The sequence below is a fragment of the Enterococcus sp. DIV0086 genome, assembly GCF_050498705.1.
In the GTDB taxonomy this organism is placed as follows: domain Bacteria; phylum Bacillota; class Bacilli; order Lactobacillales; family Enterococcaceae; genus Enterococcus; species Enterococcus faecalis.
On sequence record NZ_JBNIDN010000002.1, the window covers coordinates 288,357 to 388,438 of the forward strand.

The window sequence follows — 100,082 nt, forward strand, 5'->3', positions numbered from 1 at the left end:
AGAAATATAACAAAAAAGAAATTTGTTGTTTTTTTATATCGTATTGCCTAATATTATAAATCGGACTATACCATATAAGACGTTTTTTGTGTTGTTCAAAAATATAAAATTAGTCAAGTTAATAAGAAAAAAGCGATATACTTGAGACTATTATTTACTTTTTTTACCTTAACTTAATGACATTGAGGCATACCCTGTTGGTACTTAATTGATAGTATAATACTTTTTTTATATCTTTATATATTATTGAATTTTTGCAGAAGTAACACTATTAATATATACTAAAATAAATAGGCTAGATATAATCTAATTTAGAAAGGATCAGCAATTTATGAAAAACAACGATAATATTTCTAATACTTTAATAGTTTTCTTTGATAAGGTTGTTCGCTTATGGTCACTATTTTTGTTTTTGATTATTTTAATAAAAATATTTTTCATGTCTAATACAGCAATAATCTCAAAAAATATCTTTTACGTCACAGGAATAATTAGTGTAATTTCTGCATTATTACTGATTTGGCAAGAAAAAAGAAGGGCTAAAGTTTAGCCCTTCTCAGACTGTAGACAAAAAGGAGTGGCTTAATTGCCAACTCCTTTTTGTTAGTTTTTGTATAAATTTGAAATAAAAAGCCATAGGCTTTTTTGTTTTCCATAGCCATGTGGCTAGTTTTTTCAAATTCATGGCAGCAAACGTAAGCATCGTGTGCGCAGCGACTTTTTCAAGACCTCAATATTTCGTCCAGCGCATACCATGCTTTTCTTTCGCATCTGCAAATATTCGTTCAATGGTTTGTTTTCTCTTTTTGTAAATTTCTTTATTTAACACCGTATGGCGTTGGTGTTCAAGTTCATCCATAAGATCAGCCCAAATATGCCGAGTTACAATTTTTTGATAGTTTGCACTCGAAGTACAGGCTTCAAGTAATGGACAACTCCTACAGAATTTTGGATTTGATTTATAGGTTCGATAGCCATCACGAGTGATAGTTGAAAATAACAACGGTTGATTATTAGGGCATAAATAACAGTCAAAATAGGCATCATAAACAAAGTCTTTTTTACGAAATATTCCTTTTACTCCATGAGGTACAGTATATGGAAGAATCGGGTAGAGTTTCAAGTGTGACAGAAAATGAACAAATTTAGGCGTCTTATATCCTGCATCAGCGACAACACGCTTTATATTTGGAAAAGCTCTTTTCGACTGTTTAACCAGATCAATTGCGACTTGGCTGTCATGCACATTTCCTGGTGTGATTAGTGTAGATAAGATAAAACCGTTATCTTCGCAGGAAGTATGCGCGGAATAAGCAAATTGTTTTTCTCGTTCTCCTTTAACATAGTAGCCACTTTCTGGATCTGAATGACTAATTTTTTGAAGACTCAACTCACTTTCTGTGTCCCATGTAAAAAGACGTTTTCCTACAGCAATACGTTCTTTATTTATTTCATCTTCTAATTCATCTTGATAAGCTTTAGCTTGACCGTAGGTCATTTCTTTTGTGAACTTATGTTTATTGGCATTTGCTTTGATATGAGTAGAATCAATATAAAGGTTGTCTTCCGTAACGAAGCCAGCTTTGACAGCTTGTTCTAAAATATGAGAGAAAATATCCTCAAATAAAGTTGTTTCTCTAAATCTTCGAACATAGTTTTTACCAAAAGTAGAGAAATGTGGGATAGGATCCTCGAATGAATATCCTAAAAACCAACGATAAGCAACATTTGTTTCAACATCTTTAATTGTCTGTCTCATCGAACGGATACCAAATAAATATTGGATAAATACTAATTTAATTAAGATCACTGGATCAATACTGGGACGACCATAGGTCGAATACGTGGATTCTACAATGGGATAAATAAAATCAAACTGAATCGCAGCATCAATCTTTCGTACCAAATGATCTTTTGGTACAAGATCATCAATTGTTAACATAGCAAATTGATTTCTACCTTCAATCGATTGTTTTCTCATCATTAGAATCACTCCCAAAATAGTTTATACAATCAGTATAAAACAAAAAAAACTGCAAACAACACTCCAAATTTGGGAGTTTGTCTACAGTCTGACTGCACTTAATTACAAGTGCAGTTTTTTTATTTTTGTTAGAAGGAATAAGATAATCACAAGAAGAATGCAATCAAACAGCGTTAAACTATTTTTTAAAGGATTTTCAAATGAATCAAGAAGTGCATGTATGCTAATAAAGTAGACAGACTTTCTGCTATACTATCAATTAAATAGACACTCATTTAGAAAGGATTTTTATTATGGTAGACAAACGAAAAATACCCCGTAAATTTGATGAAGAGTTTAAGCAATCCATTGTTAAACTATATGAAAGCGGCAAATCTCAGAACGCTCTTGCCACTGAATATGGCATTGCCATATCCACTATTGCTCGTTGGGTAAAACAATATTCTGAAGTGAAAATTGATGATGGGACGATCCTTACGGCTCGACAAATTCAACAATTACAAAAAGAAATGCCCAACTAGAGGAAGAAAATCTAATCTTAAAAAAAGCGATTGCCATATTCACGCCACGCTCCACGAACGACTAGAGGCTATCCATATCCTTCGTTATGAACATGCCATTGTTACATTATGCAGAGTTCTTAAAGTTAATCGTTCAACTTATTACAAGCATTTTTCAGAGAATGTTGCCCCTAGAACATTGGAAAATCAACAAATTCGAAAAAATATTTTAGAAATTTACACGACTTCTCAAAAACGAGTAAAGCCAAAAATCAACATAGGCATCACCCCATTTCTTTTGGGTTTAGCCAATCGCCATAAACTTTCTACTTGCTTATTATACCATATACAATACGTTGAACTCTACCAACGTTCATACGCAATAAATTCCTCATACACGTTTTTAAATTATTGTAAGCACTCAATTAAAGATTTCCTTTATTTTTTCAATCGTTTTTAACTACTTCATTTGTTTTTTCATCAATTGCGACATAGTTTCCTTGATACAATTTGTATTCTTTTTTGCAGCCTTCACATTTAAATTGATTATGCTTTCTTAGTTCTCTTTTAGCTAATTGCCCGCAATCACAATCAACAAAAGTAACAATATTACTTTTGTTCCATGTGCTGATTTCGATCCCCCAATGATCATATGTTTTTCGAACTACCATTTGTTATCCTCCTGATAAGTATATTCATAAATCATTTCCTTGAATTCTTGTTTTGTTTTAGGATTCGTTCGTATGACTTCTTCAGCTAATTCTAGAAATACATTTTCAACCCTTTCAGTCATACTTTCAAAAATAATAAATGGGTTCTCTTCTTTCTTTACTCGATTTTTATATCTTTGGAAGTTTGCTGAATAGAGTCTCCCGTTTGACATCTTTTCTATTCCGTACCCTGAAACCAAAGGGTTTTTCAACAACTGAATAATTTTTTCTCTATTTTCCATAATAACTACTCCTGAATTATTTCTCACTAAGTAACTGTTCTTCCTTTGCTTGTTTCTTGATTCGTTTGAGAGTAGATAAAGAAATACCTGTTTTCCTTTCCACTTCTCGCATGCTGTTTGTTTCCATTAACTCTAGTGCATGTTTGTATTTATCATTTAGAACTCTTTTCGGACGTCCTTCTCGATAATTTTTATTGTTCGCTCGATGCCACTGTTTCCCTTCTTGCGTTCTCGTCACGATTAAATCTCTTTCAAATTGCGCAAAGCTACCCAGCATATTCATCATTAACGTTTGCATAGAGTCCTTCTTATCAGGTTCAAACGTTAAGTGATCATCTAAAAAAGAAATAGTCACACCTTCATGATTTAATGTAGAAATAATTGAATTTAAATCAACGATACTTCTGGCCAATCGATCAATTTTTGTCACCAAAACTTTATCGCCAGCTTTTACAATTGAAAGCAGCTCTTCTAATTCTTTTCTTCCTTCTTTTTTAGTCCCTGTGTATTTTTCACTGAAGATTTTTTCTGCTCCAGCTTCTTCTAATTTTCGAATTTGGGTTTTGTAATCTTGATTGCTGGTACTGACTCGTGAATACCCATAAATGGCCAATTTTCCCTCACCTTTTCTGAACATAAGTTTTTGACACTTAATAATTCCAAGTATAGCACGAAAAAACAAATAGGTCAAAAACTTTTAAGTTTTTGACCTTGTTGGTTTCATTGATTAATAGTGATCTTTTGCAGAATAAATGAATATCGTTTCATTTTCAACTTTATATATCAGTCTATGCTCATCTGTAATCCGTCTAGACCGTTTCCCAGATAGATCATGCTTTAATGGTTCGGGTTTTCCTAATCCAGCAAAGGGAGAACGATCTATATCTTTTATTAACTTATTAATCTTTTTTATGTTGTTTTTGTTTCCTTGCTCGTGCCAATAAAGATAGTCATCCCAAGCATCATCAGACCAAGCTTTAATCATCAGATTCAACCTCAATTAAGTCATGTGTCTTAAATATACCCTTGGAAAATTGCTCATCTCCTCGACGAATTTTTTCCATGACGTAATTATTAGTAAGTGTTCTCAAAGTTTCTTGCATAGAATCATAATCTCTTTTTGATAATACAACAACTGTATCTTCAACATCTTTACTCGTTACAATAAGCGTTTCAGCGTCTTCGTTGACTTGTTTCATATAACTACGTAGATTTTGGCGGAAATTTGAATAAGCTACTGCTTCCATTCTGTTCACCTCTTATTTATTACTTTTGATTTATTGTACACTATATTGTACAATAAATCAAATGATTACAGTTTTCGGGATAATTCTACTTGTCATTGGATACATTCAACATATAAACGAAATAGTGCGCTAGAAATTCAAAGAAATTTTAGAAACTGTTAATTTACATGTATAAATTACTGTGAGAATTACCATTATGAATGCCCTTCTATTTGTAAGCTAGAAGCATACTTAAAATTTACATCAGAATATTTTCTAATCAATAGCATATGCAAACTACTTCCATAAAGACATACAAAAAAAAGCACCAAAAATTGCTGCCTTTTCTGTATGTCTCCTAACTAAAATTTTATATTCGTCACTAGTTACTTTTCTTCATCTATAAGTCTCGCTGGATAGAATATTTTTTCCCGCTCTTTTTTATTTGTTAACTCGTCAATTGGTTCAAAGAATATATACCCCTTCTTCCAAATAACTTTATACTTGCTAGGATCACCTTTTTCTGTATAAATCCCATCTTCTAAATTGTACTCGCTAACTATTATAGGCTCTTTATGATACTTTCCAGGATAAACCCCTTGTTTTCTAATTCCGCTTTGAAAAGAATTTACTTCTCCAGACCCATTTGGAACCCATACGTATGCTTCTAAATCTTCTTTTGTCACAACCCCATCACGAGAAACCAAAAGTGTCTCAAAATATTTTTCTTTCCTATCTTTTTCTCTTTCTTTTACAGTTTCTATTATGGAATTATTTTCAGTATAATCTTCTGATTCATCTACCTTGTATACAAAAAATAAAAAGAGTAGAAATAATACAGATATAACCAATATCCCTAACAAACATTTTTTATTTACCATAATCCTAGCCAAATAATAAATGTTGAAGATTCCAAGCAGATAACCAAACTGTTGTGATTTTCCACTTACCATCGTCAGCTTTAAAGCTAGTTTCGAATAATCTCCAATAATACCCTTGGCTGTACCCCCCAACTTGTTTGTCTATATAACCACCATAAAAATTCACTGTAGAATATGGGCCTGGATTTACGCTTCTTTCAGGAACTCCATTTTCAACCCAAGTAAATCCTACAGGAGCTAATTCATTAATTCTCAATTCATTCCACAGTCCATTATTTCTTATTTCTTGGTACGCGTAATGTTTATATTGAGAGGGAGGAATCGAACTACGCAGAGCAGATTTTCGGTTGTATATCACTTCCCCTACAGGCTCTTCAGTAGTTAAGTTTTCAATAGGAACTGGACTATTTTCTAATGCACCAGCCTCTTTTACAAGTTCCACAGCTTCCTTATTACTTTCAGGATTGACTACTGTCTTTCCTTCCATTCCATCATATGCAACAGCATTAACATCGCTTTGAAACCCAATAACCCCTAGACAAATCAAAAAAGCTACACTTACCATTCCTAACAATTTTTTGTTCATAAAATAACCCCTTTTCATATTTCTATTATAATTTCATCATAACAGAATGTATCCGCTTTCTCAATCGTTATTTACTCTATTTAGCTTTTATACACATACAACTGTATTTGACAAATTACTGAATTTAAAATTTCTGAATAGACCTGGTCCATAGTCTTGCTAGTAGATAAGGAAAGGGCGTATCTGCTTCTTTTTTGTTGACCTCTTCTTAAAATATGTTATACTAATAGTGCGGAAGACATAAGTTCGATATGAACAGCACAATAGCCCAAACCTCGTCACAGGTTTGGGCTATTTTTTTCGTCTTGCGGATAGACGGGTGGGCTAGGACAACTTGCATGGTTATCTGCTAATCATCTAACCAATGGTCAACTAGTAAGATTACTAGACCCACAAAAAGCGGGGCGATAACCAAAGACATAAGTTCGTACATAAACAGCACCCCCAATCGGAGGCAAGTTGCCGTAATAAGTATAACATAAATTCAAAATATGCCTACACAGTAGTAAACCTTCAGTGTTTTACTTCAAGTTTTAGCTCTCTTTTTTTAGTACGTATACTTTACATAACGAGTATTTATACTTGTCGGAATTACTCGAAACTCTGCTTGAAAAACAGCCACACGTGCATTGTACATACGCTATACTAGCAGTTTTATCGTCTTTTTTAATCAATGCGCCCTAGTAGTCAAATTTCTTCATAAAATTCTTCGTCATCATAAATCCCATGACATCAAAACGTTGTTTTAACAGATACGGATCTGCATGAGCTAACTCGTAAATCGATTGACTCCCAGACATTTTCAGTCGTGCAGCCATTCGATTTCCAATCCCGCAAAATTCCATGATAGTGGAGATAACCCAAATTTTTTCTTCTCCGTCTTCATATCGCCATTCTGCTACAAAACCTGGTGTATTTTTTGCTTCGTTATCTAGGTCCAGCTTGGCTAACAATGGGTTATCTCCAATGCCAATTGTAACGTATAGCCCCATATGGTTATAAATGACACGTTGAATAATTTTGGCCACTCGATAAGCAGTATCACAATTAAAAAATGGCTTCCATCCCTTTAATAGTTCTGTTCTAACTATTAAGAGAGGATAAACTAATTTAAAAAATTTTCTCAACTTCTATCCTAAATCCATTCTTCAGGAAATAAATTAATTTTTTCACAGTAAATACTTATTTTATTCACAACAAAACCAAATCTTTATTCTAGACTTTTTATGTAAGTCAGTAATATAAAATCGCATACGCGAAAAATACTATTGTGTGAGGAGAATTTTGATGAATAAATCACGTAAAAATACTTTTATCTTTACTTTATTAATTATTTTAGCATTCCTATTTAAAGACTTTTTACCTTTTTTTATCCTTTAAAAATTGGAAAAATAGAAGGTGTCATAGAGCTGAATGGAATTGTAGTAAGTATTATTATTTGGCTAACGTATAAATATGTTTTTAAATTTAAGATAGATAAAAATCCTCTAGAATGGAAAAATCTATTACTTCTTTCCTTAATTCCCATTTATACAATTTTCACTAACCTTGTTAGTTTTTTAGAATTAAATATTTCAGATTTAAAAATCGATAACATATCCTTTTTGGTTATTGTTTTTATGTCTCTTATACAAGCTATTAGTATCGGAGTTTTCGAGGAAATCATTTTTAGACTGGGGTTGGTAACCATACTAAGTAGTCTAATCAAAAAAATACGATACTCCTTATGATAGTATCGGGAATAATTTTTTCGGTTGCACATTTAGGAAATATATCGTCTATGCCTTTTTGGGATGTTATGAATCAATTAATTTATTCTGCAGGGATAGGATTTACTTTAACCTCCATTTATCTAATTTTTGGTAAATTATGGATACCAATAATTTTTCATATTTTAATAAATTGGCTAGGTTTTATTGCTGTTACGCTAGGATCAGTTGGGAGTAATGGTTTATCCATTAGTGTTATTATAGAATTTTTTGTGAGTTTAATAATTTCTATTCTTGTATTAAAGAAATACGAAAGAAAATAGTTTATAAGGTTGTGTTGCAAAGTTTTCCAGGTTCTATTGCAAAGATTTCTAATAAGTACATTTTAGGGTAAAATAGAGAAAATGGCAGCTTGGAGGAATGAAGAGGGATCACTTTAAAGGAAAACAATTTCAAAAAGACGTGATTATCGTAGCCGTTGGCTATTATCTTCGTTATAATCTCAGCTATTGCGAAGTGAAAGAAATCCTTTATGATCGTGGTATTGACGTTTGCCATACAACCATTTACCGCTGGGTACAAGAATACGGGAAGATTCTCTATCAAATTTGGAAAAAGAAAAATCGACAATCCTTCTACTCTTGAAAAATGGATGAAACCTATATCAAAATAAAGGGGCATTGGCATTATCTCTACCGAGCGATTGATTCGGACGGCCTAACCTTAGATATCTGGTTACGAAAGAAACGAGATACACAAACAGCTTATGCCTTTTTAAAACAACTTCATAAACAATTTGGACAACCAAGAGTCATAGTAACAGATAAGGCACCTTCTATTGGCTCTGCTTTTAGGAAGTTACAGAAGCAAGGACTACACAATGAAACTGAACATCGTACAGTCAAGTACCTCAATAATTTGATTGAACAAGATCATAGACCTATTAAGCGTCGTAACAAATTTTATCAAAGTCTTCGTACTGCCTCAACCACGATTAAAGGCATGGAAGCCATTCGAGGAATATACAAGAAAAGCCGAAAAGAAGGGACTCTTTTCGGCTTTTCCGTCTGGACTGAAATAAAAGGTTTACTGGGTATTCCAACTTAATCAAAGCTTTAGTAAGTTAATCACACTTCTTTTCTTAATTTTTCAACAGAACCGTTTCCTTAATACAGTTTGTATTCTTTTTTGCAGCTATCGCATTTTACAATCCTAGAAGGCCTCTTTCAGCAATTGATATGCTTTCTCTAAATCTAAAAGAAGAAATATATTGGAAATTCCACTAAAAATATTTTTTTGACTGTCTATTTTATTGACATCTATCCAATTTTTTTAAAGTGGTAAAATTTCTTCCTTAAGAGAGTACCCTGCATCAGCTAAAAAAATACTTTGCTAACTTTAACATCGATCAATTAGTTTCTTCTACTAATTGATCGAAGTCATCATAACCATCATGTTCCTCTTTATTTTTTGGAAAGTTAACGAAGATAAACAATAGGCTCATAATTAGTGTTAAATAACAATACCATACCCAAGGGATAACAGCTACAGGTGAAACTTTTGCCATTGCACCAGATACTAGCAACTGGCCAGCATATGGTATTAATCCTTGCACATGGGTTGCAAACATTGACAAAATCGTTGCCACACGAGTACGAGATAAATTAAACTTCTTCCCGATAGTAACAGCCATCGGACCAACAGCCACAATTGCAATCGTATTATTTGTAGTTGCTACACAAAGAAGAATAATTAATAATCCAATAGACAGCTCAGCGCCGTGTTTGGTCTTTGTATTTTTACTTAATTTATCAATCAGCCACTGAATACCTCCAAGATACTTCATCATCTCCACTACGCCACCAACAAAAATTGCAATTATAGCCATTTCTTGCATCCCAGACATACCTTCATTGATATATTGCATGGAACTAATCCAACCAAAGTCTCCGTGAAATACTCCAATAACAATACCTGAGATTACACCAACTATCATAACTGGTAACACATTTAAACCAATTAAAGATAAAATAATTACTAAAGCATATGGAATAAGATTTACCGGATTAAAATCATAATTTGTAGTCAAAGACACATGTTTAATTGGATAAAGTGTCAATAAAACTATATTAATTACTATCGCCGGAGCATAGCATATCAAATTTAATTTGAACTTATCTTTCATCTCTACCGCTTGAGATTGAACTGCAGCAATAGCTGACGCTGAAATAAAAGAGTTATTATCACCAAACATTGCTCCTCCTACAACAATCCCAGCCATTAGAGCCGGATTAACACCTGTTTTAGTAGCAACGTCTACAGCTACGGGCATTAAAGCAGCAACTGTACCCATTGATGTTCCCATGGCAAAACTCAAAATACACCCAATAACAAAAATACCTGGAAGAATCATATTTTGAGGTAGTATACTTAAACCCAAATTCGTTACTGCAGAAACGGCATTCATCTTAGAGGCAACCCCTTGAAATGCTCCTGCCATGATAAAAATTACTACCATCATAATTAAATTAGGCTCACCGCCACCTTTACAAAACTTCATAAATTTTTGTTGAAAATTAAGTTTAATTTCTCCCTCAGCTGGAGGCAATGCAAATGCAATCATCCCTGCAATAGTCATACCTACAAGTAATGGCATACTATCAAACTTGCCACTAACTAGTCCTGAAAGGATATACAATATTAAAAATCCTACTAATGGTAATAATCCTTTAAAAGACCCCTTCACTCTTTTTTCTTCCATAATTAAACTCAATTCCTTTCCACAATTAGACTGTTAAACATAAAAACAAATGCATGGAACTATATTCTTATATAAAGTAATGCATTGTTTACTACTTCAGAATAGCGGCTAACTCAATGTATCCACAAAGAAATCACTTTCATTTTGTAAACATATACTAACAGTTAAAAAGAAATAAATCAATCTAATTTCTTTTTTTTTACGTGTTTTATCTTTTTTTTTTTTGTTTTAGTTGACATTTATATGAAAAAAAGATATTATCCGTATAAAGAAAGCGCTAATACAAAGATTTAAATGAACAAATACTAAAACCGGATTAAAAAAAAGGCGAAAGGTTAACAGTTCGTTAGTTCATTAAAAATTAACAGAAAAGAGAGAAGTTTTAATTATGAGATACATGGCAGAAAGACAACAAATTACAAATTTTGGAAAAAAATTAGTTACCGAGAAATTAACAACAGGAACGGGTGGTAATATTTCTATATATATACGGAAAGATAATGTTATGTTAATTAGTCCTAGCGGAATACCTTATGATGATATTAAACCTGAAGATATTGTACTTCTAGATTTAGATGGAAATACACTCGAAGGAACCAGAAAACCTTCAAGTGAATATCAAATGCATTGCATTTTTTATAAAAAGACAGAAAATGTGAACTCTGTTGTCCATACTCATTCTGATTATGCAACAGCAATATCTTGCTTAAATCAAGATATTGAGCCTCTTCATTATATTATTGGATCTATTGGAGATAAGGTTCGATGCTGTGAATATCGTACTTATGGGACACAAGAACTAGCTGACGAAGCTTATCGTGTAATGGGGAAAAATAATGGAATATTATTAGGTAATCATGGCGTTCTCGCCGTTGGATCCAGCTGTGCAGAAGCGTTTTCTGTTGCTAAAGACATTGAATTTTTAGCTAAATTAAAAATTCGTGCACAGTCTATCGGCACGCCTAAGTTGTTAAATGAAAGACAAATGGAAGTTGTAATTAAAAAATTTGACACATATGGTCAAATTTTTGATGAAGTCTAAAAAATAACTAATTTGGAGGAAATAACAGATGTTAAATTTCAACTATTACAATCCGGCTAATATTTATTTTGGTAAAGGAGAAGAAAAAAAAGTTGGTAAATTAATTAACGAGTGGAGCAAGAATAAGAAAATATTAGTACTTTTTAGTGGAGACTACTATAAAAACCTAAAGATTTCAGAAATTATTAGTACTGAATTAAAGAAATTAGGAATTGAATATTTTGAAAATGGGAATGTCGTCCCTAATCCGACATTATCTCTTATTAACGAATTGAGCCAATTTGTTAATAAGAACAATATAGACTTTATTCTTGCTGTAGGTGGCGGAAGTGTTATAGATACTGCTAAAGCAGTTTCTTTAGGTAGCTTGTATGACGGTGATACATGGGACTTTTTTACAGGAGTAGCTGAAGTAACTCGTTCACTACCGATTGGGGTTATATCTACAGTAGCCTCATCCGGATCCGAAATGTCAAATGCAACTATTGTATCAAATGGTCATAATAAATTAGGCGTAGAGAACAATTTAATAATTCCAAAATTCTCTATCATAAATCCTGAATACACTTTAGGGCTTCCAAAATACTATACAGGTGTCGGTACCGCAGATATTTTGTCACACCTCCTAGAACGTTACTTTAGTAAAGTTGAACATACAGACTTAACAGACTTTTTATTGGAAGGTGCTATTAAATCTACTCTGATTAATGGTGTCAAATTGATATCTGATTTACAAAATTATGATTTACGAGCTGAGATGTCTCTTACTGCTATCACCGCACATAATAACAGTTTAGAGTTAGGGCGTGAACCAGACTGGGGGTCTCATCGAATTGAACATGAGCTAAGCGGACAATACGGCATCGTTCACGGTGAAGGCATGTGCGTTGTTACTATAGCCTGGATGAAATATATTAGTCAGTTTTACCCTAAACAGTTTGTAAAATACGGTATTCGTATTTTTGATATTGACCCAATAATTTACTCTGAAGGTGAAATCATTACACAAGCAATTGAACAGACTAAAGAATTCTTTATTAAATTAGGAATGCGAACAACTTTAACAGAAATGGATATTAACAGTGAAAAGTTTGAAATCATGGCCAATCGTGCTACAAATCATGATAAACAACCAGTAGGCCATCTAAAACCACTTTACAGTGAGGATATTATCAAAATCTTACAACTAGCACTATGATATAAGTAGCTAATTTGTTGACCTTATAGTTCATTGAGGGAACGGCTGTTGAGACTGTTTATTTATTATTAACATTAAGTACAAAAGAGGGAGAAAATGTATGAATACAGAAGATAAAAATAAATATAAAAATCATTTTCTAATGAATAACGAGGATATAAAGATATATGTCGTTAAATACTTACACCTTTTTGACAATATATCTAATTTGAATGTATCTGAAATTGGCGATGGAAATATTAATTACGTTCATCTAGTTGTCGATGAATCCACTGGAAAAAGTCTTGTAGTGAAACAAGCTGATAAATTTTTACGTGCTTCAGGACGTCCACTGGACTTATCACGAAATAAGATTGAAGCTGATATTTTAAAACTCCAAAATGAACTTGCACCTGCCTTTATTCCTAAAATTTATCATTATGATGACAAAATGTTTGCTTTAACAATGGAAGACATTTCTGAATATAAAAATATGAGATATGCTTTAATCGATCAAAACATATATCCAAACTTCAGCGATGAAATTTCAGACTTTTTGTCTCAGGTATTGTTACCTACAACGGATTTAGTTTTAGATAGGAATACAAAAAAACAGCGCGTGAAATCTTTTATTAATATCGAAATGTGTGACATTAGTGAAGATCTTGTTCTTACTGAACCATATAATAACTATAAAAATCAGAATATCATTACTAAAGGAAACGAAAACTTTGTCAAGACTTATTTATATCAAAATGATTCACTTAAAGCAGAAATCGATTGGTTAAGAAATAATTATATGAACAACTCTCAAGCTTTATTGCATGGAGATCTTCATACCGGCTCAATTTTTATCAATCAATCAGGGCTAAAAGTGATTGATCCAGAGTTTGCTTTTTATGGTCCTATGGGCTATGACATAGGAAATGTCTTAGCGCATTTATATTTCCCATTAGTACTTAATTTATTTAGAAAAGATAAAAGCCTTTTATTTGAGGGTTGGTTATTAGCAAGTATAGAGGAAGTATTTGACAAAGTCTCTAAAAAATTATCTGTAGCCTATGATAACACTGTAAAACTTGAACTTAGTCAAAATAACGCATTTAAACAAAACTATTTAAATGGGATTCTTTCTGACTCATTAGGATATGCAGGAACTGAAATTATTCGTAGGGTTGTAGGTGATTCTAAAGTAAAAGAACTTTCATTAATATCTGATAAAGATAAAATAATTGCTGAACGTATTCTAATACTAAACGGTGTCCAACTAATTAAAAATAGAGAAAAATTTGTGCAGGGAAAAGATTTAGTAAACTTATTCTTAGAATGTAAAGAGGTATTTTAAATGAAACGTCAAGATTATACTATGCCTACTCTTCTACAATATGAAAATGTTGCATGGTACGAGAATGGAAAAGTACGCATATTAGATAGAAGAATTTATCCAAGAAAAACCGATTTTGTGGAATGTACCACGCATAAAGAAGTTGCTCAAGCCATCACTGACATGGTAACACAAAGTGCTGGCCCTTACACAGCTGCCGGAATGGGTATGGCTTTAGCAAGCTACGAATGTAAAAAACTCCCAGAAAGCGAACGTATCACTTATTTGCAACAAGCAAGTGATACAATCTCAAATGCACGACCTACAACAGCTAATAGAATGAAGCTAATAACAGAAAAATGTGTACAAATTGGGATAGACGCTATGAAGAAAGGAGTGGATCCTACCCAAGCAATCAAAGACAATACAGTCGATGCTTTAAATCGTCGTTATTTCACAATGGGTAAGGTAGCCAAATACTTAATAAAAAAAGTGCCTGATAATGGAACAATACTAACACAGTGTTTTGGTGAAACCATTATCGGAATGCTATTACGTGAAGCAATAGAGAACAAAAAAAATTTACGTTTTATTTGCTCAGAAACACGACCTTATTTACAAGGTGCACGTTTAACAGCCAGCTGCTGTGCTGAAATGGGATTCGATACCACTGTGGTATCTGATAATATGATTGCTTATGCAATGCAACATGAAAAGATTGACTTATTTACGTCAGCTGCAGATTCCATTTCCCAAGATGGCTATATCGCAAACAAAGTGGGAACGTTCCAAATAGCACTATTAGCTAAGCATTTTGGTATCCCCTATTTCGTAACAGGTATACCAGATATGGAAAAGAAAACACACGAAGATATTAAAATAGAATTTAGGGATCCAAAACAAGTTTTAGAGTTAAACAAGATAAAACATACTCTAGAAAGTGTCCGTGCGATTTATCCTTCTTTCGATGTGACTCCACCTGAATTTATAGGAGCAGTTGTGACCGACGACGGTTTTTATTCTCCTTATGATTTAGATACCTATATTGAAAAATATCCAACAAATAAATTCTATTAATTGAATTAACTTATTTCTCTTGGCTATTCAGCTGTGAATATTATGGATAATCAAGAAGTCTTATATATTGAGGTTTTACCCACAATAAGAGCTAATCTATCAAGAATATTATTATTTTCATATTCTCATATGATTTAAAGCCTTAAAATTATACACCTTAATGGTAAACTTCTGTAGATTAGTAAAACTTAGTATCTTTTAAGCAACGAAAGCCAGTTGGTCTTCGTTGCTTATTTACTTGAACTCAATACCAAATAAAATGCTGTGTTTACAGTTTTTTAAACAGCTTATCAAACAACTTTGGAAAAGATTGAATAATTATACTGTAAGTTTATCCCTGACTTTGCTCGGTTTAAACGAAAAATTGACCAACAAAAACAGCTAGATACCGTGATTATTGCCACGATGATTTTGGGAATCATGATGGGATTTTCAAACCAATCATGCACTTATCGCACAATCTGTATTTTTTTATACCCTGCTTCTGACTTTCCAAGTCGTTCTCGATATAGCAGAATTTGAATAATGTTTTAAAAATTGGCTCTGTTGCAAAGTTTAAAGAAGAAACACTCTGGCCCAATTGAAGGTGTACAATATTTTGTGTAAGTTCCAAAATGGCATAATCAAATAAATGAACTAGGAGGAACGAGCTAATGAGTATGCTCTCAAAAGATCAAATCAAACAAATGATTCAATACTATGATATAAAAACTACTGATGACATTAAAAGAACTTACACAAAATTCTTTACAGACCCAACGGCTACGATAATCACGTCTTTTTGAAATTGTTTTCCTTTAAAATGATCCATCTTCGTTTCTCCAGCTATCTTTTTCTCCTATTTTACCTTAAAATCAGTTTAACGAAAAACTTTGCAACAGAACCTTTATCCGAAATGGTCACTCTACCCTTACACTACTTGTAAGGGTAGAGTGACCATTTCATTTGTACCAAACAAATTTAATCGCACAGACAATAAGTATGAGTGTTATTTGATAGGGTTATAATTTAAGCTCAATACAAAAATCACAGACAAAATCCTTATGTAATTGTATAGGATAAACAAGCCCATCCGGCAAAATTTTATCTAAAACTTTATATCAATCTCTTATAATGAGAGATTGAAAAATGATAATTTTATATATTGACTTTAGCTATTACTTCAAAAGTATGGGGTACTTAATTCATTATTTTCCTTCAACAGTTACAAGGTAATTTAATTGAACTTTTTCAAAAGTAATATCATATTCTTCTTAACTTAGCGTAAAGATATTGTAATAGAATTTGGTAAAAACTTCATTACAAAACTTTTCACGATACAGTGGAATAATTCCTAATCTAAACTGTCCTCTAATAACAAAGTAACATCCATATTTTCTAAAAACTCTACCCAATCTTTGTCTAATTTTATATCTGTAATTAGGTAATCTATTTTCTCAAAGTCAACGATTTTATATACCGTTCTGAAATCAAACTTGGTATGATCCACGACTAAATAGTTCAAGTTAGACTGATTTATAAATTTTTTCCTTACTTCTCCTTCACTTTGATTATTGTCAGTTAAACCTAACTCCTTAGATATACCTGAACAACTAATAAAGAATTTATCTATTACATAGTTATCAATCATTTCGATTGCAGAGGGGCCAATGCATGAATGAGATACTTCTCTAAATTTTCCACCAATCATAATTAAATTAAGATATGGTTCATCCTGTAAGTAATGCACAATCTCAAGTGAATTTGTGACAATAGAACAATTTATTTGAAATCGCTTGATTTGTTGTGCAATGTAAAAAGAAGTAGTCGAACTATCCAATGCAATACTATCACCTCGAACAATTTGTTTTGTACAAATCTCAGCTAATCCAGTTTTTTCTTTTTGAAGCATTTCATTACGAACATTAATCGGTACTTCTCGGTCAATAGCATCAATTAAATAAGCACCGCCATGAACACGCTTGATAATTCCCCTTTTTTCTAAGGTGTCTAAATCTTTACGTACCGTTTCTAATGTAATACCCAATAGATCAGATAATTGTGTTACTGTGCATTGCTTATTTTTATTTAAGTAATTTTCTATTTCAGCTAATCTTTCTACTTTTAACATTTTAGCCATTATATATGGAGCCTCCCAAGCCTTTCAATATATTTTAAATTTATAGTTAAAAATAACGTACAATTGAGTTAAAGACAATATCTGTAGGTGGTTATAGTATTTTTTTATTATTAAATCTATACCGAAAATAACTAATTCTAAATCATTTCTCTTCGTTTACATTTAATTTTTTGATTAAGTACCTCTCTACATTAAGTATATCCAAAAACTTCATACTTTGTTTACTAATTGACCACAATCACATTCTAGTTTATCACCACATTTTTTATTCCACAAATAAAGACTCTTTTTAATGCTTTTTGCTTGTTGTTTTTCCATATTATTCATTCTTCCTTTTTCCTGCAATAATTCCATAGCGTTGAAGATACCACATCGAACTCTACCAACGCTCATGTGTACTTAATTCACTATAATCTCATTTAAAAATAATTAAAAGCATTCTATCAAAAATCTCCTTTATTTTTTCAGTCATTTTGAGTTGCATCCTTTGTTTTTTCATCAATTACAACATAGTTTCCTTGATACAATTTATATTCCTTTTTACAGCTACTACACTTAAAGTGATTATATTTCTCCCTCTCTCTTCTAGCTAATTGTCCACAATCACAAGCAACATATGCATGTATGCTAATAAAGTAGACAGACTTTCTGCTATACTATCAATTAAATAGACACTCATTTAGAAAGGATTTTTATTATGGTAGACAAACGAAAAATACCCCGTAAATTTGATGAAGAGTTTAAGCAATCCATTGTTAAACTATATGAAAGCGGCAAATCTCAGAACACTCTTGCCACTGAATATGGAATTGCCATATCCACTATTGCTCGTTGGGTAAAACAATATTCTGAAGTGAAAATTGATGATGGGACGATCCTTACGGCTCGACAAATTCAACAATTACAAAAAAGAAATGCCCAACTAGAGGAAGAAAATCTAATCTTAAAAAAAGCGATTGCCATATTCACGCCACGCTCCACGAACGACTAGAGGCTATCCATATCCTTCGTTATGAACATGCCATTGTTACATTATGCAGAGTTCTTAAAGTTAATCGTTCAACTTATTACAAGCATTTTTCAGAGAATGTTGCCCCTAGAACATTGGAAAATCAACAAATTCGAAAAAATATTTTAGAAATTTACACGACTTCTCAAAAACGAGTAGGTCCGGCAAAAATTCAACGAATGCTTTCCCGTGACTATGGCTTACGCATCAGTATTGGTCGAGTATATCGACTAATGAAAACGATGGATTTACCTAAAATGTCTACCTCTAAACCTGTTTTTAAGCGGTCAAAAAAGCAGGTTTCTTTCGAACGACCAAATCACTTAAAACAAGCGTTCAATCCACCTGCTCCAAACCAAGTTTGGACAAGTGACTTTTCCTATATTCCCATAGGGAATAAATCTTTTGTTTATCTTTGTATCATTCTTGACTTATTTTCTAGAAAAGTGATTGCTTGGTCTGTGAGTCACAAAATAGATACTCTACTGGCTATTTCGACGGTAGAAAAAGCGATTCAATCACGAAGACCAACTGCACCGGTCCTTTTTCATACAGACCAAGGTTCCCAATATACCTCTTTAGAATTTAGAAGATACTTAGAAGATCGACCACTTGTTCATTCTTTATCTAAACCTGGTTATCCCTGGGATAACGCAGTAACGGAAGCTTTTTTCAAATATATGAAAAAGGAAGAACTGAACCGTCGGAAATTATCTTCGCTTCAAGAAATACAACTTTCTTGCTTTGAATATATCGAAGGATTTTACAATACCAAACGACCTCATGGAACATTAAACATGCTTACTCCTAACGAAAAGGAGGAAAAATACTTTGAAAATCTTTAAGTATCTACTCTTTTTGTGTCTACTTTATTGACAATCATCCAATTCTTATATCTTTGGAAGTTTGCTGAATAGAGTCGCCCATTTGACATTTTTTCTATTCCATAACCTGTTACTAAAGGATTTTTCAACAACTGAATAATTTTCTCTCTATTTTCCATAATAACTACTCCTTGTCTATTTTCACTAAACAATCATTCTTATTTTCTGCTTGCTTCATTAAAACTCAGATTGGTTTAATTCATAGTCTTTTTTTATTCTATAAACCGTTTGCCGAGTAATTCCATACTCCTTTGCTATTTTTGAAATAGCGGTGCCTTTTTGTAACTCTTCTATAATATTTCTATAGACCGCTCTTTTTTGGAGATCTTTTGCTATTGGACTATATAATTTGGGACGCCCTTTATAAACACCTTTCATTTTTGCAATTTTAATTCCTTGTGCTTGTCGTCGCTTAGATTCTGTTCTTTCTTGTTCTGCAATCATTGCTAAAATCTGGACGATCAAATCTTTAATAAAACGATCAAGTAATGGATTACCAATCGCTTCAGCCATAATAGGAAGACTTGTAATTATGAGTCGAACATTTTTATTTTTCAATAAATTAACCGTCTGAATAATTTCATCGTAATTTCTGCCTAATCGGTCAATGGCTTCTACCATAAAAATATCGGATTCTCTCACAAAATCGAGAGCTTCTGTAAAAATTGGTCGTTGTTCAATACTTGCGCCAGATTTTTTCTCTACAAATATTTTTTCTGCCCCTAATTTTTTGAACTCTTGAATTTGCCGTTCCAAGTTTTGGTCAATGGATGAAACTCTTGCATATGCAACTTTCAAAATTCCACCTCTTTCCAAGTGTTTTATCATACACCCTAATCATACAGCTAAAAAACAAGAAAATCAAATAGTTGTGATTGTCTAATTAGGGTACACTCATATTAGACAATTAAGAAGAGTACACAGAAAATCATCTACTTTCTGTGTACTCTTCTTTTTAATATTTTTTACATATATTGTTCTACATGATCAATATCTTTTTGTAATTCTTTTTCATCGTACTTGTCATACTTATCAGCTTTATGTGCAATCTTTTTAATTTCATGCATTGCTCTTTTTTCAACAAGCCATTTTTTCATACTATGTTTTTTGGTATCTTCATTTAAAGTATCTAATTCTTCTAAATTGGAATCCAATTTGTTCAAAACTTCTGTAATTTTTACCAATGCTCTTGTTTCTTTTTCTCCATAATTTGACATAATAGATAACACTCCTTACGTATTGATATCTTAAGTTTACTCCTCTATTTTTTATTTTCAAATAAAAATAAGAGCCCTTACACGATGCTAACTCTTATAATTCTGTCTATCATAAGACTTACGTGGTTATTGATTGAATAATCATATACTTGCTTATTAAAAAACAAATAGAAGAATAAACACTATATTTTCACAAACAAACTACACTTCATTTTTAAATCAAGATTTTAACCTTTTATATTTGTGAAACGAAATAGCAGGTACATTTGAAATTTTTTACAAAAATACTATAATAAAACTATAGTTTATTACTCACTCGTTGTTATCATATTAATCTTGTAACCAAGTAAGATAACACTCGTCGTTTTTTATTAATTACCCATTAACTTCTTAGTAATAATTATTTCATAGTACCTCTTTCCTAAGCTAGTTACTCACTTCTGGCTTAATTTTTCGTTATAACTTTTTACTAAGAACTCAAACACAAGCTGAACTACTAAACAGAGTAGTTCAGCTTGTGTTTATTTAATCAATAAAAAACAACAAAAAATTCTTGTAAATTGAGGGTCGTGGAGTGTAACCGAAAGAATTTTTTGTTGCTTTATACTGTATTAAACCGATTAAATAGTTGTCGTTAGAAATAAAATATTTCTAACGACAGGTGATAAACTGTTGGTTATATTTTCTCTATTGGAAAAAGATAAACAAGGAATGAAACTAGTTTTATTATTGTTTTGCTTCATACAAAAGAATAATCACCATTACTAGGTAAAATAAAAATATTTTACACTCTTAGAATAAATAAAGTTAATTAAAATTGCAATCGATTTCTTTTAGTTTTTTATGTATTTTAGCAATGATTTTATTGGTTAAATTAATGACTCCTCGTTATAAAATTTTGGCAAAATTATTTGTACCAACTTATAACTTAAAATAAAAAACACTGAATATAAAATTCAGTGCAGACTGTAGACAAACTTCCAAATTTTGAGTGTTGTTTGCAGTTTTTTTGTTTTATACTGATTGTATAAACTATTTTGGGAGTGATTCTAATGATGAGAAAACAATCGATTGAAGGTAGAAATCAATTTGCTATGTTAACAATTGATGATCTTGTACCAAAAGATCATTTGGTACGAAAGATTGATGCTGCGATTCAGTTTGATTTTATTTATCCCATTGTAGAATCCACGTATTCGACCTATGGTCGTCCCAGTATTGATCCAGTGATCTTAATTAAATTAGTATTTATCCAATATTTATTTGGTATCCGTTCGATGAGACAGACAATTAAAGATGTTGAAACAAATGTTGCTTATCGTTGGTTTTTAGGATATTCATTCGAGGATCCTATCCCACATTTCTCTACTTTTGGTAAAAACTATGTTCGAAGATTTAGAGAAACAACTTTATTTGAGGATATTTTCTCTCATATTTTAGAACAAGCTGTCAAAGCTGGCTTCGTTACGGAAGACAACCTTTATATTGATTCTACTCATATCAAAGCAAATGCCAATAAACATAAGTTCACAAAAGAAATGACCTACGGTCAAGCTAAAGCTTATCAAGATGAATTAGAAGATGAAATAAATAAAGAACGTATTGCTGTAGGAAAACGTCCTTTTACATGGGACACAGAAAGTGAGTTGAGTCTTCAAAAAATTAGTCATTCAGATCCAGAAAGTGGCTACTATGTTAAAGGAGAACGAGAAAAACAATTTGCTTATTCCGCGCATACTTCCTGCGAAGATAACGGTTTTATCTTATCTACACTAATCACACCAGGAAATGTGCATGACAGCCAAGTCGCAATCGATCTGGTTAAACAGTCGAAAAGAGCTTTTCCAAATATAAAGCGTGTTGTCGCTGATGCAGGATATAAGACGCCTAAATTTGTTCATTTTCTGTCACACTTGAAACTCTACCCGATTCTTCCATATACTGCACCTCATGGAGTAAAAGGAATGTTTCGTAAAAAAGACTTTGTTTATGATGCCTATTTTGACTGTTATTTATGCCCTAATAATCAACCGTTGTTATTTTCAACTATCACTCGTGATGGCTATCGAACCTATAAATCAAATCCAAAATTTTGTAGGAGTTGTCCATTACTTGAAACCTGTACTTCGAGTGCAAACTATCAAAAAATTGTAACTCGGCATATTTGGGCTGATCTTATGGATGAACTTGAACACCAACGCCATACGGCGTTAAATAAAGAAATTTACAAAAAGAGAAAACAAACCATTGAACGAATATTTGCAGATGCAAAAGAAAAGCATGGTATGCGCTGGACGAAATATCGAGGTCTTGAAAAAGTCGCTGCGCACACGATGCTTACGTTTGCTGCTATGAATTTAAAAAAACTAGCCACATGGCTATGGAAAATAAAAAAGTCTATGGCTTTTTATTTCAAATTTATACAAAAACTAACAAAAAGGAGTTGGCAATTAAGCCACTCCTTTTTGTCTACAGTCTGATGGCACTATCTATTTAAGATAGTGCCATTTATCTATAGAAATAGCAGGCCATTTAAATCCAAAAATCACACATAAGTCAACATTCATTTAAAATTGTTAAGGCAGCTTCATATGTTCGTAGTTGTTTTTCAAATACCTTAATCTTTTTTTCAAATTCACTCTTTTCTATAGATTTTGGCAATACGTTCATACGCATTGCCTCACTTTCGATTGGATAACCACCGTCAATAAACTTTACTATCTCTTATATTATACCAGAAAAAGCCTTGTATTATTGTGGACTTCATTGCTGATACAAGGTTTTTTCATTGGTAAAACTTTGCAACACAACCATCATTTCCTCTTCTTCTTTCCTAAATAGTAGAACAGCCCACATAAGATTAAAATCAGTAGAACAATTCCTCCGTAGAGCGCCCACCTTTCCCATGGAGATTTGGTGTGATCAACGGACGTTTGGTTATACTTTTTCGCCTCACTTGCCTTAATTGTAAAGTCTTTTGAGAACTTCCACTCTCCATTCGCATTTTTTAATAAAATCGTGTAGGTATAGTCTCCTGCTTTAAAGTCTTGATCCAATGCTAAAGGTAAGGTAAATGAACTATTAGGTGCAATACTGAGATCTTTCCGCTTCTTCTGTGCTAGTGGTTTTGATTGGCCTTTTTTGGTCACTGTAAAGGTTCCTTCCAATTGTGTGAGCAACTTTGGTTCTGGATTGCGTAAGGCCATCGACACTTGATTGTGTAAATTATTTTGACCAATCGTCACGTCACCACCAATCACTTTTGTTGGTACGGGGTCGTCTGTTTGATCCACACGGATTGCTAGGGTATGCATAAAGACATTTTGAATACCTTTGCCTTGTTTCTTCTCTTGGATTGGACGCACCACCACCCCACCTAACAAAATTCCTGTTAAAGCGCGATCAGGCATCGTCAATCGGAAGCGAACTGTCTGTGATTGATTGGCAGGAATCGTGACTTTCGGTTGGTCAATCGTAATCAGGTCCTTAATCGCAAGTGTCATCGATGGATCTTTTGGAAAATCTGTCTTGGTGTAATCTACAATCCCATTTTGATTGGTTGTAGCAGTAGTTATCATAACTTGAAAGGTTTGCTGTTGTTTGGCTTGATTAGTAATGGTTAATTGAAAGGTATCCGTTTGTTTAGGTTGTACTCTCATATCATAAAAATTGGTTGTTTCTTTCTTTTGTGTTGCACCTAAGTCAGGAGAAATACTATAGTTATTTGCTTGTTCCACAGAGGAATTGTCTTGTGCATGACCTACTGCTGGCTGGAGCATTCCTAAACATAGTAGGATAGAGAAAAAATTGATAACTTTTATTTTCATGATGTTCCCCCTTTAATGAAAAGCACCATTCTCATTAGAGAATGGTGTCCTCTCGTTTTAGTTGTTTTTCTATGCTGGTGCTCCTTCTACCGCATTCCATACAATCGTTCCGGTATAGTTTGTAGCAGGTGTATTTGCTGGAACATCAATAGTTGGGTTCAAGGTAAGATTTGTATCTTGCTTGTCTAAGTCGGCTTTTGTTAACTTATAAATTGGAGCCATTGTAGTACTTAAAGATACTTGAGAAACTGTTCCTCCTTGATCGGATGAAGGATTTAGTTTTAACGTCATTCCTCCACCAAGAGCTTTATCTTTTTCATACCCTGCTTGTAACGACCAGCCATCTGTTTTTCCACGATAATCATGGATACTTAAAATAGGAGCGGCGGGCGTTTTAGGTGAAATCGTCTGTTTTTTACCATTCAAAGTTATGCTACCGAAGTCAATCGATGCTAAGTTATCGATATTCAACCCCCCACCATTAATCGTGATATTAGCTGTTGTATTATTGGCTGTTTCAGCATAAACGGAAGTTTGGATAAATAAACCAGCTCCCATTAATACTCCTAACAACGTAGTACTTACTAATGCTTTTTTCATACTATATTTCCTCTTTTCTTTTTTTTAATAATAAAAAATAGTAGCGTTCCTATACTTATTAGCATTCCTAGCGGAATTACCCACCATGGAGATCTATCTTCATTGGTTTGTGGATATTTTGAATACCCCATACCTTTATTTGAATCTGGATCTCCGCGAATACTTGTATCAGAAATATCAATTGGGATTAGTTGGTTTGCATTTGGAACCACCGGAGGGGCTTCCTTGATTTTAATAGCGACTTCTGTCTGTGATGGTGCTGCAAAGACTTCTTTTTGATCAAAGTACCCTCCGAAGAGTCCAAGTCCTATGATGAGGGAAAAACCATAAATTAAATGTTTCACATGTAGCCTCCTTTCTTTTAACTCAAACAGCATTAGACTATTTAGGCCCTTGCTGGATGGTCCAAACAATGGTTGTCGAATAATTTTTTGCGGTCAACGACTGAGGAACGGTTAGTTCTGGTGAAAGGTCAAGATCGACAATCGTCCCTCCTTGTTTTTTACTTTCATCAAATTGAGTGATTATTGGCGTTGCATCCGGACTCACCTGTACTTCAGCTGTTTGGATATAGGTCTGCGTTGTGCTGGGTTTTATTTTCAATGAGAAGCCTGTTTTTTGCCACTCATCGTCGGGAGTCTCATAAGAAACCAGTAATTGAGTACCAGAATAATTCTTAGGTAGCGCATCTGTTAAAGACAATTTCGCTTTTTCAGTAGGCTCTACGGTCTGTTTTTTGCCGGAAATTTGCACGTTTGGGAAAGAAAAGTTTTCTGAAACTAAATCTATAGAAATTCCTGTAGGCTGCCAAACATACGTATCCGCGTCTGTTTCTCCGTTATAGTTTGTCATTAGTTCCCTACTAGTCCAAAGGTTTTTTCCTAATGGTTTTTTCTGATCACCCGAACCAAGATTACGCCATTTTCCAGCTATTTTATCGTTATTAGGTGGCTCAGGAAGATCCGTATTACTAGCTGCAAATCTAAACCCTTTTCCTAGTTTGAGTAACTGAAGATTCGTTGTGTTAGAGAACATATACGCCATATTCGTCACTTTACTCGTATTAAAGGTACTTAAATCTAGACTAGTCATTAATCTGTTTCCATAAAACATATACTCCATATCATTAACTTTACTAGTATCAAATTTATTACTAAAATCTAACTTAGTCAAAGCATATAAATTATAAAACATGGCATACATGTCTTCTGTATTACTTGTATTAAAGGAACTCAAATCTAACTGGGTTAATTTCTTTATTCCATAAAACATAGCCCCCATATTCTTTACTTTACTAGTATCAAATTTACTAAGATCTAGACTGGTAACACCTATATTTGCAAACATACTATTCATGTCTATCACGTTTGAAGTATCAAGATTAGTTAATCCGTCAATATTTGATAAATTATAAAGAGATTGGAAAAAACTAGAACTATCAACTGGAGCAATTACACTTCCCGTAAAAATAATTTTTTTAATATCGTTCCGTTTAATGGTGCCATTTACATAAGGTGCAAGGTTTACTTGTTGCAAATCCCCTGCTCCAACCGTTAGTACACCGCTTGACGCATCCCATTGGTAAGGTGCAGTTCCCCACAAACCCACTCCGGCTGGTTGCCAAACATACGTATCGGCATCTTTACTTCCTGTGTAGTTACTCATGAATTGAGTACTGCTCCAAATATTAACTCCCTTAGGCGAATCTTTCGTCCCAGAACCTATATTTTGCCATTTCCCTGAGTATTGATCGGTTATCGGTGGAGAAGGTAAATTTGCATTACTACCTATAAATTTAAAATTTTGTCCAAGCTTAAGGGATTGAAGTTTTGTTGTATCCTTAAACATGTCCGTCATATCTGTGACACTACTGGTATTAAAACTACTTAGATCTAAATTGGTAAGGGAAGGTATATTCGCAAACATGCTGTTCATATTCTTGACTTTATTCGTATTAAAACTACTTAGATCTAAACTAGTAAGGGAAGGTGTATTTGCAAACATACTCTGCATATTGGTTGAGTTTTCAGTATTTAAGTTTTTTAAATTTTCAATAGTTGATAAATTAGTAAGATTACTAAAAAGAGAGTCACTATTTTCTGGGGAAACTGTTTTCATTAGAAAGTTTATTGATTTGATTTCTTCTGGTTTTATGTCTGGTGAAGATCCTTTCCAAGGAGCAAGATCAGCTCGTTGTAACGATCCTCCCATAACTATCAATCGTCCATCACTTACCCAATTATAAGTTGCGGTTCCCCATGTACCTGTTGAAGCTGCCATCTTATTTACTTGTGCTTTTTCTGGTGGTTTCACCATCTGATCTTCATTTACTTTATTATTTGTCTCAGCAGAATTATCGGAAGTCTCTGTTGTTGAAGATACAGTTTCTGAATTAGATGTTTTTTCTTCGATACTTTTTTCAAGGTTATCTTTAGACTCACTATCGGATTTATTTAAATTTGATTCATCATTTATACTTTCTTCATTATCCTTTTTTGTGTTAGTTAAATGGTCATTTGTAGTATTATTAATATCTACATTATGCATATTTGACAATGGATCACTATTTGTGTTTAATATTGGATTTTCACTTGAACTTAAAATAGAAGAAGAACCACTTATTGGTGATTCGGAAGCAATTGCAGAATACAAGGGTTGAAAATAACTTAACAATAAAATACCTAAAAATAATGATTTTTTATTCATTTTAATCTACCTCATAACTTTTATTTGTTTACTTTGTATAAAATAATGCAGAAATATTTTTTCTGTAAGAATATAAAACAAGAAGTTATTCTTAATACTTGATAAATTAGCTTTTTACTAATATGACGGGATATACTGACGGCTATTCTTAATTATTTGTTTGTCTTTATATAACAAAAAGAACTTCTTCAGAAGTTCTTTACTCATTATTTATGAAAAAGAAATCTCTTTTTTTGCAATCGCTTTCATTTTTAAAAATAAAAATCCCTGTCAATTACTTCCTTTTTTATTTTTGGAAAAGGTTTCTAAGAAACTGCCCGCTCCATACAACGAATTGCAAAAATTCTTTGTTCTAGTAAAGAATCTGAGTAAATATCCAGTGTCATTTGTGTCGAAGAATGACCTAGAAGCGCACTAACAGAAGAAATATCTGCACCATTTTCTAAACATCGTGTTGCAAATGTATGACGAAGCTGATGGAAATGAATATTTACTAAGCCTGCTTTTTTACAGATTCGCTGAAAGTGATAGGATAATAAACGCGGTTCATAAGGCTTATTGTTAACAGAAAAAACGTACGTTGACTGTTTATTTTTTGCATGTTCCTTTAATAATAGAATCAATTTTCTTGATAATGGTACTACTCTTTGAGCAGCCTGACTTTTTTAGCAGGAGCCTCAGTTAAAATGGTCTTATTTTCATTAGGGAGCGGTAAACGCTGATAAGTATTTTCAACAATTAAAAGTTGACGATCAAATTGTATATTATTCCATTTCAACGCGGAAATCTCTCCAATTCTAAGCCCCGTATGCATAGCAACTATGACTGCTAAAGAACTAGGGGTTGCAATGGTTTCAATAGTATTCTCTAACCTTTTTGCTCATGTAAAGATAATGCATGCACTTTTTTCTCTTTACTTTGGGTAAGACAACATTTGAACAAGGATTTTTTCAATTAATTCCTTTTTATACGCAACTCTTAATGTCTCACTTAAAAGTGTTATCATTATTTTAATACTTGCTGGGGGAGAGAGATTGCTTTTCCAATTGACTGACTAATTGCTGTACTTTTGTAGCTGAAATTTCGTGTAAAGGTAGGTCCCCTAAAGAAGGTAATAAATACTTTTTTTAGTTTATAACTGTAGCTAGAAAAAGTAGAGTCTTTGACTATTCCTTGAATGTTCAGTAGCCATTCTCTACACCATACTTTATAAGACAATGAGCCAACCCTTTTATAATGGTTCATCCTAGCGACCTTTTTCCGCAAAGGAATTAAACGATTTCTCACTTCACTTAATGTTCTACCGTAAATGTACCCATAATGCAATCGTCCATTGGGACGTCGACCAATTGGATAACGGCCCTCCCAGCGACCATCTTTTCGTTTATAAATATTTTCTCCAGTTCGTGGCATAAAATAACTTCATCCTTTCTACTTGTTGACGGCTTAATTTGACGGGTAAAAGAAACTAAAAGACTATTAGATATCTTAATTTTAACTTTTTGAGCTATCTCTATTAAGTATACTCGAGAGATTTACGAATAAATAGTAATAATGATAGTTGTTCTTGTGTTTATATTCTAATAGTATTATAATGTTAATGTGAAATATTGTAGTATATTTTCAATAATTAATATATTCCCTTGTTTAAAATGATTCTAAATGTATAAAAACTTCTTGTGTTTATATTCTAATAGTATTATAATGTTAATGTGAAATATTGTAGTATATTTTCAATAATTAATATATTCCCTTGTTTAAAATGATTCTAAATGTATAAAAACTTCTTGTGTTTATATTCTAATAGTATTATAATGTTAATGTGAATATTGTAGTAGATTTTAAATAATTAATATATTCCCTTGTTTAAAATGATTCTAAATGTATAAAAACTTCTTGTTTTATATTCTTACAAGAAAAAAGACAGAAAAATAATTCGGTTCTGTTGCAAGTTTTAAATGTATCTTTAAAATCTTATATTTTATCAAAATAAAAAAAGAAATGCTTGTTTACCAGCATTTCTCAGACTGTAGACAAAAAGGAGTGGCTTAATTGCCAACTCCTTTTGTTAGTTTTTGTATAAATTTGAAATAAAAAGCCATAGGCTTTTTTGTTTTCCAAAGCCATGTGACTAGTTTTTTTAAATTCATGGCAGAAAACGTAAGCATCGTGTGCGCAGCTACTTTTTCAAGACCTCGATATTTCGTCCAGCGCATACCATGCTTTTCTTTTGCATCTGCAAATATTCGTTCAATGGTTTGTTTTCTCTTTTTGTAAATTTCTTTATTCAACGCCGTATGGCGTTGGTGTTCAAGTTCATCCATAAGATCAGCCCAAGTATGCCGAGTTACAATTTTTTGATAGTTTGCACTCGAAGTACAGGTTTCAAGTAATGGACAACTCCTACAGAATTTTGGATTTGATTTATAGGTTCGATAGCCATCACGAGTGATAGTTGAAAATAACAACGGTTGATTATTAGGGCATAAATAACAGTCAAAATAGGCATCATAAACAAAGTCTTTTTTACGAAACATTCCTTTTACTCCATGAGGTGCAGTATATGGAAGAATAGGGTAGAGTTTCAAGTGTGACAGAAAATGAACAAATTTAGGCGTCTTATATCCTGCATCAGCGACAACACGCTTTATATTTGGAAAAGCTCTTTTCGACTGTTTAACCAGATCAATTGCGACTTGGCTGTCATGCACATTTCCTGGTGTGATTAGTGTAGATAAGATAAAACCGTTATCTTCGCAGGAAGTATGCGCGGAATAAGCAAATTGTTTTTCTCGTTCTCCTTTAACATAGTAGCCACTTTCTGGATCTGAATGACTAATTTTTTGAAGACTCAACTCACTTTCTGTGTCCCATGTAAAAGGACGTTTTCCTACAGAAATACGTTCTTTATTTATTTCATCTTCTAATTCATCTTGATAAGCTTTAGCTTGACCGTAGGTCATTTCTTTTGTGAACTTATGTTTATTGGCATTTGCTTTGATATGAGTAGAACCAATATAAAGGTTGTCTTCCGTAACGAAGTCAGCTTTGACAGCTTGTTCTAAAATATCCTCAAATAAAGTTGTTTCTCTAAATCTTCGAACATAGTTTTTACCAAAAGTAGAGAAATGTGGGATAGGATCCTCGAATGAATATCCCAAAAACCAACGATAAGCAACATTTGTTTCAACATCTTTAATTGTCTGTCTCATCGAACGGATACCAAATAAATATTGGATAACTACTAATTTAATTAAGATCACTGGATCAATACTGGGACGACCATAGGTCGAATACGTGGATTCTACAATGGGATAAATAAAATCAAACTGAATCGCAGCATCAATCTTTCGTACCAAATGATCTTTTGGTACAAGATCATCAATTGTTAACATAGCAAATTGATTTCTACCTTCAATCGATTGTTTTCTCATCATTAGAATCACTCCCAAAATAGTTTATACAATCAGTATAAAACAAAAAAACTGCAAACAACACTCCAAATTTAGGAGTTTGTCTACAGTCTGAGTATACTTTTGGTTTTTATAAGTCTATTACTTCTTCAAAAGTTCAATTTGTGTATTATACATAGAGTTGAAGGCTTCTTGTTGTCGAGTTGAAAATTTTGTATTTACATAATTGTCTAACAAAAGGTTCAAAATATCATTAGTAGCCTTGGGCATGTCTTCTAAATCACCTAGAAAAGGTTTTAAAGTGTTTATCTTAAGATTTACTGAAGGAGATATTTTTTGAGTCATAGTGGCTTTATATTATCTGTCTATTGTAGGTGCTTTATAATCGCTATTATCAGATCTTAATTTTTTAGTCACTGATGTAGATTGTGAAGCAATATTATTTGTAGTATCTCTTGAAAAGTTATCATTTCCTTTAACACTAACATGTTTTTCTTCTAAAGAAGATTTTTTCTTTTTGTTTTTATTATAGGCTCAAAACTATTACTCATATTTTATCCCTCCAATTCTTCAAGTACTAGTTGGTGTTGATCTAATTCGTTTAATACGTCAATAAATACTTTATGAGCTTTGACGTCCCAGCCATCAGCTTTACCTGTGTAATTATGACTAATCTTAATTCCCTCAACATCGTAGACTTTTAAACGTTCTTGATATTTTAGGTTCTGTTGCAAAAAGTTTTTAAAACCACCAATATTTATTCAAAATAATAAAATTTCAAAAATAGAAATGCTGGTTTAAATCCATTTTTATTTTTAATTATTGGATTAATCGATCGATTTTATGGGTATTTTTGAACTTTGCAACAGAACCAAACGGGTCAATACTTTTTCTTTTTAGTTTTAAAAAAGATAGTTGATAGTCTTACAATATTTTTGTATTCTATAATTTTAATTAGCACTTCGGCTACATAATGTAATCTTAGACTGTGAGCAAGAAAATTATTTACTATATTTTGCTTCTATTAACTATAAATTAGTACTTTTTAGTTCTATTTTTTATTTACTTACTTCATGATTAACTCAATTAATAGATACTTTTATCTCGGCTAAAAAGCTTTTATTCAAAGATTTTACTTGTTTACTACAGGGTTATCCTAGCACATCTTTCCAAAAAGATTACTACAAAGTGTACTTTAAAGTAATTCTTTTAAATTACTAAGAACAAAACATAATAGTAATCTATTACCTATACTTAATAGTAGTAATATAGGTAATAGGTTTTGCTTACTATTATATATAGGTAATAATAGTAGAACTTTAAATAGTAATTGATTAAGTTTTATATTTCTATTACCTATACTTAATAGTGGTAATATAGGTAATAGGTTTTGCTTACTATTATATATAGGTAATAATAGTAGAACTTTAAATAGTAATTGATTAAGTTTTATATTTCTATTACCTATACTTAATAGTAGTAATATAGGTAATAGGTTTTGCTTACTATTATATATAGGTAATAATAGTAGAACTTTAAATAGTAATTGATTAAGTTTTATATTTCTATTACCTATACTTAATAGTAGTAATATAGGTAATAGGTTTTGCTTACTATTATATATAGGTAATAGTAGTAGAACTTTAAATAGTAATTGATTAAGTTTTGTATTTCTATTACCTATACTTAATAGTAGTGGTATAGGTAATTGGTTTTACTTACTATTGAGGCTGAATTAGATACATATTTAGGCTATGCTAAAAATTTAAAAGAGACGAAATATACAAATAACAGACGAAATGGCACGAGCAGCAAGGCCTTACGGTCGTCGGAATTTGGGGAAATTCCATTAACTATTCCCCGTGACCGAAACAGTGAGTATGAACCTATAATCGTAAAGAAAAATCAAACATCTTTATCTGGACTCGAAGACCAAATCATTGCATGTATACAAAGGGATTGAGTACAAGAGAAATTCAAGATTATTTTACTGATTTGTACGGGGCTGAGGTTTCCCCTACGCTAATTTCAAATGTTGCGAATAAGTACCATTAGACGCACTCTATCCCATCATTTTTATGGATGCTATTCATTTTAAGGTTCGTCATGAAGGACGGATACAAGCGAAAGCTGTCTACATTGTACTTGGCGTAACGGTTGAAGGATTTAAAGAAGTATTAGGTATCTGGATTGCGAATCAGAATCTTCAAAGTTTTGGCTAATGGTGCTAAATGAATTGAAAAATCGTGGGGTTCAAGACATTCTGATTGCTTGTACAGACAATTTGAATGGATTCAGTGAAGTGATTCAAGCAGACGTTCCCGCAAACATAAGTCCAAAAGTGTATCGTTCATCAAATTCGCAACAGTATCCGTTTTGTTGGTTACAAAGATTTGAAAACGATAACAGCAGATTTAAACCCTATTTACAAGGCCTCTACGGAAGAATTAGCATTGGAATCACTCAGTGAATTTGATGAAAAGTGGAGCAAAAAAATATCCGATTATCACAAAAAGCTGGATGGATAATTGGTCAGAATTAGCAAATTTTTTCAAGTATCCTTCAGAATTACGAATGATCATTTACACCACGAATGTGATTGAGGAATTTCACCGGCAGTTACGTAAATAAAAAAAGTCTAAAAGCGTCTTTCCTTCAGAGGAATCATTGCTATAAATGGTGTATCTAGTTACCATAGATGTCACAAAAAAATAGACCATGAAGATCCAAAATTGGGGACAAATTGTGTCGCAATTCGTTATATTTTTTTAAGAGAGAGTCACCGATTACATTTAACTGAAAAAGAACTTACACAAAATTCTTTACAGACCCTTACTATTATATATAGATAGTAATAGTAGAACATTCATAAAAAAAAGAAGACTTAATAGTCTTCAATTTCACTTAAACTCGCCTCGTCAAGGACACCTATTCTAATAAGTTCAAATATAATAGCGTTATTTATAAATGTTGCTTGTAATCCTTTAATAACTCCACCACGCTCATTAGTCAACGCCGCCTTTAAAATTTCTTCTACATCAGGTCTGATACTAAATGTCTTCTTAACTAGTTCCAGATATACTTCTGTATCTTTGTTTTTCTTTTGTAAATCATACAATCCATTTTCATTTAATGCAGAAAAATTGGGTTTTTTAGATTTTTTCCCCTTCGATCTAGATCCAATCTTTAATTTTCCACCTTTATTTACTACGGAAGGGGACTGTGTAGAACTTTCTTTTGAAACTATTTTTTCTATAATTTCTTCTATTTGATTATCTTCATCATTAAATTTTTCAGTACTATTATCTAGTACACTTGAAAGTGTACTTTCAGGTATGCTTTCAAGATTATTTTTTTGTAATTCTTTATTATTACTTTCTTGTTTTTCTTCATCAATAGGATTAGCGTTTCCAAGTAGCTCAGCAAACATGTCATCAGAAGCATTCATATTCTTCTTTTGCCCCTTCATATCTCTATTTCTAGCCATTAATCAGATCCTCCTTAAATGTTATCAAAGTTAATAATGCCTTTGTTTTCCATTTCTTCTAATAAGTTGAAATAAGAATGAACTAAATCTTCTGAGCTCTTAACCTTTCTACCGAGAGTAGCAGGTAACCCACGAGAAGCAGTTGAAGTAGAAAACTTAATTGTATTGGGAATTGATGTGCTGAAAAATGGAATACCGATTGTATTAGCATAACCAATTACTTTCAACATCGTATCAGCATGTACATTTGTATTTGCTCTAACTTTAACAGGTAGTAGACCCGCAATTTGTAATTTAGGATTATACTCCTCTTTAATATATTTTATTCTATCCAAAATATTAACAATACCATCAACCGAATATATCTCAGGTTCGTATGGAATTACAATTGTATCAGCTACAGCGATTACTGAAGATGTAACAGATTTAATTTCCGGTGGTGTGTCAAAAATAATTACGTCATATTCCTTATCTAGTTGTTCAAATTTACCTTCTAATAAATTGAAATAATTTTGAGTAATCGAAATTTCATCCGGAATCATCTCTCGCCAAGTACTTAGATCTAGATTAGTAAAATCGAACCCTCTTTCAGCAAGACCTTTGATTAATTGAAAGGTTGAAACGGTAAACTCCTCTTCATAATCTTTCATTTTATCAAATTCAAAAAAGTTCATATCAGTGTTTGCTGGAAGTATATCTATATTTTCATAAATATCTTTTTGAACAACATCTTTTAATTCTTTCGTCCCCATAAATACATCATACATTGTATCTTCATAATCTCTTGGATTTTTGCCAAAACTACGACTGGCATTCCCTTGGCCATCATTATCTACAATTGCAATTCTTGCTTTGGGATGCATAACATTAATTGCACCCGCTAAGTTTACAACACTTGTAGTTTTAGTTGATCCACCTTTATTATTCACAAAAGCTATTTTGAGTGCCATAATTTAGTTCCCCCTAAAAAAGTTTGACTTTTATTGATCATTACTCAATTCACCACTATAAAGTATTCTATTTAGTAATCTTAAAAGTACACTTTTCAATACTACTATAAATTTATTTTCAACTTTACAGCTTTCTAATACAGTATACTATATATTTGCGTTATACACAACGCAAAATCAACCTTTAGACTAAATAATTATACATAAGGCTACTTGTAATAGTAATAATAAACTATTACTTTTAAGTGTACTTTAAAGTAAACATTTTTGGAAGCTTTATGATAATAGTTTTCTTTCTCTAATTCAAACAATTTAACTTTATTTTGTCTATTTGTTTATTGAAATTTTTTTATTAGTATGGTTAAATTAATTAACAGTTGCGTTATGTATAACGCAAAAAGGAGTGAGGCGTATATTTAATTCTAAAGAATTTTCCAAATCAGATCGAAATGCTTACATACGATACTTAGTAAAATTGCTAAATAAAAAATATATGGTTGTTCAATCTAAACTAGCTTTAGCAATTGGCATCGACGGTAATTATTTCAGAGATTTTTCTTCAGGTAGGAAAGATTTAAATAATGAATACTTAGATGATATAGAGAGCTTCATTGGTGATCTATACGAGGGATTGTGGTTGTATGATTTGCCACAAGACGATGAAGAGTTTAAAGAATTTGTATTGAGTTTAAAAGATTCCCCCGAATACAACTATATCGTACATGGCATTGAGTATTAAAAAACAGTGCTGCGGTAACAGCACTGTCAAAATGTTTTATAGATATTCAACCAATAGTAGAAAAATATCTAGGTATGTGTGTATAGCTAACACTGCATACTGATTATAACTAAAAAATTAAAAGTATTCAATATTTTTCTACACCAAAATTAGTATATTGAGGTGTACAATAATGACTGAGAATAATAATTCAAATGCCTATCTTGACATGGAAGATGCTTTAATGGATAGTGACTTGTCTAAGCCATTAAAAGTTTCTGTTCTTAGGGAAGAGTTAGTTAAATTAACTGGAGATAGTAATCAAGCAATTGTTTTAAACCAATTTATATATTGGTCAGAAAGAACGAAGACTGCTGCCAAATTTATACGTGAAGAAATGTTAAGAGTTAAGAAGTACACCGAAGATAATGATACTTCTGTTTTATCGTGTCTAGAGTCTGATTTAAAACAAGGATGGATTTACAAATCAGCAAATGAACTGATTGAAGACACTATGTTGACAATTTCTAAACCAACTATGACAAGAGTGATTAATAACTTGTTAGATAAAGGTTGGATTATGAAACGAAAAAATCCACGATACAGAGGAGATAATACTCCCCAATATCGTGTTAATCTACTCAAGTTGCAAATGGATCTTTATAAGCTTGGATATAGTTTAAATGGATATAAGTTAATTATGAATTTTGTTGGATTTGCTGAATTACAAAAATTGGAAGACAAGTTAATAGAACATTCGTATAAAGAAAACAGAAACGACGTGTTGTCTCATTTTGAAACTATGTCAAATCAAAATGAAATGACCCCTAATCAAAATGAAACGACATCGAATCAAATCGAAACAAGCTTGAATCATTTTGAAACACCCTTATTAAGAAATGATTCACTATCTACTCAAAATGAAACGACATTACCAGAGATTACATCAGAGGATAAATCAGAGATTACATTACAGGTAACTGACTTAAAAAAAGAAGAAGAAAATAAAAAAGAAAATAAATATCAGGAAAAACATGTTGAATTATTGAAATGGATTGGACTGGATCCTAATTATAAAAACTTAACTATTACTTTGAGACAATTACAAGTAGATTTTGAAAATGTACATGCTATTTTAGAATATTTTGTAAATAATCCAACAAAATTTGATAAACAGATAGTCAAGCAACAACTTATGCATATGGGAGAAAGAAGTCAACAAAATAATGGTATCGCTGAATTTGCCACATATTTTATCAACGGAGTAGAACGTCGTTTGCAATCTGCTAAAATAAATAAAGCAAATGAAAGTATGCTAGATGATATGTTAGGAATGGACAAGGAAGAAATACCCCAAGTAATACTTCATAATTGGTTAGAGGGAGAATGAACAATAAAAAAAGTGATGGGAAATTAGTGTTATTCATGCAAGAAATATATTGCTTGCAATAAAGTATTACCACCAGAAATTTATTTAAACAAATAAATAGTGGATTTTAGCCAAATCGAAAGAAAGACGACAAACATTAAAGAAAAGTATTCAATTCAAAAAATAAGGATATACAAATAATAGTTAGAGTATGTAAATGGACTATTAAGAGTGGAACTATCTTTTATTTAGGAATGAATATAGAGCACTTTAAAGTAAAACAATTTCAAAAATACGTTATTATCGTAATTGTTGATTACTATTTTCATTATCATATCGACTATTAACTTTAATTGAAGGGATTGTCAAGTAAAGTGTGTAAGTAGGAAATAAATGTTTCAAGATTTACAAATAAACACTATATTTTTCAGTCCTTTTAGAAAAGGCTTCGTTCATCATCAGCTGGTTTAGAACTAACGGCCAATCTCTTATATGGCCAGTTGCCCATTTGCGCTCAAGTTCAGACACACGAAGATACAACAGTTTTAATAAGGCATTTTCATTAGGAAAAGCACCTTTTTTAGTAACTTCTCGAAAACTGGCATGGATACTTTCAATTGCGTTTGTAGTGTACATGATTTTCCGAATCGCGCCACCAAAGTCGAAAAGCTGTTCAACATGAGCAAAGTTGCGCTCCCAAACGGCGATTGCTCCGGGATAATTAGACCAACGTTGCTTAAATGTTTCAAAATTAGCCCTACAAGCCTTCAGGCTTGGTGCACTATAGAATTTCTTCAAATCACGGCAAAAGTCCTTATAATCTTTACTAGGAACGTATTTTAAGGAGTTTCGTACCAAATGGACAATACACCGCTGAACAATTACTTCAGGAAAAACAGATTTTGCCCCAGCTTCCAAACCGGAAACGCCATCCATAGATAAAAAGAAGACATTTTCTACGCCACGGGTTTTAAGCTCATCAAATATTTTTATCCAATAACTTTTACTCTCTGTTTGACTCAGCCATAAACCTAAAATGTCTTTATTTCCAGCTAAATCAATCCCAAGGATTGTGTAAACGGCCGTTTCTTTAGCCTCATAGTTATCACGAATGGTGACGTACATACAATCCACAAATAAAAAGGCATAGCATTTTTTAGTGGTCGATTTTGCCATTCTTCTAGTTCCTGAATAATGGCATCGGTGATATCGAAGACCATTTCATGAGAGACAGAAAACCCATAAATATCCTCGATAGTATCAGAAATATCTCGTTGACTCATACCACGTGCATACAAGGCTAAAACCTTGTTCTCAAATTCAGATATATCTTTTTTTTCTTTTTGGAATCAAGACCGGTTCAAAAGAACCGTCACGATCTCTTGGGGTTTGAATTTGAACTTCGCCCATACTGGTTTTTAGCTGTTTTTGGCCATACCCATTTCGTCGATTATCGGAAGACTTCTCTGCTTTTTCATTTGGTTCATAACCTAAATGGTGGTTTAGTTCCCCCTGTAACATTGCTTCAAACATAGAACCGAAAATATCTTTCTAGGCATTTTGCATGTCATCTATATTTTCAGGTTGGTACGTATCGATAATGGATTGGGCGAACTCCACAGATTTTTTATCTCGTTTTTTTCTGGTCATAGTGCAATCACTCCTCATCTAATTTTATCCAAAGTTGGATGAAAACAAAAAGAAAAACTGTGAAGTTGCTTTATCTAGAATTAGCAACTTACACAGTTTTTTTTACACTCTCAATTCGAAGTACTTTTTAGAGGGTAATTTCCTCATCTTTTTCTTTTAACAGATTTTTAAGGTCTTTCTTTTTATCAGATATGTTTTTGCCAGAACTAATTTTAATGGGATCTTGAACCCATTTTAAAACCGACGAATAACTAACTTCGTATACCAAAGATAATTGATAGACATTTTTACTTTGATTTGTATAAATCTAAAATTGTTTGTTTAAATTCTTTTTTATAACATTGAGACATGTGTAAACACCTTTCTTTGAAGTTAGCTTATCCTCTCTCGCAAAAGTTTCTTAACTTCTATACTATATCTAATAGTTAACTTTTTCTAAAGGATATTCTTAGAAATCTTCAGTTTAAATTTACTATCAAATGTTTTTCTTGATAGAGTTAATTAATTTCGATAATGCAACTGATAGTTAAAAAAGTTTATCATAGTACAATTTCTACGCACATACTTTATTTAACAATTCTCATAAATAAAAAGGGGCGTACATGTCAATGACAATAAATTGAACGTTTTCCCGCACAGACAATGGAAAACGATTAAAATAACGTTCTAACTAAGGACGTTGTCGGTTTTCAACAATATCAAATAATTTTCTTGTTTGCGCATTTAAAATGATAAAACTTATGGCGCCAGAAACATGACGAACGGATTTAAATGAACCGTTGGTAAGGTTGTTTTAAAAGGACTCATCGGTTGTTAAATGCGTTTCAGCACACGATAAACAGAAGAAAATGAAACATTTCTTTGTCAAGTGATTCCTGTCATGAAAGTATTTTCTTTCAACCGTGTAGTAATGGCCCATTTGACAGATTGACTAATGAAACAGTGTTTTTCTACAATGCTTGTATCCGCAACAAAAGTCCGTTGACACGCATGATATTTAAACCGTGTTTTTTTCAATTACAGATACGTTTTAAATTCTGCGACTTCATTCAGTAACAACCGAACGGTTGTCATACCCCAGCGATTAATAGTGGAATGATTTTTACAATGTTCACAGGATTCTGGGGAATAAGTTAATTTTCCTGTATAAACTTTATAAATTTGTTTTTTTTTAATCTTTTCGGAAACAATTTTCTTCAAAAGTAACATTTAGGTCTAGAATATTTAGGGTTTCTTTGATAACCTCAGTATAGGACATCTTGATTCCTCCTTAGAATGAATTCAGCGACTTTAATTCTACAGGATTTCTAGGTGTCTTTTTTGATTCAAAAAAGATGTTGGTAAAAATACCGACTTTACTAATATTGAAAGAAAAGTAATAACTTAATTAACTATATTAAAATAAACGAACAAAGCTAAAAATACAGATCCTAGAGAAACATAATCAGTTACTTCATTTTTTGCAATTGTTTTTCAAAAAATTTAATGGGTCTACAAATTTAATCTTAAAGCCTTCTTTTTTGTAGGCTGTTTATTTAAAGCTTAATTAAGTGTAGTTTTTTTATAAATGATTTATTTTGCTGAATTATTTTCTGTAAAATCTAAAGACTTTATATTGATAAAAATGGAATTGGCTACATATTTTACATCACTTAATCAGCGTTATTAAAGAATCGTAAATCACTCTTTACTTTCGATCAGAATTAGTGGACCAATAATACGTGCAGAGGAAATTATTTCACTGATTTCTTCCGGAGATTCTTTCATACCTTTTTCCATCCAATGCATTATAATTTCTGCAGAGGTATCAAATAGAATAATTTCAAGGTAATCATCTGGTACATTTGGAAAATTTTTTTTTAATTGTGGATAGTGGTCTTTTAAAAGGTAGGAGATTAAATTACGAATCGCACTTTTTAGTTCATCTACAAAGTCTGGATCACCATTTTTTCCTAAAAGCATTCTGACAATGTCTTTTTCTTTTTGAGCATAATGAATCGTTTGAACCAAATCTTTATAGTCAAGAAATACTGTTGGACTTTTTGTTAGGTTAATAGTATTAGGATGCTTCTTCTTCTCTTTAATACTATCAATGAAATCATAAATATTTGTTTGTCGAAACTCCATAATAAGGTCTGAAATATCCTGGTAATGTAGGTAGAACGTGGAGCGGTTGATAGAAGCCGTTCTACAAATTTCAGAAACAGAAACGTCCTTTATAGATTTATGCTTTGATAGTTGAATAAGTGATTGATAAATTTTTTGTTTAGTTTTTAATTTTTTTGGATTATTTTTAGCCATAAATTTTTCCTTTCAAATCAACACTTTTTTATGAATTGATGGTTGTTTTTCTTTCAACATGATTATATACTTTTTTTGCAACTAAAATCAACATGTTGACTATTTTCTAATATAATATGGATGAAAGAGGAAAAAAATGATTCAATCAGAATGGTTTTCGTTATTAAAAAATAAATTTCTTTTAGTAGTGGTAGGTGCAATTATCTGTATTCCTGCATTGTACAATTTAATTTTTTTGGGTGCGTTATGGGATCCATATGGCAAGCTGGACAAATTACCTGTCGCAATCGTGAATCAAGACAAGCAAGTTTATTATCAAGGAAAAGAGCTTGCTCTTGGCAAAGACGTGACGGAACATCTGTTAAAGAAAAAGCCTTTAGACTTTCATCTAGTTTCTAACAAGGAGGCCGAAAAGGAGATTACAAGAGGGAAATATTATATGATCGTTATGATTCCAGAAAATTTTTCAAAAGACGCTACATCTCTTTTGAGTAAAAATCCAAAGCAAATGACAATTGACTATCAGACATCCCAAGGATTGAATCTGACCGCATCAAAAATGTCAGCTTCTGCGATCACTGAACTAAAGGATCGAGTCTCTACTGAAGTGACGGGAATGTATACGGAGGCCGTATTAAGAAATTTAGGAAATGCTGGGCAAGGAATGGCGAAAGCAACTGCTGGAGTTGAAAATTTATCTGATGGCACGAAGCAGCTGATGGGTGCAACACAGACGATTTCAAAGAATTTGACGACTTTATCCAATAGTTCGCTAAACTTTTCTGATGGTAGCCAGATTCTGACGAATGGACTACAACAATATGTCGCAGGTGTGGTGCATGTGGGTAATGGTGCCGATAAATTGGTTCAAGGAATCAACACGCTTGCGGAAAAAGGACCTGAATTGGTAAATGGCTTCAGCTATCTGTCAGAGGGTTCAATATCACTGACCAATGGAATCAATCAATACACCTCTGGAGTCGGGTCTGTTGCGGCAGGGCCCCAAGCGCTAGATTCAGGAATTGGACAGTTAGCTAGTAAACTTCCAGTTTTGTCGAATAATACAGAGCAATTAACTAAAGGATCATCCAGTTTGAATGAGGGCATCAATCAGTATGTGTCAAGTATTACTTCTGCAAATACGGGGGTTAAAAAAATCTCTGATGGAGTACAACAACTAGCTGTACAAATAGAACAATTACCTCAACAAGTCAAAAATCTCCATAAAGGAACTGAAAAAATTGTTACCGGGTTACAAAATGTTCAATTATCAGAAGAAGATAAGAGGCAATTGATTGCTTATACTGATTGTGTGAACAGCTATATTTATCAAGTATCACAAGCATTCGGAGTAATGGATCTCTCGGGATTATCAAACCTTGGTCAGCTAACGGACATGGTCAGGGAACTATCGGATCAGCTCACAGCTATGTCTGTTAGTGCCTCAAATATTACGCAAAAAATGGAGGAAACTAAGCAAGCGCTCACAAGAAGTTATCAGGCTGATTTGGCAACCAACGCCAATGCGGTCGTGTCACATCTGACTAGTACTGGTGTTACTTTGACCGAAGAACAAAAGGCTTCCGTCCTTTCGACTATGCAAGCACAAAATAGCCAAACGATGACTGCTGTCAATCAGTTGAACATCGATACAGGTCAATTGACGGAACAGATTGCTGCACAGCAACAATCGCTAACAAAGCTAAGTACGGCGTTATCTGCACTCCAAGGAATTCCTGTCGATCAAATTAGTCAATTAAAACAAGGCGCGGATCAACTAGCTCAAGCTAGTGGAAAAGCTGCCCCAAAGTTAAAAACCATCGTTAATGGCATGTTTACCATTGGTAACCAATTAATGCCTAGCGCGCAAGCAGTCAATAACGGTGTCGGACAATTAGATACCAACATTCCCGCACTTACAAACGGTATTCAAAAACTCGCTGAAGAAAGTAACAGTGTATCTCAAGGAACTCAACAGCTTGTCCAAAATGGACAGAGACTTTCGAAAAATTCTGATCAACTCGCCCAAGGAACAGCTACTATAAATAAGAATATTCCAGAATTGACCGGTAGCGCCCAAAAATTAGTGCAGGGATCGAAAAAAGTAACAAGCGGGACTGAACAGTTAACTGAAAAGTCATTAAGTCTAGTCAAGGGTGCTCAGCAAGTTACTACTGGTTTGAATCTATTTAACCAAAACATTTTAGCATTAAATACAGGGATTTCTGCCTTACATGGAGGTTCGCAACAGCTGAGCCAAGGAATTGGACAATTGACTGCCAATGGGGGACAACTCTTAGCCAGTGCGCAACAGCTTCAAAATGGTTCACAAAAAATCGCTGAGGGCAGCGGGAAACTAGTAGTGGGTGGAAATCAAGTGACCCATTCCTTAGGTACAATGGGAACAGGTCTAGGCACATTGATTAATCAACTAGCATCTGGTTCAAAGGAAATCGGTCAGATCAACACAGGGAAAACAGGGGCAAAAACAATCGCTCAGCCGCTTCGCACCACTCATAATGATTCAGACAAACTAGCAAACAATGGGACAGGAATGGCGCCGTACATGATGTCTGTCGCCTTATTTATCGGAACAATCTCCTTTAACCTGCTTTTTGATGCTTTCAAACCAACGAAAAAACCAACGACAGGTCTAGCTTGGTGGGCAAGTAAAGCATCAATACTTGCAGTAGTCAGCATCATGCAATCCTTACTTGTGGATGCTGCGCTGATGGGACTGCTGGGAATGGATGTCCTGCATCCACTCAAAGTCGTAGCATTCAGCATCTTAGTTTCTACTACCTTTATGTCAATTGTTACTCTGTTTAATTTACTTTTAGGAAAAATCGGTTCCTTCATCATGCTACTGTTCATGATCTTACAACTCGCCGCATCTGGAGGGACGTACCCGATTGAATTGAGTGGACACTTTTATCAAGCCGTTAATCCTTTCTTACCGATGACGTATTCGATTCGAGCGTTGCGTGAAGGTATCTCTATCGGTGGATCCATGCTTACAGAAACATTGCTGTTTTTAATCTTACTTTTTATCAGCAATGTCTTGATAATCGTGTTCTTTACGAAAAAACGTAAGAATCCTGTGGCCTTTGAAGAAGAATGGTCTTAATAATAAAAAACAAAATTTAGTTCTGTTGCAAAGTTTTCAAAAATAACAGACAGAACCAATTTTTACCCAATTCATTAAGCAACTATAAATCGATTTTCAATTTATCCCAAGACAAAAAGTCGAAGAGGTTAATTTCCCTTCGACTTTTTTTGTATAATGCAGAAACTATTTCAATGCTTTTGGCCGTGTAAGTGGATTGAAAGTTATTGCCATAAGGAAACTTCGTATCCACTTGTCCATGATCATGTTCAAAGATATTATTAAGATATTTGACTTTTCAGTAGTTTACCTCTTTCGCTAATATTCCTTCTCCCTTCAAGTTTTTAATGCTTTTAAAAGAATGCGTATACTTATCCATCAAGATGAAACGAGGCTGATCATACGCATGAATTATTGACTTAATAAAGATTTTTGTAGAATCATATCTCGATGATTGCGTAGCCACATATCTAGCATATTTCCATTGAAATTAATTATGTGGTAAAGGTATTGATCTTTCCTTTAACATAGGACTCGTCAATTCACAAAGATTTAGATGATTTTCTACGTTTATCCCGCTTCTTTCATAAATAATAAAGCACTTATAATATTGTTTATTCCATTGATAATTCGTGGTGTGATGGATTCCAATACTAAATTTACCCATAATTTGGACACAATCACGATAGCTCAATCCAAAATGAAAGTACGAAGCAATGGAACCAGCCGAGACAGAAAAAGAAATCTTTTAACAGAGATAGCCGATAATGAAAACCTCAGCTATGGTATTATCAAGTAGAGGAATACGAAATTCTATTTATGTTCTGCAGGTAAGACTTTCATTTGCTTAGCTAAGCATTGGCAATTTTTTTATACTTTGGACAGTAAAGAGGGAAGTTTTTTAATTCTGTATCTTAACGTATTATTGTTCGAATTTTGTTGTGTCAAATAGAATAATGCATCCATCATGTTTTTATAGTCTTTACAGACATACTTAAAGCTGTCTCTTGTTTATAATCGGAATACTTACAACAATGTATACTATACACAAGGAAGCAGTAATAACAATAGCTTTTACATATGCTTCTATTTCCTCTACACCCAGTAAAAGCAAGTTAGTATTCATCACCACAGCGGGAGAATACACCTTTACTTTCGGTATGATAAGGCTCCTATGTCAAAACTCCGGACAAAAAAAGACGAATACTTTTCAAAATAATTTTCAATCCTACTCTTTCTATTAAAAATGAATAGATAAAGCAGGCCAATCTAACTTCAATCATTCTTTTTTTGGATAAAAGACAGCTCAAAAAACCGTTTTTAGTGAAATTTTTAAAAATGGTGAGAACGTTTATTTATAGGTGTTTAAGCAACCAATGAAATACGCTTATTATTATATCAGCGGATATAGCGATCAATCCCTATAATGACTTCTTCAAGCGATTGAAAAGACTAGGAATTCACATATTTTCTCTTTAAAAGAGAATAGAAACTTTCGATGCGTGCATTATCTCCAGGGCATCCTTTACGGGAATAGGAATGTTTAACCTCACAATGATTGAGCGGTCGTTCAAACAAATTACTTGTTTATTGGCTACCCATATCACTATGAATAATTTTTATTTCTAATGCTTTTAGGATGTTCGGTTGAATCACACTCGTTGCTAATTCTTTTGTCATGTTCCGTCCTATCTTATATGCTTCAACCCGACGGGTTACAGGGGTATAGAGACTTGTTAAGTAAACCCACTGCTTTTTCACTGTAGTGTATGTTATATCTGTTAATAAAACACTTGATTTATCGTGTAATTTTTTTATTAAGTTCAGACGTTGAGAGATTTCGATATAGTTTTTAGGATTCTTCATTTTTTTTGATCATTCTTGATTGAATGCCTAATTCTCGGATAAGTTGATAAACAACAGAGAGACCATCGATTCTTTAAATTCTTGTGAATACCGCGTAGCTGAATTTTGGGTTTGTATAATAAAAAACTCCTATACTAGATTATAGCGAACAATCAGTACGTATTTCTAGTATAGGAGCCTTTGAAGAATGATTCAGTTACAGCATTTTCCTGTGGATAATCTATTTAGGAATAAGAGGGGACAATCATTAATTTTTCTTGAATTTTTCGTAACTGATGGGACAGATAGTGAGAGCCTCTATCAGAGTGGAAAATGATAGAAGCCGTAGGATTTCTTTTATTCACAGCCTTTTCAAGTGTATCGCAAACAAGACTAGCCATTATTTTATTGTAAACATTCCAGACAATTACTTTTCGAGAAAAAGATCAAGAATGACGCAAAGATAAACAAAGCCATTTTTTACTGGAATATAGGAGATGTCACTTGTCCATACTTTATTGGGCTGACTTGTTTTAAACTGTTGCTGTACTAAATTTGGATAAGTTAAAGAAACCGTAGGTTTTTGATAGCGGAATTTTGGCTTTGCAGTCACCATTTTTGGTAAGTTCATTGATTTTATTAGATGGTATACTCAACAGATACTAATAGAAATACCATGTTCACGTTGTAAAAGAATTTGTATTTTAGAAGCACCTAATCGATAGTTTGTTTCTGTGTAAATCAGAATAATCAACCGTTTAAGTTCTTAATTTTCAAGAAAGCGAGCGGAAAGTTTACTGTTGTTATATTTATAAAATTTACTACGATTGACTTTTAACACGACATAACTTAAAAATAGTGTGTTCTGATTGAAGTAAGGAAATAGCTCTCAGTCGTTGGTGGCATGTGGTGTGAATATGGCAATCGTTTTTTTTAGATAAGGTTCTCTTCTTCTAAAGCAGCCTTTTGTTTTTGGAGTTCTCTCACTTGCTTAGCAGTAAGTAGCTCTTCTGATTCCATTTTAACTTCAGAATAGAGCTTGATCCATCGTGAAATAACTGTTTGTGAAACTCCCTATTCTTTGCATAAACTAAATTGTGATTTCCTGCCATGATAAAGATTGATCAAGCCTTTTTTAAGTCTTCATCGTATTTTTTATAATTTGGCATAGGTATTCTTCCTTTCATTATTGTGTTTACTTATCGACAATATACCATTAATATATATGTATACTTTATTAGTATCTATCTATAAAAAGTTTGTTGCGTATAATCAATCGAACATTGACTAGTGTGCTAAATGATAGTAATTTTAGAGAGTATTTGTGAGTATTTGATCAATTAAGCAATGATTTATTCATATCAATTAAAAAATTACAATATTAACATGAAAAACTGAGAAAATTATATTGTCTCGAACAAACAGGAAGGCGCTAACAATAAATAATTTTATATACAAATATGAATTTTTTAGTTTACATCAAGTAAGCTTTCGTCAGAATAATTAGCGACAATTTTTAATCAATCGATTCGTCAATTTTAAGCGTAATATTGCTATAACCAATTTTAACACCCCTAGGTCTAGTATTGAAAATAAGAAGTGCACTATTAGTTGACTTAAGAGTATGAGATTGATAGCATATTTTGGCGTGTTTTATTCGGTTATATAATTAGTTATGATTGGAGATAAAAATTCTAATAGTTATATGCTTAATTACTATAACTCAAAAATAGCGAGTTTTGTTACAGTTATGTTTATTATGGTGATAAAAGAAGCTATGTAGCATCAGGTCCAGAAGACGGCAGTATAATAAAGTGTGCAGAACAGTTTTTTTTAATTAAATATAAATGGAGTTCTCTGATAAATACTTGAAAACATTTCTCACGGATACTCCTCTTTTAAAAATTTTGTGAAAAGATAAAGTAAAAAACTTTTTATAATTCAGAGGTGAGGAAATGAGTGAATTTGTAGAACTTTCAGACGATGAATTTTATTTTTTTTCCAATAAACATCCACAAGGCTCCTATTTACAATCATTAGAAATGAGTCAATTATTAAAAAAACGAAAATGGAAAACTATCTTTGTTGGTTTAAAAAGGGAACAAAAGATTATTGCTGCTGCATTGATTTCTTATAAACCTATTAAGATAGGTAATTATTATTCTATTTCAGGTGGTCCGTTAATGGATTATAAAGATAATGAACTAGTAACCGAATTTTTTTTAAAAGTAAAAAAGTATATTAAAAAGCACCATGGATTGTTATTAAAAGTTACCCCAAATTATTTTTATCAACATTTAACGGCTGAAGGCATACCGCTAGATGAACCACAAGTGACTATTCATAACCTAATACTTAGATGTGGCTTGAAACACAATGGATTTACACATGTCTATACTAATGAAAATCCAAGAGTTATCTTCAAAAAAAATTTAACAGGACTCATAGAAAAAGACTTATTAAAATCTTATCATTCATCTACTCGAACCAAAGTAAGTAAATCTATAAAAAGCGGTATGACAATTCATCAACTTTCTCGAGAAGAATTACCATTGTTTGAAGAGGTCATGCAACATACAGCAAGTCGTCAAAATTTCCATGATAAAGGTTTAAGTTATTATCAAGATTTATATGATTCTTTTGGAAATCAAGCGAAATATATGGCAGTAGAAATAAATTTTAACAGTTATGCAGAAGAAAATTTTAAGAAATTAAAAAGACTACAACAGAAAAATGAGCGTATTTGTAACGATGTTTCTAAAAGTGGTCAGAAAAAAAATATTGAAAGAGAGTTAATAGCATTAAAAAAACGTTTAGAAGATGTACAAAAATTTTTACCATTAGAAAAAAAAGATCAAAAACAAATTTTAGCGGTTGGTTTATTTATTGATAGGCCTCAAGGTATGGTGTTTTTATTTGGTGGCATGTATGAGCAATATAAAAATTTTTTAGCACCTTCTTATTATCTGCAATATGTTATGATGAAACAATCAATTAACAAAGGATTAACTTGGTTTAATTTTTATGGAATTGAAGGTGTTTATGATGGTTCTGATGGTGTATTAAATTTTAAGAAAGGGTTTGGTGGAGAAGTCGAAGAGCAGTTAGGAAGCTATCTGTTAATTGCAAATCCACTTAAATATAGTATTTATCAAGCAATGAAAACTATCTACCAAAAGTTGAAAAATAAATAAAAATTTTAAAAGGCTCATTGTCAATTCATATTGGTAAAGAGAAATTGTAGAATAGCAACAGGTCCAGAGGATAAAAACCTCTGGATTTTTTTATTTAGTTTGTATTGTTTGTCCTTGTTGAACGTAAATCCGCAATTTGAAATTATAAAAGTTACGAAAGTCATAGGAATTCTGTTTTAACACTTTGATATGATTATTTAGACACGCCAATTGTCTATTCGAATAGGAATAATGGTTCTGTTGCAAAGGTTTCTAACAAATCCATTTTAAGGTAAAATAGAGAAAAATGATAGTTTGGAGGAATGAAGATGGATCATTTTAAGGAGAATCAATTTCAGAAAGACGTGATTATTGTAGCCGTAGGCTACTACCTTCGATATAACCTCAGCTATCGTGACGTCCAATTCTCTATGACCGAGGTGCCCAGATTTGTCACACGACCATTTATCGTTGGGTACAATAATATGGGAAGATTCTCTATCAAATTTGGAAAAAGAAAAATAGGCAGTCCTTCTATTCATGGAAAATGGCATTATTTATACCGAGCAATTGATGCAGATGGACTGACTTTAGATATTTGGCTACGTAAAAAGCGTGATACCCAAGCGGGGTATGCCTTTTTGAAACGCCTAAAGAAACAATTTGGAGAACCAAAGGTTCTAGTAACCGACAAAGCTCCTTCTATTAGTAGTGCCTTCAAGAAACTACAAAAAGTTGGTCTATATACGAAAACAGAGCATCGAACAGTAAAATATCTCAATAACTTGATTGAGCAAGATCATCGGCCAATTAAGCGTCGAAATAAATTATATCATTATCTTCGAACGGCTTCAGCCACGATTAAAGGGATGGAAGCCATTCGAGTAATATACAAGAAAAGCCGAAAAGAAGGGACTCTTTTTGGCTTTTCCGTCTGTACTGAAATAAAAGGTTTACTGGGTATTCTAACTTAATCAAAGCTTTAGTAAGTCAATCACACTTCTTTTCTTAATTTTGCAACAGAACCGAATGATTCATTCATTTTGGGAAACAAGCCTTTCCTAATCTGAATTGCTATCTTGATAGCGCCTCACTATACTATAGATAAAATAACAGCTTAGAAAGGATTGTGGAAACAATGAATGAGAAAAAAGAATCATTTGGGTTAAGGGAGGCACTTAGTATTTTAAAATCTATGCCTGGTCAATTGCATTGTACGGATGAGCCTGTAGCTGCTAGTGCTGAAATATCTGGGATTTATCGTTATGTTGGTGCTGGCGGGACTGTTAAGAGGCCGACCAAAGAGGGACCAGCAATGATTTTCAATAAAATAGAAGGGTATCCTGATACAAAGGTTTTAATTGGCTTATTGGCAAGCCGAGAGCGTGTAGCGGCTATGTTGAATCAATCGCCCGAACACCTTGGTCGTTTCTTTGCTGACGCGGTGATGAATCCTATTCAACCAATTACTGTGTCAAAAGAAGAGGCACAATGTCAAGAAGTTGTCCATCTTGCAAGTGATCCAGAGTTTGATTTGAGAAAAATTGTTCCTGCTCCCACGAATACAGAAGAAGATGCGGGACCCTATATCACGATGGGATTGGTCTATGGTTCCGATTTAGAAACGAAAGAATCAGATATAACGATTCACCGGTTGTGCGTACAAGGGAGAGATGAACTAACCATGTATATTGTTCCTGGTGGACGCCATTTAGGAACGTTCTTTGATAAGTATGAAAATGCAGATAAGCCAATGCCTGTTTCAATCAGTATCGGGGTTGATCCGGCAATTGAGATTGGCGCATGCTTTGAACCACCGACAACTCCATTAGGGTACAATGAATTGGCTGTTGCCGGAAGTATCCGTCAGCAACCTGTGGAATTGGTAGATTGCTTAACAATTAATGAAAAAGCAATCGCCAATGCGGAATTTGTTCTTGAAGGCGAAATTTTGCCCAATGTTAGAGTGAGAGAGGATAAGAATACCGATACGGGTAAAGCAATGCCAGAATTTCCTGGCTATACTGGACCGGCCCAAGAAGAAGTTCCTGTTATTAAAATAAAGGCTGTTACACACAGAAAAAATCCGATCTTGCAAACAGTTATAGGTCCTAGCGAAGAACATGTTAATTTAGCAGGGATTCCAACAGAAGCCAGTATTATTCAGATGATTGATAAAGCAATGCCCGGACGACTACAAAATGTTTATTCTCATCCTTCTGGCGGTGGAAAGTATATGGCCATTTTACAATTTAAAAAAGGGATACCGAGTGATGAGGGGCGTCAAAGACAAGCAGCTCTGGTAGCTTTCTCTGCTTTTTCAGAACTTAAACACGTCATATTGGTTGATGAGGATGTCGACCCATTTGACAGTAGCGATGTGATGTGGGCAATGAATACTCGTTACCAAGGAGATATTGATACTGTCTTTATTCCGGGTGTCAGATGTCATCCGTTAGATCCAACCCAAAATCCTCTTTATAATCCGTTATTACGAGATGTTGGAATTTCATGTAAAGTGATTTTTGATTGTACTGTTCCTTATGATCAAAAAGATCGGTTTCAACGAGCAAAATTCAAAGAAATGGATTATAAAAAATATCTAAATTAAAACATGTATGGCTGTCTAGATAATAGGTTGTGCTATAAGAATGAAACGGAGTGGGAATAATGCCGATAGGGCCAATTATAAACTGTACGGCTACCCTGTTAGGCGCTTTACTGGGCGCCTTTCTGGGTAATAGAATACCTGAACGACTTAGAACAAATTTACCTTTGGTTTTTGGAGCAGCTTCTATGGGTATGGGAATCTCATTAATTGTAAAAGTCCATATGTTACCGCCGGTTATTTTAGCATTGCTGTTGGGAAGTGCGATTGGAGAATTATGTAAACTAGAAAAGGGAATTGAGTGGTGTGCAAAGAAAATACAATTCCCCATACAGAGAATTTTTCCTAAAACAGAATCAATTGAATCTGAGGAGTCATTCATGGAGAAATTTATAGGCATCGTTGTGCTGTTTAGTGCAAGTGGAACAGGTATATTTGGCGCTTTAAACGAGGGGATAACAGGGGACCCTTCTATATTGATATCAAAAAGCTTCCTAGATTTTTTTACCGCTGCCATATTTGCGACTGCACTTGGGTATATTGTAACCACCGCAGTTATACCTCAATTTATTGTTTTGTTTGGCCTGTTTTTTTTAGCGGGAGTCATTATGCCCTTGACTACTCCTAATTTGATCGCTGATTTTTCTGCTTGTGGAGGCATCATCATGTTGGTAACAGGTTTGAGAATCAGCGGCATAAAGTCTTTCCCAATTGCGAATATGTTACCGTCATTGGTGATAGTAATGTTTATATCTAGCCTCTGGACTGCTTTTATGTGATAGAAATTTGAATAAGGAGGAGCGTTTTTTAGAAGAGCAACTGCTAGCTATTAAAAGAATTTTGTTTGCCAATGATTGAAATCAAATTTAGAAAATCCGGAAAGGCTGGTGGAGATATGAAAAGAGCCGTAGTTGGTATCACGGGTGCAACTGGGAGTATTTACGGAATAAAGCTGATTAAAGCATTAAGAGCACATGGAGTAGAGGTGCATTTGATTATCAGTGAGTATGGGAAAGTAAACATTGAATTGGAATCGACTCTTTCTTGGAGTGACTTAATATCTCAGGTAGATGCCTACTATGATAATGATGATTTAGGGGCTGTAATGGCTAGTGGTTCCCAAGTGTTCGACGCGATGTTCATCGTTCCTTGCAGCATGAAGACACTCAGCGGATTAGCCTATGGGTTTACAGACTCGTTGATTAATAGAACCGGGGATGTTTTTCTGAAAGAGAAGCGCCCTCTAATAGTATCTCCAAGGGAGACGCCTTTGAATGAAATACATTTGAGAAATATGCTAAAGCTAGCTGAGATGGGGGTACGAATCGTTCCTCCAATGCCGGCATTTTATAATAATCCTGAAACAATAGATGACATTGTCTCTCACTTAGTGATGAGGCTTTTAGATCAGGTTGGAATTCACGATAAAGGTAAACGTTACCTTGATTGAAAGAAGTGTATCGAATGATAACAACAGATCAATTAGAATATTTCATGGAAATATGTCGAGAACAAAATTTTTCAAGAGCTGCTGAGAATCTTTTGATATCACAATCTTCACTTTCAAAACAAATAAAGCATCTTGAAGATGAGGTTGGAGTAATTCTCTTTCACCGTACCTTAAAAGCGACTACCTTAACATCAGAAGGGGAAACCTTTTTAGAATATGCCAAAAAAATTCTGGAAAATTATCAGCAAATGAAAATAGAAATGGAACAATTTAATTGGGAAAGTTCATGCAAGGTTACATTGGCTTCAATTCCCGTTCTCTCTCAGTATGACTTGATAGAGGTGTTGGCAGGTTTCATGAGTAAATTCCCACAGATCCAAGTGGATATAATTGAGGAGGAGAGTGATTGCATCATCGAACGCATGAAGGAAGGGAGTGTGGACATTGGTATAATCAGAGAAGAGACCTTACCGGATAACTTGACGACAAATTATTTCTTAGCGGAAGATGAATTATGTGTGGTTGCTCCGATTACCCATACCCTTGCCAAAGCAAAACAACTGACCTTTTTTGATTTAAAAGATGCTCCGCTTGTGCTATTAGTCCCCCAGTCAGGAATTTATCGAAAAGTATTTGAAATCTGCAATAAAAAAGGAATCAGATTGAATGTGAAAAGCACTAATACCCGTATTGAGACCATATTGTCTTTAATAAAGCATACAGAGACCATTTCAATATTAATGTACAAATCTGTACGACCATTTTTGACGCCGGATGTGTGTACAATCAAATTGTCACCGAAACAAAGTAGTAGACTGGTACTCGCTGTTCCTAATAAATGTTGGCAACTACAGCAAATTAAACTTATATCTAATTATATATTATCGAGTTCTGTTGCAAAGTTAAGAAAAGAAGTGTGAGTGACTTATCTAAAGCTCCGATTAAGCTGGAATACCCAGTGAAACTTTTATTTCTGTACAGATGGAAAAGCCAAAAAGAGTCCCTTCTTTTCGGCTTTTCTTGTATATGCCTCGAATGGCTTCCAACCCTTTAATCGTGGCAGAAGCAGTTCGAAGATGTTGATGAAATTTATTTCGACGCTTACTTGGACGATGATTTTGCTCAATCAAGTTGTTGAGATACTTCACTGTTCGATGCTTATTCTTAGTTTATTGACCAGCTTTTTGTAATTTTTTTGATTGGATGATTGTCAATAAAGTAGACACAAAAAGAGTAGATACTTAAAGATTTTCAAAGTATTTTTCCTCCTTTTCGTTAGGAGTAAGCATGTTTAATGTTCCATGAGGTCGTTGGGTATTGTAAAATCCTTCGATATATTCAAAGCAAGAAAGTTGTACTTCTTGAAGCGAAGATAATTTCCGACGGTTCAGTTCTTCCTTTTTCATATATTTGAAAAAAGCTTCCGTTACTGCGTTATCCCAGGGATAACCAGGTTTAGATAAAGAATGAACAAGTGGTCGATCTTCTAAGTATCTTCTAAATTCTAAAGAGGTATATTGGGAACCTTGGTCTGTATGAAAAAGGACCGGTGCAGTTGGTCTTCGTGATTGAATCGCTTTTTCTACCGTCGAAATAGCCAGTAGAGTATCTATTTTGTGACTCACAGACCAAGCAATCACTTTTCTAGAAAATAAGTCAAGAATGATACAAAGATAAACAAAAGATATATTCCCTATGGGAATATAGGAAAAGTCACTTGTCCAAACTTGGTTTGGAGCAGGTGGATTGAACGCTTGTTTTAAGTGATTTGGTCGTTCGAAAGAAACCTGCTTTTTTGACCGCTTAAAAACAGGTTTAGAGGTAGACATTTTAGGTAAATCCATCGTTTTCATTAGTCGATATACTCGACCAATACTGATGCGTAAGCCATAGTCACGGGAAAGCATTCGTTGAATTTTTGCCGGACCTACTCGTTTTTGAGAAGTCGTGTAAATTTCTAAAATATTTTTTCGAATTTGTTGATTTTCCAATGTTCTAGGGGCAACATTCTCTGAAAAATGCTTGTAATAAGTTGAACGATTAACTTTAAGAACTCTGCATAATGTAACAATGGCATGTTCATAACGAAGGATATGGATAGCCTCTAGTCGTTCGTGGAGCGTGGCGTGAATATGGCAATCGCTTTTTTTAAGATTAGATTTTCTTCCTCTAGTTGGGCATTTCTTTTTTGTAATTGTTGAATTTGTCGAGCCGTAAGGATCGTCCCATCATCAATTTTCACTTCAGAATATTGTTTTACCCAACGAGCAATAGTGGATATGGCAATGCCATATTCAGTGGCAAGAGCGTTCTGAGATTTGCCGCTTTCATATAGTTTAACAATGGATTGCTTAAACTCTTCATCAAATTTACGGGGTATTTTTCGTTTGTCTACCATAATAAAAATCCTTTCTAAATGAGTGTCTATTTAATTGATAGTATAGCAGAAAGTCTGTCTACTTTATTAGCATACATGCATTGCGAACCCTGGATGAATTGGGGTATGACGTGGAATGGCAACTGCTTAACAGCAAGAATTACGTCGCACAAAATCGAGAACGTGTCTTTATTATCGGACGTCTTAGAGGCGAATGTACCAACAAAATATTTCCCATCACCGGAGAAGAAAGCGTAGTTGATCAAGAATCAGCAGAAATAAACAGTGCAGGGATAACCAATCCAAAACAGATTGTTGTTGGTAATGTGAATCCTAGTGCAAAAGGAATGAACGGCAATGTCTATTCTTCAGAAGCAGTTAGTCCAACCCTTACCTGTAATCATGGGGAAGGAAGTAAAATTGCCATCCCAATTTTAGCACCTGACAAGCAAAAAGTTCGTCAAAACGGACGAAGATGTAAAGAAAATGGCGAAGAAATGTTTACTCTAACTGCACAAGATAGGCATGGAATTATTGTAGAAGGAAATCTAGATGGTGGCTATCGTTCAGCTTCTTTTATCGTTTCTACAGACGGTATTTCTCCTACACTCACGACAATGGGTGGGGGCGGGCAAGAGCCTAAAATTCTTGTAAGAGAAGCAACAAAAAAGGGATATACTCAAGCAAACCCAGGCGATAGTATCAACTTTGCTTTTCCAAACTCTACAAAACGTAGAGGACGTGTGGGAAGACAACACGCACATACGTTAGTAACGAGTGAACAACAAGCGGTTGTGATGGAAGACTTTCAGATAAGAAAGTTGACACCACTGGAGTGTTGGCGACTGCAAGCTTTTCCAGATGAAGCTTTTTTGGCTGCAAAGTTCGGCAGTAGAGCGATTGCAAGAAGGATTATTGCTAATCAGTTGGACCATTACCATTGTAACTATAAACAGACTATGTCCGATAGTCAGTTGTACAAACAAGCAGGAAATTCGGTAACGGTAGCGGTTATCTATGACATTGCGAAACGCTTGTAAACTAAACGTTTCTCAAACGAAATAGTGGTATTCTATACGCACTTTCTAAATGATCTCTTCTGTAAACTAGGTATATCAAGACTTGAAAAATTAAAAACGATTTAGGCCTAGATCATGAGGAGAAATTTCTTATGATGGAAGAAAATACGATTTATTTTGAAGATTGTTTAGAAGGAATGAAAAAATTACCCGATGCGTCTATCGATGCAATTATTTCTGATTTACCTTATGGGACGACAGCTTGTTCTTGGGATTCGGTATTGCCATGGAAAGAGCTATGGGCTGCTTATTTACGTGTAACGAAAGAAAATAGTCCAATCGTTCTATTTGGTGCAGAACCTTTTTCAACGGCTTTACGTACTAGTAACCTTTCTCAGTATAAATACGACTGGTATTGGCTGAAAAACAATGTCACAGGCTTTACCTTTGCGAAAACACAACCGATGCGCTGCGTTGAAACAATTTCAGTGTTTTCAAAAGGGACACCGAGCTATTACCCACAAGGACTAGTCGCACTAAAGCAATCAAAGAAAGCGATTCGAAAGGAGACGAAAGAAAATATCTATGCACATGATGGTGCCTTATCTGGAAAAGAATATATACAAACGATGACGGGGTATCCGAATCATGTATTGAAGTTTCCAAAAGAAACAAAGCATACGTTCCACCCCACGCAAAAACCGGTTGCTTTACTGGAATTTCTGGTAAAAACTTATACGAAACCAAGGGAGATTGTTCTAGATAATTGCATGGGGAGTGGGACGACAGCCATTGCTTGTCTAAACACCGATCGGAAATTTATCGGTTTTGAAACAAATTTGGACTATTATAAACAATCACTTGATCGCATAAAGGAAAATTGTACACAAGTTTCTTTATTCTAGAAGATAGTGGATAAACTAAGCATATACTATGTTAATATTTTTCATTTTTACAGAAAAAACGTCAACAGGAGTTTGAACCCATCATGACTTTAGTCATGATAGGTTCAAACAGGATAACCAAGCCAAGTATCTTCAAATATTAGAAAAAGTACAAGAAGAGGGCCAAAAATTACGGATTTGGTATTTGAATCATACAAGGTGATGTGACCGAAAAAAGGGTTAAATAAAGAAGGATGAAGAGAGCATAGAAAGCCTATTACATCTAGGGTTTCTATGCTTATTATGATATACTTAAGAAGTAGAAAAGTTAAAGCGGTGGCGGTAATCCAATTAGAAATGGGGTGATGCGTATGAGCGTATTACTGAAATCTAATGAAAGGAGTACAGCCTTTGTCTGCATATGAAACAATTCAGACGATTTTAGGTTTTGGTGTGTTTACCATTGCTTTAATCAGTTTGATTGTGAAAGTGCTAAAAGAAGACAAAAAGAAATGACCGCTGTTTAACTTTGGTCAGTTAGACGGTCATTTCAAATTTAACTATTTGTCACCGTTATTAACGGCTCTACACTAGAGGGATATGTGAACGCATATCTCTCTTTTCATAAGTATTATAGCATGTATTATAAAAAAAAACTATCAGGGAAGTAAATTCGTATAAATTTATAAGAAAAAGTATAAAGAAGAAGCTAATATAAAAATATTGTTGTGTAACGTTATATTTTTTTTGATTATATGAAAGGAGGCGTACGATTGACTTATTTAATTATTTTAGGAACAGTGTATTTTTTTATTGCAGTTATTCTAATTGGATTGCTTGCTCTTTCATTTCCTGAATTAACATTTTTTATTATGTTTGGAGTCGTTTTTTCTTTTGAAAAAGTCTCTTCCGAAACTCTTGAATCTGCAGGTAGTATTAAAGATATAGCTGTCTTATTACAATCGCATATATTACCTTTGAATGGTTACTTAAAAGTTTTTATGATAATCGTTATTGCTTTAAGTTATCTAGGAATGAATATATATATTTATTTTAGAGTACCAGTATTATTCAAAATAGCTAATAATTATATACGTGTAGTCGTATACGGAATTTTGATACATTATGTTATACAACCAGAATTAAGAGATTTTGTTATCATTCTCTTAGTAACTGGAAGTGTAAGCATTTTATCTAGAACTATAGTTTTAAATTTAATTTCTAGAAAAATAAATGTTGAAAGGTCACAAAAACAAAGGGCAGAAACTTAAAAAAGTTGACGCAGTAAAGTCTATTTTTATGTCTTTGGGTCTGTCAAAAATTTTTTGTAAGTTTTTTTTCCGTTAAAAACGACAAAAAAAAATAACCGTCAACTTTGACGAGTTCGGTTATTTTTTATAATTAACTAAACAAAGTCACCGTCTTAAACGGTTCTACGTAAGAGAGTTGTGTTAGACGCACAGCTCTCTTTTCATTTTTTCTCATAACCCGTCTCAATTTCAGTTTCGTTTTGCAATACTTGGGTCACTAGAGTATGCCTTATTTGTGTAAAATATGAGTATACTCAATTTTTACATTTAATAATGCTAATTTAACAATTTGTTGTGGAGTAAGATTATGTGTAAAATAAAGTAAAAGCATAATATTAAAAAAAAAGACAGGAGAATAGTTTAAGAAAATGAATAATGAAGAACAACAAACAAAACACGAATGTAAAATTTTGAAAAAAGTAAAAGAAGAATTGAATAACAACTCAAAGTATATAATCGAAATGTTAGACGCGCTTACACACAATCCAAAACCAAATGACTTTCCCGACTTTATAATGCCTGATGGTTTTTTGGAACTTTTTTTAGTCACTTCTTCTACCGAAAGTAAGAAAAAAGGAGCCGAGCATATAAAAAGACAAAGAATGTTCGAGAGCCGAAGTAAAGAGATAAAAGAAGGGCTGAGCGATGAAGATACTTTTGTTAGACATATTTTACCGTATTCCAATAATCATTCAAAAGAAAACCTATTAAAGTCGTGTAAGAAAAACATAGATACTCATATTCAAAAATTAAAAACTTACAAGGGTAATAAAACTCATGGAATATTTTTAATAGAATACAATGAAGAAAGTGCATTATCAATGGCTGAAGTAATCTCTGTATCAGATGTCAATCATGGGGAACCCAAAATTTTTGATCACTATGTTTTTAGTAAAGATAAAGATATGTTACAACTTCTTAATGATTACAATGAAGAAATAGAATTCTTTATTGTTTCTACAAAATTTAACGGAACGGAAGTAATAAAAGTACGCGATATTCCTAACATTATAGAAAGCCTACCTTATGAATACATTGTGGCGAGCAATTATAGAGTAGTTGAAACGGAAGCTTGGGTTAAAGGTAAAGAGTAGACCAAATCTTTTTAAACGGTTCTTCGAGTACTGTCATGGTACGTTGAATATGACACGAGCTAGTTGTGTTATATTGCTAACTAAAAACAAGCAGGTCAGAAACTTAAGAGTCTTTGATCACGAAATTATTTCTTGATGTAGTTTACTGCCACTTTCTTTTTAAACAGCAAATTTTTTCAATTTTTAAATGGCTCAAAATATAAACATGTAGTCACTTTAAACTCACTCAGAAATAATTGAGAAATCCTTTAGTGTTCATTAAAGGTATAGTGTCCAGAAAATCTATTTAGGCACACTATTTTTTTGAATCAAGTTTCTATGAAATTTATTCTTATTTATATACAGAAACCTGTATCAAAATCTATGTGAAGTTAAACATAAGAGTCGATGAATTTTAGATCATTTACAAATAAGGTAGAAACAGTGATATATGGAACATCTAATTAACTTCGAAAGTATAATGAAAATAATAAGTTGGTCGACCTCGTAACACTAGTTCGACCAACTTATTTTACTTATAATTCTTCACATGCCAAATAAAGAAAAATATCTTCTAACTAAAAACTCACAATAAAAAGCCAGTGGATAACTACCAGCTTCAACATGGTTATGACTGGTCACTGAAATAACCCTTGAGAAGGAAGAGGAAATCATATTCTCAGTATGCTGTGTCAAAAAACATGAATTACACTTACTCTTAATTATACGATTGACGATCTTTGGATATTCGGATAAAAAGTTTCCAAATGATGATATGATTATCACGAGTGACTCGGCATCAAGTTCCTTCACTATTCTTTCCATATCATCTTCTGATTGGCCTGATACAACTAATTTGCCAGATACAAAAAGACCTCTTTGTAATTCTTGGGTAAGATTAAATGAATTATCTGAACTGAAAATATAAACATTCTCAAATGAATGGATATCTTCTAAAAAATTATCCGTTGTTGTCATATCTAAGCAGTCTATAACATCATCCAAGGATTTTTCAATAATAGTTTTATATTCTTCTAGAAACTTTTTTGGCTGTTTTTCTAATCTAGAAAAGGATTTATTTTGAATTCTAAATGTAAGTCTAGGAACAATATCACTATGATCATAAATATATTTTTTTAAAGAGGAAAAATTATCAAACCCAAAATATTTAGAAAAGCGTGAAATTGTTGCGTTTGAAACAAAGCAAGCATCTGCAACCTCTTGAATTGAAATATGCGTAGCTGTTTTTCTATTTTTTATTAAAAATAATATTATTTTAGAATAAGAATCATCTGAAGCATGTGTATTTAAGTAGTTAAGCATAAAAGCGTAATTATTCATAGCTTCTTCTCCCCTGTATTAATTCATTTAATTTCAGTATACCGCTTTTTCATGATAATGAAAATATCGAAAAATAATGAAAAAGCAAGCGTAAGAGTGATAACGAAAAGCGCTTACTTAGTGCTAAGCTAAAGGTACATTTAAGAAAAGGAGATTTGAAAATGAGTAAAGTAGACAATATTAAGAGATGGGGTTCAGAGAAGTTTGTTCCGGCTATGTCAAAATTAGGACAGTTAAAAATCCTACAAGCATTGTCAAGTGGTATGATGATGACTTTGCCTTTAACTTTGGGTGCAGCTATTTTTTCTTTGTTGGGAAGTTTTCCTATTCCAGTTGTGGCTAGTTACTTCTCAGAAATTGGATTATCAGGTCAATTTAATGCTGTAGCTGGAGGGACAATGGGTGTATTAGCTATTTTTACAACTTTAGCAATATCCTATAATTATGCGATGCTTTTAAATGTAAAGGCAATCACAGCCGTTCTATTTTCGATAGCTGCATTCTTTGTTTTACAGCCGCAAATCATCACTGTAGGTGAAAAATCTGTTGGCGGTTTTTTATCAAGTAACCTTGGGAGTTCAGGAATATTTGTTTCAATGATCGTTTCAATTTTAATTCCGTTGAGCTATGCAAAACTGCAGAAAAATAAAAAACTATTATTAAAGTTACCAGATAGTGTTCCACCGATGGTAACACAATCATTTGAACCAATTTTTGTAGGTCTTATACTTCTACTAGCTATATTTGTTATTCGGGTTGGATTCAGCTTGACCTCTTTCGGCGATATATTTTCTTTCATTAACGAAATAATTGCCCAACCCTTAATGACTATTGGCGCTTCAGTTCCTTCATTGTTTATTGTGTATGTTTTGGCGAATATCTTGTTTTTCTTCGGAATACATCCAAATGCGATAATGTCAGTTTTAACCCCTGTTTTATTGCCAATGATGATGATGTCTATTGATCAATATAATTCTGGACAAACGGTAGAATATCTTCAAAATTTAGTTGTTTTTGACTTTATGAATAATGATGGTACCGGAAGTACGCTAAGCTTAATGATATGTATCTTGATTTTTGGAAAATCAAAAAGATATAAATCGTTTGCTAAACTAGGAACCATCCCTAATATTTTTAATATCAATGAACCAGTAATTTTTGGTTTTCCGATTATGTTAAATCCAATTATGTTCGTTCCTTTTGTTTTAAGTACGGTTGTATCTGGATTAATAGGATTCATTGCATTGAAAATTGGGTTTATTGCGGCTTATAATCCAAATTTTTCTGCTGCAATTATTCCATGGACAGTCCCTAAGTTTATTGCGGGATTCTTCACAATGGGATGGCAAGGAGTTGTTTTAAGATTATTGATCATGGTCGTAATCGTCTTCTTGTATTATCCATTCTTTAAAATTTTAGACAATCAAGAATTGAAAGCTGAGAAAGAAAACGAATTAAAGGAGTCATTATAAGATGAAAAATATAGATGCTTTTTTCCAAAAAAATTTTTTGTGGGGAGCGAGTACTTCTGCATTTCAAGTAGAAGGAGCAGCTTATAGTCATGGTAAGGGGGTTTCCGTCGCAGATATCAGGACAAAAAAAAAAAACGATGTGCAAATGGATACTACAGTTTCAGTAGATCATTACAATCATTTAGAAGAAGACGTTCAGTTAATGGTTGATTTAGGATTGAAAGCCTATAGATTTTCAATAAATTGGACACGAGTTTTACCAAATGGTGATTTATCAAAAATTAATGATGAAGGAGTGCAATTCTATCATCGATTGCTTGACTTACTGATAAAGAACAACATTGAACCGATAGTAACCATGTTTCATTTTGATTTTCCCTATGCTTTAGTTGAGAAATATGATGGGTGGGTTTCTAAAAATGCTATAGAAGATTTTTATGCGTATGCCTCGTTCTTAATTAAAGAGTTCGGCGGAAAAGTTCGTTATTGGCTCACTATCAACGAGCAGAATGTAATGGTAGGACAACCAGAAATTTTAGGAATTGAAGATGAAAATAAAACAGAATTATATAGAAAATCTCAAATAGCTAATATCAATATGTGTGTTGCTCAGGCGAAAGTTTTTAAATTGGTTCGAGAAAAATATCCGGATTTAAAAATTGGACCGGCTGTGTCTTACATTACCGCTTTACCTGAAAATGGAGAATCACAAAATGTATTGTTGGCAAAAACTGTAGAAGACATGTTTTCGTTCTCGTTGATGGATATTTCGTTGCGAGGCAATCTACCCAAATCATTAATGAATGTTTTAGAAGAAGCTGGGATAGAAAATTATATATCCGATGAAGAAAAATCAATCCTTAAAGAAGGAACAGCAAATTATTTAGCTGTAAATTGGTATTGTACAACAACCTTTAAACTTAAAGGATCTTTCGATCCTAAAACGCCACAATTGGAAAATTTAGAAATCGTTAAAAACCCTAACCTAGATTATACGAAATGGAATTGGTCTTTTGATCCAATTGGTCTGAGATATGCCATGCAGCAATTAAATGATCGATATCCGAATGTAGAGATTATCATTACTGAATGTGGTTGGTCGGAAGAGGAAACTTTAGAAGATGGACAAGTCCATGACAGCAAAAGAGTTTCATATTTAAAGGAACATATTAAACAATTAGGATTATCTATTTATGATGGAGTGAATATTATTGGATTTTGTCCATGGTCATTTATTGATTTACTCAGTGTAAATGACGGAATGGAAAAAAGATATGGTCTTGTCTATGTCGATCGTGATAATTTTAATAAAAAAACACTGAACAGATATAGAAAAGATAGCTTCTATTACTATAAAGAGGTTATTAAATCTAATGGAAAAATGATTTTGTCCAAAGATGATTAAGAAGGTGGAAAAATATGACAATACTATGTGTGGACGTTGGTGGTTCGTATATTAAATGGGGGATCATTGATGACAAATATCAAATTCTCATTAGTCATCGTGTAGCTACACCCAAGAATAATATAGAAGAATTTATAGATATCATTGAAAAAATTTACCAAGAGCAATCTCATTATGATATTCAAGGAATTGGATTTAGTCTTCCTGGAACCATGGATACAACAACAGGTCATATTTTACACGGTGGTTCGATTCGATATTTTGATAACGTGAACTTTTTTGAAAAATTTTCGCATTTTCATTTAAATATTACGATTGAGAATGATGCACGGTGTGCATTGATTGCAGAAAAAGAACTTGGTACGTTAAAAGATGTAACAAATGGACTTGTTTTTATTTTAGGTACAGGAGTAGGTGGAGGAATACTGATAAATAATCAAGTTTATAGAGGGGCTAATCTGTATGCAGGCGAATTCTCATTGATTAAACCAAGCGGAGCAACGAATAATACTTTTCTGGGAAACGAGCTAAGTATACCTGGCTTAGTGGGTAAAGTTAAAAACAAGCTAAGTTTAAAGTCACTTTCAGGTGAAGAGATGATGACTCTGATTCAAAAGGGGAATGAGGAAACGTTAGAGATATACGATGCATTCATTAAACGATTGGTTGATAGCTTAATTTCACTTCAATTTATTTTTGCGCCTGAGAAAATTGCAATAGGAGGAGGCATTAGCAAAAATGTTGATTTTATAACAGAAGTAAAAAAAATGTATTATCAAGAGATTTCAAACATTCCTCTACCGGTAAAACTACCTTTTGCAGAATTAGCGGTCTGTGATTTTCATAGTGATGCGAATTTGGTAGGTGCTTATCTGACAAATAAATATAAGCAGACACGAGGATGATACGCTAATCAAATGTTTAAGGAGATTTCAGATGAAAAAAAAGAATTAAAGCGATTACTCTCTTCGCTGTCATTGGAAGAGAAGATTGGTCAAACAGTACAATTAACAAGTAATTTTTTTTCGGAAGACCTACACGCTGTTAAAACAGGACCCGCAGCAGAAATTCATCTGAGTGAAGAGTTTCAAATTAGCCAAGTTGGATCTGTACTGAATGTTACTGATCCCAGTGAAGTAAAAAAAATTCAAGAACGACACTTGGCAAAGAGCCGTCATAAAATTCCTTTGCTTTTCATGGCGGATATCGTTTATGGCAATAAAATAATCTTTCCTATCCCGCTAGCTCAATCCGGATCATATGATTTTAATCTAATCAAGCTTGCTGGAAAAGAACTGGCTAAAGAAAGTTACAATGCAGGTATTCACGTTACATTTTCGCCAATGTTAGATATTGTCAGAGATCCTAGATGGGGACGAGTGATGGAATCACCAGGAGAGGATGTCTATACAGTTGAACAATATGCAAGAAGCATCGTTCAAGGGATTCAAGGTGATAAGGATTCTGATATGTTTTCAGATTCTCATATAGCCTCTTGTATCAAACATTTTGCTGCATATGGAGCTCCTGATTCAGGGAAGGACTACAATACAGTAGATATGTCAGAACTCAGATTCAGAAGGGAATATCTACCTGGGTATATAGCTGCGTTAGAAGCTAATGCTAGACTGGTTATGACAGCGTTTAATACATTAGAAGGAATTCCTTGTACTGGAAATGAATGGCTAAATAAAGAGATTCTTAGAGAGGAGCTTGAATTTGACGGTGTTTTGATCACAGATCATAGCGCAATTGAAGAAATGATCGCACATGGATATGCTGTCGATAAAAGAGATGCTGCTTTCAAAGCAGCTAAGGCAAGTATTGATATAGATATGATGACTAGTTCCTATGCTAACAACCTCAAGGATTTAATAAATAAAGGTCAATTGTCTGAGGAACTATTGGATGAATCTGTTATGAGAATCTTGGAATTAAAAAATGATTTAGGATTATTTGAGAATCCCTTTCGTGGACTCGATTTAGAATCAACTGGGAAATATTTGGATGAGTCAACTAAGAATGTAGCAAAAGAACTAGCAAGCAAAAGTTGCGTTTTACTAAAAAACGATAAACATACTTTGCCTTTGAATAAATCACAAAAAATAGCTTTGGTAGGTCCGTTTGGTGATTCTAAACTCACACTTGGCTTTTGGGCATTCACAGGAGATAAAGATCAAGTTATAACGTTAAAAGAAGGAGTACTTCAACACATTAGCGCGGATATGCTCCACATTCATTCTGGAACAGCAATGTTTAGTGAGTTTAATTTTCCAGATGAATTTTCGGATCCTGCTTTCAGAGAACTATTTCTTGGAAAGGATGTTAACAATTACCAAAAAGATTCTCATGAAGCTATTAAAATGGCTCATGGCGCCGATGTTATCGTCTTTGCTTTCGGAGAAAATTTTTTAGAAACCGGAGAAGGTGCATCTAAAACAAGTTTAATGCTTCCAAAAGACCAAATTTGTCTTCTAAAAGAACTAAGAAAGCTGAAAAAACCTATAATTGGCGTATTATATACCGGTAGACCAGTAATATTGACAGAAATCGAAGAAAATTTTGATGCATTACTACTGGCATGGTATCCAGGTACTATGGGTGGACAAGCAATTGCAGATTTGCTTTATGGGGAAAAGGTTCCTTCTGGAAAATTATCAATGACTTTTCCTCGGAATGAAGGTCAGATTCCTATTCATTACAGTCAGTTGAATACCGGCAGACCATTAAATGCAGATAATTGTAACGGACGCTTTATTTCTCGATATATAGATAGTCCTTCTTCGCCACTTTATCCATTTGGCCATGGGTTATCCTATTGTGATTTTGTGTATAAAAATGGATATATCTCTAGTATGCAACTATCACCAGACAAAGAAATTGTTTTAAGTATCGATATTCAAAATAATAGTGACTTCGATGGCGATGAAGTAGTTCAATTGTATATTAGAGATTTGGCAGCAGATATTGTTAGACCAAAAAAAGAATTGGTATCTACAGAAAGGGTTTCCTTGAGAGCTAACGAATGTAAAACTGTAACGTTTGTTGTGAATTCTGAGTTGATTTCTTATATAGATAAAAAGGGAAATACCCAACTTGAACCTGGGCTTATAGAGCTATATATTGGGAGAAGTTCTGAAGATATCAGGAGTCAATTTACGATTGATTATGTTAGTTCTTAAAATACTTGAAGTATAAAAATAAATAATAGAAAGACGTCTATGTTTTCTTCGGAATATGAAGTATTATATAGATGTTTTTTCTCTATTATCTTGTGAGACTGGATGACAATATTGATATTAAATATATGATTCGTGATGTGCTATTTAGCCATGGGATATTATATGTTTTAAACCGAGGGATTTTTACTGCTTATGTGCAAATTAAGAGAAGGGTGTTCAATAATAAAGAAAATTATTCTTTAGAAAAAAATTTATCAGAACTATTATTCCATTTAAAGACTTTTTAAAAGAGGAGTACGGAGAAGTGGTTCTAAAAAAAATTGGTGAATCACGCAATCAGATCTATAAAAGCTAAGCAACAAACGGTATATTTTTCCAATCTTATAAATGAAAGGAAAAATATGATAAATAAGAATAGTTGAGTTTTTCATATCTCGTAAACTATTCAGGGAATATCACAGGGGTCAAAAACTTAAAAGTTTTTGACCTGCTTGTTTTTTCGTGCTATACTTGGAATTTGTCATTTTTCTTTTTAAATGGCATAAATTTTTTATTTTATTTGACATAAACTATAATATTTAATCGCTAAAAAATCATTCAAAATAATTGAGTGATTTTTTTAGTTCTTAATTTTATAACTAAGTGTTCATAAAATCACGATTTTCTGTACATGTTGATTTAATGAGGTTTTCAAACAATTATTTGAAAAATAGTGTTCATAAAGTTGTTACTTTTTCTATGTTTTGTTAATCCTTACGAACTAAGATAAGGGACAGATCAGTTGATTGCTATCTTAATCTGAACCCTATAATATAAACGTTTTAGCGTTTAATTATTTCTGGAATGTTGCATACCGTACTTTTTAGTCAGAATATTTAATTGACCCATATTTCATAGAGAGAATCTACCATGCTTGAAAGGTGTAATAGTTGTACGCTTGACTTTATCTGTTATCTAAAAAGAAAGTTAAAATTCCAAATAAAATTAAGAATAGTATAAAAATCGAAAAAAGTTTATACTGATGGGGAGTTTTAAAATAATAAATAAAACTATTAGAACAGCTGACATTAATAAGCTACGATATTTCGAAATATTATCAGGTGTTCTTGGCCATACTTCTTTTTGTAAGTATATTCCTAAAATAGTTATACATGCTATAAAAATAGCCATAACATCATTCCTTTTCAACAGATGTGCAAGTTGTTAAAAAATAACTTGCACATCTGTTATCTTTTATCCTTTTAAACTGAGTAGATTGAATAAACTCCAACCCAGTTTACATCCATATTGATATAATCATTCAAATGAGTATTGTTATAATAATCTAAATCGCTTTTTACTTTTTGAAAGTAAGCTGCTCCTAATGCGCCAATAGCTGGGGCCCAAAGAGCAGAAATTCCACTCATGATTGAATAGTTATCTAAATCATGTTCCATTTGATACACTGCGTTATTACTTCTGAAGTAGTAGCGTGTCCCCCATCAAAAATTGCTGTAAGTATAGCTTTCTCCAGCTCTTAAAGAAAAATCTTGATATGTGGCGATCTTCGTATTAGAATCTATGGTTTCATTGTTTATTTCTATTCGGCTATTAGCATACTCGATAGACTTCTTAACTTGTTCTACTTCATCAGAATTTGCATTAACGATACTTGGAATTTCTAAAACATATCGATTATTTTGAACGTGAATATAAGGGTCAAATGTTGCTTTTAAATTAGCGCTAATATTATTTCCAGGAATATTATTAGTAGAATTGGCATAAGCATTTGTTCCAGCTGATAAAAGAGAACCAAATGTCACAACAAGCGCCATTGCTAAGCAAATAAATTTAGAGTACTTAGGAAGTGAAATTTTTATACATCAAAAACTTTCTTTCTTAATTTGATACCCTAATTAAACCAAATTAAGAAAGAAAAGTAAAACGTTATTATTATGTAGTTTAGGGGGGCACGTTTTGTTCCCGTGTATTTTTCGCTGTAAATTTTTCTGCTCCAGCATTCTGTAGTTTTTCCACTTGACTGGCTAAATCTTGCTCATTTGTAGAAACCCTTGCATAACCTAATTTCAAAAAAAGCCTTAAAATCCTTTATAAAATTGCTTTCTCTGATAAATAAGACATTATTTTGTGTATGAACAAAATATTTATCATAAAAATAATCAGACAGACTAAAGACACCATAAAAATTTCAAATAGTCGGCTATTCAATAATGGATAAAAATATTTTAGTATTGAAAAACAAATAGGTATTTGAATTAAAGCTGTAATTACACCGGGAACGTAATTTTTGTACTGCAGACAAAGTATTACGTGTAAAACTAGATGGATTAAGTAGGTGGTTAGAACACCAAAGTATATTAGGCTAGTAGGATTGTATGTCATGTAAATTGAAACACCCACAAGAATCAATAATTCCTCCAGTATTCCCACTGATAGCACTGAACTATTTTTTATTCCACCGAAAATAGGTTCCTTTTTTTTATATAATATTTCCTGATGTCTCTTAATCCACATGGGAACAAGTATCAACTCTTCAAAATCATGAATAATAAACAAGAGTGGTAACCAAAGAAAATTACTAATCATTTTTATCCTCCTTTTTGGCATATATTATTTGCATATCTTTATGAGTTGATTATATCATAACCCAACATCATATGAAAAATTGTTAAGTTATGACCATATATTTGCTTGCTTGATTAATTTAAAAAGAATAAAATAGTAAGCAGAAAGGGAGGGTATTATGAAAGTTTTAGTTGTAGGAGCTCATGGTAAAGTAGCTAAATATTTTGCGGATTTTGTTGAAGAAGATCAAACAATCGAAGAGAGAGCTGTCATTCGTGATATTAGACAACAACCTTTCTTCGAAAGAAGAGGAATTGAGACAGTTATTTTAGATATTGTACATGACTCAATTGATGATTTTAGTAAAGCTATGAAAGATGTCGATGCCGTTGTTTTTAGCGCTGGTGCTGGTGGAAGAGGATTAGATCAAACAGTTATGATTGATTTAGATGGGGCTGTTAAAATAATGACAGCTGCTGAGCAAGCACGGGTTAAACGTTTTATCATGATTAGTACTTTTCGTACAGGTCGTGAAGAGATCAGAAAAGAAATTGCTGAAGATAATGATTTAAAAATTTATACCATTTGTAAAAATTATGCAGATGAATGGTTAAAAAATAGGACTTCACTTGATTGGACAATCATACATCCAGGCATATTATCAGATAGTCCCGGAACTGGAAAAATAAAATCTGGTATTGGAAATGAAATTAATAAAGTATCGCGACAAGATGTAGCTCAAACCATTATTTCAACTTTAAAAAATGATAATACTGTTCGTAAAGAATTTGAAGTTCTTTATGGAGATACCCCAATTGATGAAGCACTCAAATTAATATAATACCAATGTGATTGAAGGCTTTCACCGGCAGTTACGGAAACCAACGAAGTTAAAAAGTGTCTTTCCTTCAGAGGAATTATTGCTAAAAATGCTGTACCTCGTTACCATGGATGTCACAAAAAAATGGACCATGAAGGTCCAAAATTGGGGACAAATTCTGTCGCAATTCGTCATATTTTTTGAAGATAGAGTCACTGATTACATTTAACGGAAAAAGAACTTACACAAAATTCTTTACAGACCCTATCTTTTGAATTATGACCTGTTTGATTTTCCGTCTGTACTGAAATAAAAGGTTTACTGGGTATTCCAACTTGATCAAAGACTCACACTTCTTTTCTTAATTTTGCAACAGAACCCCTAATTATTCTAAAGAATCGATTCAAAGAAGGCTAGATTGAGAAAAAAGAGTAACTCTCCAATCTACAGAATAATTATGGTTCAGTTGCAAGTACCAAAAATTTGTAAAAACCTACTCGAAAAACAATAATTTAAAAAAAGAAATGCTGGTAAACAAGCATTTCTCAGACTGTAGACAAACTCCCAAATTTGGAGTGTTGTTTGCAGTTTTTTTGTTTTATACTGATTGCATAAACTATTTGGGGAGTGATTCTAATGATGAGAAAACAATCGATTGAAGGTAGAAATCAATTTGCTATGTTAGCAATTGATGATCTTGTACCAAAAGATCATTTGGTACGAAAGATTGATGCTGAGATTCAGTTTGATTTTATTTATCCCATTGTAGAATCCACGTATTTGACCTATGGTCGTCCCAGTATTGATCCAGTGATTTTAATTAAATTAGTATTTATCCAATATTTATTTGGTATCCGTTCGATGAGACAGACAATTAAAGATGTTGAAACAAATGTTGCTTATCGTTGGTTTTTAGGATATTCATTCGAGGATCCTATCCCACATTTCTCTACTTTTGGTAAAAACTATGTTCGAAGATTTAGAGAAACAACTTTATTTGAGGATATTTTCTCTCATATTTTAGAACAAGCTGTCAAAGCTGGTTTCGTTACGGAAGACAACCTTTATATTGATGCTACTCATATCAAAGCAAATGCCAATAAACATAAGTTAACAAAAGAAATGACCTACGGTCAAGCTAAAGCTTATCAAGATGAATTAGAAGATGAAATAAATAAAGAACGTATTGCTGTAGGAAAACGTCCTTTTACATGGGACACAGAAAGTGAGTTGAGTCTTCAAAAAATTAGTCATTCAGATCCAGAAAGTGGCTACTATGTTAAAGGAGAACGAGAAAAACAATTTGCTTATTCTGCGCATACTTCCTGCGAAGATAACGGTTTTATCTTATCTACACTAATCACACCAGGAAATGTGCATGACAGCCAAGTCGCAACCGTTCTGGTTAAACAGTCGAAAAGAGCTTTTCCAAATATAAAGCGTGTTGTCGCTGATGCAGGATATAAGACGCCTAAATTTGTTCATTTTCTGTCACACTTGAAACTCTACCCGATTCTTCTATATACTGCACCTCATGGAGTAAAAGGAATGTTTCCTAAAAAAGACTTTGTTTATGATGCCTATTTTGACTGTTATTTATGCCCTAATAATCAACCGTTGTTATTTTCAACTATCACTCGTGATGGCTATCGAATCTATAAATCAAATCCAAAATTCTGTAGGAGTTGTCCATTACTTGAAACCTGTACTTCGAGTGCAAACTATCAAAAAATTGTAACTCGGCATATTTGGGCTGATCTTATGGATGAACTTGAACACCAACGCCATACGGCGTTAAATAAAGAAATTTACAAAAAGAGAAAACAAACCATTGAACGAATATTTACAGATGCAAAAGAAAAGCATGGTATGCACTGGACGAAATATCGAGGTCTTGAAAAAGTCGCTGCGCACACGATGCTTACGTTTGCTGCCGTGAATTTAAAAAAACTAGCCACATGGCTATGGAATGTAGTGCGCCCCCAAAGTTAGACCAAAAAATCTAACTTTGGGGGCGTTATTTAAATTGGCAAAATACGATTATGCATTCAAGAAAAAAGTAGTAGAAGCTTATCAAAATGGAGCAGGGGGTTATCTAACACTAGCGAATCAATTTGATATTGCTTCACTTTCGACTGTTCGTAAATGGGTTAAAACAGTCGAGAAATTGGGATTTAACGCACTTCATCGAAGAGTAAATTACCAAAATTACTCTTCCAAATTCAAGCGGGATGTCATACACTATTATTTAACGAGTGGTGACTCTTATCTGACTGTCGCATTGAAATATGGTCTGCCAAACGATACCTTAGTCCTGGCTTGGCACCAGAAATTTCTAGAAACAGGCATAGAAGGGCTTTCACCAAAACAGAAAGGAAGACCTTCTATGTCAAAGAAAAAGAAACCCGTTCAGGTGAAAACAACACGAACACGCGAACAAGAATTAGAACATGAAAATGAACTATTACGAACGGAACTAGCCTTCATAAAAAAGCTCCGCGTTTTAGGAATGAATATCCCGGAACGACTCAAGAACGAGATGCCCGAATCATCCACGAGCTCCGAAAAATATTCCGATTAACAATCTTACTGGAAGCAACCAAATTTCCTAAAGCGACGTATATGTATTGGCAAAAGCGATTTGAACGAAAAAATCCCAATCAAAAATTAGAAGCCCTGATTAAGAAAATTTTTGACGAAAACAAAGGAAACTATGGCTATCGCCGTATTCAATTAGCTTTAAAAGAACAAGGATTGAACGTAAACCAGAAAAAAATTCGTCGTCTTATGCGTAAACTTGGCCTAAAAGGGACAAAATTTATTCGTAAATCAAGAAAATACAATTCCTACAAAGGAACCGTTGGCTATGGCGAAAAAAACCGTCTACATCGTCGTTTCTACACTTCAGTACCTCATCAAAAGCTAACAACAGATACCTCTGAATTTAAGTATTATGAACGGAATCAAAGTGGAAATATTCAAATAAAAAAACTCTATTTGGATCCTTTTCTTGATTTATTTAATGGTGAAATCTTGTCTTACCGTATTTCTAAACAGCCGAATGCCAAAGCAATTCTTGAGGCACAAAAAGAAGCCATTGATAAAACGCAAGATTGTCCATATCGGCGCACTTTTCATTCTGACCAAGGTTGGGGGTACCAAATGAAGCAGTACAAAAAGCAATTAACCGGTCACCAGATCTTTCAAAGCATGTCTCAAAAAGGAAATTGTTTTGATAATTCTCCTATGGAGAATTTCTTTGGTTTACTAAAACAAGAAACCTACCATGGCATTATTTATTCTAGTTTCGAAGAACTAGAACAAGCAATTGAGGAATGGATTGATTATTATAATCATCAACGAATAAAGACAAAACTAGGGTGCAGTCCCGTTCAATTCCGTAAACGGTTCGTCGCATAAAAATACCGACCAGATTTCTCCAGTCGGTATTCGGTCTAACTTTTGTGTCTCACTACAGAAAACAAAAAAGCCTATGGCTTTTTATTTCAAATTTATACAAAAACTAACAAAAAGGAGTTGGCAATTAAGCCACTCCTTTTTGTCTACAGTCTGAATGGAAACCAGATGGTTTCCATTTTCTTATTTTCCTTAACTTAATGATATTGAACGAAACACTCTTCGGATTTTCAGTCTGTATGGAAATTAAAGGTTTGATGGAAATACCCGCATAGTAATCAGATTAAATGAAGACAGGTATACTCTATTTGGAAATTTTGCAATAGAATCAATCGTTTTAATACAGTAACTCAGTTGAAGAATTTTTAGCTAATATTAGATATTCTTGACTAGGAGGCATATCTGTTACAATACTTTCAAAAGAAGTCCAGTTGGAAAATTTATATGCATGTTTTTTTCCAAATTTTGTGTGATCAACTAAGAGAATGGTTTGATTTGCTAGGCGCATAACTTTTTTCTTAAACAATGCTTGTGAAAAGTTTGCTTCATAAACACCATCATTGTCTAACCCAGTTGAACTTAGAAAAAATAAGTCAATGTTAAAAATTTCTAAAAAAGAATTTCCATAATCGCCAATCACGCTTTCGGCATCTTTAATAACTTCACCACCAAGCATATAGATTTTGGTGCTTTCAGAGCAAGCTTGGAGCAATTCATATGCAATTAATAGACCGTTGGTTAGAACGACGCAGTTGGATAGTGTTCGTAAATATGGGAGAAGTGCTTTAACTGTTGAACTAGAATCCACGAAGATGCACATTCCTGCACCGATAAATGTACTAGCAATTTCGGCAATGTGTTTTTTGGGAACGACCATCACATTTTCTCGATAGCGTAAGGCAATGGTATGATTTTGCTCTACTTCTAAAACAACCCCTCCACGATAACGGCGAATTAATCCTTCCTTCTCCAATTGAATTAGTTCTCTTCTAAGGGTGGAAGAAGAACAGTAGAGCTGTTTTTGAAGGTCTGCATTGTGCATATTTTTATGTTTTTTTAGTAGGGACAAGAGATTTTTTCTTCTTGTATCATCCACGAGCTTCCTCTCCTAAACGGGATAGGATACGCTTTGATTCACTCATATCCTAGGCACTTTAATCATTGCTAGATAGGAAATTTATCTAGTAATTTATTATACCATAATTATTTATCGGCTTGACCATATGTTTTAAACCGTTTCGCCATGTTTGCCATTTCTTGCTCCGACATTATTGTGGGTGTTCCAGCACTTGAAGCAATCAAATGAACCTTTGAACAATATTCGAGTTCTTCTAAAACATTGAACGCATCTGCCAATGACGTGCCACCTGTCAGCACACCATGATTTGCTAACAGAACAGCTTTACGATCCTCCATGGCTTGAAAGACGTTGTCTGCTAGCTCTTCTGTACCAAATGAAGCATATTCTGCACAGCGAACGTCTTTACCGGCTACTGCAATCATGTAATGAGAGGCTGGGAGTGGCTGACGTAAAATAGCTAAGGCGGTGGAATAAATGGTATGAGCATGAATAATAGCTGTTAAGTCCTGGCGTTTTTCATACATAATTGCGTGCATCCGCCATTCACTAGAAGGCTTTCTATTCCCTTCTAAAATTTTTCCGGCAACAGTCATTGAGACAATATCTTCTAACTGGATGGCATGAAAAGGGATCCCAGAGGGGGTGATCAGCATTGTTTCAGTTTTTCTGATGTATAGACTCAAGTTTCCTCCTGTTCCTAGGGTATAATTTTCATCAATTAGTTTATTTCCAAAGTCAATCAACTGTTGCTTTTCTTTTGAGTACATAAGAAATCCTTCTTTCAAAATTAGTTATAATGTGGTCCATAGGTACGACAAGCGAAGTAATCAGCTGCCTCTAAATCTTTTGTTCCAAAGCCCGAGAAGGCATGAGGTCGGAAGATTTTATTGGTAGGAACATTGTGTAAAGAAACGGGGATGCGTAGCATACTTGCTAAGGTTAGTAGCTCGGCGCCAATATGTCCATGGACACTGGCACCGTGGTTACTTCCCCATGAATTCATCATGGTGTAGACATCTTCAAATCCTGGTTCGCCTAAGTTTGGTGCAAACCAAATCGTTGGCCAAGTTGGGTCTGTTCGTTCGTTTAAAATTTGGTGAACTTCCGTTGGCAATTGACAAGAATAGCCTTCTGCTAATTGTAGTGTAGGACCAACTCCTTCAACAATGTTGATCCGAATTAAGGTAAGAGGAAGCTCTTCTTGTAAGTGGTATTGACTAGAAAAACCGCCACCACGGAAATATTCATAATTGGCTCGACACCATTTGGTTTTTTGCAGGCAAGCCTGTATATCTTTTTCTGTTAAACGCCAAAATTCTTTCATGGTTGCTTTTCCGTGTTCATCCTGACAGCCACCACAGCCATCTAAAGCACTAGCCCCTGAATTCAGGAGATGAATAATGCCGTTTTCTCCTTTACCTACTAGTGTATGTCCAGTCATTTCTGTAATTGACTGTGGACTCCAGTAAGTGCGGACATCTGAAAAAATTGGGGCTTTATTCGTTAACAGTGTTCCAAATAACATAGCAGCTGCGTTACACGTATCATTTTCTGTTGCAAAAGCAATCGGCTGTTTCGGCCCATTCCAATCAAATGTACTAGCTAATAGTGCCTCTAAAAAATCACCATTTGGCAACCAATCTGTCCATTGACGTTGCCCTTGAAAGCCACCAGAAATTGCATTTCGTCCTTTGGCTTCTTCCAACCAACCTAACTCCTTTAGTCGAGGGTTTCCAAAGAGGATGTCGCGAACAATTAATATTTGTTTGGCAATGAAGTCCCATTGTTCGTTTTCAGGAATAAAACGTGACTTATTGACTACCTCTGAAAAGTGTTTTCCGGCGTTGATATTGATACCTTCTTGACATTTATCTGTTATCCATTGGCGTAGTTTTTGATATTCTTCTAAATCATAAATGCCTAGATGAATTCGGCGAAGCAGTTCAGTCATATCGACGTACTCTACTTGCATACCTAAGTATTTTTCAAAAAAGGCTTGGTTAATTTGGCTACCAGCAATGCCCATTGAAGAGCCACCAATATTGACATAAGATTTGTGAGCCATTTCACCTGCAGCAATACTTGCACGTGCAAACAGGAGAATTTTCTCAGCGACATCATCAGGAATCGTGGTGCTGTCACTATTTTGGACGTCTTCTCCGTAAATTTTGTATGCAGGGATCCCTTTTTGTGCGTAGGCGCTCATCGCCGCAGCTAGATAAACAGCACCAGGTCGTTCCGTTCCGTTGAATCCCCAAATGGCTTTAAATGTCTCTTTTCTGAAGTCGAGTGTTTCGGTTCCATAGCACCAACAGGGAGTGACTGTCAAGGTTGCTATGACGTTTTCAGCAGCAAATTGCTTGTCTACAACAGAGGCGTCAGCGTAGCCACCAATCGTGGTATCTGGAATGATACAGGTGACAGGCGTACCATCCATATAGAAAAGAGTTTCTTCGATTAAAGCTTTAGCTCGTTGGGCCATCGCCAGGGTTTGAACTTCTAGTGCTTCACGGACACCGCCTTGTCTGCCGTCAATCGTTGGGCGAATGCCAATTTTAGGGTAATTCATTCTGTTTTCCTCCTTAAAAATGTGTTGTTTTTCAACTATTTATTGTTGTGTAAACTGTAGATATTCTTGGTAAAGAGTCGTATAAGGTTTATTTATCGTTGGAATGAAATAAAATGGTGGCTGATGCTGTTGAATGACAGCAACCAAGTTATCTCTTGTTCGTAAAAAGTTGAGAGCAGCGAGCTGTGCTAAGGCGTTGCCTAAAGCTGAACTTTCTGAGGTGCAAACAGCTACTTGGCATTGAGTTAAATCAGCAATTAGCTGATTGAGAAAGCTTGATTTGCTACCACCGCCAAAAAGAAAAATTGTTTTGCTAGGTTTGTCCATTAAATTAGTAAAGACGTGTGCATATTTAAAGGCTAAGTTTTGATAAATAGTTAGGAACAGCTGGCTGGCTGTTTTCAAAAGGGGAAATTGATTTTCTTCTCCGTATTTTTTTAATGTGGCAACAAATTTGCCCTTATTAGAAAAGATTGGGTCTTGATTATTAAAGAAAAACCGTAGTGGCTGATTTTCAGCCAGCATTGTTTGGACTTCTTGAATCGTTAAAGGCTGTTTGGCGTTGACTTCGTGCAACGCTTCTTCAATGAACCACATACCTAAAAGATTTTGAAGTTTTAAGACTTTACCATCTCCAGCTTGTTCATAAGAATACTGATTGTCTAATGGATTTTCTAAAATCAAGCCACATTCTGTTTTTTGTCCAAGGACGGACCAGGTACCAGAGGATAAAAAATAATTTGTGTCTTCATTTGTCGGTAAAGCATAAACAGCACTGGCGGTGTCATGCTGAATGACAGAATGAATAGGGATGGAATATTTTTCTGTTTTAAAATCACCGACTTTTGTAAATGGTAAAACGATGGTTGAAAATATAGTAGGCGGTAACGCTAATTTTTTTATTAATTCTAGTGACCACTGTTGTTGCTTCATATCAAATAATTGGCTTGTTGAAGCAATGGAGGACTCTGCCAAAACTTGTCCTGTTAAAAAATAGTGAATTAAGTCAGGTATCATCAGTAGTTTGTCGGCATTAAGTAACGCGTCGGGATAATGCTCTTTCAGAAATAATAATTGTGAACTAGTATTGATTGAGGCGTTAGCAATGCCAGTTTTTTCTTGGAAACAAGGTGGCAAGTCATGACCATAATGAAGGTTTTCTTCAAACAGCATGGTTTGATAACATAAAGGAAGCATGACCAGCTCGCCCTCTTTATTGATAAGACCAAAATCACAGCCCCAAGAATCAAAGCCGATGCTGTCTATCTGATAGCTTTGAGCAGCTATAGAAATAATAGTTTTGATTTCTTTCAGCAGTTTAGGAAAATTCCAATATATTTCTGGCTTTTCTTGATGAAAAATTTGATAATCTGTAAAACGATAGATTTCTTTTTCCTCCAAGCACCCACTACTAAAAGTATAAACAATTCCGCGTGCGCTAGTGGCTCCTAAGTCAAAAGCTAAAACTGTGTTCATTTTTTTCTCCAATCTAGCTGGTTCTTATCTCAATTGAATCTTCTATAGAAAATAATTGAAACAGCCGTTGTTTGACTACAGTGTAAGTGAAAAGAATCAAAAAAATAATAGCTGACGCATTTTTTGAACAATTGCCATTTGTACCACCAAACCTAGAAAAAGATAAATGTAATCGGTATTATCTTTATATCAGAAATAAATCGTTATTTAGGAGGATCAACATGGAGAAAATGACTACAGATACAACCTGGTTCCGAGAATGTCGCTACGGTTTATTTATCCACTTTGGCTTGTATTCGGTGGCAGCTAGACATGAATGGGTACAAACTTTAGAGGAAATTAGTACAAAAGAGTATCAAAAATATTTTGATCACTTTAACCCAGATTTGCTCAATGCAAAAGAATGGGCTAAGCAGGCAAAGGAAGCTGGATGTAAATATGTAATTATTACAGCCAAGCATCATGATGGTTTTTGTCTATGGGAAACGGCTATGACAGAGTATAAAGTAACCAATACAGCCTACCAAAAGGATTTATTAGAAGAATTAATTACAGCGTTTCGTGAAGAAGGCTTAAAAATTGGAGTTTATTATTCATTGCTAGATTGGTATCAACCAGACTTTTTAGTGGATGGTTATCATCCGATGCGTAATAACCAAGAATATTTAGCAACGCATCAAGGAAATATGGAAGGCTATCGTGCAACGATGTTTAACCAGGTCAAAGAGTTGTTGACAAATTATGGTGAAATCAATTATTTATGGTTTGACTTTTCATATAAAAGTAGAGACTGGGGTTCTTCTGTCGGTAAAGGCGCAAAGGATTGGGGAAGCGAAGCACTGGAAGAAATGATTCGGACAATTCAACCCCATATTCTCATTAATGATCGTTTAGATTTAAATAAAGGCGTGCAAACGCCTGAGCAATTTTCTAGAAGTAAAGGCATGTCAGACGAAAACGATGTTTGGGAAACAGTTCAAACGCTGAATAATAGTTGGGGATATGATCGTGATAATCTGAACTTTAAGTTAAGTGAAATGGTGACAAAGCAGCTAATTGATACAGTTTCTAAAGGTGGAAATTTCACAATGAACATTGGTCCCAATGCACGTGGACTTTGGGATGATAACAGCGCGACAATTTTAGCAAATGTCGGGAAATGGTTAAAAAAACACGGAGATGCAATCTATGGTGCCACAGGTAGTAAATATCCAGCACCAATAGATTGTCGCTATACTCAAAAGGGCAATCAATTATTTCTGCATATTTTTAGCTGGCCTTACCGCACATTATTGCTGCCAGAGCTAGGTGGTAAAGTGACTTTCGCCCGGTTATTAAATGATGGTTCAGAGATTCGCTTTGCAGATACCAAAGATATAGGTGGCGAGCGTCTAGCAACAACTAATCTGTACAAAGAAATTACCGAGGTTCATGTGAAAGAAGCCTTAGATCCAACCATGTTGTTATTAAATCTACCTGTTCGTCAGCCAGACGAATTAGTTCCAGTAATTGAATTGACATTAAAAAACGAAGAATAGGAAGACAAACTATATTAAGTCAAGGGGGAAATTAAAAGATTAGATAACAGTTTTTAGGGCAAGACAAATAAACCTGAGTGTAGGGGGATTTTTTTAGGTTAATTAACAATAATTTTATCTTCGTCATAGGGTTCATTATTTTTTAGGAGTTGGAAGATAATTCGAACTAGTTTTTTGACGACATGACTAATAGCTACGTTGTAATGCTTTACTACAGAACGTTTTTTATCCAAGTAGAGACGCATAGACGGAGACCAAATAGACATAAGCCTAGCGGTCTCATGTAAGAACCATCTTAATGGAGAAGAGCCACGTTTTACCATATGTCCTGTCTCTACTTGATTCGTACCAGAAGTACTGACTGATGGCTCACAACTTGCGTAAGCGAGTAACTGTTTTGGTGATTTAAAGTTATCAATATCGAGGATTTCAGCAAGTATTACACTGCCTAAAGTCATCTCTACACCAGGGATAGATAAAAAGGGTGAATCAATTTCGCTCATAATTTTAGCCACCTCTTTATCCGCCAATTTTCGTTGGTTGGCAAAATACTCAATTGTATCAATCGTTTGGAGTAATTCAAATTCTAGAGCTGGCGAGTCACTACCAATTGATCCAGAAGCTAATTCTTTTAAGGCAAGTGCTTGTTTTTTTCTTAAACGGCCACGTGAGTGATTTGAAAGAAAATTTGTTATTTTTTTAAGTGGGCATTCGCCATTTTTTTAGGGGAAGGAAATTCTTTCAAAACAGCATAAATACACGCATCATGTTTCGCCGTAGGCGAACCTAGAAAAGTCCCTAATTCAGGGAATAAAATGTCTAATAAACAAGTGTAGTTTACTTTTTGTCTTGTACAGTTGTCCTTAATCTTAGAAGCATTTCTTGTGGCATATTTCAGTTCACTCATGACGGTTTTTGTTTCAAAAAGTTGCTTATCTATATCCTCTCGCAACTTGTGAGCAATGTTCATTGCGTCCTTCTTATCGGTTTTTGTTTTACGAAGAGAAGGGTGTTTCGCAAATTTTTAATTAATAGCGGATTATAACTAAATGTTGGATAGCCATTTGTCCGAAGGAATCGCAAAAGATTAAAGCAGTAATGGTCTGTGTCTTCTAAAGCAATTTGAATTTCGTCTCCTGTTGTTTTTTGAAGATTCGTCAGTGTGGATTGAAGCTTTGTAAAACCTTCTCGATTATTCATTATCTGAAGATGTTTGATAAAGGTATTCCCATCACTATTAATTACAGAAATATCATATTTGTATTTCGCAACGTCAATACCCACATAAAGCATAAAAAGCAACTACCAGTTTTTAAATTATGCGCCATGTTCCACTTACTCTTTGCCTATGTAACCTTGTGAAAAATCAAGCGTTATAGTCAAAGCTATGCGCTAACAAACTAATTAACAATATGACAAAGAGCTGTGGCTAGAGCCTTTCCTTAACAGTAATCCAAAGGATTCCGGTGGAACGAATACTAGTCCACAGCGGCTAACTCAATTATATAAAATAACAGCTAAACAAAACGGAATAGCTTCTTAATTGAGTAATCTAAATATACAAGGAGTTTATACTTATGATTGGGATGATTATATCAGGACATGGTCATTTTGCGACAGGTATTTTATCAGCATTAGAGCTGATTAGTGGAAAGCAAGAAACGATTTATGCCGTTGATTTTGAAGAAGGCATGTCAGCAGATGAATTGGGAGCAAATCTGGATCAGGCGATGTCTTCATTTGACAAGGCCACAGCGGTAGTTTTATTTACCGATTTAAAGGGAGGTACGCCCTTTAATCAAGCTTTTCTACGCTGTCAAAACAATGAACGCTTAGCTGTGGTAGCGGGTACAAATTTAGGAATGTTATTAGCTTCTTCCTTTGTCAAACAAACTACCTCACTAAATGAATTTTTAACTAATGCCCAACAACAAGGTACAGTAGCAATTGATTATTGCACAGCATTAAGTAGTCAAGAACTGGATGCTGAGGATGAGTAATGACATTTTTTATAGAGCGAGAAGAAAACAAAACATGAGGGGGAAACAAAGATGCACAGCACTTTATCAATAATTCAAATTTTATTATTAGCTGCTTACGGTGCTTTTTCCATTTACGATGGCTTAAATACGGCTGTTGGGTTTAAGAGCTCAGCAGTGACGGGGTTGTTTGCTGGATTGATTATGGGAGATATGAAAACGGGCTTAATGATTGGTGGGACACTACAATTGATGTCTTTAGGTATTGGAAGTTATGGTGGAGCAACGGTGCCTGATTATAATACGGCAACAATTATTAGTACAGCGATTGCTGTTGTTAACAATGCTGGGTTGGAGACAGCCATTGGTTTAGCAATTCCAATCAGTTTGTTGTGTGTAAACTTTGATGTACTTGCTCGTTTTGCAAATACTTTTTTACAGCATCGTGCAGAAAGCTATGCAGATAAAGGTGCCTTTAAAAAAGTTGAATTAATGAATATTCTTGGTCTAGTCAGCTGGTGTGCTTCACGTTTCTTACCAATCTTTATCTCCCTATCCTTAGGTAGTGATTTTGTTAGTTCTGCTTTAAACGCTGCCCCTAATTGGTTAATGGGTGGTTTAAAAATTGCTGGGGGACTTTTACCCGCATTGGGAATTGCAATCTTATTAAAATATTTACCTGTTAAAACGCATTTTGCTTTTGTGCTAATCGGTTTTTGTTTATCTGCTTTTGGTGGTGTATCCATGATTGGTACGTCATTAATCGCTTTAGCAATTGGTTTGATTGTTGCTAAAGTAACTGATGCTGTAAAAAGCCAAACAGTGGTTGTAGCAAATAATGATGGTTTGATTGGAGTGGATGAAGATGAATAAAGAAATCACGCTAAAAGATTTACGTAAAGCTTATTTACGGAACCTATTTTTCTCAACAACAGGTTGGAACTATGAAAAAATGATGGGCTTAGGTTATTGCTATGTGATGATGCCATTTATGCGGAAAATGTATCCAGATGAAGAACAATTGAAGACGCGTGTAAAGTCACAGCTTCAATTTTACAATTGCAATGCAATCATGTCTAATTTTATTATTGGTGCAAATATGGCTGTTGAGGAGAAGGAAGGTAGTCAGTCTGGGGAAACGATTACCGCATTAAAAACGGGGCTGATGGGACCTTTAGCAGGTGTCGGCGATACAATTTTTGGTGTGACGTGGGGGACAGTCTTTTTCTCAATTGCTGCTTATATGGCATTAGAAGGTAGTCCTGTCGGCTGTGTGATTGCCCTTATTGCTGGGGTTTTAAAAATATTTTTAGGCTACCCTTTTATTAAAATTGGTTTTAGCGAGGGGACAAAATTAGTTGATACAGTAGGAGGCAAAATTCAAAAAGTGACGGAAGTAGCAACGATGGTCGGTTTGACCGTAGTCGGGGCGCTGATTCCAACCGTTGTTGTTGCGAAGACAGCATTTATTTACAAAAGAGGGGATATTAAAATTAACCTTCAAACAGATGTGCTGGATAAAATTATGCCGGCTTTAATACCAGTTTGTATTGTTGCATTAATTTACTGGTTATTAGGACGAAAAGGCTTAAATTCGACACGTGTTATTTTAATTTTATTAATTTTGTCAATTGTGTTATATAATTTACATGTATTAGGATAGGAGACGAGAGTAATGGAAGGAATTATTCATATTCGGATAGACGACCGCCTAATTCACGGGCAAGTAGCCGCATTTTGGTCAAATGCACTGCAAGCAACCAGGATTATGGTTATTAATGATGAAGTAGCTAACGATGATATGCAGAAAAAAATTTTAAGAACGGCTGCACCGACAGGAATTGCGACGTCAATTATTACAAAAGAAAAAGCGTTGAACAATATTATGGCTGGAAAATATCAAAACCAACGTGTTCTTGTCATCTTTAAGAATCCTGAGGATATTCTTGAGCTAATGGAAAAAGGCTTGCCGATTCAAAAAGTGAATGTTGGGAATATGGGAGCAAAAGCAGATACTGTGGCCATCAAAAAATCAGTGAATATTACTGCGCAGGATCGCGCCACTTTTGAAAAGTTAATAGCTTTGGGTGTTCAGCTAACAGCACAAATGGTTCCTGACGAAAGTGATGAACCATTAAGTAAATATTTGGGGTAGAGAAAATGACAAATAATGAAGTTTTACATGGGGCGTTGCTTCATGCCGTCGCTAAAGTGGAACATCTAATGGAAAAATTTCCAGAAGATTTCCCTAGTGCCAGCACAAACGACTTGTTGTACCAACACAAGCCTAATAAAGAATGGACGGCTGGTTTTTTTAGCGGAATGGTCTGGCTAGCGTATGAGGTGACAAATGATCAGAGATACAAGCAGTTTGCCCAAAAGCAAACAAAGAGTTTCCGCATGCGTTTAGATAATTGCATTGCGACGAATTTTCATGACTTAGGTTTCTTATATTCATTGTCATGCGTCGCAGATTACAAATTGACAGGTTCAGAATTTGCCAAGGAAACAGCGGTCTTAGCCGCAGGCTTACTAGCAGCTAGGTTTCAAAAAAAAGGGCAGTTTATCCAAGCCTGGAGCGATTTAGACGACCCAGAAGAATATCGCCTAATCATTGATTGCTTTTTGAATTTACCCCTGCTGTTTTGGGCAACAACGGTTACGGGAGATTCAAGCTATGCAGAAATCGCCCAAGCACACTTCAAAACAGCTGTGGCAACCGTGATTCGTCCTGACTTTTCCACCTATCATACGTATTTTTTTGATCGAGAAACCGGGAAGCCTTTGCGTGGAGCAACCAATCAAGGCTATGCAGATGAATCCTATTGGTCTAGGGGACAGGCATGGGCAATTTATGGGATTCAACTATTTTTACAATATTGCCCGTTGGGATTTCAGGAAGAAAATCAACGATTTTTGAAGGTTTTATCTTCTTTTCAAGAGATGCTTAGCGAAGATTCCATTCCTGTTTGGGATTTTAAAGCAAAAGAGGATTCACAATTAAAAGATTCTTCAGCAGCTGCGATTGTGATTTGTGGGTTACAGACTTATTTAAGTAGTCCAAATAAAGAAGCCAATCAAAAGGCTAGTATTACAGAATTAAAAAATAAAATGTTACAGGAATTGATGATACACTATGATAGTATCCACCAAGAGAGCAAGGCAAAGGTGGATGGTCTTTTGTTGCATGGCACGCACCATTGGCCAAGAAAACAAGGCGTGGACGAAGCGGTTCTCTGGGGTGATTATTTTTACTTTGAAGCATTAGTCAGAGAAGCACAGGATTGGCAATCTTATTGGTGATAGGAGAGACAAATGAAAACTTTATTTAAAATAATCAATTTAGATTCTGAAGAATTAAAAATTGTGAAAGAAAAGTATGAGCTGGGGGCAATAGAAGAAGCCCTAAAGGCACTTTATCAAGTTGTTATTCAGCGCCCAAAAAGTGCCCTTTTTTCGGGACAAGAGCAGGTGAAGGCTTACTTAAAAAATCATCCACAACCGGCAATTCAATTGACAGCCCAAGAGCTATATCAAAATACATTTGTTTTCAATGATGAATGGGATATGGAAAAATGTTTAACTCCTGTCTCTTTTTCTAAAGGAGAGATTGATTGGCACCATATTCATGCTGGAGATGTGGAATGGATGTTTATGCTGAATCGTCAACATTATTTGATTAAGCTAATTCAACAGTATTGGATGACTGGTGAAGCTTGTTACTATCAAAAATGTGAAGAAATTTTGCTGGCTTGGATGGAAACTGAATCCGGAGCAAAAGGTCGTGAGGAAACGAGTTGGCGTACGATTGATACAGGGTTACGCTTGAAAAACTGGGTTCGCTTATTTGAATATTTAGTTGCTTGTCCACTTTTTTCTGAAACCTTATTTGTTCAGATGCTACTATTTATTCAAAAACAATTAGTTTACTTATCTGAGAGTTATACAGCGGAAAAAGCCCTAAGTAATTGGCGAATTTTAGAATTTCATGGTGTATTTCTGGCAACCACGTATTTTGATTACTTGAAGATTTCTCCAGAGTTACAACAAAAATCCTTGGCGATTCTCGAGGAGTCCCTTGTCTTGCAAGTAACAAATGATGGTTTTCACTGGGAACAGTCAAATATGTATCATCATGAAGTTTTAATTTGTATGTTGGAGGTGCTTCTCTGTGCCCAAAAAAATCAGATAACTATTCCCACTAAGCTACTAGAAAAAGTCAGAACTATGGCTGAAGCGACTAGTCATTTAGTTACTCCTGCTGGTGAACAAACGTGTTATGGCGATAGTGATATTGAAAATGTTCAAGATATTTTGACGTTAGCAGCCGTGTTGTTTCCAGAAGTGAATTTTGGAAACTATGTCTTAGCTAGTCCCAGTGTAGCCTTGTTATTGCTTTATGGAACAGGATTATTTGAAGACTGGCCAAGTAGTCAACAGCAACCGTTGGCTCAAACTGATTTTGTCCATGAAGATGTGGGGAATTATTTCTTACGGACAGGCTGGCAGGATGACGATAGTTTTGTTTTCTTTAAAAATGGCTTTTTAGGTAGCGGGCATGGACACTCTGACTTATTGCATTTTGATTTAGTTGTTCGCGGTGTACCTGTTTTAGTGGATTCAGGGCGTTATTCATACAATGCCCAGGACGACCGTCGTCAGCAGTATAAGTCACTTTTTTCCCATAATTCTATTTGTCTCAATAACCAAGATATTGTGGAACAAAAACGTGCATGGGGTACGACGCAAGTGCCAAATGAAATCAAACGAGGTTCATTTATTAATGAAGAGGTCGTTCTAGTTCAGGGAATGCACTTGGGCTATCGTGGGTTAGGCTGTCTTGTTAATCGTAAAATTATTTGGATTAAGACCGGCATTTGGCTAGTTGTTGACCAAATTTTTGCGTCGAGAGCAACGAACTATTCTGTTTCACAACACTTACACTTTCAGCAGCCTCTTGTGGAACGTATTTCGACTGGGTTTAGTTATCCAGTTCATGAGACAAACGTTATGTTCCATCAACTGGATGAACAAGAATTAAGTATAGAAGGCTGTCACATCTCGCCACAATATAATACTGAATATGCGAGCCAAGTTGCCATTTTAAATTCACCTGGACAAGGGGATCAAGTAAAACGCTTCTTGATTGTCGATCCGCAACATTCTGCGTATTCTTTTGAAAAGATTGAAGTAAAAGATATGAATAATCAACAAGTAGCAGATCAATACGTAGAAGCCTTACGTGTGACTATGGCTACAACTACTTGGGATATTGTTGTGAATTATCAAGAAGAGCCTACTAGTCGTAAATTGTACGTAGTGGACAAAAGTACCGTATACGGCCGAACCGCTGTCATAAAAAAAGAACAGAGAAAAAAAGAGCGAACGTTTATTTTGGAGTATTAATTGTTAAAAAAATCTGGAAGAAGGAAAAAAATGAAATTAAGTTTAATTGATTCTGAAGGAGCCATTGTCGTCACCTCGGAACATGCAGAAAACGTTTATTTAGCATTAAAAAATCGAGCGTATCAATTAGGAGAACGCCTCCAGTTGACGTTAGGTGACAATGAGCACCCAGGCTTTTTTTGGGTTCAAATGGATGAAGCATTAAGTCCTTCCTTGATTTACTTGACAGAAGCAACATGGGAATATGCGGTGATTCAAGAAGAGCACTTGCGACGTGCGTATTCGCCAAAAGTTTTCAGTGGCGAACGTCATTATGTACGTGTGTGGAAACCGACAATGGAGGAATTACACTATCGTAATTTGGCATTAAATGCACATGATCAAAAAGAGCAGACAGGTGCATATCCACATGCCTTTGCGAATGTGGCAACAAGAGAAGATGCAACATTTTTTGCCAGAAATGCAATTGATGGCATGGTAGCAAACCAAAATCATGGCTCCTTTCCATACCAATCATGGGGCATCAATCAACAGACAGACGCACAGTTAACCATTGATTTTGGACGTGAAGTTTTAGTGGACAAAATCGTTTTGGTGTTACGTGGTGACTATCCACATGATAGCTTTTGGAACCAGGCTACAGTTGAATTAGATAGAGAGCTTTTTATTTTAGAAACAACCAATCAGTTAGATCGGCAATTCTTTACGATTCCTCCTACTAAGACAACGACAATTACCTTGAAAGAGCTGATTAAACATCAAGATGAGTCTCCTTTTCCTGCGCTGACAGAGATAGAAGTTTATGGATGTGAAGTATTTTGAGCTTTTTTACTAAAAATAGGCGCTCAGGATTCTACTATGTATAAGAATATATATGTTTCAGAAAAGGTTAGTAATGAATAAGGGCACCTCTAATAACTCCGTAAAATCCATGAAGTATCTGTGAAAAATCAGTTTTTATCATAATAACTCGCAATAATCCTCTTACCTTTAGCCTCAAGTCCAGTTTTTTACTGGATTTGAGGTCCATTTTGTTAAAATTGTACACACTTCTCCTTTGAATTTGAGCAGCTTTTTTAACTTGTCCCACTCGAAACAGGTTATAGGTCAAGCTGGTAGGCATTCCTTTCAATTTTGCTCTAATCAAAGTCGTTCCCTTAAAAGTCGATCCGTGCATACTATTTTCAATAAATCCGAAAACATGTTCTACCCGACAACGAATAGAGCTTCGTAAATGATTGATCTTTATTTGCTCCTCATTTAACGGATGATTTCGAACTGCATGAGTCATCACCTCAGAACGGATATTCTCAGGGATTTCATTCCACATATAGGCACTGTCCGCAAAAACAACTTGTGTCTGTTCATTTAGCAACACGTCAAAAACTTGACTATCATGTACAGAAGCACTCGTTACTTCATTACTGATAATCAATTTACTTCTCATATCTACTGCAACGTGATTTTTTATACCCCTAATAGTTCTGTTTATTCTTCTGAACCCAACAGGCGTCGGTATCTTTTTGATGCCGTTTGGCATCTTTCCAATCACTTGGGACCTCACCTTGCTTGATTAGATCATTTTCCTTTTTGGTATTTTGTTGTCTAGGACATTCTATAAAAGAGGCATCCACCATGGTTCCTTCATGACTAATAATTCCTTGTGATTCAAAAGACCGCTCAGAAATAAGAAACAATTCTTGATACCTCTCTGTTTTTGAGAGTGTATCTTTGAAGAGCCAAATTGTTTTTGCATCAGGAACGGTCGTTGTATATTCTGAAATACCCAAAAATCGACGAAAAGATAATCGGTCTAAAACGGTGTATTTCGTTTGATCATCAGACAAGTTATAGTAACGCTGTAAAATCAGAATTTTAAAAAGTAGCACATAATCGTATGGTGGACGTCCGCCAGGACCTTTAGCAGATTTTTTTAGTAAGTGATTGAGCGTAGGACGGAATAATTCCCAGTCTATTAAGGCATTTAACTTTTCTAAAGGGTCACCAATCTCACTTAATTTTTCAAATACCTTATTTTCTCCGAATAAATCCAATCCCATTATAAAAAACCTCCGTATGTTTGATAATATTATTATCTCATATGTGGAGGGGATTTATTCATTTTACGTTAGTTTTTAGAGGTGCCCTTATATATTTTGACTGCTCTAGAAATAAGACCATGCGCCTTCAAAACAGATTTAATAAAACTCAGGGAAACAGCGACGCCTTGGTTGGTTAAATGATCAAAAAGTTTTTTTGCTCCCAGTCGCTGATTGTATTTAAAAAATGTATCAACTATCAATGCTTTTAGTGCTGAGTATTTTTTGTCTACAGTCTGCACCATTCTCTAACGAGAATGGTTCTTTTCATTAAAGGGAGAACATCATGAAAATAAAAGTTATCAACTTTTTCTCTATCCTACTATGTTTAGGAATGCTCCAGCCGACAGTAGGTCATGCACAAGACAATTCCTCTGTGGAACAAGCAAATAACTACAGTATCTCACCTAGCTTTGGTGCAACACAAAAGAAAGAAACAACCAATTTTTATGATATGAGAGTACAACCTAAACAAACGGATACCTTTCAATTAACCATCACTAATCAAGCCAAACAACCGCAAACCTTTCAAGTTATGATAACTACTGCCACAACCAATCAAAATGGGATTGTAGATTACACCAAGACAGATTTTCCAAAAGATCCATCGATGACACTTGCGATTAAGGACCTGATTACGATTGACCAACCGAAAGTCACGATTCCTGCCAATCAATCACAGACAGTTCGCTTCCGATTGACGATGCCTGATCGCGCTTTAACAGGAATTTTGTTAGGCGGGGTGGTGGTGCGTCCAATCCAAGAGAAGAAACAAGGCAAAGGTATTCAAAATGTCTTTATGCATACCCTAGCAATCCGTGTGGATCAAACAGACGACCCCGTACCAACAAAAGTGATTGGTGGTGACGTGACGATTGGTCAAAATAATTTACACAATCAAGTGTCGATGGCCTTACGCAATCCAGAACCAAAGTTGCTCACACAATTGGAAGGAACCTTTACAGTGACCAAAAAAGGCCAATCAAAACTACTAGCACAGAAGAAGCAGAAAGACCTCAGTATTGCACCTAATAGTTCATTTACCTTGCCTTTAGCATTGGATCAAGACTTTAAAGCAGGAGACTATACCTACACGATTTTGTTAAAAAATGCGAATGGAGAGTGGAAGTTCTCAAAAGACTTTACAATTAAGGCAAGTGAGGCGAAAAAGTATAACCAAACGTCCGTTGATCACACCAAATCTCCATGGAAAAGGTGGGCGCTCTACGGAGGAATTGTTCTACTGATTTTAATCTTATGTGGGCTGTTCTACTATTTAGGAAAGAAGAAGAGGAAATGATGGTTGTGTTGCAAAGTTTTACCAATGAAAAAACTTTGTATCAACAATGAAGTCCACAACAATACAAGGCTTGGATGATTGTCAATAAAGTAGACACAAAAAGAGTAGATACTTAAAGATTTTCAAAGTATTTCTCCTCCTTTTCGTTGGGAGTAAGCATGTTTAATGTACCGTGAGGTCGTTGGGTATTGTAAAAGCCTTCGATATATTCAAAACAAGAAAGCTGTACTTCTTGGAGTGAAGAAAAGTTCCGACGATTCAGTTCCTCCTTTTTCATATATTTGAAAAAAGATTCTGTTACTGCGTTATTCCAAGGATAACCAGGTTTGGATAAAGAATGGACAATTGACCGATCTTCCAAGTATTTTCTAAATTCTAAAGATGGGAAGATTCTCTATCAAATTTGGAAAAAGAAAAACAGGCAGTCCTTCTATTCATGGAAAATGGACGAAACGTATATCAAAATTAAAGGGAAATGGTATTATTTATACCGAACAATTGATGCAGATGGGCTGACTTTAGATATTTGGCTACGTAAAAAGCGTGATACCCAAGCGACGTATGCCTTTTTGAAACGCCTAAAGAAACAATTTGGAGAACCAAAGGTTCTAGTAACCGACAAAGCTCCTTCTATTCGTAGTACCTTCAAGAAACTACAAAAAGTTGGTCTATATATGAAAACAGAGCATCGAACAGTGAAATATCTCAATAACTTGATTGAGCAAGATCATCGGCCAATTAAGCGTCGAAATAAATTCTATCAACATATTCGAACGGCTTCAGCCACGATTAAAGGGATGGAAGCCATTCGAGGAATATACAAGAAAAGCCGAAAAGAAGGGACTCTTTTTGGATTTTCCGTCTGTACTGAAATAAAAGGTTTACTGGGTATTCCAACTTGATCAAAGCTTTAGTAAGTTAATCACACTTCTTTTCTTAATTTTGCAACAGAACCAATGACCCGCTAATGTGTTGAAAAACTATGAATTAATACTTTAGTATGATTACTTCTAATTTATTAAATGTTAAAATTAACAGTGAAGCGTATACATTATAAAGGTCCCCTTTAAAAACTCATGGGAATAGTCAAAATAGTGAATAACCAATGAATTAGAAAAAGATTGAATCCGTATATATCAATATTTTGACGATAGGTAATCGATTAATTCCAACCATTAATTTTGATATTTTAGACAATTTATGAGTTTTTAGAGATTGGAATGGCAATACCTTTTTGGGCAATTTTTATAAGATGTTTAAAACTGTCTGTTGTTATTTAATTTTTGCCAATTGTTTTGCCTCTGACTCACGATAGCCAATCGGTGTCTGATAGTTTAATGAGCCGTGAATTCGGTAGTGGTTTCACCAATAACATAGTGAAAAAGTTCAATATCTAATTGATTTTGGGATTCAAAATGGTGTTGATACACGAACTCGACTTTGACCGATTTGTACGTACTTTCCGCCTTGGCGTAATGTCACTACTTGCTTTTTAAATGCTTCTGAATAGGTTTTGCGTGCTGATTTAGACATGATATTTCCTCCGATGTGTTTTTTTATAGTATACACACCTTATTTTTTCTGTCCAGTTCAGTGTAGCCTATCCATAATCCTAAAAGGTACAAGACAATCTTTTAAAATTTTTAAGATAGTTTTAAAAAAATATAACCTAATATAACGATATATGGAGGGATTTTATGTTAGAAATAAAAAAATTAAATGTGTTTATTGGTCGAAAAAATATCGTACACGATGTATCATTATCTATGAAAACTGGTCAAATTGCAGGATTAATAGGTCCCAATGGTGCGGGAAAAACAACTTTGATGAAAACTATTTTGGGTTTAACTAAATTTACTGGAAGTATAAAAGTAAATGGAATGACTGTTTCAGAGACTAGACACACAGCTTTAAAGAATGTAGGGGCTTTAATTGAACATCCAGCTATCTATCCTTTCATGACTGGAAGACAGAATTTGAAGTTATATAGTAAAGATGAGAATAATATGGAAGATATAATATCTATCTTAAAAATGGAAAATTATATTGACAATAAGTCAAAAGATTATTCATTAGGAATGAAGCAAAAATTAGGAATTGCGATAGGCTTATTAAACTATCCAGAGTTAGTGATTTTAGATGAGCCTATGAATGGATTAGATATTGAGTCAACTATTCTTATACGAAATATTATAAAAGACTATGCACAGAAAGGGACTTTATTCCTAATTTCAAGTCATATTCTAAGTGAATTACAAAAAATTATGACGGATGTTATCCTAATTAATGAGGGAAAGATAATCGTTAATAAGCCTATTGAAGCCTTTTATAAATTAAGTGGAAAACAATTTAAAATATTAGTAGATAATACAAAAGTAGCAAATGATTTGTTACTAAAAAATGAAGTTAAATTTTCAACTAAAGATGGATATTTAATTATAAATAAAAAAGATTTATACAAGACTCAGGATATTTTATATAAAGAAGGGCTACATTTTAATGAGCTATCTAAGATTGAGCAATCATTTGAAGATTTAGTTGTACAACTATTAGAAAATAAGCAAGGGGAACGAATATGAAGACTTGTTTAAAAGAAGAACTATATAAATTTTCTAAAAAAATCCCCAATATACGGGATTGGTGTATTATTCTTATTAATTATCTATACGGCTTTAACTAATAAACTAACACCTGATTTATTAGTAATGGGGTTGGGATTAGGTCAATGGATTCTTATAATATTGATAGCGATAAGTTCTGACAGTATAGCTATGGAATATAAAGAAAATACTATAAAAACATTATTTTTTAAACACCCTAATAAATTATTGATATACGCTTCCAAGTATTTAGTTATTGCTTTATATGGATTATTTTTAATTTTTCTATCTTTTGTTTCAATTATGATAATTAAAAGTTTGTTCATAGGAAGTGATTATAGTTGGTTTTCTATATATAAAAATAATTTAACTCTTATTGCTAGTCTTTTACTAAATATGTTAGGAGCTTTGTTATATATTTTATTTTCAGTATCGTTAGGATTCTTACTTATTTGTTTAACAAAGATAAACTCTTTAGTTATTGGAATAGGTTTATTTTTAGGATTCGTTGGTTCATATATTTCAACAGCACTTATAAGTAATCTAGGAGAATTTGCTTTCATATTAAAATGGAATCCTTTTAATATGATTTATATTGTTAACCAACTAGCGAATAGTCGCTATATCAGTTTTTCGCATTTATCAAATGTGGAATTAATATTAAGTTCAATATGTTATTCAATTATTTTCTTCTTCTTAGGGTTATTAATTTTCAAACATAAAAAAGTTTAGTTATTAAAGTTTACTATAAGGAGATATATTATGAGACTCTGTCTATATCAAGAAATGTATAAGTTATTGCATAAAAAGCTAACATACTTAGCTCCTATTTTTATTTTTTTTGTAATGGCTATTTTTAGAATAGTCTTAGATTCTGAAGACCCTCGATTGTTGGGAATGGCTAATTATGCTGGAGGACAGGCTTTATTTCTGGTAATGATTATTATAGGTTCAACAATATTTTCAATGGAATATCAGAATCACGCAATTTTGACTATTCTATATAAAACACCCAGCAAGTTTATATTGTATACATCAAAAGTTATCACGCTATTTATCTATAATCTATTTTTACATGTCATCACTATTATCTTTATGGGGATTCTCCAGTCAACACCGTTGTCAATTTCGGTTAATTGGTTATCTGTCTATCAATATAATCAGCCTTTGTGGCTAAATATGATTAATCAAAATATAATTGATATAATCACTACTTTCCTTATCATCAGTTTAATTGTTTTATTTTCTTGTTTAATATCTAATAACTCTGCTGTGGTTACAGTAAATATTATTATTGTGTTTATGGGTGGATTTATTTCAACTAATTTATTAAATAATCGAGTATTAGTCTCTCCACTATTGAAGTGGAATCCTTTAAATATGACACTTCTCACTCAACAATACTACAATTACGATATGTATCACGATTCAACTCTCTTAAATAACAATCAGATTATTATAGGTACTATTGTTTATATCTTTACTTTCTTAGTTTTAGGATATGTAATTTTCCGCAAAAAACGTTATTGACTAACTATAAAATTACATGTAGAGGACTATAATTTTATAGTTAGATACCAGAATTGGTTCTGTTGCAAAGTTTTCTAAAAAATCCATTTTAAGGTAAAATAGAGAAAAATGATAGTTTGGAGGAATGAAGATGGATCATTTTAAGGGGAAACAATTTCAGAAAGACGTGATTATCGTAGCCGTAGGCTACTACCTTCGATATAACCTCAGCTATCGTGACGTCCAGGAAATCCTCTATGACCGAGGTGTCCAGGTTTGTCACACGACCATTTATCGTTGGGTACAATAATATGGGAAGATTCTCTATCAAATTTGGAAAAAGAAAAACAGGCAGTCCTTCTATTCATGGAAAATGGACGAAACGTATATCAAAATTAAAAGGAAATGGCATTATTTATACCGAGCAATTGATGCAGATGGGCTGACTTTAGATATTTGGCTACGTAAAAAGCGTGATACCCAAGCGGCGTATGCCTTTTTGAAACGATTAAAGAAACAATTTGGAGAACCAAAGGTTCTAGTGACTGACAAAGCGCCTTCTATTCGTAGTGCTTCAAAAAGTTACAAAAATCTGGTTTATATACGGATACTGAACATCGAACAGTGAAGTATCTCAACAATCTAATTGAGCAAGATCATCGTCCAATGAAACGGCGAAGTAAGTTTTATCAAAGTCTTCGAACGGCTTCAGCCACGATTAAAGGCATGGAGACTATTCGAGGAATATACAAGAAAATCCGAGAAAAAGGAACTTGGCTTTTCAGTCTGCACAGAAATAAAAGGATTATTAGTAATTCCTGCCTAGTCTATCGTTAGAAATATTCAAATGCAATCGATTTTTAAACTTTGCAACAGAACCCAACAGGATATACTTCAATGTCATTAAGTTAAGGCAAAAAAGTAAATAATAGTCTCAAGTATAGCGTTTTTTTCTTATTAACTTGACTAATTTTATATTTTTGAGCAACACAAAAAAACGTCTTATATGGTATAGTCCGATTTATAATATTAGGCAATACGATATAAAAAACCAACAAATTTCTTTGGTCACTCCGATTCTTTCGTATGGGGAGGAGATATCTTCTTATCAAAATTTCTACATTGACGGTTTGATCAAGAAAAAATCTTTTACAAATGCCTATAGCTTGTGTGAAATTAATCTGATAGGATTGCTTTAAAGGAGCTGATAGTGCCGCTAGCTGAGCAATTTTCATTGAAAAATTGTACATAATGAGGCGAGCATAAATTTCTTGAACAATAAACTCTAGTTTCTTTGAGTGGAATTGGTTTAATTCTAAGGCGTACTTTAATTCTCTAAAAGAAGTTTCAATTCCCCAGCGCAAGTGATAAAGTTCTTTTAAATCTTCGCTTTTAAAAGTGAAGGAGTCAAGATTCGTAACTAAAGATTCATAGTTATCTTCACTCAACTTAATTCGAACGACTCTCAGACTAACAGGATAGCTTTCTTTGGAATAGGGTGGGAGATAATCAAAGTTCGCTTTTTTACGCAAAAATTGATAATTTTTGTCAGCTTTGATTTTATTGGTCTGTCTTCTTGTCAACCAAAGGTTAACCTCTTTATCAAATGTTCCTTTTTGAGGTAATCGAAGTCCTTTAAGAAGACCATTACTTTTGGTATCTTTCACTCGAATTATGAATTTTTGACCACTTTTTCTAATATGTTCGTACACGTTAAATGACTCATGACCACGATCTGCAATAATAATTGTCGGCTTTTCAAAAGTAAACTCATCAACCATTTGACACAAACTGCTCCGTTCGTCTAGCTGTCTAATTTTTTGAAAGTTTACCGATGCATAGTATTTATTTAATGGATCCATATAGAGCATTGAGATGAAAAGAGCCCACAATTTTGTCAAACTTTCCGATAGTATAATGGGATTCAGGATTGTTTTCATCATAAGGAATATTAATATCGGAGCCATCATGAACTAATAATCGGTACCCTTTATATTGTTTGTTTTGGTTACTTGAAGGAATGGTTCGGTAAAAGAGTTGTTTGAAAGCTTCAATCTTTATTTTACTTCGAGCCTGTACAAATGCGGAAGCAGTTGGCGTTTGAAGTGTAAAATCAAAGTAAGAGAGTAATTAACTAGAAAGGCTTTGTCCACCGAAAGAGAGAATAATTTTGAGAGTTGTCTCAAAAGATAATTTTCTGTTTCGTGAAAAATCAAGCGGAGATTGAGCAAAAATTTCAGGTTGATCTGTAATAAAATGAATATGATGTTCTAAATTTTGTTTTATTTCGTGAGAAGTTTCAAGTATTTTTGATTTTTTGATATTATTAGACAAAAGGACACCTCCAGAATACGTAACGCTATGACGTTTTATTATTGCTAAAATAATTGTATCAAGAGTGTGTCCTTTTACATAGAAAAAAGCAGGAAAACTTAAATGTTTTCCTGCTTTTTTCTTTAACTTAATGACATTGGGGTATACTTTGTTTAGTGATTTCAATCATTTTAACTTGTACTTTAATACCCCGTATTAATGGCTAATTAACTCAGCAGGTTCTAAAGCTATATATATAGCAAGAGCTATGATAAATATAACTAATATCCACATTATCAATTTTCCAAATCTATGATAAGGATTTATAGATAAACCAAAACCGTAAACCTTAGGAACCCATAATGGTGTCATTGGATTGTCCTTTTGATCTTTGTATGCAAGCTTGAGAATATTCCATGTAAAATATAGGGTAGGTAAAATCATAACTACTAGAGCCACCCCAAGCCATTTTGCTAAAGAATCACTCATTTTAAACGCAAGCATTGCTATGACTGGAATAAAAACTAGAACTAAACTAGTAGTAAGGCCTATCTGTGAATACTTAAGTTTTTGCTTTTCACTTACATCAAGATTATCTTTGACCATTTTTAGTACCTCCCACGTTTAAATAATTAACTAAATTATATCATATCAGAATCATTTTAATACAGAAGAGATTAAAGTCAAGGGAATTCTTTCAATAATGTAATATAAAAACGTCAGTTGAAATGTTTTCCTGCTTTTTTTCTTAACTTAATGACATTGGGGTATACTTTGTTGCCGTTTTTGAAATACTTAGACTGGCGAAAAAACTAAGGTGTCATTTAAGTTGTGCAACAGGAATCTATAAGCTTGACTTTCGCCTCCTTGTGTATTACAATGTAATACACAAGGAGGCTGATAATTATGGCGGTTCTGTTGCAAAGTTCAAAAATACCCATAAAATCAATCGATTAATCCAATAATTAAAAATAAAAATGGCTTTAAACCAGCATTTCTATTTTTGAAATTTTATTATTTTGAATAAATATTGGTGGTTTTAAAAACTTTGCAACAGAACCTAAAATATCAAGAACGTTTAAAAGTCTACGATGTTGAGGGAATTAAGATTAGTCATAATTACACAGGTAAAGCTGATGGCTGGGACGTCAAAGCTCATAAAGTATTTATTGACGTATTAAACGAATTAGATCAACACCAACTAGTACTTGAAGAATTGGAGGGATAAAATATGAGTAATAGTTTTGAGCCTATAATAAAAACAAAAAAGAAAAAATCTTCTTTAGAAGAAAAACATGTTAGTGTTAAAGGAAATGATAACTTTTCAAGAGATACTACAAATAATATTGCTTCACAATCTACATCAGTGACTAAAAAATTAAGATCTGATAATAGCGATTATAAAGCACCTACAATAGACAGATAATATAAAGCCACTATGACTCAAAAAATATCTCCTTCAGTAAATCTTAAGATAAACACTTTAAAACCTTTTCTAGGTGATTTAGAAGACATGCCCAAGGCTACTAATGATATTTTGAACCTTTTGTTAGACAATTATGTAAATACAAAATTTTCAACTCGACAACAAGAAGCCTTCAACTCTATGTATAATACACAAATTGAACTTTTGAAGAAGTAATAGACTTATAAAAACCAAAAGTATACTCAGACTGTAGACAAACTCCTAAATTTG

At 33.8% G+C, this 100,082-nt stretch carries 88 protein-coding genes and 21 pseudogenes (1 of these 109 only partly in view); 53 read left to right on the top strand and 56 right to left on the bottom strand.

Annotated features, from left to right (window positions below; all coding sequences use genetic code 11):
* Positions 1-51: the final stretch of an IS4 family transposase gene (locus IGI63_RS15475; RefSeq protein WP_429976214.1), read on the top strand. Its footprint begins 1,269 nt before the window's first position; only the last 51 of its 1,320 coding nucleotides appear in the window; the start codon falls outside the window, past its left edge; its stop codon occupies positions 49-51.
* Between the two features lie 505 nt (positions 52-556).
* Here IGI63_RS15475 and IGI63_RS15480 read toward each other — a convergent pair.
* A pseudogene (locus tag IGI63_RS15480) lies at positions 557-1,984 on the bottom strand (IS1182 family transposase).
* A gap of 293 nt (positions 1,985-2,277) precedes the next feature.
* Between IGI63_RS15480 and IGI63_RS15485 the strand changes: the two are divergent.
* A complete protein-coding gene (locus IGI63_RS15485; protein WP_429976215.1) occupies positions 2,278-2,505 on the top strand; it encodes a transposase in 228 nt (75 codons plus the stop codon).
* 425 nt (positions 2,506-2,930) lie between these two features.
* Here the strand turns inward: IGI63_RS15485 and IGI63_RS15490 are convergent, their stop codons facing one another.
* From IGI63_RS15490 to IGI63_RS15535, 10 genes and pseudogenes are all read right to left on the bottom strand, one after another.
* Positions 2,931-3,155 (bottom strand): hypothetical protein, encoded by a 225-nt coding sequence (locus IGI63_RS15490; RefSeq protein ID WP_429976216.1) that lies wholly within the window; start codon positions 3,153-3,155, stop codon positions 2,931-2,933.
* Entirely contained in the window at positions 3,149-3,436 is a 288-nt protein-coding gene (locus IGI63_RS15495) for a hypothetical protein (RefSeq protein ID WP_429976217.1), read from the bottom strand. Before IGI63_RS15495 ends, IGI63_RS15490 begins: the two co-directional genes overlap by 7 nt.
* A 16-nt stretch (positions 3,437-3,452) precedes the next feature.
* The gene (locus tag IGI63_RS15500) at positions 3,453-4,073 is read right to left on the bottom strand and encodes a recombinase family protein (protein WP_429976218.1); all 621 of its coding nucleotides are present in this window, start codon (positions 4,071-4,073) and stop codon (positions 3,453-3,455) included.
* A 90-nt stretch (positions 4,074-4,163) separates the two neighbouring features.
* Positions 4,164-4,421, bottom strand: coding sequence for a Txe/YoeB family addiction module toxin (locus IGI63_RS15505; RefSeq protein WP_429976219.1), 258 nt, complete (start codon positions 4,419-4,421; stop codon positions 4,164-4,166).
* Positions 4,414-4,683 carry a type II toxin-antitoxin system Phd/YefM family antitoxin gene (locus IGI63_RS15510; protein ID WP_429976220.1) on the bottom strand — a complete coding sequence of 90 codons (270 nt, stop codon included), beginning with the start codon at positions 4,681-4,683 and terminating at the stop codon, positions 4,414-4,416. The genes IGI63_RS15505 and IGI63_RS15510 overlap by 8 nt, the downstream gene beginning before the upstream one ends.
* A gap of 365 nt (positions 4,684-5,048) precedes the next feature.
* Positions 5,049-5,543, bottom strand: coding sequence for a hypothetical protein (locus IGI63_RS15515; RefSeq protein ID WP_429976221.1), 495 nt, complete (start codon positions 5,541-5,543; stop codon positions 5,049-5,051).
* Positions 5,544-5,547: 4 nt separating this feature from the next.
* Positions 5,548-6,129, bottom strand: a complete 582-nt coding sequence (locus IGI63_RS15520; protein WP_429976222.1) for a hypothetical protein — start codon at positions 6,127-6,129, stop codon at positions 5,548-5,550.
* A gap of 349 nt (positions 6,130-6,478) precedes the next feature.
* The gene (locus IGI63_RS15525; protein WP_115256601.1) at positions 6,479-6,562 is read right to left on the bottom strand and encodes a type I toxin-antitoxin system Fst family toxin; all 84 of its coding nucleotides are present in this window, start codon (positions 6,560-6,562) and stop codon (positions 6,479-6,481) included.
* Between the two features lie 100 nt (positions 6,563-6,662).
* Positions 6,663-6,803, bottom strand: coding sequence for a transcriptional regulator (locus tag IGI63_RS15530; protein WP_429976223.1), 141 nt, complete (start codon positions 6,801-6,803; stop codon positions 6,663-6,665).
* A gap of 39 nt (positions 6,804-6,842) precedes the next feature.
* Positions 6,843-7,184, bottom strand: a pseudogene (locus IGI63_RS15535) (excinuclease ABC subunit A); the annotation flags it as partial.
* Positions 7,185-7,846: 662 nt separating this feature from the next.
* Between IGI63_RS15535 and IGI63_RS15540 the strand changes: the two are divergent.
* Together IGI63_RS15540 and IGI63_RS15545 are read left to right on the top strand one after the other, a co-directional pair.
* Positions 7,847-8,161 carry a CPBP family glutamic-type intramembrane protease gene (locus IGI63_RS15540; RefSeq protein ID WP_429976311.1) on the top strand — a complete coding sequence of 105 codons (315 nt, stop codon included), beginning with the start codon at positions 7,847-7,849 and terminating at the stop codon, positions 8,159-8,161.
* A gap of 97 nt (positions 8,162-8,258) precedes the next feature.
* Positions 8,259-8,945 (top strand): annotated as a pseudogene (locus tag IGI63_RS15545) (IS6 family transposase).
* Positions 8,946-9,246: 301 nt separating this feature from the next.
* Here the strand turns inward: IGI63_RS15545 and IGI63_RS15550 are convergent.
* Entirely contained in the window at positions 9,247-10,611 is a 1,365-nt protein-coding gene (locus tag IGI63_RS15550; protein ID WP_429976224.1) for a Na+/H+ antiporter NhaC family protein, read from the bottom strand.
* Positions 10,612-10,987: 376 nt separating this feature from the next.
* On the opposite strand from IGI63_RS15550, the gene IGI63_RS15555 reads away from it, so the two are divergent.
* The 5 genes from IGI63_RS15555 to IGI63_RS15575 all read left to right on the top strand — a co-directional run bounded on the left by IGI63_RS15555 (position 10,988) and on the right by IGI63_RS15575 (position 16,004).
* Positions 10,988-11,641 carry an L-fuculose-phosphate aldolase gene (locus tag IGI63_RS15555; protein ID WP_429976225.1) on the top strand — a complete coding sequence of 218 codons (654 nt, stop codon included), beginning with the start codon at positions 10,988-10,990 and terminating at the stop codon, positions 11,639-11,641.
* Positions 11,642-11,669: 28 nt separating this feature from the next.
* Positions 11,670-12,839, top strand: a complete 1,170-nt coding sequence (locus IGI63_RS15560) for an iron-containing alcohol dehydrogenase (protein WP_429976226.1) — start codon at positions 11,670-11,672, stop codon at positions 12,837-12,839.
* A gap of 100 nt (positions 12,840-12,939) precedes the next feature.
* On the top strand, positions 12,940-14,163 hold the full coding sequence (gene mtnK / locus IGI63_RS15565) for an S-methyl-5-thioribose kinase (RefSeq protein WP_429976227.1): 1,224 nt from the start codon (positions 12,940-12,942) through the stop codon (positions 14,161-14,163).
* Positions 14,164-15,219 (top strand): S-methyl-5-thioribose-1-phosphate isomerase, encoded by a 1,056-nt coding sequence (locus IGI63_RS15570; protein ID WP_429976228.1) that lies wholly within the window; start codon positions 14,164-14,166, stop codon positions 15,217-15,219. It begins immediately after the preceding gene.
* 653 nt (positions 15,220-15,872) lie between these two features.
* The gene (locus IGI63_RS15575) at positions 15,873-16,004 is read left to right on the top strand and encodes a hypothetical protein (protein WP_429976229.1); all 132 of its coding nucleotides are present in this window, start codon (positions 15,873-15,875) and stop codon (positions 16,002-16,004) included.
* 548 nt (positions 16,005-16,552) lie between these two features.
* Here IGI63_RS15575 and IGI63_RS15580 read toward each other — a convergent pair.
* Complete coding sequence (locus IGI63_RS15580; RefSeq protein ID WP_429976230.1) at positions 16,553-17,338, bottom strand: DeoR/GlpR family DNA-binding transcription regulator; 786 nt, start codon at positions 17,336-17,338, stop codon at positions 16,553-16,555.
* A 697-nt stretch (positions 17,339-18,035) separates the two neighbouring features.
* Between IGI63_RS15580 and IGI63_RS15585 the strand changes: the two genes are divergently transcribed.
* Positions 18,036-19,192, top strand: a protein-coding gene (locus IGI63_RS15585; RefSeq protein WP_429976231.1) for an IS3 family transposase whose coding sequence is annotated in 2 segments (ribosomal slippage) — positions 18,036-18,294 and positions 18,294-19,192 — 1,158 coding nt in all. Because the reading frame shifts where the segments join, the coding sequence is not laid out codon by codon here.
* Here IGI63_RS15585 and IGI63_RS15590 read toward each other — a convergent pair.
* The 3 genes from IGI63_RS15590 to IGI63_RS15600 form a co-directional block, all read right to left on the bottom strand.
* On the bottom strand, positions 19,189-19,350 hold the full coding sequence (locus IGI63_RS15590) for a hypothetical protein (protein ID WP_429976313.1): 162 nt from the start codon (positions 19,348-19,350) through the stop codon (positions 19,189-19,191). The two genes, IGI63_RS15585 and IGI63_RS15590, sit on opposite strands and share 4 nt — an antisense overlap.
* A 58-nt stretch (positions 19,351-19,408) precedes the next feature.
* Complete coding sequence (locus IGI63_RS15595; protein ID WP_429976232.1) at positions 19,409-20,029, bottom strand: recombinase family protein; 621 nt, start codon at positions 20,027-20,029, stop codon at positions 19,409-19,411.
* Between the two features lie 167 nt (positions 20,030-20,196).
* Positions 20,197-20,448 (bottom strand): hypothetical protein, encoded by a 252-nt coding sequence (locus IGI63_RS15600; protein WP_429976233.1) that lies wholly within the window; start codon positions 20,446-20,448, stop codon positions 20,197-20,199.
* 1,052 nt (positions 20,449-21,500) lie between these two features.
* Here IGI63_RS15600 and IGI63_RS15605 point away from each other — a divergent pair.
* Entirely contained in the window at positions 21,501-22,928 is a 1,428-nt protein-coding gene (locus tag IGI63_RS15605) for an IS1182 family transposase (protein ID WP_429976234.1), read from the top strand.
* Between the two features lie 333 nt (positions 22,929-23,261).
* On the opposite strand, the gene IGI63_RS15610 is transcribed toward IGI63_RS15605, so the two are convergent.
* From IGI63_RS15610 to IGI63_RS15655, 10 genes and pseudogenes are all read right to left on the bottom strand, one after another.
* Positions 23,262-24,275, bottom strand: coding sequence for a DUF916 and DUF3324 domain-containing protein (locus tag IGI63_RS15610; protein ID WP_429976235.1), 1,014 nt, complete (start codon positions 24,273-24,275; stop codon positions 23,262-23,264).
* 69 nt (positions 24,276-24,344) lie between these two features.
* Positions 24,345-24,875, bottom strand: coding sequence for a WxL domain-containing protein (locus IGI63_RS15615; RefSeq protein WP_429976236.1), 531 nt, complete (start codon positions 24,873-24,875; stop codon positions 24,345-24,347).
* Positions 24,872-25,219 carry an LPXTG cell wall anchor domain-containing protein gene (locus tag IGI63_RS15620; protein WP_429976237.1) on the bottom strand — a complete coding sequence of 116 codons (348 nt, stop codon included), beginning with the start codon at positions 25,217-25,219 and terminating at the stop codon, positions 24,872-24,874. Before IGI63_RS15620 ends, IGI63_RS15615 begins: the two co-directional genes overlap by 4 nt.
* Before the next feature lie 37 nt (positions 25,220-25,256).
* Positions 25,257-27,581, bottom strand: coding sequence for a BspA family leucine-rich repeat surface protein (locus IGI63_RS15625; protein WP_429976238.1), 2,325 nt, complete (start codon positions 27,579-27,581; stop codon positions 25,257-25,259).
* A gap of 305 nt (positions 27,582-27,886) precedes the next feature.
* Positions 27,887-28,204: a tyrosine-type recombinase/integrase gene (locus IGI63_RS15630; RefSeq protein WP_429976239.1), complete on the bottom strand. Its 318-nt coding sequence runs from the start codon at positions 28,202-28,204 to the stop codon at positions 27,887-27,889.
* Positions 28,205-28,221: 17 nt separating this feature from the next.
* The gene (locus IGI63_RS15635) at positions 28,222-28,359 is read right to left on the bottom strand and encodes a hypothetical protein (RefSeq protein WP_429976314.1); all 138 of its coding nucleotides are present in this window, start codon (positions 28,357-28,359) and stop codon (positions 28,222-28,224) included.
* 227 nt (positions 28,360-28,586) lie between these two features.
* Positions 28,587-28,994 carry a hypothetical protein gene (locus IGI63_RS15640; RefSeq protein ID WP_429976240.1) on the bottom strand — a complete coding sequence of 136 codons (408 nt, stop codon included), beginning with the start codon at positions 28,992-28,994 and terminating at the stop codon, positions 28,587-28,589.
* A gap of 635 nt (positions 28,995-29,629) precedes the next feature.
* Positions 29,630-31,018, bottom strand: a complete 1,389-nt coding sequence (locus IGI63_RS15645) for an IS1182 family transposase (protein ID WP_429976241.1) — start codon at positions 31,016-31,018, stop codon at positions 29,630-29,632.
* 117 nt (positions 31,019-31,135) lie between these two features.
* A pseudogene (locus tag IGI63_RS15650) lies at positions 31,136-31,545 on the bottom strand (hypothetical protein).
* A 3-nt stretch (positions 31,546-31,548) separates the two neighbouring features.
* Positions 31,549-31,728, bottom strand: coding sequence for a hypothetical protein (locus IGI63_RS15655; protein WP_429976242.1), 180 nt, complete (start codon positions 31,726-31,728; stop codon positions 31,549-31,551).
* Positions 31,729-32,702: 974 nt separating this feature from the next.
* On the opposite strand from IGI63_RS15655, the pseudogene IGI63_RS15660 reads away from it, so the two are divergent.
* From IGI63_RS15660 to IGI63_RS15675, 4 genes and pseudogenes are all read left to right on the top strand, one after another.
* Positions 32,703-33,049, top strand: a pseudogene (locus IGI63_RS15660) (transposase).
* Positions 33,050-33,072: 23 nt separating this feature from the next.
* Positions 33,073-33,260, top strand: a pseudogene (locus tag IGI63_RS15665) (transposase); the annotation flags it as partial.
* 127 nt (positions 33,261-33,387) lie between these two features.
* The gene (locus IGI63_RS15670; RefSeq protein WP_429976243.1) at positions 33,388-33,522 is read left to right on the top strand and encodes a hypothetical protein; all 135 of its coding nucleotides are present in this window, start codon (positions 33,388-33,390) and stop codon (positions 33,520-33,522) included.
* The gene (locus IGI63_RS15675) at positions 33,470-33,625 is read left to right on the top strand and encodes a transposase (RefSeq protein ID WP_429976244.1); all 156 of its coding nucleotides are present in this window, start codon (positions 33,470-33,472) and stop codon (positions 33,623-33,625) included. Before IGI63_RS15670 ends, IGI63_RS15675 begins: the two co-directional genes overlap by 53 nt.
* 253 nt (positions 33,626-33,878) lie before the next feature.
* Here IGI63_RS15675 and IGI63_RS15680 read toward each other — a convergent pair whose 3' ends face one another.
* Entirely contained in the window at positions 33,879-34,481 is a 603-nt protein-coding gene (locus tag IGI63_RS15680; protein WP_429976245.1) for a hypothetical protein, read from the bottom strand.
* A gap of 14 nt (positions 34,482-34,495) precedes the next feature.
* Positions 34,496-35,431, bottom strand: a complete 936-nt coding sequence (locus tag IGI63_RS15685) for a ParA family protein (protein ID WP_429976246.1) — start codon at positions 35,429-35,431, stop codon at positions 34,496-34,498.
* 475 nt (positions 35,432-35,906) lie between these two features.
* On the opposite strand from IGI63_RS15685, the gene IGI63_RS15690 reads away from it, so the two are divergent.
* Both IGI63_RS15690 and IGI63_RS15695 read left to right on the top strand, forming a co-directional pair.
* Positions 35,907-36,170 (top strand): hypothetical protein, encoded by a 264-nt coding sequence (locus IGI63_RS15690; protein WP_429976247.1) that lies wholly within the window; start codon positions 35,907-35,909, stop codon positions 36,168-36,170.
* Positions 36,171-36,342: 172 nt separating this feature from the next.
* The gene (locus IGI63_RS15695) at positions 36,343-37,539 is read left to right on the top strand and encodes a MarR family transcriptional regulator (RefSeq protein WP_429976248.1); all 1,197 of its coding nucleotides are present in this window, start codon (positions 36,343-36,345) and stop codon (positions 37,537-37,539) included.
* Positions 37,540-37,923: 384 nt separating this feature from the next.
* On the opposite strand, the pseudogene IGI63_RS15700 reads toward IGI63_RS15695, so the two are convergent.
* From IGI63_RS15700 to IGI63_RS15710, 3 genes and pseudogenes are all read right to left on the bottom strand, one after another.
* Positions 37,924-39,168: pseudogene (locus tag IGI63_RS15700) on the bottom strand (IS256 family transposase).
* 589 nt (positions 39,169-39,757) lie between these two features.
* A pseudogene (locus tag IGI63_RS15705) lies at positions 39,758-40,426 on the bottom strand (transposase); the annotation flags it as partial.
* 422 nt (positions 40,427-40,848) lie between these two features.
* Positions 40,849-41,469 (bottom strand): TetR/AcrR family transcriptional regulator, encoded by a 621-nt coding sequence (locus tag IGI63_RS15710; protein WP_429976249.1) that lies wholly within the window; start codon positions 41,467-41,469, stop codon positions 40,849-40,851.
* A 136-nt stretch (positions 41,470-41,605) separates the two neighbouring features.
* Here IGI63_RS15710 and IGI63_RS15715 point away from each other — a divergent pair, with 136 nt between their 5' ends.
* Positions 41,606-44,596, top strand: a complete 2,991-nt coding sequence (locus IGI63_RS15715; protein ID WP_429976250.1) for a YhgE/Pip family protein — start codon at positions 41,606-41,608, stop codon at positions 44,594-44,596.
* Between the two features lie 82 nt (positions 44,597-44,678).
* Here the strand turns inward: IGI63_RS15715 and IGI63_RS15720 are convergent.
* The 4 genes and pseudogenes from IGI63_RS15720 to IGI63_RS15735 form a co-directional block, all read right to left on the bottom strand.
* Positions 44,679-45,320, bottom strand: a pseudogene (locus IGI63_RS15720) (DDE-type integrase/transposase/recombinase).
* 106 nt (positions 45,321-45,426) lie between these two features.
* Positions 45,427-45,489 (bottom strand): annotated as a pseudogene (locus IGI63_RS15725) (cysteine-rich KTR domain-containing protein); the annotation flags it as partial.
* A 673-nt stretch (positions 45,490-46,162) separates the two neighbouring features.
* The gene (locus tag IGI63_RS15730; protein ID WP_429976251.1) at positions 46,163-46,441 is read right to left on the bottom strand and encodes a hypothetical protein; all 279 of its coding nucleotides are present in this window, start codon (positions 46,439-46,441) and stop codon (positions 46,163-46,165) included.
* Between the two features lie 224 nt (positions 46,442-46,665).
* Positions 46,666-46,851: pseudogene (locus tag IGI63_RS15735) on the bottom strand (DDE-type integrase/transposase/recombinase); the annotation flags it as partial.
* Between the two features lie 1,524 nt (positions 46,852-48,375).
* Between IGI63_RS15735 and IGI63_RS15740 the strand changes: the two are divergent.
* Entirely contained in the window at positions 48,376-49,614 is a 1,239-nt protein-coding gene (locus tag IGI63_RS15740; protein ID WP_429976252.1) for a peptidoglycan bridge formation glycyltransferase FemA/FemB family protein, read from the top strand.
* Between the two features lie 90 nt (positions 49,615-49,704).
* Here IGI63_RS15740 and IGI63_RS15745 read toward each other — a convergent pair.
* Positions 49,705-49,842: pseudogene (locus tag IGI63_RS15745) on the bottom strand (ISL3 family transposase); the annotation flags it as partial.
* 80 nt (positions 49,843-49,922) lie between these two features.
* Here IGI63_RS15745 and IGI63_RS15750 point away from each other — a divergent pair.
* From IGI63_RS15750 to IGI63_RS15770, 5 genes and pseudogenes are all read left to right on the top strand, one after another.
* Positions 49,923-50,567 (top strand): annotated as a pseudogene (locus IGI63_RS15750) (IS6 family transposase).
* 164 nt (positions 50,568-50,731) lie between these two features.
* Positions 50,732-52,204: a UbiD family decarboxylase gene (locus IGI63_RS15755; RefSeq protein ID WP_429976253.1), complete on the top strand. Its 1,473-nt coding sequence runs from the start codon at positions 50,732-50,734 to the stop codon at positions 52,202-52,204.
* Between the two features lie 59 nt (positions 52,205-52,263).
* Positions 52,264-52,980 carry a DUF554 domain-containing protein gene (locus IGI63_RS15760; protein ID WP_429976254.1) on the top strand — a complete coding sequence of 239 codons (717 nt, stop codon included), beginning with the start codon at positions 52,264-52,266 and terminating at the stop codon, positions 52,978-52,980.
* Positions 52,981-53,096: 116 nt separating this feature from the next.
* Positions 53,097-53,651: a UbiX family flavin prenyltransferase gene (locus IGI63_RS15765; protein ID WP_429976312.1), complete on the top strand. Its 555-nt coding sequence runs from the start codon at positions 53,097-53,099 to the stop codon at positions 53,649-53,651.
* A gap of 14 nt (positions 53,652-53,665) precedes the next feature.
* Positions 53,666-54,571 (top strand): LysR family transcriptional regulator, encoded by a 906-nt coding sequence (locus IGI63_RS15770; protein WP_429976255.1) that lies wholly within the window; start codon positions 53,666-53,668, stop codon positions 54,569-54,571.
* A 21-nt stretch (positions 54,572-54,592) separates the two neighbouring features.
* On the opposite strand, the pseudogene IGI63_RS15775 reads toward IGI63_RS15770, so the two are convergent.
* A pseudogene (locus IGI63_RS15775) lies at positions 54,593-54,820 on the bottom strand (DDE-type integrase/transposase/recombinase); the annotation flags it as partial.
* A gap of 72 nt (positions 54,821-54,892) precedes the next feature.
* Positions 54,893-56,049 (bottom strand): IS3 family transposase gene (locus IGI63_RS15780; protein ID WP_429976256.1). Its coding sequence is split into 2 segments (ribosomal slippage): positions 54,893-55,791 and positions 55,791-56,049, totalling 1,158 coding nucleotides; the frame shifts between segments, so codons are not numbered across the junction.
* 80 nt (positions 56,050-56,129) lie between these two features.
* Between IGI63_RS15780 and IGI63_RS15785 the strand changes: the two are divergent.
* From IGI63_RS15785 to IGI63_RS15805, 5 genes and pseudogenes are all read left to right on the top strand, one after another.
* Positions 56,130-57,068: pseudogene (locus tag IGI63_RS15785) on the top strand (DNA cytosine methyltransferase); the annotation flags it as partial.
* Between the two features lie 131 nt (positions 57,069-57,199).
* Positions 57,200-57,952: a DNA-methyltransferase gene (locus IGI63_RS15790; protein WP_429976257.1), complete on the top strand. Its 753-nt coding sequence runs from the start codon at positions 57,200-57,202 to the stop codon at positions 57,950-57,952.
* A 372-nt stretch (positions 57,953-58,324) separates the two neighbouring features.
* Positions 58,325-58,447, top strand: coding sequence for a putative holin-like toxin (locus tag IGI63_RS15795; protein ID WP_429976258.1), 123 nt, complete (start codon positions 58,325-58,327; stop codon positions 58,445-58,447).
* 257 nt (positions 58,448-58,704) lie between these two features.
* Positions 58,705-59,202: a hypothetical protein gene (locus IGI63_RS15800; protein WP_429976259.1), complete on the top strand. Its 498-nt coding sequence runs from the start codon at positions 58,705-58,707 to the stop codon at positions 59,200-59,202.
* A 407-nt stretch (positions 59,203-59,609) separates the two neighbouring features.
* Complete coding sequence (locus IGI63_RS15805) at positions 59,610-60,335, top strand: hypothetical protein (protein WP_429976260.1); 726 nt, start codon at positions 59,610-59,612, stop codon at positions 60,333-60,335.
* Between the two features lie 525 nt (positions 60,336-60,860).
* On the opposite strand, the gene IGI63_RS15810 is transcribed toward IGI63_RS15805, so the two are convergent.
* A complete protein-coding gene (locus IGI63_RS15810; protein WP_429976261.1) occupies positions 60,861-61,655 on the bottom strand; it encodes a MurR/RpiR family transcriptional regulator in 795 nt (264 codons plus the stop codon).
* Between the two features lie 161 nt (positions 61,656-61,816).
* Between IGI63_RS15810 and IGI63_RS15815 the strand changes: the two genes are divergently transcribed.
* The 4 genes from IGI63_RS15815 to IGI63_RS15830 are packed head-to-tail and all read left to right on the top strand — an operon-like array spanning position 61,817 to position 67,714.
* The gene (locus tag IGI63_RS15815) at positions 61,817-63,127 is read left to right on the top strand and encodes a PTS sugar transporter subunit IIC (protein WP_429976262.1); all 1,311 of its coding nucleotides are present in this window, start codon (positions 61,817-61,819) and stop codon (positions 63,125-63,127) included.
* Position 63,128: 1 nt separating this feature from the next.
* Positions 63,129-64,532 carry a glycoside hydrolase family 1 protein gene (locus IGI63_RS15820; protein ID WP_429976263.1) on the top strand — a complete coding sequence of 468 codons (1,404 nt, stop codon included), beginning with the start codon at positions 63,129-63,131 and terminating at the stop codon, positions 64,530-64,532.
* Positions 64,533-64,546: 14 nt separating this feature from the next.
* On the top strand, positions 64,547-65,437 hold the full coding sequence (locus IGI63_RS15825) for an ROK family protein (protein WP_429976264.1): 891 nt from the start codon (positions 64,547-64,549) through the stop codon (positions 65,435-65,437).
* Between the two features lie 12 nt (positions 65,438-65,449).
* Positions 65,450-67,714 (top strand): glycoside hydrolase family 3 N-terminal domain-containing protein, encoded by a 2,265-nt coding sequence (locus tag IGI63_RS15830; protein WP_429976265.1) that lies wholly within the window; start codon positions 65,450-65,452, stop codon positions 67,712-67,714.
* 1,241 nt (positions 67,715-68,955) lie between these two features.
* Here the strand turns inward: IGI63_RS15830 and IGI63_RS15835 are convergent.
* The 4 genes from IGI63_RS15835 to IGI63_RS15850 all read right to left on the bottom strand — a co-directional run bounded on the left by IGI63_RS15835 (position 68,956) and on the right by IGI63_RS15850 (position 70,300).
* Entirely contained in the window at positions 68,956-69,150 is a 195-nt protein-coding gene (locus IGI63_RS15835; RefSeq protein ID WP_429976266.1) for a hypothetical protein, read from the bottom strand.
* Positions 69,151-69,195: 45 nt separating this feature from the next.
* Positions 69,196-69,516, bottom strand: coding sequence for a hypothetical protein (locus IGI63_RS15840; RefSeq protein ID WP_429976267.1), 321 nt, complete (start codon positions 69,514-69,516; stop codon positions 69,196-69,198).
* Positions 69,517-69,655: 139 nt separating this feature from the next.
* Positions 69,656-69,784, bottom strand: coding sequence for a recombinase family protein (locus IGI63_RS15845; protein WP_429976268.1), 129 nt, complete (start codon positions 69,782-69,784; stop codon positions 69,656-69,658).
* A gap of 18 nt (positions 69,785-69,802) precedes the next feature.
* Positions 69,803-70,300: an HXXEE domain-containing protein gene (locus IGI63_RS15850; RefSeq protein WP_429976269.1), complete on the bottom strand. Its 498-nt coding sequence runs from the start codon at positions 70,298-70,300 to the stop codon at positions 69,803-69,805.
* 157 nt (positions 70,301-70,457) lie between these two features.
* Here IGI63_RS15850 and IGI63_RS15855 point away from each other — a divergent pair, with 157 nt between their 5' ends.
* From IGI63_RS15855 to IGI63_RS15870, 4 genes are all read left to right on the top strand, one after another.
* The gene (locus IGI63_RS15855) at positions 70,458-71,120 is read left to right on the top strand and encodes an NAD(P)-binding oxidoreductase (protein ID WP_429976270.1); all 663 of its coding nucleotides are present in this window, start codon (positions 70,458-70,460) and stop codon (positions 71,118-71,120) included.
* Between the two features lie 7 nt (positions 71,121-71,127).
* Positions 71,128-71,328, top strand: coding sequence for a hypothetical protein (locus IGI63_RS15860; protein WP_429976271.1), 201 nt, complete (start codon positions 71,128-71,130; stop codon positions 71,326-71,328).
* Positions 71,329-71,735: 407 nt separating this feature from the next.
* Entirely contained in the window at positions 71,736-73,091 is a 1,356-nt protein-coding gene (locus tag IGI63_RS15865; protein WP_429976272.1) for an IS1182 family transposase, read from the top strand.
* A gap of 34 nt (positions 73,092-73,125) precedes the next feature.
* Positions 73,126-74,519 (top strand): IS3 family transposase gene (locus IGI63_RS15870; protein WP_429976273.1). Its coding sequence is split into 2 segments (ribosomal slippage): positions 73,126-73,669 and positions 73,669-74,519, totalling 1,395 coding nucleotides; the frame shifts between segments, so codons are not numbered across the junction.
* 334 nt (positions 74,520-74,853) lie between these two features.
* On the opposite strand, the gene IGI63_RS15875 is transcribed toward IGI63_RS15870, so the two are convergent.
* The 4 genes from IGI63_RS15875 to IGI63_RS15890 all read right to left on the bottom strand — a co-directional run bounded on the left by IGI63_RS15875 (position 74,854) and on the right by IGI63_RS15890 (position 79,642).
* Positions 74,854-75,612 (bottom strand): DeoR/GlpR family DNA-binding transcription regulator, encoded by a 759-nt coding sequence (locus tag IGI63_RS15875; protein WP_429976274.1) that lies wholly within the window; start codon positions 75,610-75,612, stop codon positions 74,854-74,856.
* Between the two features lie 107 nt (positions 75,613-75,719).
* Positions 75,720-76,364 (bottom strand): L-fuculose-phosphate aldolase, encoded by a 645-nt coding sequence (locus IGI63_RS15880; protein WP_429976275.1) that lies wholly within the window; start codon positions 76,362-76,364, stop codon positions 75,720-75,722.
* Positions 76,365-76,384: 20 nt separating this feature from the next.
* Entirely contained in the window at positions 76,385-78,166 is a 1,782-nt protein-coding gene (locus IGI63_RS15885) for an L-fucose isomerase (RefSeq protein WP_429976276.1), read from the bottom strand.
* Positions 78,167-78,205: 39 nt separating this feature from the next.
* Complete coding sequence (locus IGI63_RS15890; RefSeq protein WP_429976277.1) at positions 78,206-79,642, bottom strand: rhamnulokinase; 1,437 nt, start codon at positions 79,640-79,642, stop codon at positions 78,206-78,208.
* A 221-nt stretch (positions 79,643-79,863) separates the two neighbouring features.
* Between IGI63_RS15890 and IGI63_RS15895 the strand changes: the two genes are divergently transcribed.
* Positions 79,864-81,180 (top strand): alpha-L-fucosidase, encoded by a 1,317-nt coding sequence (locus IGI63_RS15895; RefSeq protein ID WP_429976278.1) that lies wholly within the window; start codon positions 79,864-79,866, stop codon positions 81,178-81,180.
* A 98-nt stretch (positions 81,181-81,278) separates the two neighbouring features.
* Here the strand turns inward: IGI63_RS15895 and IGI63_RS15900 are convergent, their stop codons facing one another.
* The 3 genes from IGI63_RS15900 to IGI63_RS15910 form a co-directional block, all read right to left on the bottom strand.
* Positions 81,279-81,695 carry a transposase gene (locus IGI63_RS15900; RefSeq protein WP_429976279.1) on the bottom strand — a complete coding sequence of 139 codons (417 nt, stop codon included), beginning with the start codon at positions 81,693-81,695 and terminating at the stop codon, positions 81,279-81,281.
* A gap of 176 nt (positions 81,696-81,871) precedes the next feature.
* Positions 81,872-82,150, bottom strand: a complete 279-nt coding sequence (locus IGI63_RS15905) for a hypothetical protein (RefSeq protein WP_429976280.1) — start codon at positions 82,148-82,150, stop codon at positions 81,872-81,874.
* A complete protein-coding gene (locus tag IGI63_RS15910; RefSeq protein WP_429976281.1) occupies positions 82,147-82,473 on the bottom strand; it encodes an IS110 family transposase in 327 nt (108 codons plus the stop codon). Before IGI63_RS15910 ends, IGI63_RS15905 begins: the two co-directional genes overlap by 4 nt.
* 284 nt (positions 82,474-82,757) lie before the next feature.
* On the opposite strand from IGI63_RS15910, the gene IGI63_RS15915 reads away from it, so the two are divergent.
* Genes IGI63_RS15915 through IGI63_RS15945 form a run of 7 tightly spaced genes read left to right on the top strand, consistent with a single transcriptional unit; the run spans position 82,758 to position 89,387 of the window.
* Entirely contained in the window at positions 82,758-83,180 is a 423-nt protein-coding gene (locus IGI63_RS15915; protein WP_429976282.1) for a PTS galactosamine/N-acetylgalactosamine transporter subunit IIA, read from the top strand.
* A gap of 51 nt (positions 83,181-83,231) precedes the next feature.
* A complete protein-coding gene (locus IGI63_RS15920; RefSeq protein ID WP_429976283.1) occupies positions 83,232-84,032 on the top strand; it encodes a PTS mannose/fructose/sorbose/N-acetylgalactosamine transporter subunit IIC in 801 nt (266 codons plus the stop codon).
* On the top strand, positions 84,025-84,822 hold the full coding sequence (locus IGI63_RS15925) for a PTS system mannose/fructose/sorbose family transporter subunit IID (RefSeq protein WP_429976284.1): 798 nt from the start codon (positions 84,025-84,027) through the stop codon (positions 84,820-84,822). The genes IGI63_RS15920 and IGI63_RS15925 overlap by 8 nt, the downstream gene beginning before the upstream one ends.
* Before the next feature lie 12 nt (positions 84,823-84,834).
* Positions 84,835-85,314 (top strand): PTS system mannose/fructose/N-acetylgalactosamine-transporter subunit IIB, encoded by a 480-nt coding sequence (locus tag IGI63_RS15930; RefSeq protein WP_429976285.1) that lies wholly within the window; start codon positions 84,835-84,837, stop codon positions 85,312-85,314.
* 5 nt (positions 85,315-85,319) lie between these two features.
* A complete protein-coding gene (locus tag IGI63_RS15935; RefSeq protein ID WP_429976286.1) occupies positions 85,320-86,462 on the top strand; it encodes a glycoside hydrolase family 88 protein in 1,143 nt (380 codons plus the stop codon).
* 12 nt (positions 86,463-86,474) lie between these two features.
* The gene (locus IGI63_RS15940) at positions 86,475-88,565 is read left to right on the top strand and encodes an alginate lyase family protein (protein WP_429976287.1); all 2,091 of its coding nucleotides are present in this window, start codon (positions 86,475-86,477) and stop codon (positions 88,563-88,565) included.
* 30 nt (positions 88,566-88,595) lie between these two features.
* Positions 88,596-89,387: a hypothetical protein gene (locus tag IGI63_RS15945; RefSeq protein ID WP_429976288.1), complete on the top strand. Its 792-nt coding sequence runs from the start codon at positions 88,596-88,598 to the stop codon at positions 89,385-89,387.
* A gap of 67 nt (positions 89,388-89,454) precedes the next feature.
* On the opposite strand, the gene IGI63_RS15950 is transcribed toward IGI63_RS15945, so the two are convergent.
* Complete coding sequence (locus IGI63_RS15950; protein WP_429976289.1) at positions 89,455-90,117, bottom strand: transposase; 663 nt, start codon at positions 90,115-90,117, stop codon at positions 89,455-89,457.
* Positions 90,041-90,625: a transposase gene (locus tag IGI63_RS15955; RefSeq protein ID WP_429976290.1), complete on the bottom strand. Its 585-nt coding sequence runs from the start codon at positions 90,623-90,625 to the stop codon at positions 90,041-90,043. The genes IGI63_RS15950 and IGI63_RS15955 overlap by 77 nt, the downstream gene beginning before the upstream one ends.
* Positions 90,626-90,950: 325 nt before the next feature.
* Here IGI63_RS15955 and IGI63_RS15960 point away from each other — a divergent pair, with 325 nt between their 5' ends.
* Entirely contained in the window at positions 90,951-91,964 is a 1,014-nt protein-coding gene (locus IGI63_RS15960; RefSeq protein WP_429976291.1) for a DUF916 and DUF3324 domain-containing protein, read from the top strand.
* A 112-nt stretch (positions 91,965-92,076) separates the two neighbouring features.
* Here IGI63_RS15960 and IGI63_RS15965 read toward each other — a convergent pair.
* Positions 92,077-92,352: pseudogene (locus IGI63_RS15965) on the bottom strand (integrase core domain-containing protein); the annotation flags it as partial.
* Here IGI63_RS15965 and IGI63_RS15970 point away from each other — a divergent pair.
* Positions 92,348-92,866, top strand: a pseudogene (locus IGI63_RS15970) (IS6 family transposase); the annotation flags it as partial. The pseudogenes IGI63_RS15965 and IGI63_RS15970 sit on opposite strands and share 5 nt — an antisense overlap.
* Positions 92,867-93,236: 370 nt before the next feature.
* On the opposite strand, the pseudogene IGI63_RS15975 reads toward IGI63_RS15970, so the two are convergent.
* Positions 93,237-93,436: pseudogene (locus tag IGI63_RS15975) on the bottom strand (IS3 family transposase); the annotation flags it as partial.
* 225 nt (positions 93,437-93,661) lie between these two features.
* Between IGI63_RS15975 and IGI63_RS15980 the strand changes: the two are divergent.
* The 4 genes and pseudogenes from IGI63_RS15980 to IGI63_RS15995 all read left to right on the top strand — a co-directional run bounded on the left by IGI63_RS15980 (position 93,662) and on the right by IGI63_RS15995 (position 96,899).
* Positions 93,662-94,543 carry an ABC transporter ATP-binding protein gene (locus IGI63_RS15980; protein ID WP_429976292.1) on the top strand — a complete coding sequence of 294 codons (882 nt, stop codon included), beginning with the start codon at positions 93,662-93,664 and terminating at the stop codon, positions 94,541-94,543.
* Between the two features lie 126 nt (positions 94,544-94,669).
* Entirely contained in the window at positions 94,670-95,296 is a 627-nt protein-coding gene (locus IGI63_RS15985; protein ID WP_429976293.1) for an ABC transporter permease, read from the top strand.
* 30 nt (positions 95,297-95,326) lie between these two features.
* Positions 95,327-96,094 carry an ABC transporter permease gene (locus tag IGI63_RS15990; RefSeq protein ID WP_429976294.1) on the top strand — a complete coding sequence of 256 codons (768 nt, stop codon included), beginning with the start codon at positions 95,327-95,329 and terminating at the stop codon, positions 96,092-96,094.
* A 130-nt stretch (positions 96,095-96,224) separates the two neighbouring features.
* Positions 96,225-96,899: pseudogene (locus IGI63_RS15995) on the top strand (IS6 family transposase).
* Positions 96,900-97,125: 226 nt separating this feature from the next.
* On the opposite strand, the pseudogene IGI63_RS16000 reads toward IGI63_RS15995, so the two are convergent.
* A pseudogene (locus IGI63_RS16000) lies at positions 97,126-98,407 on the bottom strand (IS4 family transposase); the annotation flags it as partial.
* Between the two features lie 195 nt (positions 98,408-98,602).
* Positions 98,603-98,992, bottom strand: a complete 390-nt coding sequence (locus IGI63_RS16005; RefSeq protein ID WP_429976213.1) for a hypothetical protein — start codon at positions 98,990-98,992, stop codon at positions 98,603-98,605.
* 442 nt (positions 98,993-99,434) lie between these two features.
* Here IGI63_RS16005 and IGI63_RS16010 point away from each other — a divergent pair, with 442 nt between their 5' ends.
* Together IGI63_RS16010 and IGI63_RS16015 are read left to right on the top strand one after the other, a co-directional pair.
* The gene (locus IGI63_RS16010) at positions 99,435-99,614 is read left to right on the top strand and encodes a hypothetical protein (protein ID WP_429976242.1); all 180 of its coding nucleotides are present in this window, start codon (positions 99,435-99,437) and stop codon (positions 99,612-99,614) included.
* Between the two features lie 3 nt (positions 99,615-99,617).
* Positions 99,618-100,028 (top strand): annotated as a pseudogene (locus IGI63_RS16015) (hypothetical protein).
* The last annotated feature ends 54 nt before the right edge of the window (positions 100,029-100,082 follow it).

Excerpts from the sequence above, each read along its gene's own strand:
- IGI63_RS15515 (WP_429976221.1), bottom strand. The coding sequence starts at position 5,543 with ATGGTAAATAAAAAATGTTTGTTAGGGATATTGGTTATATCTGTATTA.
- IGI63_RS15895 (WP_429976278.1), top strand. The coding sequence starts at position 79,864 with ATGGAGAAAATGACTACAGATACAACCTGGTTCCGAGAATGTCGCTAC.
- IGI63_RS15810 (WP_429976261.1), bottom strand. The coding sequence starts at position 61,655 with ATGAATAATTACGCTTTTATGCTTAACTACTTAAATACACATGCTTCA.
- IGI63_RS15960 (WP_429976291.1), top strand. The coding sequence starts at position 90,951 with ATGAAAATAAAAGTTATCAACTTTTTCTCTATCCTACTATGTTTAGGA.
- IGI63_RS15610 (WP_429976235.1), bottom strand. The coding sequence starts at position 24,275 with ATGAAAATAAAAGTTATCAATTTTTTCTCTATCCTACTATGTTTAGGA.
- IGI63_RS15510 (WP_429976220.1), bottom strand. The coding sequence starts at position 4,683 with ATGGAAGCAGTAGCTTATTCAAATTTCCGCCAAAATCTACGTAGTTAT.
- IGI63_RS15765 (WP_429976312.1), top strand. The coding sequence starts at position 53,097 with ATGAAAAGAGCCGTAGTTGGTATCACGGGTGCAACTGGGAGTATTTAC.
- IGI63_RS15915 (WP_429976282.1), top strand. The coding sequence starts at position 82,758 with ATGATTGGGATGATTATATCAGGACATGGTCATTTTGCGACAGGTATT.
- IGI63_RS15885 (WP_429976276.1), bottom strand. The coding sequence starts at position 78,166 with ATGAATTACCCTAAAATTGGCATTCGCCCAACGATTGACGGCAGACAA.
- IGI63_RS15580 (WP_429976230.1), bottom strand. The coding sequence starts at position 17,338 with ATGGCTAAAATGTTAAAAGTAGAAAGATTAGCTGAAATAGAAAATTAC.
- IGI63_RS15755 (WP_429976253.1), top strand. The coding sequence starts at position 50,732 with ATGAATGAGAAAAAAGAATCATTTGGGTTAAGGGAGGCACTTAGTATT.
- IGI63_RS15825 (WP_429976264.1), top strand. The coding sequence starts at position 64,547 with ATGACAATACTATGTGTGGACGTTGGTGGTTCGTATATTAAATGGGGG.
- IGI63_RS15920 (WP_429976283.1), top strand. The coding sequence starts at position 83,232 with ATGCACAGCACTTTATCAATAATTCAAATTTTATTATTAGCTGCTTAC.
- IGI63_RS15990 (WP_429976294.1), top strand. The coding sequence starts at position 95,327 with ATGAGACTCTGTCTATATCAAGAAATGTATAAGTTATTGCATAAAAAG.
- IGI63_RS15855 (WP_429976270.1), top strand. The coding sequence starts at position 70,458 with ATGAAAGTTTTAGTTGTAGGAGCTCATGGTAAAGTAGCTAAATATTTT.
- IGI63_RS15770 (WP_429976255.1), top strand. The coding sequence starts at position 53,666 with ATGATAACAACAGATCAATTAGAATATTTCATGGAAATATGTCGAGAA.
- IGI63_RS15590 (WP_429976313.1), bottom strand. The coding sequence starts at position 19,350 with ATGGAAAATAGAGAGAAAATTATTCAGTTGTTGAAAAATCCTTTAGTA.
- IGI63_RS15490 (WP_429976216.1), bottom strand. The coding sequence starts at position 3,155 with ATGGTAGTTCGAAAAACATATGATCATTGGGGGATCGAAATCAGCACA.
- IGI63_RS15795 (WP_429976258.1), top strand. The coding sequence starts at position 58,325 with ATGAAAGGAGTACAGCCTTTGTCTGCATATGAAACAATTCAGACGATT.
- IGI63_RS15980 (WP_429976292.1), top strand. The coding sequence starts at position 93,662 with ATGTTAGAAATAAAAAAATTAAATGTGTTTATTGGTCGAAAAAATATC.
- IGI63_RS15790 (WP_429976257.1), top strand. The coding sequence starts at position 57,200 with ATGATGGAAGAAAATACGATTTATTTTGAAGATTGTTTAGAAGGAATG.
- IGI63_RS15500 (WP_429976218.1), bottom strand. The coding sequence starts at position 4,073 with ATGTTCAGAAAAGGTGAGGGAAAATTGGCCATTTATGGGTATTCACGA.
- IGI63_RS15715 (WP_429976250.1), top strand. The coding sequence starts at position 41,606 with ATGATTCAATCAGAATGGTTTTCGTTATTAAAAAATAAATTTCTTTTA.
- IGI63_RS15520 (WP_429976222.1), bottom strand. The coding sequence starts at position 6,129 with ATGAACAAAAAATTGTTAGGAATGGTAAGTGTAGCTTTTTTGATTTGT.
- IGI63_RS15815 (WP_429976262.1), top strand. The coding sequence starts at position 61,817 with ATGAGTAAAGTAGACAATATTAAGAGATGGGGTTCAGAGAAGTTTGTT.
- IGI63_RS15730 (WP_429976251.1), bottom strand. The coding sequence starts at position 46,441 with ATGAAGAATCCTAAAAACTATATCGAAATCTCTCAACGTCTGAACTTA.
- IGI63_RS15685 (WP_429976246.1), bottom strand. The coding sequence starts at position 35,431 with ATGGCACTCAAAATAGCTTTTGTGAATAATAAAGGTGGATCAACTAAA.
- IGI63_RS15645 (WP_429976241.1), bottom strand. The coding sequence starts at position 31,018 with ATGATGAGAAAACAATCGATTGAAGGTAGAAATCAATTTGCTATGTTA.
- IGI63_RS15505 (WP_429976219.1), bottom strand. The coding sequence starts at position 4,421 with ATGATTAAAGCTTGGTCTGATGATGCTTGGGATGACTATCTTTATTGG.
- IGI63_RS15555 (WP_429976225.1), top strand. The coding sequence starts at position 10,988 with ATGAGATACATGGCAGAAAGACAACAAATTACAAATTTTGGAAAAAAA.
- IGI63_RS15905 (WP_429976280.1), bottom strand. The coding sequence starts at position 82,150 with ATGAACATTGCTCACAAGTTGCGAGAGGATATAGATAAGCAACTTTTT.
- IGI63_RS15910 (WP_429976281.1), bottom strand. The coding sequence starts at position 82,473 with ATGCTTTATGTGGGTATTGACGTTGCGAAATACAAATATGATATTTCT.
- IGI63_RS15850 (WP_429976269.1), bottom strand. The coding sequence starts at position 70,300 with ATGATTAGTAATTTTCTTTGGTTACCACTCTTGTTTATTATTCATGAT.
- IGI63_RS15680 (WP_429976245.1), bottom strand. The coding sequence starts at position 34,481 with ATGGCTAGAAATAGAGATATGAAGGGGCAAAAGAAGAATATGAATGCT.
- IGI63_RS15930 (WP_429976285.1), top strand. The coding sequence starts at position 84,835 with ATGGAAGGAATTATTCATATTCGGATAGACGACCGCCTAATTCACGGG.
- IGI63_RS15880 (WP_429976275.1), bottom strand. The coding sequence starts at position 76,364 with ATGTACTCAAAAGAAAAGCAACAGTTGATTGACTTTGGAAATAAACTA.
- IGI63_RS15600 (WP_429976233.1), bottom strand. The coding sequence starts at position 20,448 with ATGTCAAATTATGGAGAAAAAGAAACAAGAGCATTGGTAAAAATTACA.
- IGI63_RS15925 (WP_429976284.1), top strand. The coding sequence starts at position 84,025 with ATGAATAAAGAAATCACGCTAAAAGATTTACGTAAAGCTTATTTACGG.
- IGI63_RS15945 (WP_429976288.1), top strand. The coding sequence starts at position 88,596 with ATGAAATTAAGTTTAATTGATTCTGAAGGAGCCATTGTCGTCACCTCG.
- IGI63_RS15935 (WP_429976286.1), top strand. The coding sequence starts at position 85,320 with ATGACAAATAATGAAGTTTTACATGGGGCGTTGCTTCATGCCGTCGCT.
- IGI63_RS15820 (WP_429976263.1), top strand. The coding sequence starts at position 63,129 with ATGAAAAATATAGATGCTTTTTTCCAAAAAAATTTTTTGTGGGGAGCG.
- IGI63_RS15830 (WP_429976265.1), top strand. The coding sequence starts at position 65,450 with ATGTTTAAGGAGATTTCAGATGAAAAAAAAGAATTAAAGCGATTACTC.
- IGI63_RS15615 (WP_429976236.1), bottom strand. The coding sequence starts at position 24,875 with ATGAAAAAAGCATTAGTAAGTACTACGTTGTTAGGAGTATTAATGGGA.
- IGI63_RS15675 (WP_429976244.1), top strand. The coding sequence starts at position 33,470 with ATGAAAAGTGGAGCAAAAAAATATCCGATTATCACAAAAAGCTGGATG.
- IGI63_RS15805 (WP_429976260.1), top strand. The coding sequence starts at position 59,610 with ATGAATAATGAAGAACAACAAACAAAACACGAATGTAAAATTTTGAAA.
- IGI63_RS15985 (WP_429976293.1), top strand. The coding sequence starts at position 94,670 with ATGGGGTTGGGATTAGGTCAATGGATTCTTATAATATTGATAGCGATA.
- IGI63_RS15525 (WP_115256601.1), bottom strand. The coding sequence starts at position 6,562 with ATGTACGAACTTATGTCTTTGGTTATCGCCCCGCTTTTTGTGGGTCTA.
- IGI63_RS15940 (WP_429976287.1), top strand. The coding sequence starts at position 86,475 with ATGAAAACTTTATTTAAAATAATCAATTTAGATTCTGAAGAATTAAAA.
- IGI63_RS15835 (WP_429976266.1), bottom strand. The coding sequence starts at position 69,150 with ATGGAACATGATTTAGATAACTATTCAATCATGAGTGGAATTTCTGCT.
- IGI63_RS15640 (WP_429976240.1), bottom strand. The coding sequence starts at position 28,994 with ATGCCACGAACTGGAGAAAATATTTATAAACGAAAAGATGGTCGCTGG.
- IGI63_RS15760 (WP_429976254.1), top strand. The coding sequence starts at position 52,264 with ATGCCGATAGGGCCAATTATAAACTGTACGGCTACCCTGTTAGGCGCT.
- IGI63_RS15560 (WP_429976226.1), top strand. The coding sequence starts at position 11,670 with ATGTTAAATTTCAACTATTACAATCCGGCTAATATTTATTTTGGTAAA.
- IGI63_RS15575 (WP_429976229.1), top strand. The coding sequence starts at position 15,873 with ATGAGTATGCTCTCAAAAGATCAAATCAAACAAATGATTCAATACTAT.
- IGI63_RS15485 (WP_429976215.1), top strand. The coding sequence starts at position 2,278 with ATGGTAGACAAACGAAAAATACCCCGTAAATTTGATGAAGAGTTTAAG.
- mtnK (WP_429976227.1), top strand. The coding sequence starts at position 12,940 with ATGAATACAGAAGATAAAAATAAATATAAAAATCATTTTCTAATGAAT.
- IGI63_RS15495 (WP_429976217.1), bottom strand. The coding sequence starts at position 3,436 with ATGGAAAATAGAGAAAAAATTATTCAGTTGTTGAAAAACCCTTTGGTT.
- IGI63_RS15955 (WP_429976290.1), bottom strand. The coding sequence starts at position 90,625 with ATGGGATTGGATTTATTCGGAGAAAATAAGGTATTTGAAAAATTAAGT.
- IGI63_RS15865 (WP_429976272.1), top strand. The coding sequence starts at position 71,736 with ATGATGAGAAAACAATCGATTGAAGGTAGAAATCAATTTGCTATGTTA.
- IGI63_RS16005 (WP_429976213.1), bottom strand. The coding sequence starts at position 98,992 with ATGGTCAAAGATAATCTTGATGTAAGTGAAAAGCAAAAACTTAAGTAT.
- IGI63_RS15605 (WP_429976234.1), top strand. The coding sequence starts at position 21,501 with ATGATGAGAAAACAATCGATTGAAGGTAGAAATCAATTTGCTATGTTA.
- IGI63_RS15740 (WP_429976252.1), top strand. The coding sequence starts at position 48,376 with ATGAGTGAATTTGTAGAACTTTCAGACGATGAATTTTATTTTTTTTCC.
- IGI63_RS15570 (WP_429976228.1), top strand. The coding sequence starts at position 14,164 with ATGAAACGTCAAGATTATACTATGCCTACTCTTCTACAATATGAAAAT.
- IGI63_RS15695 (WP_429976248.1), top strand. The coding sequence starts at position 36,343 with ATGACTGAGAATAATAATTCAAATGCCTATCTTGACATGGAAGATGCT.
- IGI63_RS15890 (WP_429976277.1), bottom strand. The coding sequence starts at position 79,642 with ATGAACACAGTTTTAGCTTTTGACTTAGGAGCCACTAGCGCACGCGGA.
- IGI63_RS15710 (WP_429976249.1), bottom strand. The coding sequence starts at position 41,469 with ATGGCTAAAAATAATCCAAAAAAATTAAAAACTAAACAAAAAATTTAT.
- IGI63_RS15625 (WP_429976238.1), bottom strand. The coding sequence starts at position 27,581 with ATGAATAAAAAATCATTATTTTTAGGTATTTTATTGTTAAGTTATTTT.